The organism is Sporosarcina sp. SAFN-015, from assembly GCF_051966875.1.
Lineage (GTDB): Bacteria > Bacillota > Bacilli > Bacillales_A > Planococcaceae > Sporosarcina.
Genome location: NZ_JBQCKP010000003.1, coordinates 1 through 115,343, shown reverse-complemented (window position 1 = coordinate 115,343; position 115,343 = coordinate 1). Strand labels below are relative to the sequence as shown.

The window sequence follows — 115,343 nt, the reverse complement described above, 5'->3', positions numbered from 1 at the left end:
TAATTCCGAAATGGATAAGAAGGAGTTGCTTTATTCCTTCTGGAACAATTGGTTGGACATGAAAGCAAGTATCGAGGATGCATATAAGCAAAAGGATCCTAAAGCTGCCCACATGATGGAAATAGCCATTGACAATTACTTGGAAATGGTTGAGTCGTTTTTATTTGTCGAACCTTTTGTTACAGACGGTAAAAAATCGTCAATTGAACCACTGAATGGGGAAGAGCGTCTAGCATTCATACGAAGTAAGATATCTGGGTATTATGCATACATTCAGTTGGATGCATTATATATCGAGGCGATGAAAAAAGCAGTGAGTCAAATAGCGAAGAATAAATAAAGTCGGAAGGGAGTTAATCCCTTCCGACTTTTTACATATTACTTATCTGTTCCCGCCATCGTTGGTTCCGTCATCAGAGACATCATCTCCTCCGGAGCCCGAGTCCGTTGTATCATCTCCCGAACTTCCTGAACCGTCTCCGGTCGAATTATCGGAGTCTCCATTGTTTCCACCATTTCCATCATTGGTGCCATTGTTGTTATTGCCATTGTTACCATTATTACCATTGTTGTTATTACCGTTGTTGCCATTGTTCCAATTTCCGTTATTCGAATTTCCATTATTGTTGTTATTGTTTTCGCCGTTATTTTCTTCATCACTTCCGTCATCCATCCAAGAGTCATCTTCATTTTGTCCCTCAATCAATAGGGATGTGGAAGCTGCACTACTTTCAATGTCTCCCGAGGATGCTGTCACGTAGAAGATATACGTACGACCCATTTCAACTCCGGAGAACATCAACCCATGATCGGATGTCGTCTTCACGGCCTGCGGTTCGCCGCCGTCAACTGCAACAGAGACGTTGAATTGAATAGGTTCCGGAAGCACAAATGCATCTGGATCTTCATATGACCAATTCAGTGATATCGAGTTCGTCTCTGCATCATATTCTGCAGATAAGCCGCTAGGAGCTTCAAGTTCAGTAATCACTTCTTCATCCATTTCGGTTGGAACCGTTCCTCTAACGAATAATTCAGTGCTCTTTAACGCATCAGGAGTCGAATTGCTCGCAAGGATTGCCGGATTGGACCCTTTCACGATGACAGCTTCTTCAACTGAGCTCGGCTTTTTGAAATGAGGCGTATTCTTTCCGGCTACAAGATCGGTCATCACAGTCCTGAAAAGGATTTGCGGCACATAGCGACCTTTATCATATGTTGTAATCGGAGTTTTAAAATCTTTGTATCCGCCCCATGCAGAAATGGTATATTCCGTCGTATAGCCAGTGAACCAGCTATCCGGTACATCCGTACTTTTCATTCCTTTTTCTTGCATCGTTTTTGAATCATAGTTTGTCGTACCAGTCTTACCGGCCATATCCAGTCCTGATACGCCCGCCGTCTTACCAGTTCCGTAAGTAATGACATCACGTAATATATCCGTCACCATATAAGCCGTTGAATCTTTCATGACCGTCTTAGGATCCGGTGCCAAGTTACGCTCGGAGCCATCGCGGTAAACGATTTTCTTGACTGCATGCGGTTTTGTATAAATCCCGCCGTTGCCGAACGGAGCATAGGCGCCTGCCATTTGAATAGTGGAAAATTCAGCATCCCCTCCGCCAATAGCAAGCGTGGAAGTCATATCACCATATTCTAGACCAAGCTTTCCAGCAAATTCACGAGCCCGTTTTGTTCCAACTTCTTCAAATACTTTGACGGCTGGAATATTTCTAGAGCGGTACAAAGCTTCTCTAGCAGTAATCGGTCCCAAATATTTCCCGTCCACATTTCGAATCGATATGTCAGTGCCTTTGTATTTATATGGTTCGTCAACTACGATATGTGCAGTCGACCAGCTTTCATTTTCAATGATAGGACCGTAGGAAAGGATTGGTTTGATGACCGAGCCGGGCTGTCTGAGATTATCTCCAGAAGCGAAGTTCAAATTCCGTCCTGTGAAATTTCTCCCGCCACCGATTGCAACAATTTCTCCTGTCTTTGTGTCGAGCACGGTCATTCCTGCTTGCATTTCCTCTGACTCATAAATAGATGCATTGTTAATCGCCTTTTCAACAGATTGCTGAGCTTTTGGATCAAGGGAGGTTTGGATCGTTACACCTTCTGCCAAGATATCCATCATGCCTTCCGCTTCTAATTCATCCAATACGATGTCGACATACGCAAGATACTTCGAATCCTTGTTTTGTTGACGTTGATCTTCTGGAAGAAGTGTTTTAGTTACAGGGATGGCTTTCGCTTTTTCCATTTCGTCCTTCGTTATTTTTCCATGTTTGTACATTAGGCTAAGGACTGTATTCCGACGTTTTTCAGCCCGCTCCGGATTTTTAAACGGATTGTATCCGTTCGGAGATTGAGGCATCCCCGCCAATAGTGCCATTTCATGCAATTCAAGCTCATCCAGATCTTTACCGTAAAATTCTTTTGCGGCTGTCCCGATTCCGTAAATATTGCCTGACATAAGGATTTTATTGAAATACATCTCAAAGATTTGTTCTTTGTCATATTCTCTTTCTAATTTAAAAGCGAGCCATGCTTCTTGAGCTTTACGCTTCAATGTCTTTTCATCGGAAAGGAAAGAGTTCTTAATGACCTGCTGTGTAAGCGTTGATGCTCCTTGAGAACCGAAGCCGCTTTTAAAGTTTGCAAGCACTGCACCACCGAGTCGCCAGAAATCCATACCATGGTGTTTGTAGAATCGTACGTCCTCGGTTGCGAGAACAGCGGCTTCCATCTGTTCCGGAATTTGATCGTAAGGTACGAATTCCCGGTTTTCCGCACCGAATTTCATAAAGACATTGCCGTTTCGATCAGCTATATGGGACGTTAGCGGATCTTTCAATAAGCTTTCATCGAGGTCGGGTGCACTGCTTGCATAGAAAGCAAAAAGTCCCGCTCCGCCGATCAACATCGCAATACCAAGTGCAACTATCCCAAGAATGACTTTTTTAATGATATTGCCGCCGTTCTTTTTCTTTTTATTCTTCCCGCGCTTTTTTTCTGCCTCTAACTGCTGGCGTCGGGCTGCTCTTGATTTTGTCTGATCACTCATAAGTTTTCCTGCCTTTCAATCGTTTCTTATTCAGGTCTTTGCAAAATTGTGTCCAAGGCGGCTAAATAATCAAGCCGTGGATTAAAACTTGCTTTTATTTCTATGGATATCTCTTCCATTTCATTAAGTGTAATAGATTTTCTTCCTCCTGCTATCATTCTTTCCCACTTTTTTTCGAAGTACTCGTAGGGGATGATGAAATAGCGATCAAGAACGGCAAATTTCACTAATAGAAATGCGATTCCATCTTGCTCAGTCACTTTTTTCATATGCTCGACCTGATGCTCATGAATATTTTGCAACGGAAATGAAGTTGTATTCTTCGTCTCCTTTGCTTCAAAGTCAATATATTTCCCTTTCCAAACGCCATTATAGTCAGTCGTGGAAGGAGATCTGAAATATGCTTCGGTTATGACGGCTGCGCTTCTAGCAGGATATTTTACGTGTACGATTTGGATAGGGACCGGCTTCTTGTGGATGACTGCTTTATTGTTGGCCAAATAATACTCATTCGTTTCGTTCAACTCGTCCTCTAACGATTTTCCTCGATTACTGAACGATAAATTTTTTTTATTCACTCGGGCAGAGCGTTGTGCCGGAACATATTTTTTTCCGTTCGGATATCGAATTGTCATTCCTACCACCTCGCAGAACTATCATACCATAATGATTGGACGGATTATCGCTTTAAAAGTTGCGCGAAATTAGTGTTCAGATCATATTAAAGAATGCACGTTCGTTGAAGTTTGGTGTCTAGGTGCAGTTTTTGATAGACTATAGGAAAGACTTCGGAAAGGAAGAAATAACTTGGTAACCTTAATAGAGAAAACGGAACGGCTCCTTTCTGTATGTGAAGAGTGCTTGAATAGACTTCCCGCTATGCGAAAAGAGGATCGAGAGCCTGATTTTTTTACAGAAGTGAAACCTTATGCAGATATTAATCATAGATTGCTTGACGAATGGACTGAGGAAATTAGGCTCTTAATTCGAAATGAAAGGCCGAAATACATTCATCCTCATCAAATCGAATCATTGAACGAATCGATGAAGCAATTCATCGTACAATCTTTTTACCCGAAAACAGGAAAGAAACGGTTTATCCTTTCCATCAATTCTGCCACATACACATTGAAAACGGTGCTGGATGAATTGCGATCTAAAGGAGGGGGGCAAGGATGAAGAAGACAAGCGTCCGTGAAACGGTTGATCTCTTCTTATCCGATCCTGAACTGTCCTCCAATATTCGACATTATGAAAAAATTGAAGGGAAATCTGCCGAATATGCATCATTTCCAGAACGGCTTCATCCATCCATCGTCAAGGCGCTGGCAGACAAAGGGATTGAACGCTTATACAGTCACCAACGAGAGGCGTTCGATCTTGCGACGTCAGGAAATTCAATAACAGCTGTGACGCCGACTGCTTCTGGGAAATCATTATGCTATCATCTGCCCGTCCTGCAAAGTATTTTGGAGGACGATTCATCCCGTGCGCTGTATTTATTTCCAACAAAAGCTCTCGCACAAGACCAATTGGCGGATTTGCATGAGTTGATTGAAGCGAGCGGGGAGACAATCCTCAGCTATACGTATGATGGAGATACGGCACCTGGGCTGAGAACGAAAGTTCGTAAATCAGGACATATCGTTTTGACGAATCCCGATATGCTTCACTCGGGCATATTGCCTCACCATACAAAATGGGTATCTCTCTTCGAAAACTTGAAGTATATCATCATAGATGAATTGCATACGTATAAAGGGGTGTTCGGAAGCCACGTTGCCCATGTAATTAGAAGACTAAAGCGTATTTGCAATTATTATGGGTGCGATCCGATTTTCATCTGTACATCTGCGACAATTGCCAATCCGAAAGAGCTTGCCGAGACGTTGACAAACTCACCGATGCGTCTCATCTCGAAAAATGGCGCTCCTTCAGGCGTCAAGCATTTCATATTTTACAACCCGCCTATTGTCCATAAAACATTCGGCATCCGGCGAAGCGCAATCCTCGAAGTGAGGGATATCGCGTCGTTTTTGTACAGAGAAGGTGTCCAAACAATCATCTTTGCAAAAAGCAGGGTTCGCGTTGAAATGCTTGTTACGTATATGAAGGAATTGACGAAGAAAAAACTATTTGATCAGACAATCATGGGATACCGAGGCGGCTATTTGCCTTCGGAGCGTAGAAAAATTGAAAAAAGGCTGCGTGACGGGGAGATCAAAACTGTCGTGAGCACGAATGCGCTCGAACTCGGCATCGATATCGGCCAATTGCAAGCATGCATCATGACTGGCTATCCAGGTAATATCGCAAGCGCCTACCAACAAGCCGGACGAGCAGGAAGAAGGCAGGATGATGCATTGATCATTTATGTTGCGCAATCGATGGCGCTTGACCAATACATTATTCAGCATCCTGAATACTTGCTCGGCCAAACACCGGAAGAAGCGAGGATCCATCCTGATAATATGCTTATCCTCATGGATCATCTGAAATGCGCCTCATTTGAATTGCCGTTCACGATGTCGGAAACATACGGAGAATTCGAAGTTCAAGAGCTGCTCGCCTTTTTGGAAGCGGAAGGGGTGCTCGTCAAAACATCCGATAAATGGCATTGGATGACAGACAGATTCCCGGCAAGCGAAATCAGTCTACGTTCAGCCTCCCAAGAAAATGTCGTCATCATCGACAAGACGATTCCTAAAGGAACTGTCGTCATCGGAGAAATGGACCGCTACAGCGCAATGACGTTATTGCACGAAGAGGCGATCTACATCCACCAAGGCAAGCAATATCAAGTCGAAATGCTAGATTGGGATGAAAAAAAGGCATACGTCACGGAAGTCGATGTCGATTATTATACAGACGCTAATTTGGCTGTGGAATTAAAAGTTATTAGCGAAGATGAAAACAGCCAACTAGGGAAAGCGGAAGTAGCGTATGGAGATATTGCTGTTTTGGCGATCCCGACGATTTTTAAAAAAATTCGTTTCGATACGCATGATAATATCGGTTCCGGTCCAATTTCACTGCCTGCCGAGGAACTTCATACTTCATCCACTTGGTATTCATTTGACGCTCCGGATGGGTGGAAGGAATCCGAATTGACGGACGCGCTCACTGGTGCCGCTTACGCAATTCAATCATTTATTCCATTATTTGTCCGCTGTGACAGGACGGATATCCACGTCGTGCCACAAGTGAAGGCAATCCATACGGGGAAGCCGACAATTTTCATTTATGATAGTTATCCGGGCGGCATCGGTCTAAGCGAGAAGATTTATGGTCGGTGGGATGAACTCTTGCAAAAGGCGGCGGAGCATGTACGCGGTTGCCTTTGCGAAAACGGTTGTCCGGTCTGCATAGGAGCGCAAGAAGAAGGAATCCGGATGAAGAGAGATGTCATTTCCCTTTTGCATTCTCTCATTAGGGGGAAGAGCGATGTCTTATGAAGCTAAAATGATGGCAATGAAGAAGCTTCTGAAAAAGAAAGCTCCTCAAGTCGAAGCAATAACCCCAGCTCCGAAACGTGAAACCCCTCCGTCTCCTTCTTACGAGAAAAGATGGCTTTCGGCCGGATTGACGAAAGAGGAGAACGAATACGGCGTCGTGTATAAACGGACGGTTGTCTATAAACCAAATCATCAGCATGGGAACTATTCGCTTTCCGGATTGTTGGACACAGTGGAAAGATGGCGTAAATCAGAGGAAATTCATCCTCTTGCTCCTGACTTTACAAAACCGCTCGTCTTTTTCGATACGGAGACGACCGGCTTAAAAGGTACCGGCACACTTATATTTTTAATGGGATTCATTGAATATACGGAAGAGGCGTTTACTTTAACGCAATATGTGTTGCCGGGGCCGGATCATGAAGCCGCATTCCTTTATGCTACAAATCTATGGAAAACACCGATGTCGATCGTCATGTACAACGGAAAAAGCTTTGATATGCCACAAGTGCAAACGAGATGGACGATGAATCGAAATGTGCTCCCGCAGTTACTGAAGCATACTGAAATTGATTTGCTGCACGGATCGAAAAGAATCTGGAAAAATGAAATGGATACATTCAAATTGACTGCAGTCGAGGAGGAACAGCTCGGTTTTTTCCGTGAAGGCGATATTCCCGGACATATGGCGCCGATCATTTATCAGGACGCGGTTAAAAATGGTCGTGCCGAAATATTGATGAAAGTCCTTTTGCATAATGAATGGGATATCCTATCGCTTGTCACCTTGTATATCCGGTCAACGGATCTTCTTTTGCAAGGCGACGTGCTATCATCTGCAAACGCGCAAACGAATATCGGAAAATGGTATACAGACTTGAAATCGTTTAGCCGCAGCAAAGATATACTTATGGATGTCATCGAGGAATATGGTGTGGAAGAGCCGAAAGCGCATTTTCATATCGGATTCCTTCTTAAAAAAGAAGGGCGTCATTCAGATGCAATTGACTCATTTGAAATTGCCTCAGCAGGATTGGCAGGAAGAGAAAAAATCATTGCCTTTGAGGAATTGGCGAAGCTGTTTGAGCATAAATTGAAGGAGCCAGAAAAGGCACTTCATTACACAAAAGAAGCGATACGTCATTTGCGGCAAGACCCGGACATAACGAATCGATTCAAAGTCCGGATGGGAAATGTATTCAATCACCGGGAAATGAGATTGAGGAAGAAGCTATTTCCCGGGGAAGCGCACTAACCGACAAAATCTTGCGCGCCAACCGAAATAGAAAGACAAAGTTGTACAAAATATGCTATACTTGCGACATGTAAACATAGATGGAAGGGCGTCATTTCATGGAAATAAAACTTGATTCTAAGACGATTCTTGAGAAAGAGTTTAAAACGGGTTTACGAGGATATAATCAAGAAGACGTAGATCTTTTCCTGGATCAGGTTATTCAGGATTATGAAGCTTTCAAAAAAACAATTTCAGAATTGCGAATGGAAAACGAGAAGCTGAAAGATGAGCTAGCATCAGCAGCGAAACGACCAGTTGCAACGAATGCCAATACAACAAACTTCGATCTGTTAAAACGGATTTCCAATTTGGAGAAACATGTATTCGGCAGCAAGTTGTACGACCACGAATAATTTGGACAATCGACGGCATAAAGAAATCCGTTGATTTTTGTCGAAAATTGCAGTATACTATTGTAACCATAGTGTGAATTCAGGTAATCGCTGCAACGTCAAGTTGTAGAGGAAAGTCCATGCTCGCACGGTTCTGAGATGACCGTAGTGTCCGTGCTCGGCGAAAAAATAAGCCGGGGCAGTGCGCATAGCGCATTGACGGCGGGGATAAATCCTAAGTGTGCTTTTGCACATATGGATGAGGTCCCCTGAAAAGTGCCACAGTGACGTAGCTGATTCGGAAACGGGTCAGATGGAACGCGGTAAACCCCACGAGCGAGAAACCCAAATTATGGTAGGGGCACTCTTCTGAAGGAATCAAACTGATGAAGGGACAGACACCTTCTTTTGATGGGTCTGTAGATAGATGATTACCACCCTAAGTACGAGGCGCAAGCCGTTTGAGTACACGGGAACAAAACATGGCTTATCGAATTTACGATGGTTCCACATAACAATCAATGCTCTCCTTATTCGTTTGGAGAGCATTTCTATGTTATCGGGATAAAAATTATACGAACTGACACTATAAGAATGAATACATAAAAGATGTAATTAGAATTGGAGTTGGAAATGCATGGCAAACTATAAATTGGTCGCTACATCCGCTATGGGGCTTGAATCAATTGTTGCGGATGAAGTGAAAGACCTCGGCTTCGAAACAAAAACCGACAACGGAAAAATCTACTTTGAAGGCGACGAAAATGCAATCGCCAAAACAAACATGTGGCTCCGAGTCGCGGACCGCGTCCGGATCATCGTCGGTGAATTCACCGCCACCACATTCGACGAACTTTTTGAACAAACAAAATCCCTGCCGTGGGAACAATACTTACCAGTCGATGCAAAATTCCCTGTCGCAGGGAAATCAGTCAAATCGACCTTGTACAGCACACCTGACTGTCAAGCAATCGTCAAGAAGGCAATTGTAGAACGTATGAAATCCGCTTATAACCGGATCGGCTTTTTAGACGAAACTGGTCCGTTGTTCAAGCTCGAAGTATCCATCTTAAAAGATAAAGTAACCTTAACCATCGATTCGAGCGGGGCCGGTTTGCATAAACGAGGCTACCGTGTCGGCCAAGGTGATGCACCACTTAAAGAAACGATGGCAGCTGCACTCGTCAAATTGACACGATGGAACCCCGATCGACCGTTTGTTGATCCGTTTTGCGGCTCTGGCACAATTGCGATCGAAGCGGCAATGATTGGTCAACAAATCGCGCCGGGCTATAACCGTGATTTCAGCAGTGAGGAATGGCCATGGATCGATCAAGCGATATGGGACCGTATAAGGGAAGAAGCGGAAGACGTCGCAAAATATGATCAGCCGCTTGACATTACAGGCTTTGACGTCGATCCGAAAATGATCAAGATTGCCCAGCAAAACGCAGTTGAAGCGGGATTTATGGATTTAATTAAGTTTGAGCAACGTGATGTCAAGGATTTGACTGTTGAAGGTTTGAACGGCGTGCTCGTCGGCAATCCTCCTTATGGGGAGCGATTGGGTGAAATTGAAGAGGCTGAGGAACTTGCTCGTGTTATCGGGCATATAATGGATAGGTATCCGTCATGGTCCGTTTACATGCTTTCCTCCCTTGAAAACTTTGAGACGATGTACGGGAAAAAAGCGACGAAGAAACGAAAGCTGTTCAATGGTTTTATTAGAACAGATTTTTATCAATATTGGGGTCAACGAAAATAAGTGATCAGATTAAACGGAAGAGGCCTGCCTCTTCCGTTTCCATGTGCGAAAAAGAAAGGGGAGCGCAAATGAAAAGGAAAATGCCATTTTCATTAACAAAAGAAAAATCATTCTATGAATCCTTGAATGACTGGATTGGCGATACATTATATGATGATTTGACCGAAAAGGGATTCGAATGCAGAGACGAACAAATCTATATGGCATTTCAAATTGAACAAGCGCTGAAAGAGAAAAAAGTCCTTCTTGCAGAGGCAGGCGTCGGAACAGGGAAGACGATTGCCTATTTATTGCCGGCTATCGCATATGCAAGATATACGGGGAAGCCAGCCCTTATTTCCTGTGCGGATGAAACGTTAATCGACCAGCTCGTAAAAGAGGAAGGCGATATCCGCAAAATTAGTGATGCATTGCAAATCGATATTGACGTCCGTCTCGCAAAAGCGCGGAATCAATATTTATGCTTGAAAAGATTGGATGAAGCTGTTGACGCTTCGATGGATGATTATGCCGAAACCGTGCATAGCGGATTACCTGATTTCGTTAACGGCAATTTGTCGCTGCAATCGATTTTCCCATACGGAGAACGGTCAGACTATCCTCATTTGAACGACGACCAATGGAAAACGATGAATTTCCATCCTGTTCAGCAATGCGCAGCCTGTGATGTCCGAAATCGATGCGGACAGACGATCCATCGGAATCATTATAGGGAAGCGGCAGATTTGATCATTTGCTCACATGATTTCTATATGGAACATATTTGGACGAAGGAATCGAGAAAGCGACAAGGTCAAATGCCATTGCTTCCTGACGTATCGATGATTGTTTTCGACGAAGGCCATCTGCTCGAATATTCCGCCCAACGCGCCCTCACGTATGAAGTTCAAAATCACACACTTCTCACCTTGATGGAGCGTGTCATGGTTGACGGGGTACGGGAAGAGACGTTGCAATTGATGGAACGGTTAATCGATGTCCATGAAGATTTCTTTCGACTTTTGCGATCCGCAACGAAAGAGAGCGGGGATGAAAGGAAAGCAATTAGGAAAAACGGGGAAATCCTTTCTGTTGGAAGGGAAGCGGTCTCCATTTCAACCGCCCTGCTGGAAGAGTTCGTGTTTGAGGGCGAATTATTTATTATTCCAGAATATGATTTGAAAATGGTCGAGGAATATTTGGAGCAATATATATACTCGATGGAATTATTTGTTTCCGAAAATGACGCTGTCGACTGGCTGCAAGATAGCAAAGACGGAATGACACTCACGATTATGCCGCGGCTTGTCACAGATATTTTAAAAGAAAAGCTGTTTTCATCTAACATACCGATCGTCTTCTCTTCGGCCACACTTTCGGTCGAACAGGATTTTTCGTATATATTGGATAGTCTCGGGATTGACGATTTCCTTTCATTTTCAGTAGAATCTCCTTTTGACTATGAGGAGATGATGGAAGTCATCGCCGCTGATATCGATGAGGGAGAAAAGCCGAAGTATGTACTTAATTTGCTGAAGGATGATGAGCAGACATTGCTGCTGTTCAAATCAGAACAGTCGATGAAAAGATTCCAGACAGAGCTGAATGAAGAGCAAAGAAAAGTAATCGCTTTTGAAGGGGAACGGGAATTATCCTCTATCATTCGTGATTTCCAGCAGAAAGAAGTTTCTGTCCTTTGTTCCTATCACTTATGGGAAGGTCTCGATATCCCTCAAGACGCACTTACTCGGGTGATCATCTATGATCTGCCATTCCCTCCACATGATCCTTTATTCGATGCGCGTAGGAAGCATGCAGAAAATCCGTTTGATGAAGTGGATTTGCCATTCATGCTTCTCCGCCTACGACAAGGAGCCGGACGTCTCATTCGGACTTCGCAAGATTCCGGAACTGTCCACGTCCTGATGGAAGGTGAAGAACAAGAAATGAAAGATAGGATTGCCGGAATCTTTCCGGTGGATATCCAGACTTTCGTGAAGAAATGAGTTCTAAAAGCTGTCTTTATATCCGAGGGAACTCGTGTAAAGACAGCTTTTCCTATTCATGGATAAAAAGGATTGCAAACGCAAACTTCGAATTTTCAATCAAAGTCGTTCAGTTAAGAAAAATGGTATAGTAGATAGAGAATGTTAGGAAGGATCGAATATTATGTTTACTACTGATATGTTAGAACGAACAGCTATTTACGGTCATTTATTTAACAAGAATCATGATGAGGAACGTGTAAGGAAAGCAGCTTCATTAGCTAAGAAATTAATGGATGAGGAGTTCGTCATAGGATTTGCCGGCCATTTCTCAGCTGGGAAATCCTCGATGATCAACGCGTTGACTGGCGAGGATTTTTTGCCGACTAGTCCAATTCCTACGAGCGCCAATATCGTCAAGGTGAAGAAGGCTGATGAAGAGTTTGCCATCATCCATCGGACCGATGGCTCGCTCATCAAATATAAAGGTCACGGCTTCTTTGATGCAATCAAGTCTTTCAGTAAAGACGGTGCGGAAATTTCTCTTATTGAAATCGGACATCCTGGATCCAAACTATCGGAAGCGATAACGGTCATGGATACGCCAGGAGTTGACTCGACTGATGATGCGCATCGCTTGTCGACGGAATCGGCACTTCATTTAGCTGATCTCGTTTTTTACACGATGGACTACAATCATGTCCAGTCGGAACTGAACTTCAAATTCACGAAAGAATTATTGCGATATAATGCCAACGTTTATCTGATTATTAATCAAATTGACAAGCATCGGGAAAGTGAATTGCCTTTCGAAGACTTCAAGAAATCAGTTGAAGACTCCTTCAAACTCTGGGGCGTTGAGCCAAAAGGAATTTTTTATACTTCTTTGAAAGCCAAAGACCTCCCGTTCAATGATTTTGAAAAAGTGAAGGGGATCGTTGAAGGCTCGATTGTAAATTGGAAAGATCATTTTTTGGAAAACGCAGAACAATCGTTGTTGAAATTAAAAGAAGAACATATGAATTTCTTGGAAAGTGAGAAAGCGGACTGCAAATCGGCGTATGCAGAAATCGTCACAGACGATGAGTGGAATGAATACGAAGATCTCTCTTTAGAATTGAGCGAGTTGAAGAAGCGAGCGTCTCTTCTTTCGGGAGATGAGTTTTACGCTACATTTGAAAGAGAACGAAATGAATTGCTGCGCAATGCATCGGTCAGTCCATTTGAAACGCGTGAGCTTTTGAAAGAATACTTGGAGTCGAAGTCCCCGAGATTCAAGGTAGGCTTATTATTTGGGGCGAAAAAGACTGCGGAGGAAAAGGCAAGAAGAAAAGAATCCCTAGCTTCCAACTTGTCAAATCTAATACATACACAAATCGAAGTGCATTTGAAAGCGCTTATGAAAAAAACGCTCAAAGATGCTGGACTCATGAACGATGAGCGGTCCATTGGTATTGATGAAATGAATATGTCAGTTCCTTTTGAGGAAATTGACGCACAATTGAACGTTTCGGATGTCGTGACGGGTGAAACCGTATTGAATATGACAGAGCAAATGAAAACAGCTATCCAACAAGTATTCCGCAAACTGACAGACGATTGGAAACAAGAAATGTCGACAATTGCCGCTTCAGCAGGAAATGAACAATCAGGACCGCTTCTTCAAACGATTCAAACGCTTGAACAAAAGCTGGCAGCCATTGCGCAGGTGAATGAAATCGATCACAAAAAATCCGAATTCATCTCCAGTCTCGCCACGCCAACTGCAAGTGTGAAAACGTCCGGCGAAACATTGCTGCGTCAGTGGGAAATGAAATCAGATATTGAAACAGTGGAACTTGATGGACTGGAAACGGCTGCAGACGAGATGGTTGTTGAAGTCGTTGAACAAGCTCAAGAAAGCGACATTGATGCGTCTGCGAAAGGTCTTGATGCAAATAGCATCATAGATCAAGCGCTTCATATTGCGCAATCAGTAATGAATATTCCTGGTTTTGCGGAGACTGCCGAGTATTTGCGGAACAAAGCAGATCGCCTTTCTCACCAGGAATTCACTGTCGCCTTATTTGGGGCGTTCAGCGCCGGAAAATCATCCTTCTCTAATGCGTTGATTGGCGATCGCGTTCTGCCGGTTTCTCCTAACCCAACGACTGCTGCCATCAATCGAATTAGACCGCTGTCAGCCGATAAAGAAGATCGAACAGCAGACGTACATTTGAAAACAGTAGATCAGATGACCGGCGATGTTGCATTTTCATTCGAAGCGCTCGGCATGCCTGTTTCAACTTTGGAAGAAGCGTTCCAAAAAGCGGGGGATGTTCTAGGGAAAGAGCTAGAAGACGAAAGCCTCCATATTCATAAAACATTCATCCGTGCCTTCAAGACGGGCTACCCAGTTTATAAGGAGAGTCTTGGAACAGTCATGAATGTTGATCAAACCGAGTTCACACGATTCGTGGCCGAAGAGGAACGCAGCTGTTTCGTCGATTCCATCGATTTGTATATTGATTGTCCGTTGACGAGGCAAGGCATTACACTCGTCGATACGCCGGGGGCGGACTCGATCAATGCTCGGCATACCGATGTTGCATTCGAATATATAAGGAATGCGGATGCCATTCTTTTTATTACTTATTATAATCACGCCTTCGCGCGAGCCGACCGTGAATTTTTGATCCAGCTTGGCCGCGTGAAAGACGCTTTTGAATTGGATAAAATGTTCTTTATCGTCAATGCGATCGATTTGGCAAACAATGCGGAAGAAGCGGAAACAGTTCTTTCATTCGTCGAACAGGAATTGGCTGCTTTCGGCATCCGTCATCCACGAGTCCATGGCATCTCTAGCTTGCAAGCGTTGGATGCGAAGCTAGATGGTCGTCACGATAGCTCCATGAAAGCATTTGAACAGCACTTCAGCCATTTCTTAAAAAATGATTTGAAAGGTCTCGCCGTTCAAGCGTTGGAAGAAGAGGTTGCTAAAACGGTCAATCGTCTTGCGATTTTGATTGAACGAACAGAATTGAACAGGTCACGCAAGGCGGAACGAATGGTCGAGCTTGATCGCTTTGAACAGGAAGTGCGGGCTCGCTTCGCAAACGGTTTTGCTGAAGTGATCCGCAAAGCTTCCTTCAATGAATTGAATGAATTGGTCTATTATATTTTACAGCGGGTATTCCTTCGTTTTGGAGACTTCTTCAAGGAAGGCTATAGCCCTTCAACGTTTGCCAATCATTCGGCTGACAGAGCGTTAACTTTGGCGCTCGCTGAAACTGTTCAGATGGTAGGCTTCGATTTGACGCAAGAGTTGAAAGTGACCAATTTACGTATGCTGAATTTTATGAATAAATTATTGAAAGAGCGGGAGCGTTCCGAAATGCGGTTCCTCGCTGAGAAGGATAGCTCCATTTCACCTTCCCCGTATGAAGCGGAAGACGCTGAGATGCTATCGTTCCCTGTACCTTTCGAAAATCCGGCTGTGTATAAAGATGTCAACCGTTCATTCAAAAACCAGAAATCGTTTTTCGAAAAAGGAGATCGTCTCGTTTTGAAAGACAAGCTGGAAGAACGGTTAAAACAAGACGCCTCGATCTATTTAGGCAAAGAAAAGGAACGGATAGAATTTTGGTCTGAGCAGTGGGTCGAAGCGGAGGCGGAAGGACTGCGTCTTCATCTATTGAAGCAAAGCATTCAGCAAATCGAGTCCGAACGATCCCTTCTGCAAGATATGGATCAATTAGAAGAATGGCGAGCAATTCATAAGAAAATCCAATTGAAGGAGCTGGATTGAAATGAGTGAAGTATTCAAATCGGTCAAAGACGTGGATGTTCAAACTATAAAATGGATAGATGCCCGTTTTTCGTTGCAGGACGTTAAAGCAGGGAGAAAAAATTACGAAAAAGGGCATATTAAAGGAGCGCTGTACTGGGATCTCGAGGCTGACCTTTCTGATATGTCGAAGAAAACAGGACGGCATCCATTGCCAGATAAAGAAACATTGACTGCGTTATTCCGAAAAAGCGGTCTTGAGCTCCATGATCGGATAATCATCTATGACGACGGAGGCAGCCCTTTTGCGGCGAGAGCTTGGTGGATCCTCCAATACGGCGGTTTTAAAAATTCCATCATCTCATTGGAAGGATATGAAGAGCTAGTGGCAATCGGCATCCCAACTTCCGACGACGAGGAAGTCGCAGAACAATCCAATGTCGATCCTGTCTGGGATGAAACAATTTACGCTCCTCGTGAATTCGTCGAGAAGACGGTAGAAGGGGGAACGGGAAATGTGTTGCTTGATGCGCGTTCGGCTGAACGGTATCGTGGGGAAGTTGAACCGATTGACAGAATCGCAGGACATATTCCGGGGGCTCGTAATTTCGACTGGGAACAGCTGAAAAAAGATGGCTCTTTCAATTTACATGACGAAGTTGGAAAGCGACTTTCACAAGTTGTGACGCATGATGACGATGTCGTCGTCTATTGCGGCAGCGGCGTAACGGCCGCTCCGTTATTTGCGATGCTGAAACAAAATGGATTTGAGAACGTCAAACTATACGTCGGAAGTTATAGCGACTGGATTTCAAGGGAAACTATCGAAGTGGAAAAAGGGTGACCCGAAGGTAGAGGTGTAAATATGAAATATGCGATTATAGGGGATATTCATTCCTCTAAAGGAGATTTGGAGGCCGTCCTCTCCCATATCAAAGAACAGGCGCCCGAGGCTGTACTAATCGGAACCGGGGATCTGTTCGAATGTATAATTAGCAAGCGTAATGTGAACGAGCGCACGTATAGCAAGCTTGAAGAAGTCATGCTTATACCTGATGATTTTGTTGAGTTGTTGAACTTCCCATCAGTAAAAGGGAACCAAGAAGAACGTATTTTACTCATTACGGAAACGGATGATTCATTATACGGAATTCTTTCAGCTATGCCCGAAAAAATTGAACTTGGTGCAGCTGAAGTGATTCATGGTCATCAATGGCAGTGGGGTGGCGAACCGTGGTCACTATTAGAAGCGGATGTGTCGAAAAACGTGACGTTCTACGGTCATAGTCACCATTCGGGCTTACGACGTAACGGGAGCGGGGAAGTGGCCGTCCAATTCAATCATCCATACGATGTGAAAGACGGCCAGACGCTAGTCAATGTCGGTGCTGTCGTGTTCGATAAAGAATGGGTGCTGTATGACGATGAGTTGGATACCGTAACATTTATGAAAGCGAAGTAGGGTAGGAGCGTTTGCTATCATGCAAATGCTTCCTCTCCTTTTTACTTGTCTTCATCTTGTTTATGAATCGCTTCGCGGGCAAGTGCGTCCGCGGCGCGATTTTCACTGTCCGGTATCCATTTAATGAAGAAGAAATCAAACGTTTTTGCAATGGATAAGATTTTATTCAAATAATCCTTATGTACCTCGTTTTTTACAAATTCATTCTCCACAGCCGAGACGACTATTTTCGAATCGGATCGTGCCGAAACGATTCCGGTCGTCAGTTTTGCAGCTTCCTCCATTCCTCGGAGAAGAGCTATGAATTCGGCTGTATGGTTGTTCGTCGGATCAATCGGTTCGGAGAACTTGACGATGTTCCCTTCACCTTTGATGAAGATTCCGATGCCGCTTTTACCAGGGTTTCCGGCACTTGCGCCATCAACATATAACTCGATCATATTCCATCTCTCCTTATCATTGTTGCAACCGGCAAAAAAGAATATTAAAATGAATGAATGACCTGACTTGGAGGTTGCTATGGATAAATTAACCGTCATGAATGAAATTAATGAAGTGCTTGATACGTATTGTGAAGGATGTTTTGTCAAAAGGCAACAAGTGAAGGACATTGGGAAAACCGGTGCACATCAATTTTGCATTCGAACTTGTACAATTGGGGAACAGCTTCAATTTTTAGGTAATGAAATGAATAAATTGACAAAATAATATCCCGCCAGGATTTCTAGGCGGGATATTGCATGTTTACTCATTCAATATTCATGTTATAGTCAAGACATTTGCCGCTTGGGGTCCGCGGTTACCTTCTATGATTTCGAAGGATACGGTCTGGCCTTCATCCAACGTCTTGAATCCTTCTGACATAATGCCAGTATAGTGGACAAACACATCTTCGCCATTATCGGTTTCAATGAAGCCATATCCTTTTTCGTTGCTGAACCATTTTACTTTACCTTGGTACATGTTTATTCCTCCCTCGGCATTTCAATGTCTTTCCCATTATTAACATGGATGCATTAACTATACATGAATCGACAATATACGTCAATGACATGCCTAAATTTTCTGCGAATTGATTCTAAAAATATGAAAAGGGTGGATGCTATGGAAACGATAATACGTAATATAACGGAGCGAGTGACAAATATATATAGACAGTTCGATGCAAGCCATGATTATGATCATATTTTACGGGTTATGAAAAATGCGGAAGAGATTGCGCAGTCGATGCCTGACGCGGATATGACCGTCATTAAGCTTGCCGTCCTACTGCATGACATCGATGATCCGAAATATAAAGAAGTTGGCAACGTGTCTGCTTCAGAGCTGCTTCGTTCCGCCGAAGTAGACGACGAGTTGGCTATGAAGGTTTTGGAGACGATTAAAAGTGTTTCTTTCAACGGTGGAAATGAAGAGGAAATCGTATACATTGAAGGGGCAATTGTAAGGGATGCGGATCGCCTAGACGCAATCGGTGCAATCGGCATCGCCAGAACTTTCGCATACGGCGGGGCGAAAGGTAGGAAATTATATGATGCGGCTGAAATCGCGAGAACTAAAATGTCCGAAGATGAATATCGCTCAAGACAAACAGCTTCTGTCACACATTTTTATGAAAAACTGCTTTTATTGAAGGATTTGATGGTGACTGCAGAAGGGAAGCGTCTTGCGGCGGAGCGCCATGACTTCATGGTCGCTTTTTTGAAGCAGTTAGATGCAGAAATAGGAACAGCAAATTGAAGAGCAGAACAAGCGGGTATCCTTCATTCAACGAGGATACCCGCTTTTTTCAATGCAACTTCGGCATTGTCGATTTGATATTGTTCATTAGCGATGACCGTATGGAGGTGAATGCCTCCCTCGGCTAGATTGGAAAGGTATACCGCATTCGCTTCATGTATCCGTCTCATGAATTCTTTCACTTCCAATCGGTTCGCGACCATGATGGAGGCGCTCAAGTCCCCGTATACCGGGTGCTCGATTTTCACGTCTTTCACAGTCAGTCCGTGGTCAACGAGGATGTTCAACTCTTCTTCCGTTTGCTCAGGTGTATGGTGGCAAACGAGTACTTTTTCGATTTTCTCCGGTCCTACTGATGCATGCACATAGATGTATCCTTGGCTCGTCGCAAGGATCGGTTCCTTTTTCGCTTTTAATAAAGTAATATCTCCGACGATGACTTGGCGGCTGACATTTGTCAGTTCACCAAGCTCTTTGCCCGTCAATGGGTTTTCAGCTTTCTGCAATGTTTCCAAGATTAATTTCCGGCGTTCTTCTCCGGGTATTTTTTCAGTTCCAGTCAATGTCATCACTCCATTTCAATCATTTTAACATATCTGTCTTCACAGTTTCGTGTATAATGAAAAAATACATAACAAAAGGGGGATTTACGATGACGAATGTAATCAATGTTGAAAAGACCTTACAACCGAAACCGAAGCCGGCTTTCGATCAGCTTTCATTCGGTACTGTTTTTACGGACCATATGTTTACGATGGATTATACAGAAGTGCTAGGCTGGCATGATCCGAAAATTGTTCCGTATGAACCGATCACGCTTGATCCCGCGGCAATGGTATTCCACTACGGCCAAACAGTTTTCGAAGGTTTGAAAGCATATGTAACGGATGATGAAGAAGTTCTTCTTTTCAGACCTGATGAGAATATGAAAAGATTAAACCGTTCGAATGAAAGACTATGCATACCCGCGTTCGACGAAGAACTCGCTCTTTCTGGCCTTCGGAAACTGATCCAAGTCGATAAAGATTGGATTCCAAATATCGAAGGGACATCCCTTTACATCCGGCCTTTCATCTTCGCGACACAGCCGTACTTAGGTGTCGCTCCGTCGAAAACGTACCGCTTCATGATCATTCTTTCACCGGTTGGCGCTTACTATAAGGAAGGCATCAACCCTGTGAAAATTGCGGTAGAATCTGAATTCGTCCGTGCTGTAACAGGCGGGACTGGCAGTGCAAAAACGGCAGGCAACTATGCAGGCGCCATGAAAGCCCAGGAAGTGGCCGAAGCGAAAGGGTATTCACAAGTACTCTGGCTTGATGGGAAAGAACATCGATACATCGAGGAAGTCGGTGCGATGAACGTCTTCTTCAAATTGAACGGAGAAGTTGTCACGCCCGAACTTAATGGAAGCATTTTAGAGGGAATTACCCGGAAATCCGTCATTGAATTGCTGCAGTATTGGGACATCCCTATTACCGAACGAAAAATTTCCATGGAGGAGCTTTACGAAGCTCATCAGTCGGGAATCTTAGAGGAAGCGTTCGGCACGGGAACAGCAGCGGTCATCTCTCCGATCGGGGAGCTGTATTGGAATGAAAAGAAAATCACTATCAATAACGGAGAAATTGGTGATTTGGCTCAAAGGGTCTATGATACGATGACAGGCATCCAGACGGGAAGAGCGGAAGACCCGTTCGGCTGGCGGATGACAGTGGACGTTGAAACCGTAAAGTAACTAGTACAGACATCCTGTCGCAACGGCAGGGTGTTTTTTACGCATTTATTAGGGAAGGTGAATCAATTTTGCGAATTACAGAAGTGACGATCCGTAAAATGAAAATGAGGATGAAAGAGCCTTTTTCAACAAGTTTTGGGACGATGCAAGATAAGCATTTTCTGCTGTTGGAAGCTCGTGATGAGATAGGGAATACTGGCTGGGGAGAATCGGTTGCATTTGATGCCCCGTGGTATACCGAGGAGACTGTGGAAACGAGCTTGCATATGCTTCGCGATTTTCTTATCCCCCTGCTGCTTGGAAAGGACATTAGCCATCCCGATGACGTCGGCAGTCTCTTTGCACCGATTCGCGGGAATAATATGGCGAAGGCTTCCCTTGAGGGCGCCGTTTGGGATCTGTATGCAAAACGGAAAGGGATTTCATTGGCTGAAGCGTTGGGAGGCGAGCGCCAGCGAATTGAAGTCGGCATCAGTATAGGGATTCAAAAAAATTTAGCGGCTTTGATCGATAAAGTGCAGAGGAAGTTGGAGGAAGGCTATAAGCGGATTAAAGTGAAAATCAAGCCGGGAGCTGATGTTGAAGTCCTTCGGGGATTGAGGTCCGCTTTTCCGGATGTGCCGCTTATGGCGGATGCCAATTCGGCCTATACATTAGAAGATATCGATTTATTGAAGCAACTGGACGAGTTCGGCTTGCTGATGATCGAGCAGCCGCTCGCACATGATGACATCGTCGATCATGCCATCTTGCAAAAACAATTGAAGACGCCGATCTGCCTTGACGAAAGCATCCATTCCGTAGAAGATGCACGGAAAGCGGTCGAACTTGAAAGCACAAAAGTCATCAATGTAAAAATAGGAAGAGTCGGCGGCTTATCTGAAGCGAAGCGGATCCATGATTACTGCATGGGGAAAGGTGTTCCCGTCTGGTGCGGTGGTATGCTCGAAGCAGGAATCGGTCGTGCTCATAATATTGCTTTGACATCACTTCCGAACTTCATTCTTCCAGGTGACACCGCAGGGTCATCCCATTATTGGGAAAAGGATATAATTAAGCCTGAAGTGATGGTGGAAGATGGATATATCACTGTTCCGACTTCTCCCGGAATCGGTTTTTCACCCGATTTCCGTACGATCGAGGAATTCATGACAGACATATGGCACTTTAGGGAAGATTGATCGGGAATTCAGTTCGGTTTTGTGACAAATGCAACTTCTCCTGTGGAATATCCGTCTAATGCATTGATGAAGTCTGCAGATTCCAGTAAAATGAACGTAGGTTTTGTAGAGAGGAAGTTTACATGTGAAAAAAATAGTTAGTGCCCTTGCGATTGGTTCGCTCGTTTTTCTTTTGGCTGCTTGCACCAATTCAGGAGGGGCTCAAAAGAAATTGACAGCCGGAGATTTATTGGACAAGTCCCAAGAGGCGATGGATACGTCACTGAAAGCTGTCCATTCCCATGTTGTTTATGATGATTATGCGGTGACCGTCTATGATGGCGATATTGAAAACCCCGAGAAAGCTGGCGTGAAATTCGATATGCAGGTTGAGGCTTTCCTTGACCCGGCAAAGATACACGTGAAGTCAAATGTTCTTCCGCGTGGCGAGAAAGCATGGGATATGGATTTGTACCAAGTGGAAGACCGAGTATTTGTCTCTGACGACCGTAAAGGCGAATGGGAAGAATTAACGTCCGGTTCGGTTGAAGAACTGTTTGGTGCATTAGCATCCGTTACATACCCGACCCTCGACTTGTCGAAGTTCAAAGAGTTTGAAGACGAATTGATTCTAGAGCCGATCGAGTACGGATACGCCTTGAACTTAACGTTAGACCGCGATGGGGTCAAGCGGTTCAAGGAGATTTTCCCAGACTTTGGTCCACGTGAGGACGGATTCAGCATCGTCGACAAAATGGAATTAGTCATTACGTTCAATAAAAAAACTTCGTATGTGACGAGCTTTAAAATGTCCTCGGATATGAGGAATTACAGTGGCGGAAACTCTTATCGATCCCGTCAGAAGTTGAACGCCACATATAGCTATTTCAATGACATCGAAGATTTCAATTTGCCGAAGGAAGTCAGTGTTCTAGCAGCGGAATAAAAAGAAGAACTAAGTACACCCAAGAAGTTAACTTCTTGGGTGTTTTTGGTGATGGAGTTGTTGAGGTAATGTGACCGTAATCAAAATTTTCTATTGATTCCTTGTGAATGGTTATGCCACACTGTAGAAGTGACATTGTATTTTTTACGTTTCTCTGCGAAACGGCAGCTTCTTCGGAGGCTGCTTGTTCGCGGTTTTTTATGTCAAAAACAACTTTAATTTATGTACGGGGAAAAAGGGAGGATGCAAGAAATGAACAACCATGATGAAAGGTTTGTAAAGCCTGAAATACTGACACTTGTTTTGAGTAAAATGCTCGACAATACGATAACCCGCGCAAATTATCAACTGGAAGAGTTGCAAGGCGGGACAATAGGAATAGTTCAGCTTGTAACAGGCACGGCTGAAACATCTGATGGTAAACATCTGCCGTATAAGTTGGTTTGGAAAACACAAAAAAAATTTGAGCGTTATGGTGATCCGGATTCTTGGCGTAGAGAATACGATCTCTATGCATCGGATGTCAAAACGGTTTTCTTCGATTCGTTCCGTTGGCCGGAGTGTTACCACGCTGAAATAAATGGCGATGAAATTCAACTGTGGATGGAATATATTGATGGTGTGTCAGGCTTACATCTGACCTCGGAAATGTATGAACGTATAGCCGAGGAATTGGGGCGATTTCAAGGCAAGTTGTACACTGAACGACCAAACGTATTGCAAACCTTACCTAATCTAAGCATGGTTGAGTTTACGAAAAACTACTACAAGCGATATCGGTCATGGGATGTTTTGTATGATTACATACGCTCCGATGACTGCGAAATTCCGAAGCACTTGTGCAACATGCTCATAGACATAGATGACAATGCGGAAGAAGTATTCAGTCGGATTGAAAAGCTACCAATAGTGCTTTGCCACAGAGATTTTTGGGTGGCGAACATTTTCTATTCGGACAGTAAAGTAGTACTTATCGATTGGGATACTGCCGGATGGGGGTATATGGGCGAGGATATCGCGAGTTTAATAACGGATGAAGCGGACGTCAGTCATATGACTGAATACTATCAAAAATGCATTCCGGCGTATTACAGAGGTTTTTCGGAATATGCGGATGTGTCCCATGTCTCCGATCATTGTATCTACGAACTAATCCTTGTCATGTTTGGATACAGGCTTGTGGAGTGGCATAAATTCGCTGAGTCACCCGAAGATAAATCACTGCACCTTAACACCTTGCAAAAAATACATGAGATGAGAGATATGGAGATAAACATAACGCTTTAATTGAATAAGACCGATTACGCGAAATGGGACTTCCGAGCAATCTGAAGACCCATTTCATCGTATTATCGGCAAAAAGAAAGTAAAGGAGGTACCGTTCAAGCAGCTTCTCTATAGATGGAAATTGTGAAATGTAAATAACTTCAAAGAGACTGTATACACCCAATAAAGTCGTAAGTAATAAAGGGTTGTCGTTTTTACAAGGGACACTCCTTTCGTAACACAACCGTCATAATTTTAACGACTTCGCAACATATGTAATAATTAGACTTAAAAATTGAAAGTACACTTCTTTTCTAACAGCATTTGCTATTGTTTGCAAGCAATTCGAGAAGGAGTTATACCATCACTCATAAGATTACTTTAAAATGAAATTAAGTGCCTTTAGACATGTCATATGGGCAAAAACTCCAATACGTTCGGTATCTAAACTTCCCTTCTTTTAATGTGTTATTAATCTAAATGAAACCAACTCCTTGAAGATTCTAGATACAATTATCTATGTATGAAAGATTTCAATTGGGGAAGAGGGGATAGTTTTGAAGGAAACAATTAATAGCTATGAAGATTTATTGGTGATGTTAGACGCTTTATTACGTGAACCAACTAATTTTTGGGATGATTTCTATTCCAATCGTGAAAAAGACATACCTTTTTTCGCCAATAAACCCGACGAAAATTTAGTTGGTTATTTCGAGAATGTACTTATAGGAACTTCAGGAAAAGCACTTGAACTCGGTTGTGGACCAGGTCGGAATGCAATTTACTTTGCCGAAAAAGGATATGCTGTTGACGCAGTTGATTTATCGGAGCAATCACTTCAATGGGCAATTGAACGAGCGAAAGAAAAGAATTTACAGGTAAACTTTATCCAGAAAAATATTTTTGATCTTCAAATTGAAGAAGGATCATACGATGTTGTCTATGATTCAGGCTGTTTTCATCATATCGCTCCTCACCGAAGAATGAGTTACATAAATTTGGTACAAAAAGCATTAAAACCGGGTGGTTACTTTGCAATCACTTGTTTTGTCCAAGGGGGTGAATTAGGGGGAGCCGACATTACTGATTGGGAAGTTTACAGATTACGAAGTCTTCAGGGGGGCTTAGGGTTTACTGAAGATCGATTAAGGACCATCTTTAAAGACTTTGAAGAAATAGAAATACGAAAAATGAAAGAAGTAGACCCAACAAATGAATTGTTCGGGATTTCCGCTTTATGGTCTGCTTTATTTAGAAAGTAATGATTTCTATAAGGTTGTCTGATGTTTAAACAAAGAATAGGGATAACACATATTACTCATAAAATACACGTTATCCCTTTTCGGGTTTTCAAAAAGTTGATATTCACACTCTCATATCTGACGTTTATGCGAGATTAACGTTTTCTTCGTTTGAAGGGAAGCGATTATGTAATAGAACCCTGGCAAAATAATGACGGAACCGATTCCGATATAAATATGACGAATATTTAATGTTAAGAAAGGCAGGGAAGCGAACAGAATTCCTAATGGCATGGAGGCACGTAGGAACAGAAAACGAACTGCGCTTAACTGTGCCAACCGGTCTCTTGGGGCTTCCCGCTGGAAAATGGCTGCACTTTGGGCGTTGAAAAGAGGAAACAGGATACCACCCATCAGTTCACATAACCATGCTAGAGTGACCGAGTGGACAAAGTACAATAGTACAAAGGAAAAGCCGCCACCAATCAAACCGAGGTACATCGTTCGGGGGCTTTTCGGAAGCTTGGTCAGAAGAAGCATTCCGATTACATAACCGACAGGAAATGCCCCCTTGAAGATGCCATACTCCCATGTCTCGCCCCCCAATTCTCCCTGGATGAAGGGAATACTCAAGACCAGCGTTGCCCCCACCGCAAATTGGACTGTAGAAGACAGGAATGTTAAACGCAGGAGTTCAGGATAACTAAAGAAATTCCTGTACCCCTCTTTCATTTCAGACCACCAGAACTTTTTGGTCCAAGTTGCCACTTTTTGCGTGCTCGTTTGCGGAATTCGGGACAGTGCCAGGAAACTGATGAAGAACAGGATTGCCGAAATACCGTATATCCAGTGCATGGGCAGTAACAATAACAAGAGCGAAGTAACACCCGGAGCAAGAAAGCCCATTAGCCGAAGGGTTCCGTCCAATAATCCGTTGGCATCGGCCAATTCATCTTCTGTGCAGACTTCCGGCAGCAAAGAAAACGAAAGGCTGGCAAAAATGGGCTGAAGCAGGCCTAAGATGCATTGCAGAATAACCAAGCCGATGATGGACCCTGTCTCCGTTCCAATCCAAAAACCGACTAATGGCAGTAGATAGGCACCCGCTCGTATCAGTTGGATATTTTTGAGCATTTTTTCTTTGATGACATGATTAAGAAAAGGCGAGCTGACACCTTGCAGCACCAATGAAGGAATAAAATAAACGAGCCACAGGATGCCCATCCACTCCCGTGAACCTGTCAGTTCATATAATAGCAACCCATTGACAATAGCGCCGGCGGCACCACCAAATTCGGAGACAATCTCACCAATCCATAAGGATCTGAAGGACTTGGAATACTTCTTCATAATTCTGTTCCCAAATATCGCGTCAATTGGCTGGAGAAATCTTCAAGCTTTCTGGAGTTGATGGAATAGATCCCTTTTTCCACACTGACGAATTTGGCAGCTTTCAATAATGCCAGTTGATGATGAAGCGTTGTTTTCGATATGTTGAATTGGCCACTTAATTCTTGCAAGGACAAAGGTCTTTTCTGAAGTTGAAACAGCAGTTTTAGGCGAAGTTCGTCCCCTAATGCCTTATGGCCACGAATCAGCTCATTTGAAGGAATACCCGGTTCGAGCAGATACTCTTCTTTAACAGGATAAAAGAAGAGCTTAACATCAGAAGTACGAATGGTTAGCACCCAAGGCCGATAGGAAACCTGTGGGATGAGTTTAACCGACCAAATGGATGGCTCTGGCAGGTATTCAACGCCGCCCGTCACACGTTCGATTTCAGAAACAGGATTTTTCATATCCAGTTGACGATGCTGTTTCTGTTCAAAGGCAAGTGCCTGTAGCCATTTCTCCCAATCATCCTTTTTCGACATCCAACTTTTCCACTCTACTAATACACAAGTAATCAAGTCACATATTTCATGTTTGGATCGATGATGAAGCTCGCGAACATATCCCCCTAAATAGTCATGTCCCTCAAAGAGGCTGGCGTATTTTTCCCATACTTCCGTTTGTTCTGGATTACAGGCTGCTTCTATTTTTAATGACTCAGACTGTCGATCATGATAGGGGAGGAGCCATTTATAAAAATCATCCGTTGAAGAAGCGTTCGTAAGCAAATTCGAATATTCTTGAATGGAAACGGCGGAAAATTGATTTTGCAGTAAAATCATGCCATACCAAAGATTAGTTTCTTCAATCTCTTTTAATAGCTTGACCAGTGAAGAGGGCATCGCGTTTTCGTCTGTCCTCCATTCTTCATTCATTTCAAACGTGTGCCTCATCCGCTCATGTGTATAGCCAGCAATCCCCATTATCAATTCCCAGACTAGCGACTGTTCCACTTTAAGGATAATGGTTTCTGCGTGTGACACTGAATTTATTATTTTCAAAGGGTACCTCCTAAAGTTCCAATTTTATTTCATTCTATATTATTGGAACTAAGGATTCAATAAACATTAAATTTTTACACTGAATAGTAGTGGATGTTTTTCTTTGTAAAATGTAAGGCTAAAAGACTATGTCGCTACAATTCACTTTCCATTTTTCCCAATTGGCATTAAGAACCATTGAATATGAACATCCGTTCTGGGTATACTATACAGAACGGATGTTCTTTTACTTTCGGGAGGGATGCATATGTACGAAAATTTGCCAGACCGGAAAATCGTATGCCTCGATATGCGAAGCTTCTATGCCAGTTGTGCGGCTGCGATTGAAGGACTCGATATCATGGATACGCCGATTGCCATCATCGGCAATAAAGAACGGAAGGGTGGCATCGTCCTAGCGGCTTCTCCCGCCTTGAAAAAGGAATTCGGCGTGCAGACTGGAATGCGGCTTTATGAAATTCCCGATGATCCATCCATACGACTGATTGAACCGAAAATGCAGTTTTACATCGATGTCTCGATGGAAATCGCCAAAAATTTGAACCGCTATGTGCCGAAAGAGGCAATCCATGTGTATTCTGTCGACGAAAGCTTTATTGACTTAGGTGGAACCGAGCGGCTATGGGGAGACCCTGAAAAAACCGTCAAGAGAATTCAAGATGAACTTGTCAGCCAATACCAGCTCCGATCCGCCTGCGGAATGGGGCCGAATATGCTGATGGCAAAGCTAGCCCTTGACTTGGATGCGAAAAAGACCGGATTTGCCCGCTGGACGTATGAAGACGTGCCGAAAAAGCTATGGCCGGTCGCGCCGCTCAGCCGGATGTGGGGTATTGGCAGCCGGCTTGAAAAGACGTTGAACAATATGGGAATCTTCTCAGTAGGCGATTTAGCCCGCACGCCCCTTGAACGGCTTGAAACGAAATTTGGCGTCATGGGCAATCAATTGTATTATCATGCGCATGGCATCGACTTATCCGATCTCGGCGCGCCGCTCGTCGAAGGACAGATCAGCTATGGAAAGGGACAGATTCTGTATCGCGATTACACAAAGCGGGAAGACATCCTCATCGTCATCCTTGAAATGTGTGAAGACGTCGCATTGCGGGCAAGGGTAGCGGGCAAGGCAGGGCGAACGGTCCATCTGTCAATCGGCTATTCGAAGAATTCACTCGGAGGGGGATTCGGGCGCTCCCGTTCAATGCATGAAGCGACGAACGATACGATGGCCATTTACCGGATTTGCACGAAGCTGCTCGACGAATTCCACGATGGTCGCCCTGTACGGCGCATCGCCATTAGTCTGGCGAATCTTGAAAACGAATATGCCATGCAGCTTAGCTTTTTCGATGAGCATAAATGGCGTAATCGCCAGCTTGGCGCGACGATGGATTCCTTGCGCAAAAAATACGGCTCCACAGCTGTATTGCGAGCGGTTTCCTACACAGACGCAGGAACCGCCGTCCATCGCTCGAAACTCATTGGCGGGCATTACAAGTAATCTTGCAATTAAAGAGGGAGATGATCTGATGATCCGTGACCGAGGACGTATCAAATGGACGGCGATGATGCTGCCGGAGCATGTAGCAGAGCTACGAAAATGGACAGACCTTGATAATTACATTGCGAGACCGGAACTGAACGAGTGGGATCTGCAATTAGTTCAAGAAGAGCTTGAACTAGTGTGTAAGATGAAATGCGAGACCTTAATTAAAGTATGGAATAACGGACGTATTATTTATTATCAGGGAGTAGTTGAAGATATTGATTATCCAGGAATGTGTATTGTGCTAGAAGGTTCATTCAATTTACAGAGGGTACCGGTAGCCGATATCCTAAACTTGCAATGCATGGGATAATAAATCAATATCCTTAATGAAACAAGAATTAGTGCTAGATTGTGCTAATTCTTGTTTTCAATTTTTTCTGTACTATAGGTAATAATTCAGACTCTTCCAATCCCTTTTACTCCTTCCTTTAAACGTGCCAAATAATTGGCATATTAAAAGGGTATTTTTTTGATCATTTATAAAGCGGATAAAATTGATTGGAAACACAATAATATGGAGTTAAATGTATATACTTCAAGTTACCTTCAAGGTAATTATTGAGAATTTACTTTTGTTTAAGTAATTTTCCCAATTTAGAATGGTAATACATCAACATTTAGATATGATGTCAAGTTAAAAATACTTGGAATTGGACTATTTGCTCAATGAAATTTCCCGATATTTCTTTTCATAGAATATATTTCCGATTCAAATTTTATGTTGTACGGTTTATGTAATACGAAAAAGGAGGAAAACAAAATATGGTAAATTCCGTAAAACTATTGACCGATTTTTCTTTCTTAGCTCAACTGTAGCATTGGCAACAACCTTAAATTTGACACGAGATTAAAAAAAATGGCTTTAATATGTTGATATTATCGCAGAATAGAGTAAGCATCGACTAAGCGCAATATTTAAGTCAAGTGGGATGCAGATATTGACTCTAAAGCAACTAATAGAGTAGAAAGGATGGAAACCTATTCCAATGGCGGCGAAGGGGATATTGGACAACCACACAGTTTTTATAAAAATAGAAAGGAGTAAAAGTATAATAAAGGCCGAGAATACAAAAAAGAGGTGGAGAGATTGAAAAACCGAAAAAATTTGTTTTTTGCATTAATCTTTACATTATTAATATCTATTTGTTTGCCAGCATATGCCTATGATCTTAATGATCAATATGTAGGATCGAATGCATATTATTATAACTATGCGTCTGTGTCACCGTATCAAAGTCATATGAATAAGGTAACTACTTGGAATTACCAAGGAGCTTATGTCTTTCTCGTGAATGCAAACACGGGAGGTTATAATCCCAACATATATCAAGACTTTTTAGATATTGATAATGGATACTTTGGTTATGCTGCACCTTTAAATACTAGGCAAACTCATATAACTTATTACAGAGCTTTTAAAAATGGAACCCCTGATGAAAAGGATGAAACTGTGGTTCATGAGGTTGGTCACGCAATTGGATTACATCATACACAAAAAATAAATGATATTAATGCTGTTATGCGTGAAAATGGTTTTAATGGAAAGGCATACCCTTTACCTGATGATAAAGAAGGAATGAAAGCAAAATATGGGAGATGAGTAGATGAAGAAAAGACTAATAATTGGTTCATTGATATTAATAACTTTTCTGGTCCTTGGTAATAAAATTTTTGTCAAATCAATTGTTTCAAACGAGAGTGATTTTGATAATGGCTATGAGGATCATATATTTGATGATAAGTATATGATTTTCGACGGAAAAATGTCCGAATACTCAGATTTAAATGATGTTGAAAAAGAAAGTAATTTAATTGTCATTGCAAAAAAAGAACATGAAAATGATGCGACAATTGAAAGATTCGAAGGTACTCCTGTGGTAATTTATACATTATCAGATATAAAAATAACAAAGGTTATTAAAGGGAATATCGATGTGAATGAAACAGTAGCCGTATTAGAAAACTCGGGGTATGACCCTGTAACTGATAAAATGTATTATATCGGGAACTACGAACCAATGGAACTTGATAAAGAATACTTATTATTTTTAAGAAAATCAGAAACTGGAGATAATTACGTTCCGTCTGGTGTTGGATACGGAGTTGTCCCGTTAAGCAATGAAAAGAGTGCATTTCGCAAAGCGATTGCCGAAGCAAAGACTGAGTATGCAAAAAGTCTGTTACAAAACAAACAGCACGTAGATGAAATACATGAAAAAGCACGGAATAAATACAAAGAATACTTGCAATGAGTTTTTTAAAAGCAGTCCTGTACTGGATTGCTTTTTTAGTGTGCCCACTTGGGCATAGCCTATAGGATGCAAATCCCGAACTGCGAAAGCAGAAGTAACAGTTAAGTGTCCGTGGCGGCATGGAATCAGTAGGAAGGAAGCGAGCGGCAAACCTTCGGTCGGAAGAACACTCGGGCATTCAATATATTCAACCAATCGGGACCATTGATCCAAGACGGATTATTGCCCTTTTTAAAAGAGGCATTGCATATTTTGAAATAGACGAATTAGGATGATTTTGAATATATTTTGTTAGTTGAATCAATTTCATAATTACTAACTCAACTTTCGCAGAGAGAAATAGGTAAATAAGCCTTGATATAACTGGGTAATCCAGCCATCCATTGCTCTAGTTGACTTTGCATCATTCTCTTAAATACTCGGCTTTCCTTTTTTAGGACATTTGAATAAGCTCGATCAACTGCTGCATTGCGACAGCCCAATCAAGTTCGTTCACTTCATCACATAACTCATAGAAAAGCCCGCCTATCGTGCGATCATCCGTATTGCATCGATTTTGCCAGGACAGGACGATGTAGCGGGCGAAGACGATTGTCGTATGGCTAATTAAGAGGTCGTAGGAGCGCCCATGAAACTCCTTTTGGAGTTTTAACAACGACTTCGTCGCCTTGAAGAACATTTCAATATCCCAACGCATGCCATAAATACGAACAATCTCTTTTTCGGTCAATGAACAATCCGTGCTCAAAATAGCAAGCCATTCACTCTTCTTGTTTCTGTTTTGGATAAAGACCACTTTTACGGCCACAGCCGTTGTTGTCATGGTTGTCTGAATTGAGCGCAGAATGTCCTTTTTTCCTTGGCATGGTATGATGGCGTAGCGATGCTGGGAAGCGAACATGTCCCCAATGTTGAACATCACGTCTATATAACATCTGGATATGTGATTGAAGTATTAAGTGAGTATGAACCGAAAGTGAATATCATTGGGTAATCGGATTGAACGCCGCGGAAACCTTTATCTTTAACGGTTATCGCCTGCTGACAAAAGGCTATGGAATGAAAAAATTCCATAGCCTTTTATAATTTGCAATTTTATTCTCGGTTATCGACAGCTACGCTATCTTCACGCTCTTCCGTTGTAAATGTCGGTAGAATTGTCCGTGTGTTCGATGTCCCTGAGATCGGCTATAGGTTTTATATTTTCCATGAGTTCTAAAATACTTTTTCTTTCAGTAGTGTTCTCTGGAGCACAACTGCCCAATGGAGTTCAAAATCCGAAAAACGCTCTTTAAAAGACAAATACTATATAACTACTTGACAACAGAATAGATGAAAGCTTCATTGACTTAGGACGGACGGAGCGACTATGGGGACTGATTCTATACCGCGATTACACAAAGCGGGAAGCAGGCAAGGCGGGGCGCACAGTCCATCTATCAATCGGCTATTCGAAGAATTCGCTCGGAGGGGGATTCGGTCGTTCCCGTTCGATGTACGAAGCGACGAACGATACGATGGCCATTTACCGACTTTGCATGAAGCTGCTCGACGAATTCCACGACGGTCGCCCCGTACGGCGCATCGCCATTAGTCTGGCGAATCTTGAAAACGAATATGCCATGCAGCTTAGCTTTTTCGATGAGCATAAATGGCGTAATCGCCAGCTTGGCGCGACGATGGATTCCTTGCGCAAAAAATACGGCTCCACAGCTGTATTGCGAGCGGTTTCCTACACAGACGCAGGAACCGCCGTCCATCGCTCGAAACTCATTGGCGGGCATTACAAGTAATCTTGCAATTAAAGAGGGAGATGATCTGATGATCCGTGACCGAGGACGTATCAAATGGACGGCGATGATGCTGCCCGAACATATCGAGCAGCTGCGTGAATGGCAAAAGGAAGACGAACTGCAAATTAGGCAGCAGCCTGATGAACAGCAACTCGAACAATGGAACTATCAAATCCATGAAGCCGCAGAAAGAAATTTACAAATCTCCATACACTATTGGGACCACGAAAAAGTAACAGAAGGAAAAGGACACATCCAAAAAATTAACACATTGGACGGGACGCTGCACCTCGTTTCTGACAACGGTGAAACACACAGTATCCCATTTGTCCACCTGAAAAGTATTTCAGAATCCGAATAATTTACGTTTCGTACCTTTTCTATTGTTCGGACTTTTGATAGACTATTCAAAGATAGAGAAAAAGGGGGATTACTTTGAAAGTTTTACTACAGCTTGGCTGGTTTTTCAAACAACGGAAGAAACAATATGGACTCGGGGTCGCAGCGCTCGTGTTCGTTTCCTTATTGCAATTGCTTCCTCCGAAAATCATCGGCTTGATCGTCGACGATATTACGGAAGCCACATTGACAGCTTCCGAGCTGACGAAGTGGCTTATCATCCTGGCGATTGCTGGAGTGTTGATGTATCTGTCTCGCTATTATTGGCGCGTCATGATCTTTGGCTCCGCGGTGCTATTATCGCGAACGATGCGAGAGAAATTATTCAATCATTTTACGAGAATGTCACCTTCTTTTTATCAAAAGAGGAGAGTCGGGGATTTGATGGCACATGCGACAAATGACATCAACGCCGTTCAACAGACGGCAGGAATGGGAATTTTAACCCTTGTCGACTCCATTTCCACTGGAGGTTTCGTCATCTTGACGATGGCATTGACGATCAACTGGAAACTGACAGTCATTGCACTCATCCCGTTTCCATTTATGATTTTCCTCACAAGTTATTACGGAAGATTGCTGCGCAAGCGTTTCCGCTTCGCTCAAGAAGCATTCTCCAATCTAAATGATAAGACGCAGGAAAGCATTTCTGGCATTAAAGTAATCAAAACATTTGGACAGCAAAAGGAAGATATTGAAGATTTCACGGATCTATCGACGGATGTCGTCGCTAAAAATATGAGAGTGGCGAAAGTGGATGCACTTTTCGATCCGACAATCACAGGCATCTTTGCGGTATCATATATTCTATCTTTCTATTTCGGAACTAAATTTATCATAGCAGGAGATATGTCCATCGGTGATATGGTGGCGTTCAGTACATACCTTGGGTTGCTCGTATGGCCAATGCTCGCTTTCGGGTTCCTGTTCAACATCGTGGAACGCGGAAATGCATCGTATAGCCGTATTACGGAACTATTATCGATCGCTCCGGATATTAAAGATGTCACAGGGGCTATCGATCGACGTCCAGAAGGGGATCTCCACTTCGACATCGAAGAGTTCAAATTCCCTGACGATGAAAGTCCGGCGCTACATAACGTACATTTCACTATAAAACGTGGGGAGACACTTGGAATTGTCGGGAAGACCGGCTCTGGAAAGACAGCAATTTTGAAATTATTGCTGAGAGAATTTGAAGGATATAAAGGAAGCATCGTATATGGCGGGCATCCGATCAACCAATATAAACAGCAGCGTTTACGTGAATCGATCGGTTACGTGCCACAAGATCATTTCCTATTCTCTACGACGATTGCAGAAAACATTGCATTTACCAATCCGAAATTAGATCGGGAAGAAATTTACGAAGCGGCAAGGCTTGCGCATATCCATGACGATATTACAGGATTTGCTGAAGGCTATGAGACAGTCGTAGGTGAACGCGGCGTTTCCTTATCGGGAGGCCAAAAGCAACGTGTATCTATTGCACGTGCGCTTATCATGCAGCCTGAATTGCTCATTTTAGATGATTCACTGTCCGCGGTCGATGCAAAAACCGAGGAAGCGATCCTTGAATCGCTGAAACGAACACGGACAGGTGAAACAACAGTCATTACGTCTCACCGATTAAGTGCCATCCAACATGCGCATAAAATAATCGTCATGCATGAAGGAACGATCGTCGAGGCGGGAACGCATGAAGAATTACTTGCGTTGAATGGAAGGTATAAGGAAATGTATGACTTGCAGCAATTGGAAGTGCTTGTCGAGCAAGGAGGGGAAGAATAATGCAGATGGAAAAACAGCCTAAATTGACGGCAAAGGACCAGTGGATCGTTTTTAAACGGTTGATGCGCTATGCAATCCCGCATAAAGTAAGCATCACGGTCGCATTGTTCTTCCTTGTATTAACGATAACGGGGAGCATTGTCGGGCCGCTAATCATCCAATCATTCATCGACGATTATTTGACGCCTCTTCATTTCCCTAAAAACGAAGTGTTGACATTAGCGCTCGTCTACATCGGTTTGCAGATTTTCATTGTCGTTGTGTCCTATTTTCAATTGCTCCGTTTTCAGGACATAGCCTTAAAGATTATTCAACAAATGAGGATTGATGTATTTACAAAAGTACAGGGGCTTGGCATGCGTTATTTTGACCGGACACCGGCAGGAAGCATAGTCTCGCGTGTGACGAATGATACGGAATCAATCAAGGAAATGTTCGTTAGCGTCGTCGTCACTTTCCTGCAAGCGATCTTCGTCATTATCGGTGTTTACATCGCGCTCTTTTCACTTGATGTGAAATTATCATTTGTATCAATGATTTTATTGCCGTTATTTATGGCGATTATCATAGTCTATCGTCGTTACAGCGCCGATTTCTATCAGGATATTCGCGAACGATTGAGCCAATTGAATGCTAAAATCGCCGAGTCATTATCAGGCATGGGCATGATCCAAGCATTCCGGCAGGAGGAACGGTTGGCAAGTGAGTTTGATGATATTAACGAAGGCCATTATCGTGCAGGAATGCGGAATATTAAGTTCGATAGTATTCTTCTAGGGCCGTTCATCGACTTGCTTTACGCTTTCGCTATCGTTTTCGTTCTCGGTTATTTCGGATTCATGTCACTTGATAGTGCAGTCGAAGTAGGGATCATCTATGCATTCACGACGCTGATTGGTCGTTTATTCCAGCCGGTCCAGCAAGTAATGCAGCGGATGTCCATTTTCCAGCAGGCGCTCGTTTCGGCATCTCGAGTATTCAAATTAATGGATGATCCGGATATGGAGCCTGCCCAACAGGAAACAGAGCATAAGGAAATCCAAGAAGGAACGATCGAATTCCGAAATGTGACGTTTTCTTACGATGGCAAGAATGATGTGCTGAAAAACATCTCCTTCAAAGCGAATGCCGGCGAAACAGTTGCGTTGGTCGGTCATACGGGAAGCGGGAAGAGCTCCATCATCAACTTGCTTATGAGGTTCTATGAATATGGCCAAGGTGAAATCCTCATTGATGGAGTCTCATTAAAAGACTTGCCAAAGGCGGAACTGCGGAAGAAGATCGGGCTTGTCCTACAGGATCCATTCTTATTCTATGGAGATATTGAAAGTAATATCCGTCTGCATAATAAGGAAATGACTTCCGAGGAAGTCCGAGCTGCAGCTGAATTTGTTCAAGCGAATGAATTCATTGAAAAACTGCCGGATAAATATTCGCAAAAGGTTACAGAGCGAGGGTCGACATTCTCGAGCGGACAGCGTCAATTGGTCGCATTTGCGCGGACAATTGCGACGAACCCGAAAATCCTCGTATTAGATGAAGCGACTGCGAATATCGATACGGAAACAGAAGTTGCCATTCAGGCAAGTTTGGAAAAAATGCGGAAAGGCCGTACGACAATTGCGATCGCCCATCGATTGAGCACAATCCAGGATGCAGAGCTCATCCTCGTCCTCCATCAAGGGGAAATCGTCGAACGCGGAACGCACCAGCAGCTTCTGTCACAAAAAGGACTCTATTACATGATGTATCAATTACAAAATGGTCTCGTGGAAGACGCTATGTAACATAACGGTTCGCCAACGCATTCATTGCGAGGGCGAATCGTTTTTTTTATTGCAGTTCAGAGCACCTACGATACGTTCATTAATTGTTCACAGTCAAATTGAGCGAATTTCGGCTTCGGATTTGGTACGATGGGAGAAGAAAAATGAAGGGGAGAGAATGATGGGAACTGATTTGAATATATTTCTAGCATTTGGCGCAGGTTTCCTGAGTTTCATTTCGCCTTGCGTCCTGCCATTGTATCCGGCATTCATATCTTATATCACCGGCATGTCGATCGAAGAGCTGAAATCAGATTCAAAACGGATGAATCGGAATGGTATGCTCCATACACTGTTCTTTTTACTCGGATTCTCAATCGTCTTTGTCTTTTTAGGATTCAGTACATCATTTGTCGGCAATTTTTTCGTACAGTACAAAGATATTCTTAGGCAAATCGGTGCTATTTTCATCGTATTGTTTGGTTTAATGGTCATCGGATTGTTTACACCGAAATTCTTAATGAAAGAGCATCGCCTGCAATTCAAAAATCGTCCAGCTGGTTATTTAGGGACGGCTTTGATCGGACTTGCTTTTTCAGCAGGCTGGCAGCCATGCATGGGACCAATCATCGGAGCGATTATCGGATTAGCAGCAGCAAATCCGGGTTCCAGCATGCTGTATATGATGATGTATGTGCTCGGGTTCGCGATTCCATTTTTCGTCTTGTCGTTTTTCATTACACGACTTGGCTGGATTCGCAGAAACAGTAATCTTATTATGAAAATCGGCGGTTATATTATGATTGCCTTTGGACTATTACTGTTCTTTGACGGCATCGTTTTCCTAACAAGCTTACTAAGCCCGATATTTGGAGATTTCCAAGGGTTTTAAGATTCATTCCAGAGCCTCCGAGTGTTTTGCTTGGAGGCATAATTGATTGTGAAACGGAGGAAGTGCCGGTGAAAGAAATCGATTCTTTTGACCAATGGCTTACTATATCAGCAAGCGAGCCGAAGCTTCTATTGTTTGTAAAAACGGATCATTGCTCTGTTTGTGAAGGGCTTTATCCGCAAGTGGCCGAGCTTGAAAAAAAATATCCTTTCCCATTTTATAAAGTCAATGCGGCACAAGTCCCCGAAGTAGCTGGGCAACTCTCATTATTCACCGCTCCTGTCGTTTTGCTGTTCCGTCAAGGAAAGGAAATGACCAGGTTCGCCAGGTTCGTTCCGATGGAGCAACTGAAACATCGGATGGATGAGTTAGGGGAATGGGGGGAGGATTATGCTTAAACTTCAGGAGTTCGTTGACTTCATTTTCAATGAAATCCCCTCTATTTACTTGATTGTCGGTTCGACTTTTCTATTCCTCTTTATGGGGACAATGGCATTCATCGTGCGGACAAAAGCGGCAAAAAGACCAATTTCACCGAAACGAATCATTTTGCCGCCACTGTTCATGTCGACAGGGGCGCTCATGTTTTTATTTGAAGAGTTCAGGGTGCCGTTTCCTCAAGTCATCGAAGCGATCTGTGTCGGATTGCTATTTTCCGTTGTATTGATAATAACGACGAATTTTGAAGAAAAGGACGACAAGCTCTATGTCAAGAAGTCCAAAGCTTTTATAATCATCCTTTTCAGTTTGCTTATCATACGTTTTGTAGCAAAATTGATATTAAGCAGTTCTATTAATGTGGGAGAGCTTGGCGGCATGTTCTGGATATTGGCATTCGGCATGATTGTCCCATGGCGTATCGGAATGCTAGTTAAGTATTACAAATTAAAGAATTCCATTGAAAAAACCTCCTAATGCAGGAGGTTTTTTTGAGTGACGGTCTAGACTCCGCTTTTGTTAATCAAATAAATGCTCATAAGGTGTGAGATCGATTTCCATAGAGTCCAATTTTCTTCGTAAAAATTTATGATCGCGTTTAGGAGTAGCGACGATGTAGCCGCGGATAATATGATCAAAGCCTATCGTCTTTGCGCGGTCCTCTAACGCAATCTGGCCGATTTTTGCACCGATCTTCTGTTTCGCGACATCGCGGAATAATTCCGGAACGGGGCTGACAAGTTCATTCAAAAGATCTTTCGCTTCCTCATTCCAGAGATGAAGGGATTCATTCACATAATGTTCTTCCCAGTCAAGCGTCGATTTGCCGTCTGCTTTCGGAAACACTTTTAGGAATTTGCGGAACATGAAAAAGCCACCGATTCCGAAAAGCCCGATTAGAACGACACACCAAAAAATGATGAACCATATAAACAAGTCTTGCAACTGTCTTCACCTCTTCCATTCTACTCCCCATTATAAGAGCTTTTTCAAAAAAGTACACGGACAAAGTATCCTTTTTCGCTTCCGCGGTCTATATAACGTGTGAAAGGAGGGGAAAGCAAATGGCGACAATCGAATTCAGGCATGCAGTCGGAAAAGTGTATTTCGACGGAGGTATGACAGAAGATGGGAAAATGATTCGCAAATCAAAAACCTATCGCAATCTAGCAGAAGGGGCAACTGCAGAAAATCTGTATAACGCTCTTTTACAATTGGCACAGTTGTCCGAATATCCGTTTATCGGGGCGGAGAAAGTGGAAACAGCAGACATTATGAATTAATGAAAAAGGGGGAATGAGAAATGGCAACAACATTACAATTGAACTTTCTAACAGCTGCAGGGAAGCAGACGTCCATCACTGTAGATGAGCCGAAAAACGGATTGACACCATCCGAAGTGGAGGCAGCCATGCAGCAAATCATCAGTTCGGGTGTATTTGAAGTAGATGGTTCTCTGCTTGAATCCGTGAAAGGCGCACGAATCATCGAGCGTACTGTCACCGAACTTGTAAAAGCATAATCGTATTCGGCTCCCAGTCCCGCGCTGGGAGCCTTTTTAAATTGAATCTAGCTACAGGCGCCCTGCGCTTTATGGGAGAGGAGGTTTCAAAATGGAACAATGGCTGGAACTTATACAGCAGATCGGATTTCCGATATTTGTATCATTCTATCTGTTGCACCGGCTTGAAACGAAGCTGGAAGCGATCCATAGTGCCCTCGTTTCATTAAATGTGAAATGAACTTCACTGAAACGTCAATGTTTCGACAAGAAGGATTGGTCCGTACGGTTGTTTGATAAGCACCTATCCACTATGATAAAGTAAGTATTGAAAGTGGAGGAGTCTGTATATGCGCAAAAAAATCTTTTTATCATTCATCATGATGCTTATGCTATTATTGAGCGCATGTTCAATGGGCGGATTTAAAGCGGATCATAAGTATAAGATTGATCCGTTTGAGTTTACGAATCAGCATCATGAACAAGTATCTCTCGACGATTTGAAGGGAACTGTCTGGATTGCCCAGTTTGTCTTCACGAACTGTGAAACCGTCTGTCTGCCGATGATGGCTAATATGGCAGATCTTCAGCAGATGTTGCATGACGAAGGTGTCGAAGATTATAAAATTGTTTCATTCAGTGTAGACCCGAAAATTGATACGCCAGAAACATTGCAAGAGTACTTGGATACATTCGATCCTGTCGATCAAAGCAAATGGGAAATGTTGACCGGCTATAGCCAGGAAACGATTGAAAACTTGGCAATTGGTTCATTCAAGACATTCGTCAGTAAAACGCCAGGAGTGGACCAAGTCACTCACGGTACTGCATTCAGTTTGATCAATAAAGACGGAGTGTCTGTGAAGACGTATAACGGCGCAGAAGACGTGCCATATGAAGATATTATAAAAGATATGAAAGCGCTCATTAAAGAAGAGCCTAAATCGTAACATTTTGAACGGAAAAGGGTGGTGCAGTGAAGAAGAAGAAAAAGGGGTTATCCATTAAAACGAAAATCTTTATGATCGTTTTGCTCATCCCCGTCGCTGTAACCACCTTCACCTTATCGGCAATCATTTATACAGGCATCCAGAACCCCGAACTCATAAAGAAATCGGCAAGCACTTTGCTGGAATACCAAGATCGTCACACTTCTTTAGTTATTCCAGAGGAGTATATTCCGATCTATAAAGCAGCGGCGGAGGAATATAGTGTTCCTTGGACACTACTCGCTGCCCATCATCGAATAGAAACCCGGTTTTCAACGATGGATCCATTGTTATCTCCTGCGGGTGCTGAAGGGCATATGCAGTTCATGCCTTGCACATTTGTAGGCTGGGGATATCCAGGGTGCGAAGGGCTTGGAAAAGGGAATATACCTGACAAGGACAAGACAGATCCTGCTGTCATTCAAAAGTATGGCGGGTATGGAGTCGATGCGAACGGAGACGGGATTGCCGATCCTTTTGATATTGAAGATGCTATCTTCAGCGCAGCCAACTATTTATCCAAAAGCGGTGCTGCCGACGGTGAAATTGAAAAAGCGATATTCCATTACAATCATAGCGACAAATATGTAGAAGACGTATTATGGTTTTTCAATGAATTTGAAACCCAAAGACTTCAGAACGAATAAAAAAGCGTCAAGGGAAAAATCCCTTGACGCTTTTTGTTACCTTTTAAAAATTAAGTAGCTCTACGCATTGATTTCATGATCAAGCTCACAATAAACACTAGAATAATCGCGCCGAGTAATGCAGGAAGGATATAGAAGTCAGACACTCTAGGACCCCATTCTCCTAGCAACATTCCACCGATCCATGCGCCGATAATACCTGCAATGATATTACCGATGATTCCGCCTGGAATATCTTTTCCTAAAATAAGTCCTGCGAGCCAACCGATAACTCCTCCGATAATTAGAAACCAAATAAAACTCATTTGCTCCATCTCCTTTTTAGTGATTCATAATTGCTTATGTAGTATTTGAATATCCGTTTTTTCCATACATTAAACATCTATCGCAATTGAATCACCAAAAAAGGATGATCGTCACTGTATGACTTTAGCTCCCAAGGTCTTCTCAAAATGACGTAGTGCCCAATCGTGTCCAGCTGGATCAAAGCTTGCTACACCTTTTTCATGGATGACGATAGAAAAGCCACGATTATAGGCATCGACTGCTGTGTGAAGAATGCATATATCTGTGCAAACGCCCACGAGGTGCAATTCAGTTATGCCACGTGCACGGAGCTGCAATTCAAGGTCGGTGCCTGCAAAAGCGCTAAATCGTGTTTTATCCATCCAAATAATTTTATCTTTATTTTCCTCGTACAAAGTGTGTAACGCACCATAAGGAGATCGTCCTGCAGTACCTTTAATATTATGCGGAGGAAACAGCTTCGTTTCAGGATGGTATGGATCATTCTCTTCATGAAGATCGACAGGCATAATGACAAGATCCTCTTTTGTCAAAAAATCTTTTGTCAAGTCGACAATATACGCTTCCAGGTCGATGCCGGGTTGACCGCACGTCAATGCGCCATCCTGCGCAACGAAATCATATGTGTAGTCAATTACTAATAATGCTTTTTTCAACAATCCCACTCCCTTTACCTAATCTTCCTTATCATCATGCCACAAAGATAGAAAAAATTCAGTAGAATTCTATCAGTATGAAACCAAACCTTTGCATGAATGAGTTTTTCAGAATATACTTGACGGTGAGCTGGTTCTCTATGCCTTCATACATATGGTCATCATGTTTTCTTATGAAAGACTATAATTTTTATGTATTTTACTTATCAACGTACCTGTACTATGATGGAATAGAGAAACGCTTACACACAACCTTTTCAATAAAGGAGGAATTACAATGGCAAAAAGCAATTTGCACAATAGCCGCCAATCATTCGAATTGAATGGCAAGACGTATAACTACTATCGTCTGAAAGCCCTCGAAGAAGCTGGCATTGCAAACATTTCCAAACTACCATACTCAGTAAAAGTGCTACTTGAATCCGTCCTGCGCCAACATGACGGTTATGTGATCAAAGATGATCACGTTGAAAACTTGGCAAAATGGGGCAAAGATGCAGATAAGGACGCAGAAGTTCCTTTCAAACCTTCCCGCGTTATTCTGCAAGACTTCACTGGAGTTCCAGTAGTCGTTGACCTTGCATCCCTTCGTTCAGCAATGGCAGAAATGGGCGGAGACCCGAACAAAATCAACCCGGAAATCCCGGTTGACCTTGTCATCGACCACTCGGTACAAGTTGACCGATATGGTTCTGAGGATGCGCTTCGCTTGAACATGGAACTTGAATTTGAACGCAATGCTGAGCGTTACCAGTTCTTGAGCTGGGCTCAAAAAGCTTACGATAACTATCGTGCTGTTCCTCCGGCAACTGGTATCGTTCACCAAGTTAACCTTGAGTACCTTGCAAGCGTTGTACACGCAATTGAAAACGAAGACGGCACATACGAAACATACCCAGATACACTTGTCGGAACTGACTCCCATACAACAATGATTAACGGTATCGGTGTTCTTGGATGGGGTGTTGGTGGTATTGAAGCAGAAGCAGGCATGCTTGGTCAACCTTCATACTTCCCAATTCCAGAAGTAATTGGTGTTAAGCTTGTTGGCGAACTTCCAAACGGAACAACTGCAACTGACCTTGCGTTGAAAGTGACACAAACACTTCGTGCCCATGGCGTTGTCGGTAAATTTGTCGAGTTCTTCGGTCCTGGCGTATCGAAATTACCGCTTGCAGACCGTGCGACAATTGCCAACATGGCTCCTGAATATGGTGCAACTTGCGGTTTCTTCCCAGTTGACGAAGAATCCCTTGACTACATGCGCCTAACAGGAAGAGAAGAAGACCATATCCAAGTTGTTAAGAAATATCTTGAAGAAAACGATATGTTCTTCACACCAGATAACGAAGAGCCTACTTACACAGAAGTAATCGAAATCGATCTTTCTAAAATCGAAGCAAATCTTGCTGGTCCGAAACGTCCACAAGATATGATTCCGCTAACAGAACTACAACGTTCTTTCAAAGATTCTGTTGTAGCTCCTGAAGGGAACCAAGGTTTTGGTTTGACTCCGAAAGAATTCGAAAAGCAAGGAACAGTTGAATTTGCAGACGGCCGCACTGTCGGCATGAAAACAGGCGATCTTGCAATCGCAGCAATTACTTCTTGTACAAACACATCCAACCCTTACGTTATGTTAGGTGCTGGACTTGTTGCGAAGAAAGCTGTCGAAAAAGGTCTTACACCTCCTGCATACGTGAAAACGTCATTAGCACCAGGTTCAAAAGTCGTTACAGGCTATTTGGAAGACTCCGGTCTCTCAAAATACTTGGATCAAATCGGATTCAACACAGTCGGTTACGGTTGTACGACATGTATCGGAAACTCCGGTCCTCTTCTTCCTGAAATCGAAAAAACGATTACAGAAAACGACCTATTAGTTTCTTCTGTACTTTCCGGTAACCGTAACTTCGAAGGACGTATCCATCCGCTCGTAAAAGCGAACTACTTGGCTTCACCGCCACTTGTTGTCGCTTATGCACTTGCTGGAACAGTTGATATTGATTTTGAAAAAGACCCGATCGGTAAAGCGAAAGACGGTACAGATGTTTACTTTAAAGACATTTGGCCATCTTCGGAAGAAGTGAAGGAAGTCGTAAAAGCGACAGTAACACCTGAACTATTCCGTAAAGAATACGCTCGCGTATTCACAGAAAACGAAGCTTGGAATGCAATCGAGACAACTGACGATTCTTTATACGATTTCGATGAAAACTCGACATATATCCAAAACCCTCCGTTCTTCGAAGGTCTTTCAAAAGAGCCTGCTGACATTCAAGCTCTTTCCGGACTTCGCGTCATCGGTAAATTCGGTGATTCCATTACGACGGACCATATTTCTCCTGCAGGTGCTATCGGCAAAGATACACCAGCCGGTAAATACTTGCGCGAGCGCGGCGTAGAGCCACGTTACTTCAACTCATACGGTTCTCGCCGTGGGAACCACGAAGTAATGATGCGCGGTACATTCGCGAACATCCGTATCCGTAACCAAATTGCAAAAGGTACAGAAGGCGGATTCACAACATACTGGCCAACAAAAGAAATCTGCCCAATCTATGATGCAGCAATGCGTTATCAAGAAGATGGAACTGGCCTTGCAATCCTTGCAGGTAAAGACTACGGTATGGGCTCTTCACGTGACTGGGCTGCGAAAGGTACTTCATTGCTCGGTATCAAAACAGTCATCGCTGAAAGCTATGAGCGTATCCATCGTTCAAACCTTGTCATGATGGGAGTTCTTCCACTTCAATTCTTGAATGGGGAAAGCGCTGAAACACTTGGCCTAACAGGCGAAGAGGAAATCAGCGTAAACATCGCGGAAGGTGTAAAACCACGCGATATTCTGAAAGTGACAGCAACTGCAAAAGACGGCTCCGTCAAAGAATTCGACGTGTTAGCACGTTTCGACTCTGACGTAGAAGTAGATTACTACCGTCACGGCGGAATCCTTCAAATGGTTCTTCGTGATAAAATGAAAAACAATTAATAAGCAGAACAAAGGCGTCCGAGTAAATCGGGCGCCTTTTCTATATGTTTTATTTATAAAAGCAGCGCATTTAATGTCATGTAACTTGGTTTCGGTATTTTCTTCATCGGACAATCATACAATCTATCGATTGCTTAAAAACGTACTAAGAAATGCAATTTAGGAGGATTATATTGGCGAATGTAAAAAAGCTAGGTATGATTGTTACTTCTACCGTCTTGTCTTTTGGCATGTTTTCATCGATTGCAAACGCTTCAACTACGAATAATGGACAACCAGAAAAAGTACGGATCCAAGTTGCTTCCACTGACAATGTCATATCGAAAGAACAATTGGTACAAAAGTTTAGAGAAATGTTCCCAAACCAGTTTGATTTCTTAAAGATTAGTGATTTTCAAATGAACAGTTCTCATATTTACCCTGAGGACGAAACGGTGCGGCATGACCTTTATTTCACTAAAATGATTGATGGAAAGCGAGTGTACGGGAATATTGGATTTGTTGGTGAGGACTTGGACATTGAATACTTTTCCTATCAACCTCCTAATGTAAAAGATGCTTTGTTTCCTGCAAAAGTATCTAAAGAAGAAGCAAAGAAAATTGCAGAAGATTTTATGAAAAAATTTCTTGATGGAAAAGACTATCAGTTAGAAACTGACATATACAATTATTATCCGCAGCAAATCTTAACAGAACCGATCCGTTATTCATTTACATTCTCACGAACAAAAAATCAAGTTTCCATCGCTGACCAAAGAATGGATGTGTCCGTATTAGGAAACGGGGAAGTCGTCAGCTTTTACAAGATGTTTTCACAATCTAAAAACTCTACTTTTGCTGATGTTACACATTTAAAAGATAAGAATGACATGGTAAAGCAAGTGAAAGCGAATCTATCCGTAGAGTTGAATTATCAAATTAACTATGATTATCAAACAGGTGATCGAAGTGCAGAGCTCATCTATCGACCAACTGCAAAACTGCAAGGGATAGAAGCGGCAACAGGAAAATGGATGACTGCAGACGGATATACAACTGATCTTCCGGGCAAAACAAAAATTGAAGCAATTACAGAGAAACCTCTTCCGGTAAAACAAGACGGGATTACGGTAGAAGAAGCAAAGAAAATCGCTGAAAAATTTCTTGCCATTGATTCGGATAAAGTAAAGTTAAAAATCGAGTCGATCCATGAAATGGAGAATTACAATGGGCAGGAAGTCATTTACGTTCAATATATGTATCAACATGCGACTGGCGGTTCAGGATCAGGCATAGAGATTAATAAGAAGACAGGGGAAGTTCTTAGCTACTACAATATGAAAGATCATCTACTTACCGAAGTTGGGGAAGATCCTGAAAAAAATAACGCCCTTTCCAAGCAGGAAGCGCTTAAGCAAGCTGTGAAATATGTAAAAGAATGGATCCCTTCCTATCTTCACATGTATGCATTGCCTGTCGATGAGCCTTATTTTGACGATAGATTAGGCACGTATCAATTTGCCTTCCCAAGAATTATGAATGGTATTATCGTTACGGGCGATCAGATTCATGTCGGGGTTGCGGGTGACGGTTCTTTGAATAGTTTAAATGTCAATTATCAAGAGATGGAAAACTGGCCATCCAGCGACAATGTCATTTCAGAACAAGAGGCAAAAAAGATTTTAGAAGAGGCACTTACGCTTAAGCTCACGTATATGAAACATGCTAAAAATGAAAAGGAAAATCACTATGACCTCGTATATTTGCCTGTTTTCAACGATGACCCATTTAGTTATGTAAATGCCAATACCGGGGAATGGAATAACTTATTTAATGGCAAAGATTCAATTACCGTAACACATCCTTCGGCGGAAGAGGAGCTCAATTATCTTATTAACGCCAAAGTGCTGGATGTGAAAGATGCGAACACTTTTAACGGCGATGCTTCCATTTCGAGAGGAGAAGCATTGAACGTGCTTATAAAATCACTCACATATTTCTATCACGGCAGTTATTTTTACGGTCAGGAAAACACAAACCAAACATTTGAAAATATCGATGCGAAACACCCGTTATATCAAGAAATTGAACGTGCGGTTGAAACTGGAATCATCAAAGCGGATAGTAAGGACTTTGATGCCGATGCACCAATTACAAGAGAAGAGCTTTCGGTTTGGATGATCCGTGTAATGGGGCTTGAGAAAGCTGCAAAAGATAGCAGCATCTTTTCGTTAGGCTTTGAAGATGCTGATAAGATAAAATCTGCGAATGTAGGCTATGTAGCGATGGCGAATTCGATGGGCTTATTGCAAGAGGAGCAAAATCGGTTCAACCCTGAACGCGAAGTGACGTATGCGGAGTTGGCGGTGTCGACGATTCGGCTAGCCCATGCAATTGCTGAAAGTGGAAGAGGCATACAATACTATTAACCGATAGACGGTAGTAGTTAATTAATCACCTGTTAGCATCATACCGCATTCACCCCTTGATTGGGAGGAATGCGGTTTTTTCATGTCTCACCAAAATATACAAAATTTTACTTTACATAATAGTATTAAAAAGTTACAATATACATAATTATTGAAAAAATATAGACTTTGTAATTTATAAGAGAGAGATATAAATTACAAAGGGAAATGAACTTAGGAGGGGTATTTTGGCGAAGTTTAAAAAAGCAGGTATAATTCTAACTTCATCTATTTTGTCTATTGGTATGTTTTCATCACTTGCGGATGCTACAACTACAGAGAATGGACAACCAGAAAAAGTACGGATTCAAGTCGCTACTACAGATGTAGTAATCTCGAAAGATGAGTTGATCAAAAAGTTTAGGGAAATATTCCCGAATCAATTTGACTTTTTGACGGCTAATGATTTTCATGTAAGCAGGGCGCATATTTTTCCGGAAGATGAAACAGTGCGACATGATTTAGTTTTTACAAAGACCATTAATGGGAAGCAGATTTACGGTAATATAGGTTTTGTTGGTGAGGAACTGCAGATTGAGAATTTTTCCTATCAACCACCTAATGTGACTGATGCTTTGTTCCCGCCTAAAGTTTCAAAAGACGAAGCAAAGAAAATAGCGGAAGATTTTATGAAAGAATTTCTAGATGGTAAAGACTATCAACTCGAAACGAACACTTTCAACTACTATCCTCAACAGATTTTAACCGAGCCGATTCGTTATTCATTTACTTTTGCGCGTACAGTAAACAAAGTCTCCATTGCTGATCAAAGAATGGAAGTATCTGTTCTAGGCAACGGTGAAATCGTTAGTTTTTATAAGATGTCCCCACAGTCTACACAGTCCACCTATGAAGACATCACAAACATAAAAGATAAAAATGAAATGGTAAAGAAAGTAACAGAAAATCTATCCGTTGATTTGAATTATCAAGTTAACTATGATTATCAAACGGGCGACCGTACTGTAGAGCTGGTCTACCGTCCAACTGCAAAATTCCAAGGCATTGAGGCGTCTACAGGGAAGTGGATGACTGCAAACGGATACACATCGGATGTTCCGGGGGATACAAAAATTGAAATGGTTACAACAGATCCTCTTCCATCAAGACAGGACGGCATTACTGTAGAAGAAGCGAAACAGATTGCGGAACAATTTCTTGCGATTGATTCTGATAAAATAAAATTAAATATCGAGTCCATTCAGGAAATAGAGAACTATAATGGATTGCCGGTTATTTCTGTGCATTATATGTATCGGTACAGAACTGGCGGAAGTGGATCAAGTTTAGAAATCAATAAAAGTACAGGCGAAATTGTCAATTTTCATAATATGAGAGATCACCTACTCTCGGAGTTTGAAGAGGATTCTAAAAAAGAAAACGCCATTTCACAACAAGAGGCACTCAGCCAAGCAGTGAAGTTTCTGAAAGAATGGGTCCCTTCAAATCTGCATAACTATGCAATGCCTGTAGGAGAACCTTATTTCGACGAACGATTAGGTTCGTATCACTTCACATTCCCAAGAATTAAAAATGGCATTATCGTCAATGGCGATCAGCTCAGTGTAGGAATAGCGGCTGACGGTTCTTTAAATAGCCTGAATGTTGATTATCAAGAAATAGAAAACTGGCCATCGAGCGATAACGTGATTTCCATGGAGGATGTAAAGTCAATTTTTGAAGAGGCACTTGACCTTGATCTTACGTATATGAAACATGCTAAAAATGTAAAGGAAAATCATTATGATCTCGTCTACGTGCCTGTATTTAACGAGGAACCATATGGTTATGTAAATGCGCATACAGGGGAATGGAATAACCTCTTTAGCGGCAAAGATTCAATTACCATTTCACATCCTTGGGCAGAAGAAGAGCTAAATTATCTTATTAAAGCCAAGGTGTTGGATGTAAAAGAAGAGAAGAGCTTTAATCCTGATGCTGCCATTTCAAAAGGGGAAGCATTGAAAGTCATTATGAGCTCACTTACTTATTTCTACCGTGGCGGTTATTACCCTGGACAGCAAAACATGAACCAGACGTTTGAAAATATAGATCCTAAACATCCGTTATATCAGGAAATTGAACGTGCGGTTGAATTGGGTATTCTTAAAGCGGATCGTCAGAACTTTGATATCGATTCGCCGATTACAAGAGAAGAACTTTCGGTATGGATGATCCGTGTACTAGGTTTAGAGCAGGCAGCAAAGGATAGCAGCATCTATAAGGTAGATTTTGAAGATGCCAATAAGTTGCAATCTCCGAACATTGGTTATGTAGCTATGGCAAACTCCATTGGCTTAGTAAAAGCGGAGCAAAACCAATTTAATCCAGATCGCGAAGTGACATATGCGGAGTTGGCGGTGTCGACGATACGACTAGCACATGCAATCGCTGAAAGCGGGAGAGGTCTGCGTTATTAAGTAATCTCTATTGACATTAATAAAAACGTCCCATATAATACAATACAATTAATTATCAATAATTAAGCGTTGAGAAGGATATGAATCTTTTTGGAAGCTTAACCAGAGACCAGGACCATGGCTGGAAGTCCTGTAGCGGAAAAGAGGGTTTACCACCTTCGAGCTATCATGGAGGACTGTTTAGCAGGAAACTATGATCGGGAGACCGTTATCATTTGAAGCGTCATGCTTTTTAAGTATGGCGAAATCAGGGTGGCACCACGACCGCATTCGTCCCTTTACAGGGGAAGAATGCGGTCTTTTTTAATTTCATACGAAGCGTTGAGAAGGACATGAATCATTTAGGAAGCTTTACCAGAGAACAGGACCTTGGCTGGAAGTTCTGTAGCGGAAAAATGATTTACCACCTTTAAGCTATCATAGGGGACTGCACTTTGCAGGAAACTATGATCGGGAGACCGTTACCAATTGAGCGCCACGTTTTTTTAAACACGGCGGAATCAGGGTGGTACCACGACCGCATTCGTCCCTTAACTAGGGAGGAATGCGGTTTTTTATTTTATATACACAACATAGGAGGAATAACAATGTCAATACAAATGGATATCGAAAAAAGGAATCATCGTAAATTAGGCCAGGAGCTTGAATTGTTCATGTCGTCAGAGGAAGCGCCAGGCATGCCGTTTTATTTGCCGAAAGGAATGATTGTACGAAATGAGTTGGAACAGTTCTGGAAACGGAAGCATCAGGAGGCGGGGTATGAGGAGATTAAGACGCCGATTATGATGAAGCAGGAGCTTTGGGAGCAATCCGGACATTGGGATCACTATCATGAAAATATGTACTTTTCCGATGTGGATGAACAGCAATATGCATTGAAACCGATGAATTGCCCTGGGGCGATGCTCATATTCAATCATAAACGGAGAAGTTACCGGGAGTTGCCGATCCGTTATGCGGAATTAGGTTTAGTCCATCGTCATGAATTATCCGGCTCATTAAATGGACTATTGCGTGTTCGTGCATTTACACAGGATGATGCGCATCTATTCGTACGGAAAGATCAAATTGAGCGGGAAGTCGATCATGTATTGGATTTGATTGACGATATTTATTCGGAATTCGGTTTCAGTTATGAAGTTGAATTATCGACTAGGCCCGAAAATTATATGGGGTCCGTCGATTTGTGGAATGAAGCGGAACAGTCATTGGAAGAGGTGTTGAAGCAAAGAGGAATGGCCTACCGCATTAATGAAGGGGACGGCGCATTTTATGGTCCGAAAATTGATTTTCACATTTTGGATTCGCTAGGACGAAGCTGGCAATGCGGCACAGTTCAACTGGATTTCCAAATGCCCGAGAAATTCAATTGCCGATACATTAATGAAGAGAATGAACTTGAGTTTCCGATCATTATCCATCGAGCTATTTTCGGTTCAGTTGAGAGATTCCTTGCCATTCTCGTTGAGCATTATGCAGGAGAATTTCCATTGTGGCTTGCACCTGAACAAGTAAGGATCATTCCGATTGCCGATAAGCATGTATCTTACGCTGAAGAAGTGAGGAAAGAGCTTGTGGTAAAGGGATACCGTGTGAAAGTGGATGATCGTGCTGAAAAAATGGGGTTGAAAATTAGAGAATCAGAGAAGCAGAAAGTTCCGTATATGATGATCGTTGGTGATCAGGAGGTTGAAAAGCAAATGGTTTCCGTCCGGAAACGGAAAGAAGGGGATATCGGGCAATTGAACGTAGAGGAAGTGTTTGATGTACTGAAAAAAACTGATGCGTTGACTTTATAAAACAAGGACTAGGCAAATGAACAGCTTAGTCCATTCTATGTTTCATTTCAAAATCGATAGAGCTATAATTAACTATAGTTAGAAAATATAGAATTATGGGGGCTTTAATATGTGGGTACAACGTTTTGTTGAAACAGTACGAGGGACTTTTGAAATTTTTGAAAAAGGGGAAGGCGAGCCATTAGCCGTCACTCATCTATACAGCGAATACGATGAACGGGGAAATGCGTTCGCGAATCCATTTACGGATCATTATCATGTCTATCTTATCAATTTGCGTGGAGCGGGTAAATCGATTGGAGCACAATCAGAAGAGCAATATAGTATGAAAGAATCCGTATTGGATTTGGAAGCGATACGGGAAGCACTCCAATTACCGAAATGGGGATTTGCGGGACATTCGACAGGAGGCATGTTAGCTCTTGTGTATGCTGTCATGAGAGAAGATTCTTTAACGAAAATCATCGCTGGCGGAGCTGCGGCAAGCGTTGAATATAGTGCGGATCCAGGCAGTATTTATTGCAGGGAAAATCCGAACTTCGAACGCATCGTTGACATAATGAATCGACTGGATACTCCGGATGTAGCATTGGAGGAAAGACGAGCTTTAGGCCGTGAATGGAATTTGATGTCTTTTCATTATGAGGAGAAAATGGAGTCGGCTTTTCAGAAGCCGAATAGTGGCAAAACAGTCGGGGATCGATTGACGTATTTCCGAAAAGTGGACTGCAAGACGTATGATGTCAGGGAAGATTTGAAGCAAATCAACTTGCCGGCTTACATATACGCAGGTAAATACGATGCCCAATGCCCGCATAAATTCGGTGTTGAAATAGCAGAGTGCCTTCCAAATGCTCAATTCACCTCGTTTTTACATAGCAATCATTATCCTTTTTTTGAGGAAGAGGAAGAATTTAATCTTTTTGTAAAAAGAACTTTGAATAGTCTAGAGAGCGTTACTGCATCGGGACAGTCAGAGGGAAAAGATGAACTATTTGCATACCATCTCGTCACGAATAAGATATTGGAACTTGGACAGATCATCAACTTTGAGTATGATCAACACAACACATTGTATCGCTTCTTTTTTGAAAAGGAACTAGTGAATTCTCAAGGAGAGGACGCTTTACAGATCTTACAAGGTCACTATACAAGTGACGGCTTACATTTGAATAAGGCAGATGCCGAAGTGGTTAGCAGATATACGGGCCAAACGATCAGAGCCATTAGAGAAGTAATAACAGAAATGGTGAGATTACAAGAGTATCCCCATTATCCTTCCAGATTATCGTGCTTATACGCTGCCAAAACATACGCTGACGCATTAAAGTGGAAAGAATTGTTCGACTCCTATAATCGAAACGTTTTACAGATTGTTAAATTGCGAGTGAAAGGAAGTTGCTTTGAAGGGGATGCCAACCTTCTGCCAAAAGAAGATGGCGTGCCTTTCGCTCGAAAAATTGCCCAAGCAAAAGAATATTGGAAGGGCAATGTGATTAGTGAACTTCCCGAGCTATTGATTAATGGGGAAATTGAGGTTGTAGAAATCATTGATGATTTTTCATAAAGATCTATTATTACTTTTATCCGTATCAAGTTACACAAACAGCAATATTCCTTCCTCTTTTGTATAATGGTCAACAGAGGTGATGAAAGTGTCAGTGTTTGTCAGCGAAAAAGAAGTGGAGATCCGTTATGCGGAGACGGACCAGATGGGCGTTGTCTATCATGCCAATTACTTAGTATGGATGGAAATTGGCCGAACGAGCCTTATTCAAGATCTAGGCTTTACATACGCCGGTCTCGAGGCCGAAGGATATCTTTCCCCTGTTATTGACTTATCCATTCAATATAAGGCGGCCATGAGATATGGGCAAAAAGCAACCGTTCGTACTTGGGTAGAGTCCCATGGGAAACTACGGACTGTATACGGCTACGAAATCCTTCATGAGGATGGGACCGTCGCGGCAACCGCCACTTCCGAACATATTTTAGTGAAAAAGGACAGTTTTAGACCGGTTTCATTGCGGAAAATCGATCCTGAATGGGATGCCAAATATATGGAAATCTGCCGGGTGACAGACTGATGGCGTTCGGTATTAATCGCGCCGAATTGAAAGCGTGGAAAGAAGCGGTCCTAGCTGGAGAAATCGCTTTTCTCACCCACTATTGGCTCGATGATCGTTTCCCGGGCTGTAAAACGGTAACGAAGGCGGGTTGTACAGATCTTGCTAAATTAATCGAATGGGGAAAAAGATACGGGTTGAAGCCTGAATGGATTGACCATCGTGAAGATTATCCTCACTTCGATCTTTTCGGCAAAACAGAGTTGCAAGCATTGCTTGATGCTGGTTTGATGGAGCAAATAAATCGATTCAACCTATTGGATGAGCATGAGGGATAGCCCTTCATGCTTATTTTATTTGCCTAAAGCATGATTGTATATTCGCATACAATTGAAAGAAGAGGATTGTCTTCATGGAAGGATGAAATAATGGGGGCAATTGTGTTTATCGGATCATCTACAACAGGTTCGAGCATGGACGCATTAGAGGCTGCTGGTCGGTTAGGGCATGCGGTGATTTTGATAACGAACCGAAAATCATTTTTACGAAGACAGCTTGAAGACGTTCAACTCATCTATATGCAAACATTGGAAGAAGATATAGTTCGGAAGCGCATTGTCGAAATCATACATTCAGGTCTCGACATTAAAGCAATCATCAGCTTTGTAGACCCATATGTTTCCACGGCTGCGAAACTTTCCAATGAATTTTGTGGTTCTGCCATTTCCTATAGGGCATTGCAGTTAATGGAGGATAAAATGACGACTCGTCTTGCATTGAAAAACAATCGCGCCTCATGCCATTTTGAAATAATCTCTACAGAAAAAACTAAACGACCTACTATGAAATATCCTTTCATTATAAAAAATCCGTTTTCTAACGGGTCAAAAGATGTTTATTTCATTGAAAATGAAAAGAGTTATGAACTAGCTGTAAAGAGACTAACAAATCGATTACCAGGCAGGCAGCTTCTTGCTGAAGAATTCATAGAAGGACCTCAATATATTATCGAAGTCGTCGTCGTAAAAGCTACTCCGATTATCGTTGCCATTATTCAGCAGGAGATCAGTCATAATTACTCATTTATTGTCACTGCGTACGATGTTGTTACGACGATGGATGAAGCGGATTATAGATGTTTATGGAGGACGGTCAATAGCATTGTTCAAGAAGTAGGCCTTCATCATGGGGCATGCCATTTTGAGATGCGTCTTTCTCAAGATGGTTGGAAACTGATAGAACTGAATCCCCGAATTTCAGGCGGTGCGATGAATCGCATGATTGAAGAAGCTTTTCGTATAAATCTCGTTCAAGAAACGATCCAACTTTATGTTGGGGAAGAGCCGAATTTAATAAGAAGGAAACAGATGTCTGTCCACACCACTTATATAACGGTCAACAGTACAGGATATTTATTAGCGATTGATGGAGTCGAACATGCCGCTCTATGCACGGGAATTGTAGATGTCCAAGTGAAACCGTCGATTGGTTCAAGCTTAATGCCGCCATTGTCAATGGGAAATCGATATGGTTATGTGATGGCGGTTGGCGAGTCTTCAGAAGTGGCAAAGGAACGAGCAGAACACGCGGTCAAGTTAATCAAATTCTATTTGGAACCTTTTTAAAGGATGGAAAAAAGGAGGGGTTCAGTTGAAACGGTGCAACTTATGCGAAGAGATGAAAGATTTATGGAAAGAGCAACAATCACTTGCGGAATTCGGCAAAGGATTTCGTTTCATTTATATGTCTGAATCGAAAGACACAATCCCCTTCATGCTGCACACGAAGCAATCCACCCCTTTCACCGCAATGACGAACGGATACAACACGCCCTATTTTAGATTGGAAAAAATTATTGTAGAAACTTGCATTGCGCAATTATCGTTACTCCAACCAGTCGATTTGAAAGGTCACCCTCCTCTTACTGAAGAGCATCTCTATGCGTTTAAAAAAACTTCCGATTTCATCTTCGTAAAACTTTGCAGCTTCAGAGAAATCATCCCGCTATCTCACGAACTTGTAGATCGTCCATTGCCGATTATCGAGTCGAAATCCTAGTATAGGAAAACAAAATCTATCACATGTAAGCTCTTGTCCTTATCACTTCATATGCGCATGAATGTACTAGAGAGAACCGTCAATACGAGTAAAGGGGGATTTTAATGACGATTATAGGCATGCTGCATCATCGGAAGGATCCGGAAACGGTCATGAAAGCATATGCATTTGCATCGGTAGCGCAAGCGGAAGGAGCGACATTTTACTATTTCTCGCCCGGGGAAGTGAACTTTTTGAATCGTACAATCAAGGGACAAGTGTACGAAAAAGGTGAATGGAAATCGAAAGTCATGCCATTTCCTAATGTCATTTACAATGCGGGGAGTCCAGAGAAATTATCGAAGTCGAAAGAGATAATCGATAAATTGAGAAAAGAAATACCTTTTACAACATATTCTATCGGCAATAAATGGAGTGTCAGCCGCCGATTGAAAGAAGCAAAAGATTTTGCTAGCTATTTAATACCTACTGAAGTCGTGAAGAATGCTGATCATTTTTTCAAATTTATAACCGCCTTTGAAAAAGTAGTATTCAAACCGATCGATGGACGGAAAGGAAAAGGGATTTTTTTTATTGTGCAAGAAGGAGGACGTTTCACTGTCAAAGGAGAAGGTACGAACAGGACGTACGGAAAATCACAATTAAATGGATTCATCAAACAGAAATTATCGAAAGAGACATTCATCGTCCAACCGTACATTCAATCGGTGACGAAGACAGGGCAAGTTTTTGACTTCAGACTACATGTTCAAAAAGATGGCAATGGCGAATGGGTCATTACAACAATTTATCCACGGATCGCACCTCAAGGTTCCATTATTGCGAACATCAATAGTGGCGGCTACACGAACTATTTAGATCCTTTTTTGGAGCATGAATTCAAAGACGAGGCATTCAACATTCGAAAGAAACTGGAGTTCTTTTCATTATCGTTAGCAAAGCACTTGGATGAATTGCAAATGGAGAAATTCGGTGAAATGATCGATGAAATAGGAGTCGACGTCGGTATGGATGAACAACGGAAGCTATGGATCTATGAAGTGAACTGGCGTCCGGGCTGTCCACCGGCATTTTATTTGGAGTTGGACGTTGTCAAAAACACAATTAAGTATGCTATGTATTTGGCTAAAAACCAAAAAGCGATCCAGCTGAAAATCAAGGAAGCAAAGCAGAAAAAAGCTGCCAAAGCTATAGAAACGCCAATCATCGCCATTACCGGAAGCGCGGGAAAAACAACGACGAAAGCATTCCTATCATCCATCCTATCAAAGAAATGGAATGTCTTCGAATCGAAAGATTATTGGAATACGACGGAACATACGAAAAAGCATGCTGCAGAGATCAATTCCTCCCATCAGGCAGTTGTCTTAGAATACGGCATGGCCTATCCGGGTGTTATTACCGAGCATTGCCGGATCATCCAGCCCAATATGTCGATAGTGACGAATGTTGGATTGGCGCATGTCGGAAACTTCAACGGAGATCCAAGGGGAGTTGCAAAAGCAAAGTCCGAATTAATTCATGGAATGGATCAATATGGAGTGCTCTGCCTCAATCGTGACAACGACAATTCACGATTTTTGGAAACCCAGAATTTCAAAGGAAAGACTATTACGATCGGTATTCAAAGGCAAGCGGATTATCGTGCATATGATGTCCAATACACGGACCAAGGCATGAGCTTTAAATTGAAGCTTCGCAATGAGGAAGTAGAGTTGTTCATCCCAATTTTCGGTGAACATCATGTGTATAACGCATTATCAGCAATTGCGATAGCGGACCAATTAGGATTTTCACCAATGGAAATTAAAACAGGTCTCATTTTCAAAAAACCGCCACGCCGATTAACAATCTATAATTGCAAAGATAATATTACCATGATTGACGACACCGTCCACTCCCATCCAGAAGGGGTCCGAGCAGCAATCGACGTACTTGTCAATCTTGCGAAACATAGAAAGATCGCCATCATTGGCCAAATGAGGGAACTTGGTGATATACGGGAAAAGGAATATCGGAAACTCGGAGAATATATTAAGCAGCAGGGGATTGATGTGTTAATCACTTACGGTTTCCGTACGGAGGAAATCGGTGCCCAAGCTTTAAAAAGAGGAATGGCTGCAGATAAGATTTTTCATTTCACGGATCGCGAGAAGCTGCATGCCTTGCTGTCAAAACTGATTGAAAAAGATGATACTATCCTTATTAAAGGAGCCAGTAAAACAAATATGTTTGAAACCGTGAAATTCATCGATCAAAACTATAGTTGAACGAAAGAAAGGACTCCGTTTTTGCAGGAGTCCTTTCTTCTATTGTTGTAAGTGAAATTTTATTTGTTCAGCAGCCTTTTTCGCCAATGCTTTTGCAGTTTCCATCGTTCCACCCTTAGCAATTACGTATGCGTATCGGTGACCCATTGACAGTGGCGGCATGAGTTGTGTCCCTTTTTTCGGCTTCACATAAACTTCCACGACACCAGGGGAATTTCTTGCCCTTTTTTTACCAGTCACTTTTTCCAAAATCCCTTTTTGATCGATAATGACATACTGAGTGAATACAAAATATCGATGCTTTTGGATTAATGAAGGTTTTTCTCCTAAATATAATTTTAACGTTTCTTCGACTAAGTCGAAACCGAAAGCAGCTTTCAACATATTGTTCATTGCCCCGCCTGAAATCCTTGGATTGATTTCTATAAGACGCCATCCATTTTCCGTCAATCGCATTTCAACATGCATCGCTCCATTTCGGATGTCAAATTGCTCGACGATGGATTCAAGCACTTTCATAATGCTATCGTTTAATGGCTTCGGCACAATCGCAAATACGCCATACCCAGTTACGATAAAACGCTTGCCATACGTGATTTCCTGTTGAATGACACCTGCAATATGAATTTTCTTTTCATGGACAATTGCTTCTACTAGATATTGATCTCCCTCGACGAATTCCTCTATAATAATCGATTCCAATGGATCCTTTTCTTTCAATTTTCGAATGTGACGCTTCAGCTGCTCCAAGTCGGCAGCTTGTAAAACATCTTTTGACCCCGTTGATGAAGCTGATTTCACTATTAAGGGGAAATCAGGCAAGGTTTCTAATAATGCTGGATCCAACGTCGCGTTAGGGGTTATTGTTATATGTTTAGGTGAATAGGGCAGCCCGCTTAATGAAGCCCTTGTCCCTGCTTTGTTTTCCATAATGTCTACCGCTTTTGAAGATGTACCGTTCGGACAGAACTCCTCACATAGTTTCAAAGCACGACCAACATTCGAATCGACAAAACTGGCGATCGTCATAATCTCATTTCCTTTAGTTTTTAAAGAACGGATCTCTTTTTGCATCGCAGCCAGATTAGTCGTGTCGACGAATATCATTTCATGGACGTCTACATATTCATTTCGTTGCTTAATTTGCTTTTCATTATTTGTAAATAGCACTGTATAATAGCCGAGACGTTCGGCAGCCCTGATTGCTTCTCTACTCGAACCCGATTTATTTGTACCAATAAAGATGATCGTTTTCAACAAGTCCACTCCTTCATATAAGACAACTCTATATAGGTTATGACCGAATAGTTTATGTACATGGTTATACATCTATAGGTCAGTAACTATCGTCGATTTCTTATACGCAGGTTTTTCGTACAGGCTCTTCAATAGGAGGGGCATACAATAGAAAAGGGGGAAGGGAGTGAACTACATGAAACCTCTCACGACAGGATATATCCGCAAAATCATAAGTGGTAAATTGATGCACGGAAGAGATGATCTGCTTATACAACACGGAGCTTACCGATTAAAACAAGTAAGGCATACCCATACGATATTATTTTTGAGTAGAAAAATTGTCAGATGGGAAAGGCTGCAGCCTTTTTATCCGATAGCAATCGTGACAGACCGGGATTTGGAAGTAAGCGGAAGAACCGAGGATGTAACAGTCATTAAAGTTGAAAATCTAGAAGAATCTTATTGGAAGTTCATCAACAACTACCGAGCCTCTATCAATATACCTGTCATCGCCGTAACAGGGACTTCCGGGAAAACGACGACAAAGGAAATGATTCGGCATCTATTATCTTTTAGTCGTAAAGTCGCTCATACAAACAGTACAAATAATTCACGCACCGCACATTTGTCCTATTTGCTCGGAATGGATGACACGACAGAAGCAGCTGTGTTTGAAACGGCGGTCGGCGCACCGGGGGATATTACAAATGCAGCAGCCTATTTGAAACCGACAATCGGGATTATCACAAACATCGGCGAACATCACCTTAATTACTGTAAAACCTTAGAAGGCTATATCGCTGCAAAAGGAGAAATGTGCAACGCCCTACAACCAGATGGAACTCTCATTATTAATGCGGATGATCGAAATACGAAGAAATTAGATTTGAAAAGCTTCAATGGAAAGATTATAACAATCGGCATCCATTCTAAATGCGATTTCAAAGCAAGTGATGTATGCTTTTCATCCGAAGGCATGTATATGACGCTCGAACATCTGCAAAAGAAATACAGAATGCTCGTGCCAGGTCTCGGTGAACACCAGATTTACAATGCACTGGCGGCCATTGCATCAGCCCACCAAATAGGCATGGGGCTTGCCGAAATCGCGGTCCGGATGAGGACTTTTCAGACGCTCAATAAACAATTGCAGCTAGTGGATGGGATTAATGGTGCAACGATCATCGATGATACATGGAGCATTACTACGACTTCATTGCAGGCGGCATTAAATGTGTTGCAGGCAGTAGAACCCTCTAAAAAGAAAATTGCTGTCATTGGAACAATAACCGACCTTGGTTCTTGGGGATATGCGATTCATGAAAGAGCAGGCGAAATTATCGCAGAAAGCAAAATCGATATGCTTCTTACTATTGGTAAGCATGCAAAAATAATGGCAGATACCGTCTCTAAAAAGGGAGTCGCAATGGAAGTCCATTCATTCAATAATCATATTCTCGCATTTGAATTATTAAAAAAAGCGGCAACAGAGGATTCACTTGTGCTCGTTAAGGGTGATATGTTCAGTGAAGCAATTAAAAAACTCTCTACCCTATTAAGAAAAAAGAATATGCGGGCGGATAGGAAAATTGATAGGCCATCTACTTGAATCGATCTATTCGAAAATATTTTAACTACCCGATTTGGGACAAACACCAAGCCGTCTCCTTTCATTTATCAATATAGTAGAAGTAGTTCAAATAGAAAGGAGGGATAGCATTATGGGTATGGAATGTCCTTGTGGTGTAATAGTCAACGCGGTCTCGAGAAGGAATAATGTTCGTTTCAATGGACAAATGGGCACTGTAAAAGGGAATTTGACGTACATGGCGAACGTATGTGCAACGAGACTTGAATCGTCAACATTGTCCTTAGAGTTCGTTGACACTGAAACGATGGGAGGTGTGAACAGCTTCACGTTTAAGGCTAATTCAATCACTTCCGTAGATTGTGACAGAGAAGGTCAAAACTGTGAAGTGACCGTCACCGGAACGGGACTTATTAACGGTGTACAGTTTCCATTCACAGCTGAATTCAGAGACCAAGTCGCCTCGGCGAACGTAGACATCGTACAAAGTTTCGTCATAACTGGTTTCTTCAATCAAAATGGTGCAGCTCCGGTTGCACAAGGTTCAATAATGGCACTCGGCTGCAATGATGATTGATTGATAATCCTTGGACTCCCGATCTCGGTCGGGGGTTCCAGCTCTTTCAGATAAACGTAAAAGGAGGGTAGTCTGTGAAGGGGATTCGGGGTCGTTATGGTCAACAAGAAGTGTTGGAATCAGAATCTAATTTATCAATGCATCTGTTGGAAACAAAGCTATTTTCTGAAGAGGTGTTCTACAGTTTTCTCGCCACTCACAATTACTTCATTATCAAACCGATAATAGGGGCGCAAGAAGTCCTCATTTCAGTAACTGATGCGATTGAATTGAAAACAGGAGATCAAGTTTTACGTTTTAGTAACAAAGAGGAAATATACGATTATTTACGCGAACAAGTTTGCATAAAAAAATTTTACATTATTCAAGCTATCCCAATGAATCCTTCCACTCTCTGCCTATGCCGTTTCACCCTTCACAGAAAATCCCCTGAAGCCGTCTGGAAAATCGTCCATAGTACTTCTGTAAATGATAACTGCGTTCAAGATTCACTGTTTTTCAAATGGAAGTTAAATAATTTCTTGCTAAATACAGCAAAACGTTTAGGCGCAGCTTATTCAAGCTGCCAAACAATCGTTGTAGAAATTGCTAAATATGGAGCCGAAAAGTTTTGGCTTACTGATGCAGTTTTACATGAACGCAATAGTAAATGGAGTCAATACCATTCACTTCATCAAAAAAAGTCTTTACGACCATTCTTGCCAGCTACTGAACTATGCACAAAACAGACATTGCTTTTCTATTTGAACACCTACCCAGAGGTGATCATCAAGCCATGTGTAGGGCAACAAGGGAGAGGAATCGTAAAATTATCGATAACAGAAGATATGACTTTCGAGGTGCATGAGAAGCAAAACAAAACATTCAAAGATGATTTTGATCAACTTTACAAATATATATATGAACTATATCTATCAAAAAAAGATTATATTGTTCAACAGCGCATTTCGCTTACAGAAATCAATGGAAATCCATTTGATGTGCGGGTCATCACTCAATTCGATGAAGGCAAATGGATTGTTTCAGGGACGGTTGTGAAAGTGGCGGCGAAAGATTATTTTGTCTCAAACCGGGCAAGTAAATTGCTAACATTAGAAAATGCATTATCCAAAGTGGAAAGTGATATTTCAGTTGAACGATGTGCTAAATGGATTGAAACAGTTTGCAAAAGGGCGTCTAAAAGCCTTTGTAAAAATAATCGAGGACTTTCGATTATCGGATTTGACATTGGAATCGATAGCAAAGGGGCGGTATGGGTGATTGAAGGGAATTATGCTCCTTCTCTATCTATGCTTTACATGTTTGGCAACAATGAAATCCATGAAAAGGTTTCTTACTATATAAGGAAACATAAAAAGAGTGACTGATCGAAATTCAATGGAAGGGAGGAAATGCAATGAAGCCGATAGCTGTCAACGACATCAGGAAAGTACTCGGAGGAAAAATCATTACCGGACCTGTAAATTGGAAAGTGGAAGATGCCATCTATTATAAGCGCCATGATCATACGAAACGAAATTCCCTTCTTTTTGCAAGCAAGGGGGATGAGATTAACTGGGTAGCGATCGATAAAAAAGGCCCTTCCCTTGTCATCACGGATAAGTCCTCAATTGAATTGAAAGACGTGTTGCCAAATACGACAGTCATGCAAGTGACAAGCCTTGTGCAAAGCTATTGGAAGTTCATCGATTACTATCGGAATCTGTTTCACATACCGGTTGTAACGATAACGGGAACTTGTGGGAAAACGACAACAAAAGATATGATCAAACATATGCTCTCTGGCATGTGGAATGTCCATGCATCACTCAGCAGTAAAAACGAACCTAGACGTTCATTTCCATACTTGATGGGAATTGACGAACATACGAAAGCGGCTGTTTTCGAACATGGCCTCGGCAATTCAGGAAATATAAAACACCAATGCATGATTTATCAACCGACAATAGGAATCATTATGAACATCGGTGTACATCATTTGGACGGGTGTGGAAATCTTGAAGGGTATATAAAGGCCAAAGGAGAAATCATCGAAGGCATTAAGGATGGCGGCACACTCATATTAAATGCAGATGACCAGAACAGTAAAAAGTTGAAGATATATGGGTTCCGGGGAAAAATAATTTACTTTGGCCCTGATGAAAAAGCTGATTTCAGGGCTTCCCGAATCGCATATGGGGATGGCGGGATGGACTTCATTCTCCATACGAATGACAAAGAATATAACGCTTTTGTTCCAGGCTACGGTGAGCACCAAGTAAGCAATGCACTTGCGGCGTTCGCTGCGGTTCACGAAATGGGAGTGGATTTAAAAATTGCGATTCAACGGCTGAGAACATATCAAAACATGGGCAGGCATTTGGAATTCTCGAAAGGGAAGAACGGCTGCACTGTCATTGATGATACGTGGACGAATAATCCAACATCAGTGGAAGCTGCACTCAGGGTGATTGATTCGATCGGGAAAGGGAAGAAGGTCATCCTAATATTAGGTGATATCAATAGGCTCGGGAATTTCGAAAAGAAATATCATCGAGAGATCGGAAGCTTAGTTGCCGAACGGAACATCCATACACTCATTACAATCGGTAAGAAGGCAGAGGAAATAGCGAGGCAAGCGATGCGGGACGGTAGTACAGCAAACATAAGGATTTTCGATAAGGTAGAGAAAATCGGAAATCGATTGGATCATTTATTCGATGACGAATCTCTTGTGCTGATCAAAGGGCCAATGTCTAGCCGTGGCATGATTGAATTTGCAAAGTCATTGAAGCGATAAATGAAAAAGAAGCATCTAACGACATAGCGTTATGATGCTTCTTTTCTAATATTAATTTAAAACTCGGCGCGCTTTCACAAAGTTCTGCGTTGCCCATGTGGAAGATAGGCTCTGTTGTACTACTTTGCCAGAAGTGGAAAGGCTTAAAAATTGATTGCCACCAATATAAATGCCTGTCTGGTTTATTTTTGTTCTTTTATTATCTAACGAGAAAAAGAGAAGATCTCCTTTTTGAAGATTAGATTTTGAAACAGCTGTTCCAGCTTGTGCTTGCTGACTTGCCAACTTGCTTTTTAAATCGATTCCTTGCTTAGTATATACATAATACGTAAAGCCGGCACCTGTAAATGTCAAAGTGTTTTCATTGTATCCATAACCGAATTTCGCTTTAGTCTTTAGGCTGTTTGCGAAATTGACGACTTTATCGGCAGCTGATGTTGAAGTCGTGCTTGACGGTTTAGACACAGTTGGCATAGTCGTTGTATTTGACGGTTTGGAAACAGACGGAGTAGAAGCCGTATTGTCCGTGAAGACCCTTTTTGCCGTAATGTATCGATCATTATAGTAGTCTACAAATTCAACCCGGCTAATGACTTTGCCAGTAGTAGGAATGATCAAACGATGATCACCAGCATAAATAGCAACTATCGATGGGATAGTCGAGCCTTTCGAGCTGCCGAAGTAGACAAGATCACCCTTCTTCAAGTTGGAACGGGAAACTGTCGCCCCCTTGGCTTTTAGATCTTTCAAGTTGGACGCATTCAATGTGACACCATTGTTTTTATAGATATAGTTGACGAATCCTGTGCTCGTAAATTTCTTTGTACTTTCATTATTGACAGACCCAATGACCGCTTCATCTTTCATGTCATAAGCGAGTTCAACGATTTTGTCGCCCTTCGTTGCCGGGTTGGCCGACATGAGAGTAGGAAGCACACGTCGTGCACCAATATAGCTCTCTGTATAGTATGGTTTGTCACTTAGGTCAGAAATGATAATATGCTGTTTTGGATCCGCCATATGGATCACTTTATTATCACCGATATACATGGCGACGTGATCTGGAATCTTCGATGCTTTACTACTGAAGAAGAGTAGATCCCCTTTTTGCCATTGTCCTTTTGCAACCGAAGTGCCTTGCTGCATCATGAAGTCTTCATTGTATGTAGCTAGGTCCACGCCATTTTTCTCGAAAATGTACATAAGGAAAGTCGCGCATGAAAACTTATACGGATATGTAGGCTTGTACACCTCCGTGCTGTAAGTAGATTTACCGATCAAGCTTTTAGCTGTCTGAATTAATTGGTCCGCCTTCGCAGCAACTGCTTGCTGGGATGCCTGAGATGTAACCGTAGCTGCAGAGACTACTTCCGGTTGACTGAATGATGGAACTGCCACAGAACTGACAGTGACACATGTGAGTAATGCTGCTGAAAAAAGTTTATGTTTCATAATTTACCTCCGAATAATAGTAATGCCTTACCTGAGATTGATAGTATCACGGAATAAAGAGGGGATATGGAGGGAATATTTGCCTCTTCGAATGTTACAATGCTGGACTACAAGCCAGCATTATATTTATTGGACTTTTTTACAAATAGATTACAGCGTTATAAAGGAAAATAACGGAACAACAATAGCACAAAGCTTAAGGTTAGACGTAAAAAAAGCGGATGGCTGAGCCATCACGCTTTTTCATACGTATAAACAAGTTCATTCAATTTCTGGTTTACAGTTACGTGCAAGTCATGTTCATCGAAAAACCAGTAATCCCTATTTTCAATATAAAAATGAACACCTGCTATTTCTGTCTCGACCGCTACTTCGTCCGGCGACTCTTTCATAATGCCGAGCGAGAAACCATCATGCAGCGGACTAGACCCGCCGTATCTGGCGAAAAACTTAATATAATCACCAGCTTCGGCTTCCATCTCTTCTGTAAACCATTTTAGTGCATCATCCGATAAAACGATTTTCATATTTATCACGCCTTTCGGTTGTTGCTTCCATTGTATTACAACCACTTCACTTTTGGCTCGGTTCCAGCTTTGATCCTAGCAATATTCGCCCTATGCCGATAGAAAATGAAGACACCCATCAGCCCGACGATGATCATTAGATAAATATCTCCTGTCCATACATAGTAGGCAATGCAGTAAATGAATCCAACAACTGCCACGATCATAGACGATAGGGATACCATCTTCGTGAGTTTTAAAGCAAGGAGAAATGTCAGCAGGACGATAATAAAAATTGGCCAATTATATCCGAGCAACACACCACCCGAAGTGGCAACCGCTTTACCGCCTTTGAACTTCGCAAAGATAGGGAACATATGGCCAATCACTGCGCATACACCAAGTAGAAGTGGATGGATTTCTGCCGAACTGAAGTATGGCAAGAGGGGAAGTAGCACGGCAGCAGTTCCTTTTAAAATATCGAGCACAGTAACGATCAGACCTGCTGTTTTTCCTAACACCCTGAAAGTGTTCGTGGCACCGAGATTTCCGCTTCCATGCTGCCGTACATCGGTTCCATAAAACAGTTTACCGACCCATAATGCAGATGGGATTGATCCGAGTAAATAAGCGATTAATATAAGAATGATAATTTCCATGGCGCTCCCCTTTATTATAATGAGTATATATGTGATTTTAGTTTAGCAGAACAGATGAATACCGACAATGGAATGTGTCAAGTAATGTAATAAGCATATTGTCTAGATTTTCCTCATCTCATTGCATTCAGGAGGTTTCTTCTATACAATTAATTGAGCGAGCTTCCTGAAACGTTGATTTGACAAGCTTTACAGGAAGCGATACGATAGTATATAAAGAAAAAGAGAACATTCGTTTGATGGGGGTTGCGATTTGACGAAGAAAGAAGAAATTTACACATATGATGATGATTCGATTCAAGTGCTGGAAGGCCTTGATGCTGTAAGGAAACGCCCGGGAATGTATATCGGTTCTACGGATTCCAGGGGGCTTCATCATCTTGTCTATGAAATCGTCGATAACGCAGTTGACGAAGCGCTTGCTGGATTCGGTTCTGAAATTGACGTTACGATACACAAAGACGGCAGCATCGGTGTACGAGATTATGGACGCGGAATGCCGACCGGAATGCATAAGACGGGAAAACCGACAGTTGAAGTCATTTTGACCGTTCTTCACGCTGGCGGAAAGTTTGGGCAGGGAGGATACAAGACGAGTGGCGGCCTGCATGGTGTTGGTGCATCAGTCGTCAATGCCCTTTCCGAGTGGCTGGAAGTGACGATTTTTCGTGATGGCAAGAAATTTAGACAACGGTTCGAAAATGGCGGAAAACCGGTTACTACATTAGAAGAAATCGGAACGACAAGAGAAAAAGGGACATTGATCCATTTCAAGCCAGATCCAGCGATTTTCTCAACGATCAAATATCAATATGAGTTGTTGTCCGAGCGTTTGCGGGAATCTGCATTCCTATTGAAAGGTTTGAAAATCGACCTAAAAGAAGAAGGCACTGAAAAGCATGATGTTTTTCATTACGAAACCGGCATCGAAGCATTCATCTCCTATTTGAATGAAGAGAAAGATACTCTGCATGATGTTGCGTATCTCGAAGGGACAGCCGAAGGTATTGAAGTAGAATTTGCATTTCAATTCAGCGATGGCTATTCTGAGACAATCCTTTCATTTGTCAATAATGTGCGAACAAAAGATGGCGGAACACATGAAACCGGCGCAAAGACCGCAATGACACGCGTATTCAATGAATACGCGAGGAAAACCGGCATATTGAAGGAAAAAGATAAAAATCTCGATGGTTCAGATATCCGGGAAGGTATATCTGCGATTATTTCTGTCCGAATTCCTGAAGAGATCCTTCAATTCGAAGGACAGACGAAGGGGAAATTGGGGACGAGTGAAGCAAGGACAGCAGCGGATGCAATTATCTCCCAACAGCTGCTCTATTTCTTAGAAGAGAATGCCGAGCTAAGCGGAAATCTGATCCGAAAAGCGATTCGTGCCCAGCAGGCTAGGGAAGCAGCGCGCAAGGCTCGTGAAGATGCGCGTTCCGGAAAGAAACGCCGCAGGTCGGAAACACTTCTTACTGGGAAACTGACGCCTGCACAATCGAGGAACGCTTCAAAAAATGAGCTTTATCTTGTCGAAGGGGATTCTGCCGGTGGTTCAGCTAAACAGGGCCGAGACAGAACGTTCCAAGCGATTTTGCCTTTGCGTGGTAAGGTAATTAATACCGAAAAAGCTAAATTAGAAGATATTATGAAGAACGAAGAGATCAATACGATCATCCATGCGATTGGAGGAGGGGTCGGCGCAGATTTTCAGATCGATGATATCGCTTACGATAAAGTGATCATCATGACCGACGCCGATACCGACGGAGCGCATATCCAAGTACTACTTCTTACGTTCTTCTATCGTTATATGAAGCCGCTAATCGAAGCAGGGAAAGTGTTCATCGCACTTCCTCCGCTTTATAAAGTCTCAAAAGGGACAGGCAAGAAGGAACAAGTCGAGTATGCATGGACCGAAGCCGATCTTGACGATGCTATTAAAAAAATCGGCCGCGGTTATATGCTTCAGCGTTATAAAGGTCTCGGTGAAATGAATGCCGATCAATTATGGGATACGACGATGAATCCTGAAACCCGTACACTCATCCGCGTCACTATAGAGGATGGAGCACAATCGGAAAGACGTGTCACCACACTCATGGGAGACAAGGTTGAGCCTCGTAGAAAATGGATTGAAACGAACGTCGATTTCGGCACCGAGGACCATAATATTTTGGAAAATGAATTTTTACATGTTGAGGGGGATTTTGAATGACTTCAACTGAGCGATACCAGGACTTGCCTTTGGAAGAAGTAATAGGCGACCGTTTTGGACGTTATAGTAAATACATCATTCAGGACAGGGCACTTCCGGACGCTAGGGACGGATTGAAGCCAGTTCAAAGAAGGATTCTTTACGCGATGTTCCATGAAGGGAACACTCACGATAAAGCATTTAGAAAAGCTGCGAAAACAGTCGGGAATGTCATCGGCAACTACCACCCGCATGGTGATACTTCTGTATACGATGCGATGGTGCGGATGAGTCAGGAATGGAAGCTTCGTCATCTGATGATTGAAATGCACGGGAACAACGGTTCGGTGGATGGAGATCCAGCAGCTGCCATGCGTTATACGGAAGCAAGGCTTTCTGCGATTGCAGCGGAAATGCTGCGTGATATCGGTAAAAATACGGTGGAGTTCATTCCAAACTTCGATGATACAGAGCCTGAACCGACCGTATTGCCTTCCCGTTTCCCGAACTTGCTTGTCAACGGGTCAACAGGAATTTCTGCGGGATATGCGACTGATATTCCGCCGCATGCCTTACATGAGGTCATTGATGCGGTACTCATGCGAATGGATAATTCGGATGTATCTGTTGAGGAATTGATGACGGTCTTAAAAGGACCCGATTTTCCTACTGGCGCAATTATCCAAGGGACGGATGGGATCAAAACGGCCTATGAAACAGGAAGAGGCCGATTTGTCATCCGTGCTAAATCGGAAATCGAATCGTTAAAAGCAGGTAAATCACAAATCGTCATTACCGAAATTCCTTACGATGTTAACAAAGCGAATTTAGTAAAGAAAATGGATGAACTCCGTTTAGACCGAAAGCTCGATGGTATTGCAGACGTTCGTGACGAATCCGATCGTACAGGGCTTCGGATTGTCGTAGAACTGAAGAAGGATATGGATGGCAATGCCATTTTGCAATATTTATTAAAAAACACCGATCTTCAGGTGACATATAATTTCAATATGGTAGCGATTTCAAATAGAAGGCCGACTCTTATGTCGCTGCCAATGCTATTGGATGCTTACATCGACCACCAAAAGGATGTCGTTACGAGAAGATCCGAGTATGATATTCAAAAAGCGAAAGACCGGTTGCATATTGTAGAAGGTCTCATGAAAGCTCTATCTATCCTGGATGAAGTGATTAAGACGATTAGAGCATCGAAAGACAAACGCGATGCAAAAAATAATATTATATCGAAATTCGGATTTACAGAAGTGCAAGCGGAAGCGATTGTATCCCTTCAGTTGTACAGATTAACAAATACGGATATTACTGAACTGAAAAAAGAGGATGCAGAGCTTAGGAAGTTGATTGAACAGCTTGACGCCATTCTGAAAAGTGATAAAAAACTTTCTTCGGTCATTAAAAAGGAACTACTTGAAATACGCAAACAGTTCTCCGAACAAAGAAGATCTGTCATTGAAGAGAAGATAGAAAACATTAAAGTGGACCTTGATATCCTCGTACCGAGCGAAGAAGTCGTCGTATCGGTTACAAAAGATGGCTATGTGAAACGCACGAGCATCCGTTCGTATAGCGCGTCAAACGGCACTGGACAAGAGATGAAAGAGTCCGATTACAGTCTGCTAGAAACCGTCATGAATACGCAGCATCACCTTCTATTGTTCACATCGCATGGCAATTACTTGTATCAGCCCGTGCATGAACTCCCTGATATCCGATGGCGTGATCTTGGTCAGCATATATCAAGCATCATCTCATTGGAATCGAATGAGGAAATTATCTCAGCAATCGGTATCGAAAACTTCGATGACGAAACACTCGTTCTCACTGCTGCAGATAATGGAAACGTAAAAGTATCAAAGCTGTCGGACTTCCAAGTGCAACGTTATTCTCGGACGTTTAAGGCGATGAACATGAAAAAAGAAGATCGCCTTGTCGATGTACAGCTCGTATCAGGTGATGAAGATATCATCCTATTCAGCGAGCAGGCATATGGATTACGTTTCTCACTTACGGAATTGTCGGTTACAGGTGTACGGACAGCGGGTGTAAAAGGCATTAATTTAAAAACGAATGATAAGCTTGCATCCATGCTTGTAGTGCGCGACGAAGCAGAATCCATCTTGATAGCCACACAACGCGGCTCAGTCAAGCGGATGGCATTGAAGGAACTTGAGGCAGCAGCAAGGGCACAGCGTGGGGTAGTTGTATTGAAAGAGTTAAAAACGAATCCGCATCGGATTGTCGGCAGTCAATTAGTGAAACCAAGCGATACTACAATCTTATTGACAACTAAAGATGCTAAAATCGCAGTCGAGGCAGGATCGTTGAGGCTCGTCGATCGCTATTCGAATGGCAGTTCACTTGTGGATGAAAGCAAACACGGAAAAGTCATCACAGTCTATAAAGAGGCTGAAACGAAGGAATAACGGAATGCGCCTACTAGCAGAATTAAATCTGCAGTAGGCGTTTTTTCTTGGTCAATTTATAGGTAAAGATTACCGTGACAATTCTACGATTTTACCGTATAATAATTCGAAAGTCGAAATATATAATAAAAATGAATAATGGGGAATGAGTATGTGGAAAAACCGTAACGTTTGGATCATTTTATCAGGTGAAATGATTGCCGGACTCGGGTTATGGACTGGAATCATCGGAAACTTGGAATTTTTACAAGAGAAGATTCCATCGGATTTTGTGAAAGCACTCATATTATCAATCGGTTTATTGGCAGGCATCATTGCTGGTCCAACAGCTGGACGTATTATTGACCAATCGAGGAAAAAGACAGTCTTGATAGTAGCAGGACTTGGAAGGCTTGTCAGCGTTGTATTCATGTTACTCGCTATTGGAACAGGGTCTGTCTGGTGGATGGTAGCATTCATCATTTCAATTCAATTGTCCGCAACTTTCTATTTCCCTGCACTGCAGTCGGCAATCCCGCTTGTCGTAAAGGATGACGATCTATTGACGATGAATGGATTGCATATGAATGTAGCAACGGTTGCTCGGGTCGTCGGTACAGCCCTGGCAGGGGTCATGCTCGTATACTGGTCATTGGCTTCGTTGTATTGGGTGTCAATGATTGCCTATGCAGCTCTTTTGGGCTTCACGATGATGCTCAAAATCGATGAAGGGGAGGGGAGTGCAAGTTCCCGGAGAAAAGACGGTGAAAAAGGTGGATTCATGGAAGTTTTTCCAGTCTTAAAAGCATATCCTGCTGTTGGTATGACGCTAATTATGACAATGATTCCATTATTATTTCTCGGTTCATTCAATCTGATCGTTATTAATATAAGTGAAATACAAGACTCTTCGTCGATTAAAGGATTAATTTATACGGCTGAAGGAATTGCCTTCATGGTCGGTTCCTTTGCAGTAAAATTCATTACTCGAAAATGGAAGACGACGGTTATTTTATTTTTCTTTGCTTCGATGGTAGCAATTGCTGAATTCATGCTATTTTTTGCTGCTAACATCGTTTTGACACTGAGCGCATTTGCTGTATTAGGCTTTGCATTAGGATGTTTTTTCCCGACAGCAATGGTCATTTTTCAGAAACAAATGCCAAAAGCATACCATGGACGATTTTTCTCGTTCCGTAATATGTTAGAAAGGGTCATGTTCCAATTCGTATTGTTGAGCGCTGGGGTATTTTTGGATATTGTCGGATTACAAGTGATGGTTATTATTTTCGGTCTAATTAGTCTCAGCATGACTTTGTTATTTTTTATTCAAATGAAACGAAGAAATATCGTATTGGAACAAACGAAAATAGAACCTGCAGCCGAAATCATTTGATGATTCGCTGCAGGTTTATTTATGATCAAAAAAAATCGGTTTCGTCTCAATGTTATGAGTATACTTTAATGTGATATTTAACTTCCACTAATATATATTATGGCCACGGCACTGAGTTAAGTATTTAATCATACCTCTATTCTGTACCTATGACCTTTATTTTTACTTTTTTCTACATCAATGAATTGTGCGCTGTATTCGATTACATCGTTTATATAAAGTTTGTTTTCCTTTGCCAACTCTTTTATTTCTTCGAAAAGCTCTTTATCGTAAGTTGTCTTATAATGTTCACGGTCCTTTGGTCGCTGCTTTTTATCAAATAAGATCCCATCATTACTTGATAATAAGTTGATAAAACCGCTTTCCAATAAATAATTGATATGCGTGTCATGACTTTCCGCTAAATTGTTTAATTCATTTATCAATGCTTTACTTATCGTAGTTCTGAATTCAATTCGAGTTGTATCAATAGTTTGTTGTAATTTACCGTTAACTAATTTCCACATTTGTTTCACTCCAATTCTAAAATGGCTTGTTCAAATTCAGCTGTGTATTGATGCTTAATCATTCTTACTTTTTTGTTCTTGTTATACAGATCACCAGCTCCATCATAAATGATATCAGCTAGTTTAGGAAGGTCTTGTTTTCCTTTTACCCAGACCCGGTAAATGGTTTTCTTAGATTGTGTAACCTCTGAAGTTATTTCCGTTCGCAAATTCCATTTTTGAAATACAGTAAAAAGTCCACCTGCAAACAATTCGCTCGCTGTAGTTATATTCATAACATATCCTCGATTTTGCACCCATCCATCTCCGTCTATAACACCTCTTATAAATGCAGGCATGAACTGATCTGGCACGTCAGGAAAAGGTACATTATGTGATTTATTCGGTGTTACACCAAGCCGCTCTAGATCCTCCTTAATGGTTTTTGAATTTATTATCAACATCGGTGTTGTTCTCGTGCCGCTTGGTTGAGCAATCGTCGGATTCGCATCCATTAGTTTTGCTACTTTCATCAATATCGTCTCATCTTTTTGCGATAAGCATATAGAATGTACTTTGCTATTCACATGGCCATCTGTAATAAATAATCCCAATACCCAAGCCATCTCATGAGACCATGTTTTAAAGAAATCTTCGTTCACTTTATGAATGCGCCGACGTCCTATAGGACGCAATTCGACTCCATGCTTTATCAATACATTACGAATTCCACGATCTGACAACCCAATAATAGTGCAAAGTTTTTCATACGACAACCCGCTTTTATAAAGTTCAATGATTTTTTCGTCTGTCATACCCGGATTACGCGCCATCCCACCCACTCCTCCTTTTATGCTGTCTATACCCATTAGACAAACTTATGTTCCTATTTTCAACTAATTAACTGAATGTTATTTCAACTAAAAAAACCACTCGCTTTTGCAAGTGGTCTCTCAACTATTCATCTTTTCACATATTGTACTCTGTCAGTCGCTTGAAGTTCTTCCAATGTAGATGCGCCTACGCCGAACATAGCCATGCGCAGCTCTAATTCTTTCGTTTCCATAACTCTCATGACATCTTCTGGAGTTTGTGTCGCTTCTTTCAAGATTGATCTCCCAAAACCGACAATATTAGCACCTAATGCTATTGTTTTTGCAGCGTCCAGGCCAGTCGACATGCCGCCACTTGCAACGACCGACTGCCCGCCGATCTTCTCACGTACAGAAACGACACAATCCACTGTCGGTGTGCCCCAAACGCTAAACGTTTCAGCTGCAGTCTGTTTAACAGGATCGGTCGACCGGTATTTTTCCACTTGACTCCAAGATGTTCCGCCTGCGCCTGCTACGTCTATGAAAGACACACCGACGTCACACAGCTTTTTAGCAGTAGCCCCGTCGATTCCCCAACCGACTTCCTTTACACCGACTGGAACTTCCAATTCTTTTGATAGAGCCTCGATTTTCATTAATAAATCCTTGAAATTCAAATCTCCATTCGGTTGAATAACTTCCTGAAGGCTGTTTAAGTGAAGTACCAATGCATTAGCATCAGTCATTTCAATAATTTGCCGGCATTGATCAATGCCAAATCCGTAATTCAATTGAACCGCGCCTAAATTGGCGATAATCGGAACGGACGGCGCGTATTGTCTCACTTGGAATGAAGCTCTATGCTCCTCGCTTTCGATCAATGCACGCATAGATCCTAATGCTAATATCCACCCTTTTTCTTCAGCGGCAAGCGCCAAATTACGGTTGATCGTTTCGGCAAAAGCAGCTCCGCCAGTCATGGAGCTTATCATGAATGGTGTTGGTCGTACTTGTTCAATAAAGGTACTTTCAATGGAAATTTCATTAAAGTTAATTTCAGGTAAAGCGTTATGAGTGAAGTGAACCCTTTCCAGTCCAGTTGTAATATGGTTTCCCGTCACTTTTTCGTTGAGCGTGATTTCAATATGCTCTGCTTTCCGTTGATGGATAGACCCAGTCATTAGCAAACAATCCCTCTTCCCTAGCACGAAGATATCCATTGAGTTTACATCCTCGTTTAACGCTTTTCTTTACATTTCATTATAGGTTACCTACCTTGTAATTTCAGCTATTAGGATTATTTTATTTGGCAACCATTTAAAAAGTATGTTAAGTTTGAGTCGGTCAAATCAAAACGACACTTCGGGGCAAGGTGAAATTCCTTACCGGCGGTGATCAAGCGCAATGCTTGTCAGTCCGTGACCCGTTCTTCCATACGGAAGACGGTGGAGCTGGTGTAAATCCGGCACCGACAGTGAAAGTCTGGATGGGAGAAGCTGCTCGAGTTTGATGACTATGCCCAAATGAAATATCCGCCCTTTCAAATATTAGAAAGGGGGAATTCGATGGACCACGCCGATTATATGAAGTTAGCTTTAGATCTTGCGAAGCTTGCAGACGGTTATACGTCACCGAATCCAATCGTCGGTGCTGTTTGTGTGAAAAACGGCCAGATTGTAGGGACAGGTGCGCATATGGAAGCTGGAACACCTCATGCTGAAGTGCATGCCCTCCGTATGGCCGGTTCGAATGCAGTCGGTGCAGATCTTTATGTCACTTTAGAACCTTGTGCGCATGTCGGAAAGACGCCTGCGTGCACAGAGACAATCATTGCCAGCGGCATTCGCCGTGTTTTCATTGCATCCACAGATCCGAATCCTTCCGTAAATGGAAAAGGGATTAGGCTTCTTCGGAATGCCGAAATTGAAGTGATCACGGATGTTTGTAAAGAAGAGGCGGATTTTAGCAACCGGGCATTTTTTCATTTTATTCAACACAAAAAACCCTACGTCACTTTAAAGGCAGCCGCCACTCTCGATGGCCGCCTTGCAACGCAAAACGGGAACAGCAAATGGATCACGTCTGAAAGTTCGAGGCTAGATGTCCATACCCTCCGCCATACCCATGATGCAATTTTAGTAGGTGTTAACACAATTCTTCAAGATAATCCTTTCCTCACCACCCGTTTGCCCCATGGTGGAAAGAACCCAACACGTATTATTTTAGATAGGCATCTACGGACGCCTGAAACCGCAAATGTAATTCAGGACCAAGCTGCCGAAACGATTATTTTTACACTTGAATCGAATCGTTCGCGTACCTTTACCGATTTCCCATTCGTTCATGTGGAACTGATATCGGAACAAGTTAACTTTTTGGATGAAGTTCTCACTCGACTTGCTGCACGAGGAATCATGACACTATTAGTGGAAGGCGGAAGCAAGGTCCATTCCAGTTTCATTCAAGCGCGTCTTGTAAATGAGCTGTATTTATATATGGCTCCAAAGTTGATAGGTAACGGCCCTTCCCTTTTCATGGATGAGAGCAGAACAACGATTGCGGAATCAGAACCGCTGCGTATACTTGACGTAAAGCAAATTGGAGAAGATATCCGTCTTCATGCACTTTTTCAGAATGGAGGTGCAAGCTGATTGTTTACTGGAATTGTTGAGGAAGTTGGAACCATTCATGCGATTAAGAAAGGTTCTTCATCGATGCAATTACTAATTACCTGCGGTCTTGTGCTCTCTGACGTAACAAAGGGAGATAGTATTTCCGTCAATGGTGTTTGTTTAACCGTCTCAGAATTTTCAACAACACAATTTGCAGCGGACGTAATGCCCGAAACTTTCAAGGCAACGACCCTTTTCACGTTGAAGTCCGGAAGTCAAGTGAATTTGGAACGTGCGATGGCAGCGAACGGCCGTTTCGGCGGCCATTTTGTTACAGGCCATGTTGATTGCATAGGAGAAATTATTGCAGTCAGATATGTCGAAAACGCCATCTATATGGACATTCAAATCGATTCCGCGTTCCAATCACATCTTGTTCCGAAAGGTTCTATAACGGTAGATGGTACTTCTTTGACTGTTTTCGATGTCTCAGAACAAGGGTTTACAATATCCCTCATTCCGGTCACCCAAGCTGATTCCGTACTCGGACAGAAGCGTGTCGGCGACTATGTCAATGTGGAATGCGATATCCTTGCGAAATATTTGGAGCGGATCGTCTCTAGGAAAGAAACTAAACCGCCAGGCGGCTTGACAATGGATGTACTTGCCAAAAGCGGATTTTTGGAATAAGAGGTGTAATAGATGTTTAGTACGGTTGAACAAGCAATAGATGAATTGAAAAAAGGTAAAGCAATTATCGTCGTTGATGACGAAAGCCGTGAAAATGAAGGCGATTTTGTAGCACTCGCTGACTTCGCAACCCCTGCTATGATTAATTTCATGGCTACTGAAGGACGGGGCTTAATATGTGTACCGATTGAACAACAGCTGGCAGACCATCTTGGACTAGCCCCGATGGCCACTACGAATACCGATGTCCACGGAACTGCTTTCACAGTAAGCATTGATCATGCGTCTAGCCACACGGGGATATCCGCATTTGAACGATCAGAAACGATATTGAAAATGCTTCATCCCGACTCGACTTTTTCTGATTTCAAAAGACCTGGTCATATCTTCCCGTTAGTCGCAAAAGCAAACGGCGTATTGGAACGGCCGGGACATACGGAAGCTGCGGTTGATCTCGCCCGTCTAGCCGGTGCATCTAAAGCCGGCGTCATTTGCGAAATTATGAACGAGGATGGGACGATGGCGCGTGTTGGCGATCTTATGGAAATTGCTAGGAAGCATGGACTTGTCATCTTGACGATCGAACAATTGATTGCATACCGTAAGCAGAATGAAAAACTCGTTGAAAGGGTTGTCGATATTCACTTGCCTACGAAATATGGCGAATTCACCGCAATTACCTATGTAGAAAAGCTGACGGGCCGTGAACATATCGCTTTTGTAAAAGGCCAAATGAATGAAACCGAGGCGACAGTTGCTCCACTCGTCAGAATCCATTCCGAATGCCTGACGGGTGATGTATTCGGTTCCTGTCGGTGCGACTGCGGTCCACAACTGCATGCGGCACTTGCCCAAATTGAAGAGGCCGGGAAAGGAATCCTAGTTTATATGCGTCAGGAAGGGCGCGGAATTGGCCTAGTCAATAAAATGAAAGCATATAAGCTGCAAGAACAAGGATATGACACAGTCGAGGCGAATGCCCGCTTAGGCTTCGAAGACGACTTACGGGAATATTTCATAAGCGCCCAAATTCTAGACGATCTCGGCTGCAGTCGAATTCAATTGTTGACGAACAATCCGCGAAAAATCGAAGGGCTTTCAGAACATGGGATAACGATTGAAAATCGGATCCCTATCGAATTGCCTGTCATAGATGGCAACCGGTTCTATATGGAGACTAAAAAGACGAAATTAGGACATCTATTGCATAATTGAGGAGGAAAAACCAATGACTTTGACATATGAAGGAAATTTAATCGGAACAGGACTTAAAATTGGAATCGTCGTCTCTCGTTTCAATGAATTTATTACAGGAAAGCTTCTTGGTGGAGCGGAAGATGCATTGCGCCGCCACGGTGTAGAAGCAAATGATATTGAAATCGCTTGGGTGCCTGGGGCTTTCGAAATCCCGCTCATCGCGAAACGAATGGCAGCTTCAAAGAAATATGATGCGGTCATTACATTAGGTACCGTCATAAGAGGGTCTACTCCCCACTTCGATTACGTCTGCAATGAAGTGGCTAAAGGAGTTGCCGCTCTTAATATGACAGAAGGAGTGCCTGTCATTTTTGGCGTATTGACGACCGATTCAATCGAACAAGCTGTTGAGCGTGCTGGTACGAAAGCTGGCAATAAAGGATGGGACGCAGGAGTATCAGCCATCGAGATGGCGAACCTCATTAAGCAGTTTTAAATGGAAAAAGCAAGTCCCCCGATTTTGTTGGGACTTGCTTTTTTTTAATCAGACACCCATTTTCCGACTCGATTGTGTGACTTTCTTTGCCTGTTGGCTTTTCATTTTTGGTGTTTGTTGAATTGGATTTCCTTTGGTCTTTGTCGACTGGGACTTATTCTTCTTTGCTTCAAGCTGCTGTTTAATTGCGTCTTTTAAGCTAATTTTCGCTTTTTCCCCTGTTTGCTCGTTCGATTCCATTTTCGTCAACTCCCTTCAGATGCTATCGGTTAGTAAATTTTAGCATTCCCTTTCAATAGTGTCCATATAGAAAATAAACAGAACGATAAAACTATCTTACAATCTTTCTCTCCTTTTTTCGCAAGGACAGCCAAATGACTGTAAATAGTATAAACGCCACAGCTTCCAACGATAAAATATACCAAGGATAAGGACCGAGAAAATCAAGCAGGCTGCCATTCTGAGGTTTCATTCGCAGAAACATATAGTTCCCGTCAAACAGCCAGTTTACCGTTAGAATTATCGGCAAAATCGCATTGATGATCAACATTGTTTTCAATACGCCTTTAAATGTAGGCTCGTAACCTCTTACCCAAACAAAATAAAGTCCCGTTAAAATGATGCCGGCGTGTGTATAGAAAAAGTGGAAAAAGCGGAAATGCGGAAAATCCATATCAAGAACAGGCGTCGCTAATGCTTGTAGAGCGCCGCCAATTCCGGCAAAAATGACGAAATCGATTAAATGTCGATTCCCTGTCAATAGTAGTATGATCGAGACAAACAAAGAGATGCTGCATAACTCGAGTGGAAGTGCATCATCTAGTCCCCATCGCCCCGTCGAAATGAGCCAAATATGATAACCAATATCCATTGCCAATAAAGAAAGCGCAAAAAATCGCTCCAACATCTTCAATCTCGCAACATTCTCTTGTAAATTCCTTCGTTGCCAGTAAAGCGTGATAACAAGAAATGCAATTACAATTAGAACCGACAGATGCACTGTAGAAAACATAATAAATTGATGATCCATTCCTCCACCCAAAGTCATCCCCCATTCACGTTCGGCATGTACCATACATTATAGCATCGCTAGCTACTAGTAAGAAGAACGGTTTGTTTAACCTCGTTCCTATTCACACATACTATGATCAACCAGAATGAAAGGGGAATAAAAGGATGGTACAACAAAATACGGAGCAATCGTCACTACAACAGATGATCGAGCAACAATTCCACACGGAGAAAAAGCAGATCCTCCAAAAACTGAATAAAGCATCTCAGACGATACAACAGATGAGCACTTTGTTCGATTCACAGTCGGTTCAGCAAGCACAACAGCAACTTCAGCAAGCCTCACAGCTGTTGAATCAGTTGCAAGGGCAAGCGGCGACTCAATCACCTTCCACCGTCCAGCAACAGCTCGAGCAAGTTCGTAAACAGATTGACCAAGCCGCCCAAACTTTGCAGTTAATTGAAACGTTGAACGTTGGCAATAAAAGCTTTAAAAAATAGAACAGAACCCTTGGCTTACATTCCAAGGGTTCTTTTTTACTGCACGTGATCTTCCAGCTGATTGGAATCTGCCAGCTTATTTGCAGCGATGACAGAACTGATTGCATCTTTTATTTCCTGATAACCGGTGCACCTGCAAAGGTTTGACTGCAGCCATTCTTCAACCCGTTCATCATCAGCATCGGGATGTTCCGTCACTAACGCATGTCCATTGACAATAAAGCCAGGTGTACAATATCCGCATTGGATCGCCCAATTATCAACAAAAGCCTTCCTCACCGGTGAATGTGTCAAACCTTCTATTGTCGTTATTCCACTGTTCAATGTTTCAATCGTCAATACGAGGCATGAATGCATAGGCTTCCCGTCAACCAATACTGTACATGCCCCGCAATCCCCATTTCCGCAAGCTTGCTTTGCACCTGTCAATCCGAGCTGTTCGCGCAATGTGCAAAGCAATGTATCAGCAGACCTTATCATGACATCAGTGGAAGATCCGTTGACTAGCAATGGAACTACCGTATATTTACTCGTATTCGTGCTGATCATCCGTTCCCCTCCCAAGCAGTATCCATTTCTGTTAACAGTTTCTCCAAGATAAAACGACGGAAGTCTTTTGAAGCAATGAAATCATCCGTAATGTTTGTTGGCAGCTTGGCGATCGCCTTCTCAACTCGTTGTTCATCGCCGATTGTCGCATCGTTCAAAACTCCTTCAACTACTGCGGATCGGAACGGGTGTTCATGTAAGCCGCTGAAGGCAATTCGAATACGGTTTTCTTTCCGTAACGCAGCCAAACTGACAATTGGATATCCGACATTCGATGATCGAGTCCGTTTCAAATGGACGAACGGCAGCTCAAGATTCTTGGAAGACACTTTTATTTGCGTTAAAAACTGGCCTTCTACCAACTCAGAAGCAGCAAGGTTGTCTACCGACATGACATCCGTTCCTTTTGGACCATTGATGATAGCTAGAGCATCCGTTACGAGTAAAGGCAAAATCCCTTCCCGGTATCCGAGTTTGCTCATGAGATTACCACCGATTGTAATTTTATTTCTCGAAGTATGATCGGCGATCGTACGTACCGTTTTTCGAAGCAACGGAAATAGATTTGATTCCACCAATCGGTTCAATGTTACAGCGGCTCCAATGACTAGTTCTTCTCCTTGCATTTCAAGCACATTGCACTCTGGAATCCCTTTCAGGTCGATGACTGTATCAACAGTCAATTTTCCGCCCCGAGCAAAGGTGATCACTTCGGTTCCCCCTGATAAATAAACGACTTTCTTGCCTAATTTCCATTCGTTTGAATAGATTTTTAATGCCTCTTCCACTGATTCAGGTTTATAATAATCAAAATTAAACGGAATCATTAGTTGCTCTCCTCGTCCTCCAAATGAGTTCGGGTGTCAATGGCAGTTGAGTCAGCTCTGCATTTGTTGCCAATGAAAGGCTATTGGCCAATGCCGCTGCAGCACCGATCACCCCATATTCACCGATTCCCCTCGCGCCGTACGGACCGTCTTTTGCAGGCGTTTCGATGAATTCCACAATATATTCGCCAGGCTGCTCACCGAATCTCATTAACTGATATGTCCGCAAGTCTGGATTTTGAATAACGCCTTGATCGTTGAATTCGAATGATTCTCCGCTTGCGATGCTAAGTCCAAGGAAAATTCCTCCTCGCATCTGTTGAGTCGCGGTCATTGGATTGATGATCGTGCCGCCATCCATCACTGTTACAGCCTTCACGATTTTATACGTGTATTTGCTTTCATCCCATTCAATTTCAACCGCTTGTGCGCCGACAGACCACCATGGACCGGGGTCTCCAAAGCCGGTATCTTTATCCATCGGGGTCAAATGCCTTTGCACATGAACGCCGACTCCAATAATTTGTCCGCCGACAGTATGGCCGTTCGGATATTTATAGCCAAGCGCAATGGTTTTGATAGTAATGCCGAAGTCCGGTTTTGCTTTTACGTAAACCCGCCCATTTCCAACGTCCAGATCTTCTTCGGAACATTGCAAAGCGACAGCACCGATTCTCTTTAATTGCCGAATGGCGTCGTCCGCCGCCGCCAACACGGCATTTCCTGCTAAAAACGTCGTGCTGCTTGCAACGGTTCGCCATTGATGCGGAGTGTATTGCGTATTCACTTCCATTGTGACGTGAATATCAGAAACATTCATTTTCAATCGTTCTGCAGCAAGTTGGGCCAAAATCGTCTTCGTCCCTTGTCCGAGTTCAACAGCTGCACAACTCAAGTTCACCGTGCCATCCGCTTCAAACTTCAGCAGTACACCAGCTTGTGCGTTTGTCGATGTCGTGGATGTCTTCCAGAACAACGCCACACCTTTCGCTCGAACTACTCCGTCTTCACCTACCGGCTGCTTTCCATCCCAGCCGATCAGCTCCTTCACCCGCTTCATGCATTTCGCTGCATCACCAATATTGTTGGCATTCAGCACGGACTGCGTCGGTGTCGTATGACCTGGTTTAATAACATTCAGCAATCTGAATTCGATGGGATCCATCTTCAATTTTTCGGCAAAGCGATCCATTGTCCGTTCGATTGCGAAAGTCAGTTCAGGATGACCGTAACCCCTGAACGAAGTGGCATATGGATGATTCGTGTACATGCAATAAGAATCACACCAGACGTTTGGAATGTGATAAGGACCTGTACAATCCAGGGCGGCAGCGCGCGTTATGCCTGCAGCTTGGTCTGAATAAGCACCAGCTTCAATTAGAAAGGTGTATTGCCCTGCAATGAGTTTCCCTTCTTCATTCACGCCTAGTTTGACCGTAGCATTAAACCCGATATGACAAGGAGCTGTCATCATATCTTCTTCTCGCTCGAACTGCAGTTTGACGAGTTTTCCGCCTACCGCACTGGATGCCAAGTATGCAAGAGGCTCCAGTTGCACCGCTCCCTTTCCACCGAAAGCCCCTCCTAGCATCGGAATATGGACGATGATTTTGCCGACATCTATATTAAAGAACTGATTGAAGATCTTTTTGATCGTAAATGGCGATTGGCTCGTTGAGTGAACGATGACTCGCCCATCCGGATTGATTTCAACAGTAGCGGTTCTCGTCTCCATCGCCGCGTGGTCTGACAAATTGAAGGAATATGTAGCGGAAAATGTATCTTTGCATGTTGCCCATGCTTTTCCGAATTCCCCTTTTCTAATTTTTATATGGCTTGCAATATTCGTCCCGGGTACAGGATAGACATTATCAATGATCTTCGTATATTGGCCAGATTGTTCGTGAATCAACGGTGCATCATTCTGAAATGCCTGTTCGACTGAATTGACGATTGGGAGTGACTCATACTCGACAATTATTTTGGCCGCCGCCTGCTTTGCCTGGTACGGATGGTCAGCAACGACGACAGCGATTGGCTCTCCGAAATAACGAACTTTCTCGAAGGCGATCGGCGGTCGATCGGCGAGTATCGGGCCTATCGGAAAAGGATATGTCTCACCCGTGACGATGGCTTGTACGCCCGGAACTTTCCACGCCTCGCTCGTATCTATCGATTTGATGCGTGCATGTGCTTCTGTGCTCGTCGCTACCTTAGCATGCAACATTCCACTTGAAAATGTATCAGCTAAGTATTTCACATTTCCGGTGGATTTCTCGATTACGTCGATACGTTGCTCTGCAAATCCGACTGTCGTTCGATTTCCAAACTGCAAGATCTTGTCCTCCCTTACTTATTCAACCTATTTTATCCAAACTGTTAAATAGGTTAGCCACTTCGCCCGGCTTTTATAAGGACAGTCGAATAAATAGACCGCCAATTGATGACACTGAGCCTATTGAATGCCATGTAGAGGTGATGAAAATGGGAACGATTCCACAATTAATAGGTAAATATGTTGAATGCGGGCAGGCGGCAGTCCTTGCGACGGTCATCCATGTAGAAGGATCTGCTTACAGGAAGGAAGGTGCATGGATGTTCATTCTCGAGGACGGCAGTAGAATCGGTTTGCTCAGCGGCGGATGTCTTGAGCATGATCTCCACTCCCGGGCGAAGGAGATGTTCCATACGGGAGACGTGAATATTTGTGACTTTGATTTGCGTGCGGAGGATGATTTAGGTTGGGGGCGAGGTGCTGGATGCAACGGCATCGTGACAGTAATGCTGCGTGCCGTCGATGCTCGGTTCAAAGAGTCTCTCCAATTCTTATATGAACAACTTCAACAAGGAGAACCTGTACAGTTCCTGCAGTGTTTGGAAAATGGATTTGATTACTGTTTCGCCAGCAGATCCGAGAACGACGGACCTTTGAAGAAGGTACTTCCGATTGTTGACAAACAGCCTACTCAGCACACGGCTGGCCGTAAATGGATTCAAGACGAGTCTATCTATCAACAATGGATTTGGCCGGCGCCTTCTGTTTATTTATTTGGGGCAGGGGCCGATGCTCGCCCGTTTGCCAAATTAGCTTCTTCTGTCGGATATACCGTACATATATGCGATTGGCGTGAAGCGCTGTGTACGAGTGAATATTTTCCAACCGCATCGTCTTTCCAGATTGGACCTATAAATGAAATAGTTAGCCGTCTAACGTTTAACGGGTTTGATTCAGTCGTTATCATGACGCACGATTTCCAAGCAGATCAACAAATCCTTCATGCTTTAAAAAATAAGTCGTTATTATATGTCGGTTTATTAGGCTCGAAAAACAGAACAAAGCGTTTATTAGGACATTCGATTCCTGATTGGCTTCATTCTCCCATCGGCCTGCCAATCGGTGCAGACGGGCCTGAAGAGATTGCGGTCAGCGTTATTGCCGAAATGATTGCCGTCCGGAAAGGAAAAGCGATATGTCCATCATTGGCATCTATTTAGCTGCCGGAAAAAGTCGGCGGATGGGCACGAATAAATTATCGCTTGCGGTTGGAAAAATGGCGTTAGGCAGCTTGGCACTCGACACCGCAATACAATCTTCATTAGATAGCATCTGTATCATCGTCAATAAAGATGATGATTTAACTTGGATTTCCGAACGGTTGAAGTCGCATGAAAAGTGCAAAGTCATCACGTGTGCAGATGCAGACATAGGACAGTCCGCTTCTCTTCGTTGCGGCATTGAGTATGCAATGGAAGCCGGCGCTTCAGCAATCGTCGTCCTCTTGGCGGATCAGCCGTTTATTACAATTCAGATGATCGATGAAATCGTTGCGTGCTGGAAAGAGCATCCGAATAGTAAATATATCGCCACTTCTCATGACGGAATGATGAAACCTCCTATTCTCTTTACTCGAGACCTTTTCCCTGTTCTTTTAGGAGTCCATGGCGACCAAGGTGCAAGGGAGATTTTACGGAGAGCGTCAGTTGTTGCAGGAAAACAGTTGCCGTGTCATGATCCAAGGCTCGTATTTGATGTAGATGATGCAAAAGATTACGCTGTTTTGCTCTCCCAATTGGAATAAAACGAAAAACAAAATACCCTGTGCTCTTTAGAGAGTGACAGGGCATTTCGCATTATTTTTCATCAATAATCTTTCCACGGTCGAGAAATAAAATTCGGTCCCCAAGTTTTTCGGCTTCCTCAACATCATGCGTCACGATAATGAACGGGATTTTCCATATATCATGCAAGCGGATCAGTTCATCTTGACACTCAATGCGCGTCTGTTTGTCCAAAGCGGAGAGAGGCTCGTCCAGCAATAGAATGGATGGTTCTGTTGCCAATGCACGCGCAAGGGCAACCCGTTGTTTTTCACCGCCGGAAATTTGGTGGGGGTATTTTCGCAATAGTGGTTGGATACCAAGCACTTGCAGAAGCTCGTCGAGGACGACTGAATGTCCTTCTTCCTTTCGTTTCATACCGTATCGAATATTGTTCTCAACTGTCATATGAGGGAACAGAGCGTAGTCCTGAAATAATAGCCCGACATTTCGAGCTTGAACTGGCAAGTAGTTGTTTGGGCTTTCAAAAAATGGTTTACTCCCTAATTTGATCGATCCTTCATTTGGCTTTGTCAGTCCGGCGATTGAATGCAAAATGGTTGTTTTTCCGGATCCGGATGGGCCGAACAGAACGAGAATTTCATTACCTACCGAAAAATCAACTTCCAAGTCATAATGGGATAACCGTATAGTAATATTCACTTCCAGCATTCAATCACCTGTTTCGATTTTGGTCTGTATAACGTCTCATGTTTCGTCGACTCCACCAATTCAGCCACATAATTGTGCTGAATCCTAAAGCGACAATGATGATGACCCAGAACGTCGCTTTTTCCATCTGCCCTGCTTCGACTGCGAAATAGATGGCCATCGGAATCGTATCAGTCTTTCCAGGTATATAACCAGCAATCATAAGAGTGGCACCGAATTCTCCAAGTCCCCTCGCAAATGATAAGACGAGACCCGCAAGAAGGCCTGGCCATGCAAGTGGGAATGCAATCGTCCAAAACACGCGCCATTCTGAAGCTCCCAGTGTTCGGGCGGCATTTTCGAGACGATTGTCCAAATTGTCAAATGCAGCTGCCGCGCTTTGGTACATAAGCGGAAATGAAACGACGATGGATGCAATGATGGCACCGAGCCATGTGAAGACGATTTGTACGTCAAACCATTCCAATAGCCATTTGCCGATCCAGCCATGCTTTCCAAATAATATAAGAAGGGCGAATCCGACTACGGTTGGTGGCAGTACGAGAGGAAGCATAAAAACAGACTCGATGACCGTTTTGCCGAAGAAATGTTTTTTTGCAAATAGCCGTGCGAAAAATACCCCTGCAATGAAGACGAACGTCGTCGATATGGCAGCGACCTTTAAAGATAGCAGTAAAGGTGAATAATCGATATCTGTCACGTTTTCCCCTCTTTCATCACTTGAATCCGTATTTCTGAAGTATTTCTCTTCCCTCTTTACTCGTTAAAAAATTGAGGAAATCCTGTGCCTTTTCCTCATGCTTCGTGTCTTTCACGACCGCTCCCGGATAAACGACGGGAGTATGCGATGACGATTCGGCTTCTGCTACAACGCTCACTTTATCAGATACAAAAGCATCCGTCGAATACACAATTCCGTACTCCGCATTTCCCATTTCAACATGTGTCAACACTTGACGAACATCCGAGCCCATAACGAGCTTATTTTGCAATGGCTGCCATAAATGGAAATGCTCCAAAATTTCTTTTGCATATCTACCAGCCGGAACGGAGTCCGCTTCACCGATTGAAAGGTGGTCGAACGTAATGGAATTTAGTTGTTCAAATGAAGAAACTGGATCCTTCAAAGACTTATTCGCAATAAGAACAATGGAGTTTTCAGTGAAATCTACAATAGATGACTCGATTACTAGCCCTTCCCCTTTCATTTTATCCATGTCCTCTTCACTTGCCGATAAAAATATATCGGCAGGTGCGCCTTGTTCAATTTGTGTTGCAAGCTTTCTAGAACTTCCGAAATTTAAAGCTATGGAAACATCGTCATTCTTGCTTTCATATACATTTTTCATTTCAGACAATGCATCTGACAAACTAGCAGCAGCTGAAATTGATAGTTCTGTTTTTCTTTCCCCTTCATCTGATTGATTACTGCACCCTAAAGGAATGGCCGTTATAACAAAAAGAAGGATGAACTGAACTAGCTTTTTCATATCGACTCTCCTTTCATCTATTTATCATTATCTATATTTATATATATCACAGTATATCTATATATATCTACTTATAACGAAATATAACTTCAAACTATTAAATATCATTAGTTATATCTGAATATATTGCATTTACTATTTAGATAGGAGAAAATAGAAGTAGAATAGGAACAGGAGGGCGGTTATGACAAATCAATATGCAGCTTCATATACGACCGAAGAAATCGCTGATCTTTTGAAAGTCTCCAAATTGACCGTTTATGATCTTATAAAAAAAGGTGAGCTTCGTGCATACCGGGTCGGTAGGCAAATGCGTATTGATGCGGAGGATCTTGAAGCTTATAAAGAGAAATCAAAAAGTGGCGGCCCAATTGCAAAAGAAGATAAGAAGAACGAACAAACGTCGGCACCTTCGATCCAACCAATTGATCCCACTCCTCCCCAACGATTTCAGCAAACCCCTGCACGGCAGCTGATCATTAGCGGACAAGATATCAGCTTGGACCTACTCACTAATGCTATCGGGAAGTCCGGTGCGGTGATTAGTCCTCTTCGCTCATATACCGGCAGTCTGAACAGCTTGATAGCGATGTACAAAGGAGAAGCCGACATCGTTAGTACCCATCTTTTCGATGGAGACACAGGAACTTATAATCTTCCATATATCCAAAAGATACTGACGGGACGTCAATACGTTGTCATCAATTTATTATCACGATCTGCAGGCCTCTTCGTACAAAAGAATAATCCGAAAAATATACAGACGTGGAGAGATTTTAGTAACCAAAACATCAAAATGGTCAATAGAGAAATTGGATCGGGAGCAAGAGTACTGCTAGATGAGAAATTACGCTCGGAAGGCATCATCCCTCATACAATCGACGGATATAATACAGAGGAAATGAATCACATTGCTATCGCAAGCAAAGTCGCTTCCGGATTTGCAGATGTAGGTGTAGGAATTGAAAAAGCTGCGACATTGGTAGGAGTAGATTTCATTCCTCTTGTTCAAGAGCAATACGACCTCGTTATGTTCAAGACGCCTGAAAATGAATTTGTCAGAAAGACAATTCTATCTATCCTCCGCTCGCAAGATTTTCAGCGGGAAATCGGTGCGCTCGGAGGATATGATCTTTCATTGACCGGCAGTATTATATATGAAACCGAATAGGAAAAGGACTTCGATAGTAAATCGAATTCCTTTCTTAATTAGGTTTACATAATAATATTATTATGACAAAAAATAAACGTCCTATATTGGACGTTTATTTTTTGGGTTGCGCCACATCTTCATAATGCATTGTCCGATCTGGCTCATAATTGTTATATCTAATTTTCAGCAATTTAAACAAATGCGTAAAGACTACTTTCAGTAGAGCATATCCTGGTATCCCTAAAACTACTCCGGCAACTCCAAATAAAGAACCAGCAGTCAATAAAACAAAAATGATTGTAATCGGATGGATTCTTAATGATTTCCCCATGATTTGCGGGGATATGAATTTTCCGTCCACTAATTGAACGATTGTCCACACCGCAGCCAGTTTCACGAGCATGAATGGCGAAGTGACAATGGCAATAATAACCGCGGGCGTAATTGCGATAAGAGGTCCTAAATACGGTACAACGCTCGTGACCATCGCTAACGCTCCTAATAGCGGCGCATAATCCATGCCTATGATGTAAAATCCAATCGTGACCATAATTCCAATACTAATAGCTACAAGAATTTGCCCTTGGATATAAGCCCCAATCTGATGATCAGCATCTTTTAGTATAGAATCAGCATCATCCCGAAGGCGTGGGGGCAGCATTTTTTTAATCATCTGCGGAAGCTTTTCCCCATCCTTCAATAAATAAAAAAGGATGAATGGAACTGTGACAATTGCAAGAATGAATCCGGTCAGCGCTGAAATGAAAGAGGTGATGCCGGTAGCGATTCCGCCGACAGTGTCTGTAAAAATTTTACCGATATTTCCTAAGCCATTATCTAACATACTATTGATATTAATATTCATTTCCTTATAATACGTTTCAAAGATCGATGTTCTTAAAAACGTATCAACATTTATTAGCATTTGATTGAAATATGTAGGGAATTCCTCAATAAGATTTGCAAATTGATTTTTCAAAAAAGGGTATATGAGAAATACGATTAAAGTGAGTAATCCGATGAGACCGATGAAAATTATGAAGATCCCCCATATCCTTGGAATTCTAAAACGTTCCAATATACGAAGAATTGGCCTCAGTAGATAATACGCAATCGTCGCCAATATGATCGGCAGTACGACCGTTGAAAAGAATACTTTAATAGGGTAAAAAACGAATGCGACGTTGCTGAATACTAAAATGATCAAGCCAATTAACAGAATGGAAAGGAGCACGAACATTGTTGCTCGTCCTCCAAGAAATCGGATAATCCGAGGTGTACCATCATTCATTTCTTTCTTTTGCTCCGACGATTTTATGTTATCCATTCACTCCCCCACTTCCCTTCAATCAAGTTCAGTATTAAGAAAAGCGGCTAACATCTCTTTATTCTTTTCAATGTCAAGTTCAATTACTGACCCTGCATGTGAATAAGAATTGAAACGATATGTGCCTTCAACAGGAATCGTCATCGTTTCTAGATCCGCTTTGCCTTTCATGATAAGCGTAAATGCTTTTGAAATTTCATCCTTCGTCGTTAAGTCTGTCTCAATAAAGCCCGACAAAGCACCGGCCAATTTCGGTACATGAAGAAGCATTCCCGGTCTAAGTGCTTCATCTTTCAAAGCCGAAATAACTTCTTGCTGCCTTGCCACCCTGCCGAAATCCCCTTCTGCATCAGCACGGAACCGCGCATATCCAAGAAGTTCCTTGCCATTCAATCGTTGTTCGCCTGGCAAAAGAGTGACGCCGATCTTTTCAGACATCTCTTTTTGAACATTGATTGTTATGCCATTTGGAAAGGCAATATCGATGATTGACTCGAAATTATCAAAATCTACAATGGCATAATGATGAATAGGAATTCCGAACATGCCGGTAATCGTATCCTTCACAGTCTGTACTCCGTTTAAATAATAAGCGGTATTAAGTTTATATGATTTATACCCAGGAATATCTGCGTAAATATCACGCATGAACGAAACAAGCCGGATTGACCCTTCTTGTTTATTCCATGAAAGGACCATCATCGTGTCAGTGCGAGACTTACCGCTTCCATCATCGTCAACGCCTAATAGTAAATAATTTTCGACTGATGGGTTTTGAGGATCGGTAATATCGCCAGAAAACGGACCGGGATCAATAGCATTCCCTTTTGCCAATGACTTCCCTTCTTTATATTGAAAGTATGAAAAGAGTCCCGCCACGATGAAGCAAAGGAAAAGAATCGTGAAAAAAACTCTGCCGATCCGTAATTTTCTTCTCCTTCTTCTTCTAGGCACCGGGCCTTCGTACTGGTCTTCGTTCAAGTTTGATTCCTCCAAATTGTAAAGTCAGCAATAGGACGATTGTTAAATGTTATTGGTTGCCTATGTATATCGATAGTATACCATGTCAGACCTCAAGTATATGCTTTGATTATTGGTCGATCCCCCATGCATTCATCGATAAAGAGCATAGTCTATATCGAAGGTGGTGGTATAAATGGGACGTGAATGCGGAGGCGGAAGCGGATACGGTTCTTCCTTTGTTTTGATAGTTGTGCTTTTCATCCTGTTGATCATTGTCGGGGCAAGTTTCGTCTACTAATCGATTAAACTAAAAGCACAACCACTCATTGGCACTTCGGGGAAAGGGTGTACTACGGTCTATGGTGAATGGCCGTATGCAGCCTTTCTTTCTTATGCTACAATTTACATAACGAATTAGAGAGGGGTTGCAAACCGTGACAAATAATGTAATTGAAAAAGCGACTTTTGCAGGTGGATGCTTTTGGTGCATGGTAAAGCCATTCAAGGAATGGGACGGCATAATTGATATCGTGTCCGGCTATATGGGTGGACATGTTGAAAATCCAACGTATGAGGACGTGAAAAAAGGAGATTCGGGACATTTAGAAGTCGTCGAAATCACTTACGATCCTTCTATCTTTACATACGAAAAACTGCTAGAGCTGTATTGGCCGCAAATCGATCCGACAGATGCAGGCGGACAGTTCCATGACCGTGGGCATTCGTACACGACTGCCATCTTTTATTATAACGAAGAGCAAAAGAAGGCTGCAGAGCATTCAAAAGAAGTGCTCGCAAATAGTGGCAGGTTTACGAAGCCGATCGTAACAGACATCCGGCCAGCAGAAACCTTTTACCGAGCTGAAGAGTATCATCAAGACTACTATAAAAAAGAACAAGCCCACTATGAAGAAGATCGCGCAAAATCCGGCCGCGACGAATTCATAAATGAGCATTGGAAATAAGATACTAGAAAACAGGTGAATGAAGCTTTATTGCATAATCATTCACCTGTCTTTAATGAAGCTTTATTCGATTCCCGCTCCCCGATCATAAACGTTAATATTATCATTGCAACAAACAACCCCATGAAAATCATCAATGTATAATGATGATCTCCAGTCCAGTCGTATATCAACGCAATCAATAACGGTAAAAACCCTGCAATCAAATATCCGCCTGTCTGCATCATAGCTGTCCAAGCATTTGTATCATCCGCCGTTTCAGTCGCATCCAATGGAAACAATAATGCAATCGGGAATAAGCCGGCAAGCGGTATCGCCATGAGAACAGCGCTGACCCACATAAGTTTACTCTCTCCAGTCCAAAGCAAACCAAATGCAATTAATCCCATCGTTAAAAAGAGAAGCAGCCAGAACTTCCTTTTCGGAAAACGTTCATATACAATCGGAAAAATAAGATTCAATACGATCTGAAGCGTCATCATAAAAGATAACAGCATACTCGCTTGAACAAGTGACATGCCCGCATCAGTCACAACAGGTACAATCCACGTAATGATGCAAAAGAAACTCGACGCCTGCAAACCGAAAAATATCAGATACAGCCAAGCTTTCTTCTTGCGCCATGGAGACACTGCATCGGCTGACCTTATTTCCACCTTGCCAATTCCCTCTTGCTGAACACTCATATCCCTTTTCACTGAAACCTTCCAAAGGAATATGCCCACAATTGTTAAAACAGCCCAAATGCCAAGTGCAAACGGATAGGATCCTGTTGATTCGAAAAATATTGCAGTCAGACCTGCTCCTAATGAAGAACCGACCCCCATCCCGAATGAATAAACACCAATAACACTTGTCGACCGTTCCGGAAAACTTTGTTTAATCATTGCGGAAAGTAATGGTCCCATGACTGCAATTGCAATTCCTATAAAAATCGCTGAGATGAGCAGCGATATGTAGTTCGAATAAAACCCTCGCAACATCGTCATAAAGCCGATAATTGTAAGCATGAGATACATGGAACGAGTCAAACCGATAGTACGATTCAAAAAGGGTGATAAAGATGCAAAGAGACCCATGCAAAAGACTGGCAATGCCGTCAATAAGCTCACTTGTGCATTTGTTAGTGATAGGTCATCTCTTATAATATCAAGCATTGGCCCAATTGATGTTATGGCTGGTCTCATATTGACCGCTACGGCAAAGATCGTGACGATGAGCAAAATGGCGTTATGTTTTGGAATTCGTAGTGACATCAATAATCTCCTTTATATCAGACTCGGGAACTTGTGTTCTTCCCCATTTTCTACTATACTAATCTTGAAAGGAAAGATTAGTATGAAACTTCTCCATTGGGAATATACACGCAAGTACCAAGTAAAATGTATATTTGATGAATTCCCCCACACCGTTTTCCTTTTTCGGAAAGTGAAGGACTATTATTTTTTGTTTTCAATGTCCGGATTGGATAAGCATGCTGTTCCGACTAAAAAAGATTACGTACGGATGGAATATTTACTGAATAAAGAATTATGCTTATTGGACGCCTACCGGCAACGGAGCGTTTTCAAATGTTGAATCCCCTAATATGGGGATTTTTTTGTGGAATCGAAACGAAGATTGAATAGAATAATTCGACGGTGCAAAACTTCCAATACAATCATACACGAGATAAGTCGAAAAAGTGCTTAAAACGAATCGAACCCATACCACTCGGGAAAGAATCCATGTTATAATAGGAGCATTGTGAATTTAGGAGGATTTTTATGATAGCAGTCAGTAATGTAAGTCTTCAATTCGGTGACCGTAAACTGTTTGAAGATGTGAATATACAGTTCAACCCTGGTCATTGTTATGGATTAATCGGTGCAAATGGAGCTGGTAAATCAACGTTCCTTAAAATTTTGTCCGGTGAACTGGAACCTCAAACAGGTAACGTCATCATGAACAAAGATGAGCGTTTAGCAGTCCTGAAGCAAAATCACTTTGAGTATGAAGAAAACGAAGTGCTCGACACGGTCATTAGAGGGCATCAACGGCTTTATAATATTATGACCGAGAAAAATGCAATTTATATGAAAGAGGATTTTTCAGACGAAGATGGTATGCGTGCTGCGGAACTCGAAGGCGAATTCGCTGAATTGAACGGCTGGGAAGCTGAATCGGAAGCAGCTATCCTTCTTCAAGGGTTAGGCATTCCGGAAAGCCTTCACCATGTGAAAATGTCTGAGCTAAGCGGTTCCGAAAAAGTGAAAGTGCTCCTTGCACAAGCACTATTCGGTAAGCCGGATGTCTTATTGCTGGATGAGCCTACGAACCACTTGGACTTGAAAGCAATTCAATGGCTGGAAGAATTCCTGATCAATTTCGAGAATACAGTCATCGTCGTTTCGCATGACCGTCACTTCTTGAATAAGGTATGTACTCAAATTGCCGATCTTGACTTCTCAAAAATCCAGCTTTACCCAGGAAACTATGATTTCTGGTATGAGTCCAGCCAATTAGCGTTAAAAATGGCACAAGACCAAAACAAGAAAAAAGAAGAAAAGATTAAAGAATTGCAAGCTTTCGTCGCTCGCTTCAGTGCGAATGCTTCTAAATCGAAACAAGCGACTTCCCGTAAAAAAGCGCTTGAAAAAATCGAATTAGATGATATCAAGCCTTCTTCACGCAGATATCCGTTCGTCAATTTCCAAATTGGCCGCGAAATCGGAAATGATGTACTCGCTGTTAAAGATCTGTCTAAAACACAAGATGGCAAAGTGATGTTAAAAGACGTCACATTCACGATGAATAAAGAAGATAAAATCATCCTTTTAGGGAATCCGCTAGCTAAAACGGCATTGCTGGAAATCCTTGCAGAAGAGGCTCAACCGGATTCCGGAACATTCAAATGGGGTGTTACGACAACACGTTCTTACTTCCCTCTAGATAACAGCGAGTATTTTGAAGGATCAGAACCCTCATTAGTGGAATGGCTTCGCCAATATTCACCTGAAGATCAGACTGAAACATTTTTACGCGGTTTCCTTGGCCGTATGCTATTCTCCGGTGAAGAAGTTAAAAAGAAACCATCTGTTTTATCTGGTGGAGAAAAAGTTCGTTGCATGCTTTCAAAAATGATGTTGACGAATGCTAATGTCCTTTTGCTTGATGAGCCGATGAACCACTTGGACTTGGAATCGATTCAAGCGCTGAATAATGGATTGATCGCTTTCAAAGGAGCTATGATTTTCACTTCTCATGACCAGCAGTTTATCCAAACAGTTGCAAATCGAATTATTGAAATTCGCGAAGATGGCACGATTTTTGATAAAATGATGCAGTATGACGAATATTTGGAATGGAAAGAGCAGCAAGCTGTTTCCAACTAACTCAAAAACCGTTTTCCTTTGAGGGAAAGCGGTTTTTCATTTTGAAATCGCAATATCGGTTATGGAAATGTAAAAGGATATTCATGATGTAATCGGTAATACTACAAAAAAGGAGTGTGAAAACAATGAGAAGGAAATCCAGGTTCGCTATCATCTTGCTTAGTAGTGCATTATTATTTGGTTGCACAAACAACACAACGAGCTTAAATAATTCAGGAAATAGCGATGAAACGACAGATCCGAACAGGACAAAAGCGCAAACCGAAAAACCGGTCGAAAAAACGAATCAGAACGAACAATCACTTCTTGACTACTTTCTACCTGCAGGATCAAAAGCCCAATTTCATGGTGAAGGAAATGAGTATGCGGGAATGGATATAGATTTCGCTCACCCGTATGAAGACTACGTAATTCTTAATGAGAATAACGGTGGAACACTGATTAGGCGAATTTATAAGATTGAGGAAGATCAAATAACGAAAATGGAAGAAAAAACTGTGGATCTAAATGCTGACTTCCCTTCATTGAAAGAGATTGAAGAGATGGAGCCGATCGGAGTGTACTTAAAAAAGCCGTTAAAAGTTGGAACTACATTCGACGGATGGAAAATCGTCGAAACCAATGTAACTGTTGAGACACCCTATGAAACGTTTGGAGATGCATTTGTCATAGAAGAAAAAGGCGACGACTACATCAACCGTAAATATTTTGTGAAAGGGTACGGTGAAGTAAAACGCGAGTCCATTATGCAAACAGTTAATGAAGATGCGGATTTCATCGTTACTTCATCATTAAAATCCGTTTCAAAACCAAAATAGGAAGTAAGCTCCCAGCGCTGTAATATAGTAAAAAAGAGGCACCGGTTAAGGCGCCTCTTTTATCTGACGAATTATAGTTTAACTACGTTAGCAGCTTGAAGACCACGGTTGCCTTCTACAACTTCGAACTCAACTTGTTGACCTTCGTCCAAAGTTTTAAATCCGTCTCCCTGGATTGCGGAGAAATGTACGAATACATCGTCTTCGCCTTCAACTTCGATAAATCCGAAGCCTTTTTCAGAGTTGAACCATTTTACAGTACCTTGTTTCATCTGTGACTACCTCCAAATAATTGTACTTTACTAATACATGAACAAAAAAATTCACATATTACAAAAAGCACCGACAACGCCGATCACCTTTTGTAATACGTGAATACGTTTGCTTCGGTCAATCATTTTATATTACTGCTACTATACCATACCCAATGAATTTGTCAATATAACAATATCAAATATTCGAATTATTTATCGATGCAATGGAAGTTGGTTTACCATCCGCCAAGAAAATGATTCCATGGTACATTTGCAAATCTTCGTCACAGCCCTCACAAAATATGCGTTCACTATCTGTCCAATAAGCAAAAAAACAATCTTTCCTCTCTTCTTGGTACTTATATTTTGCCCCGAATTTCTTTTTTAAATCAAATAAATACTCCAAAGCTTCGTTAGCGGTTTCAAAGGCTTGTCTCAATTGGATTGTTTTCTCCCAGTCTTCAAACATCCACCACGGCTCGTAGTCTGCTTTCATATAGACAACTTCATAATTCATATTTCGTTCCCCCTATCCGAAAGGCCATGAGTGGATTCATTTTAACAAATCCAGAGAAACTATCCAAGTAAATGAATTCGCACATTCATTAAAATGTATTTCGCTCGCAAATCAGGTATAATTGAACTAAAGGGATGAAACTTTTGGTCATTTCAAACGTAATAAAGAGTAAAGAAAATATAAGGAGGCCTGTAGACGATGCAAGAAGTTAAACAGTTTTTCCAAAGGCATTTAATAGCAGCGCCAATCAGCTTCGGCTCTTGGTTAGCGATGATACTTGCTGCAGGCATGAATCCATTCGCTGCAACAGGCCTGATGATTGCAATATACTTAGGCGGCAACTTCACAATTAAACAAATACAGCTTTCGTCGAATGTTAAAGAGCTCGGTATGTCAAGGTCAGAATATAAACATATTAAAACTCAGATAACCGAGGCGAAATCGAAGATCAACAAATTGAACGGATTATACGGTCAAGTCCGCTCTGTCCAAGCATTCAAACAAGTATACGAGATGAATAACTTGGCAAAAAGGATTCTTACCATAGTACGTAAAAACCCTAAAAAATTCTATCATGTTGAAAAGTTTTTCTATTCCCATCTGGATTCAGCAGTCGAATTGACTTCCAAATATGCGATGCTAGTTAATCAACCACTAAAAGATCAAGAAATTAGAGTCGCCCTCCAACATACAAGGGAAACATTGACTGAAGTGAACAAACAATTGGAGCAGGATTTAAGAGGTGCATTAGCAACTGATATTGAACAGCTTCAGCTCGAGCTGGATTACGTGGATGTAACGATGAAAAAGAATACACCGTTGCTTGAGATGAAAGGAGAAATGCAGAATGACAGAAAATAATATGACAAATTCTGATGTGACAACAATGGACGACCTTTTAGACAATCCATTTAACATGAATGAACCTCTATTGCCGAAAGAAATGCAGACGGAGCAAACAAAAGGCCAGGTCGCTGTAAAATTGATGGATCGTCTATCGCCTGAGGAGCAAGAAAAGGCGAAGCAGCTGGCAGAGCAGATTCCTGTAGGCAATTATGAAGCAATTATCACATACGGTGCAAATGCACAAAATCAATTATCAAGTTTCTCCCATAAAATGTTGGACCACGTACAAAGCAAAGACATCGGCCCCGTCGGAGATGTATTAAGCGATTTAATGAGCAAGCTTTCGGAAATTGATCCTGAAGACTTGACCGAAAAGAAAAAGTCCGGACTTAGCCGTATTTTCGGAAAAGCTAAAAGATCTATCCAAGAAATGATGACAAAATATCAAAAGCTGAGCACGCAGATCGACCGAATCGGTGTTCAATTGGAGCATTCCAAACGTGGCTTGCTTGAAGATGTTCAAATGCTTGATAGCCTTTACGAGCAGAACAAGACTTACTTCCAAGCGTTGAATGTCTATATTGCAGCTGCAGAGCTTAAACGGGATGAAATTGCGAACGTCATTATCCCTGAAATGCAAAGAAAAGCGGAACTTTCTAATGACCAAATGGCATTCCAAGAAGTGAACGATATGGGTCAATTCCTTGATCGGCTGGAAAAGCGTCTATATGACCTTCAGCTTTCTAGACAGATTACAATTCAAAGCGCTCCGCAAATCCGAATGATTCAGCAGACGAATCAGACGCTAGCTGAGAAGATCCAATCTTCCATCATGACTTCGATTCCGTTATGGAAGAACCAAATTGCAATTGCTTTGACATTAAATAGACAACGTAAAGCCGTTGAATCACAACGTCTCGTCACAAAAACAACGAATGACCTTCTTTTGAAGAATTCCGAGATGTTAAAAGTGAATTCAATTGAAACTGCGAAAGAAAACGAACGCGGCATTGTCGAAATTGACACATTGAAGAAAACACAAGAAAACCTAATTCAAACAATCGAAGAAACGCTTGTCATCCAAGCGGACGGTCGCGCGAAGCGAAAAGCGGCTGAAGTGGAAATCGCCCGTATGGAAGAGGAATTGAAACAACGCCTCCTTGCTGTACATGAAAAAACACAAACGCCAAATCGTCCACTATAAATGAAACAAAAAACCGCCTTAAGGCGGTTTTTTAATTCTCATCCAACTACAATCGCAAGCAGTTTTCTCAAAATCCTTAACGTTTGATCCGTGAAATGTTCAACTGATTGGGACGATGCAGATTTATTGCCGAACATCATTGAAAACAACGCCCGCTGATCATCCGTAGGCTCATCTGATGCTAAAAACAAATGTATAACAGAAACACCTTCTTTCTCAGCCTCTAACACAGATTCCCTCGTATCCAAAATCCCGTTCCGATCATAACCGAATGCTGATGGTTCACCATCCGAAAAAACGAGAAGAAACTTATGCTTCTCCGGTCTAACTAATAACCTTTGCGTCATCCATCTGATCGCAAAGCCGTCCCGATTGTCTTCATTTGTCTCAAATGAAAGAATCGTAAGCCCATCATCTTTCTTCTGAGCATCAAATGTATGCATCTTTCCAAATACATTCGGCTGAACATCTTTCGACGCATAATTTGCATCTTCATAGTAGGAAGATATTTCATGTTGAACGGATAGCTGCCGTAGAACATCGTGAAAAAGCAAAACCGCTTTCTTCGTCTCATCCAGTTTATCCATCATAGACGCAGAACCATCTACAAGCAAACCGAAAACAGCATCAAGCTTATTCGAAGGGATATTTTTCCGATAAAAAGGTCGAGGACGTTCATCTACAAGCAATGTCGTCAGTTTTGTAGATAGCCTGCCTTTCATCAATCGGCTTCGTCTTGTATCCTCTTTCAATTCGATTCGTTTTTTCATTTCCTCAACAAATGAACGGACAAGTGGCTTCTGCTGTTCACGCCATTTTGATAATCGCGCCAGATTTTCTGCATCAACTTTAGCTTCAACCGTCAGTTCTTCGTAAACGACATTCACATGCTCTTTCCCAAAATCATGTCCTGCTGTTTTACGTTTTGTTTTTCTTCCGGTTTTGTCCCTCTCTTCATCTGACCATTTATCGCTTACATTTCCCTCTGATTGGCCGGTCCCAGTTTCTTGAATTTCAGCATCTTGATTGCCTTCTGTCGTATTATCGCCATCTCCCCTGCCAGATCTGCCATGCTCCAATTCATATTCAAGATGAACTCCAGACTCGCTTTCGCTTTCCCGATGCCAAGTGCGGAAGATTTCCTCAATCGTTTCCTTCGGTTCCTCTTCCCCTTTTTCTGCATCAGTCATTCCTTCATGATAATGAAACACAGCAGTTGTTTCTGAAATGGAGTCACCGACTGCATAATACTGGTGAACAAGGTCATTTTCTATCATCTCTTCTACCATGAACACAATACGTTCTGCAAGATTGGACATATCAGACGTTGTTTTCATATCTGAGGCATACGACGCAATCGTCATTATTTGACTGATTGGTAAATTCCAATCGATATGAGAATCTGCTAACAGCCCTTCATGCAACGCAAGAAACAGCTGATTCAGCAATGCATCAGCTATAAACGCCTTCTGAACATTGGAGTGGAGGCGATCTCGGTGAAACCCTAGCAATAGCTGTCTTCTAATAGAAAATGCCTTGGAAGTGCCCGGTCTTTCTTTTTCAACAACGTCCATTAGTCTAAATTCTTCTAATAATAGCAGCAACTCTTCAGCAAACTTACGTAAAGGATGACTCTTGTACTTATTCCTGAATCGGATCCAATCTGGAACCGAAAAATGCTTCCAAAATCCTGCTGTTAATAAATACACATCTGACAATCGACCCGCATGCGTCATTTCATCAGAACGATGCCTCCAATAGACACTTATCGAGACAACGCCTTCCTTCGGTTGGAACTCGAACAGTTTGCGTTCCGTCAACTCCAAAAATTCCGCACCGGCAAGCGCCCTCCCCAACCGTTCATAAAGCAACAGCTTGTTGGCATCAATTGTTTCATCATTGAATTGAATGAACCGATTTAATTTAACCATCTAATCAGCCTCACTTCACCCACGTTTCCACTAGTTCCATGACGAGTTCTCTTTCCATCCTATCTTCCAGCTTTTCTGCAATCGCGTACTGAATCGCACGTCTCACTGGTATATGTTCCGCGAGCGCAATTGCATCCAACAAACTTCTTACGGACGCTGCTTCTTCTGCTAATAAACCGCTCATCACTTGCTTTTTCAAGTCTTCATTAATATTCATAATCGTAGCAACTAATGCAGTATTGACTTTCGGGAACAAAGTTTTAATAATTTCTTGTAATTGTTCGCCGGACAAATAAGGGATCGAGAAGGATATGAAGCGGTTTTTCAATGCTTCATTCATTGGCGATGTTCCTACATATCCTTCATTGATAGCCGAAATGACTGTAAAATCAGGATGCGCATGAATAACTTCGCCTGTGAAAGGGTTTGTTAACATTCTTCTATGATCGAGAACGCTATGCAATATCGGAAGCGTTTCCGGTTTAGCCATATTAATTTCATCGATATACAGGATATGGCCATCCTTCATTGCACGTACTACTGGTCCTTCCACAAACTCAATGATGGATTGTCCATCCCGTGCATTAATGGTCTTAAATCCTAGAAGTGATTCCGCATCCAAGTCGACAGAGCAGTTGACACTATGCATCGGCTGATTAAAAAAATGTGAAATACTTTGTGCAAGTTTCGTCTTCCCGGAACCGGAAGGCCCTTTCAAAAGAACAGGCTTCTTCAATACAATTCCAATCAAAATATCCTCCCACAGATTTGGGACAGGAGAAATATAGCCTCCCTCTTGAATTAGAGCCGTCTCTTGCTTATCATAATCTCTTGCATTACGGTTCAATTTTTCATTTTCTATAAAAGGAATCATAGATCGTTCACTCTCCTAAAAAATGCCCAATGCCAATATTAATGGCAGAGGGCAAAAAATCATTCAAAATAAGTTTTATAAAAGCCTCCGACTTTACCGGTATTATCAACAATGAAAATGAATTCATCTGTTTCATTTTTCACGTCATATTCTTTGCCCGGTGTTAAACAATCGGTTACAACATATTTTTCTGCATTCGCATGCGTACAAACGACTTTCCGAAGTGTTGGTGCGGTCGTCCAATCTTTAAAAGACATATAGATCACCATCCAATTGCAAGTATTTGAAAAAGCCCGAGAATCTCGGGCTTTTTTCAGTTATTACGAAATTAGTTACGTCTAAACTTCGGTCCGCTTTTGTTAAGATCCAAGTAGGAGATCTTCTGGGTTTTCAATTAATTCTTTGACCATTTTCAAGAAGCCGACTGAATCTTTACCATCGATAACACGGTGGTCGTAAGATAATGCGACATACATCATCGGACGGATTTCGACTTTATCGCCGACAGCGATAGGTCGTTTTTGGATTGTGTGCATTCCTAGTATACCCACTTGAGTGCCGTTTAAGATCGGTGTAGATAACAATGATCCGAATACTCCACCGTTAGTAATAGTGAAAGAACCGCCAGACATATCTGCAATCGTCAATTTATTGTCTCTTGCTTTTCCAGCAAGCTCTCCGATTGTAGATTCAATTTCTGCAAAGTTCTTACGATCTGCATCACGTACGATTGGAACAACCAATCCACCTTCAGTCGATACAGCAATACCAATGTCGAAATAGTGCTTCAAGATAATATCATCACCATCAATTTCCGAGTTGACATAAGGGTATTTTTTAAGAGCTGCAACAACTGCTTTTGTAAAGAATGACATGAAACCAAGGCGCACATCATTTTTATCGTAAAATTCATCTTTTTTACGTGAACGAAGTTCCATAACTGCAGTCATATCGATTTCATTGAACGTTGTTAGCATTGCAGTTGATTGTCTTACTTCCAACAGGCGTTTAGCAATCGTTTGACGACGACGAGTCATTCTTTCCCGTGTTTCGCGGCCATCTTCTACTGGTGCAGCTGCTTTAGCTGGAGCTGGTGGCGCTGCAGGTGCTTTAGGAGACGAGCTATGTGCAGCTACGTCTTGAGCACGAACGCGGCCCATTGGATCTACTGGCGAAACAGCTGCGAGATCGATTCCTTTCTCACGAGCAAGTTTTCTAGCAGCAGGGCTTGCGATTGTACGATCGGAAGATGTATGTTCAGTTGTTTCTGCTGCAGCTTGTTGCGGTGCAGGAGCAGCAGAAGCCTCTTCAGCTTTAGGTGCAGTGGCTGCCGGTTGAGCAGCTGGTGCTCCAGAACCTTCACCAACTACTGCAATGACTTGCCCTACTTCAACTGTGTCACCTTCTGCAGCAAGTAGCTCTTGGATGACTCCTGCTTCTTCAGATATAACTTCCACGTTAACTTTATCCGTTTCCAATTCTACGATAAATTCGCCTTTGTCAACACTTTCACCAGGTTGTTTCAACCATTTCGCAATCGTTCCTTCAGTAATCGATTCTGCCAGTTCAGGTACTTTGATCTCAGCCACAATAAATTCCTCCTCTGTTCTACCGTTTCAACGGTGGTAACAAAAATCTTTTATTAATGTGCAATCACTTTTTCAAAGCTTCTTCAATGATGCGCTGTTGCTCTACTTTGTGCGCTTCCCCATTTCCTTCGGATGGGCTTGCACGATGAATACGACCAACATAAGAAACCGATTTCGTATCACCTGCGATTTCCTGCATGTATTCTAACGCAAATGACCAAGATCCCATGTTTTTAGGTTCTTCTTGTACCCATACAAGCTCCTTCGCTTTTGGATACCGTGATACGATTTCTGCAATTTTATCGGACGGAAATGGATATAGCTGTTCCACGCGCACGATATGCAAGTGGTCGAACCCTTCGCCATCCTTCACTTTTTCAGCAAGATCGATAGCCATTTTCCCGCTAGCGAAAAGGATCTTTTTCACTTTATCCGGATTCTGACCTGTTCCAGGCTGTTCAAGAACCGCTTGGAAGTGACCGTCTGCTAGATCGCTAACATCAGCGCCGACGAGCGGGTGACGAAGTAGTGACTTTGGAGACACGATGACTAGTGGACGTTCCACTTCAGTTCCAAGCATCATTGCCTGTCTGCGCAAGACGTGGAAATAGTTGGCTGCGCTTGAGATGTTGGCAACCGTCCAGTTGTTTTCCGCGCTTAACTGTAAATATCTTTCGAGTCTTGCACTAGAGTGTTCCGGTCCTTGGCCTTCATAAGCATGTGGAAGCAAAATGACCATCCCGGACTGTTGTCCCCATTTCGAATGACTTGCAGAAATGAATTGGTCGAACATGACTTGTGCCATATTTGCAAAGTCTCCATATTGAGCTTCCCAAATTGATAGAGCCTGGTCTTTTTCCAAATTATAACCGAATTCATAGCCGACAACTGCAAACTCCGTCAATGGACTGTTATAAGCTACAAACGAAGCGTTTGAATCACTAATATGATGAAGCGGGACAAATTCTTCCCCTGTCTTTTCATCATGAAGTACAAGATGACGATGAGCAAAAGTACCCCTTTGAACGTCCTGTCCTGTTATGCGAATCGGCTTACCATCTTGGAGGATAGAGCCGAATGCCAATTGCTCAGCATGTGCCCAATCCACTTTCCCTTTGCCTTTGAAAGGCTCTTCACGACGCTTCAAAATACGATCTAACTTGCTGAATACTGTAAAATCTTCCGGGTAAGAAAGGAGCTCTTCGTTCATCCGCTGCAATCTCTCTTGGTCTACACCTGTTTTGAGATCTTTCGGATAACCCGCCATAACAACTTCTGGAGTCGCATTCGATCTTTCTTGCGCTACTGAAGAATTTTCCTTTACTCTGTCGTATGCGGCTTGCATCATCGCAAAGACGTCTGTATCCAATTTATCGACATCCTCTTCTTTCAGGATGTTCGCTTCCACAAGCTGTGAACCGTAGATTTGACGTGCGGTAGGATGCTTATGGATTAGGTGGTACATCATCGGATTCGTCACGAGTGGCTCATCCATCTCGTTATGTCCGTATCGGCGATAGCCGATCAAATCTATTAAGATATCCTTGCCAAATTTTTGACGATATTCAAATGCAAATGCAGCTGCCGCGATGACGTCTTCCGGGCTGTCTGCATTAACATGCAATACTGGCACTTCGAAGCCTTTTGCAGGATCCGATGAATAATGAGTCGATCTTGAATCGTAAAATTCTGTTGTAAAACCGATCGTATTATTGGCGATAATGTGGATTGAACCGCCTGTTTTATAACCGCGGACGCGACTATAGTTGAACGTTTCAGGAACGATCCCTTGACCAGGGAATGCTGCATCCCCATGGATCATAATTGCATAAGCCGCTTTCATGTCTTGCTCAGGTTGGCCTTCATGGTCTGTCGTCTCCTGCGCAGCACGGGTTTGACCCGCTACGACTGGATTAACAACTTCCAAATGGGAAGGGTTATAAGCTAAGAAACGTTCAGTTCCTGATGGAGCTTTATATAGAGCCCCCATATGATATTTCACATCACCGAACCAGCCATGCGTCGTTTTAAGCGATCCATCTTCTGGGAGGAATGGTGCAGAAGGAACGCCGGCAAATTCAGCGAACATCATTTCATATGGTTTATTCAAAATATGGGTCAATACATTTAAACGGCCACGGTGTGCCATACCGATCAATACTTTTTTAACTTTATCTGCTTCAGAACGGCGCACTAACTCGTCTATAAGGACGACTAAAGAGTCAAGACCTTCAATAGAGAAGCGTTTTGCCCCGACAAATGTACGATGAATGAATTTTTCAAAGCCTTCAACTTTAGTAAGTCTCTCAAGTAATGCCTTTTTATCTTCTTCGGAAAGCTGTACGGAGATTTCGCCATTTTCAATTTTAGATTGAATCCAAGCACGCTCTTCTTCATCGATAACGTGAGAGAATTCATAAGCGATTTTCCCTGTGTACAGTGATTTTAGATAATGCACCGCATCCAATCCATTTTCTACATTGGCTGGCGGAGTTTTCAGGAATAAGGAGGCCGGCATCGATTGCAAATCATTTTCGGATAATCCATAATACGAAAGTTCCAGACGTGTTGCGTCTTTCGGTCGATCGTTCAACGGATAGATATCCGAGGCGAGATGCCCGTATGCGCGGATAGCGTCAACTAGCGTGTAAGCAGCCAATACTTTTCCAAAATCACCTGCTGGCACAGCTGGCAATGCTCCAGTTTGTTCAACTCCATTAATAGTAGGTGCACCATATCTTTTGAACATTTCAGCAAGCTCTGGATCTACTGATTCGGGTGACACTTTGAACTGATCATACATTTCCATTACATACCCAAGGTTCGGACCTGAAAATACCGAATAAGGGGAACGTTGGGTACCAACATTGTTCGACATGTAAAATGACCTCCACATTTTGCCTAATGGCCTGTTGTGTTACTATTTTTTATCCGTATCCATATTACCACGCAAATAATAGAACGGAAAGGGATTAGTACTATTTTATTGACATTAATGCATTAAATAAAAATAGACTCCTTGCTGCTTAGTTTACAAATCTCCATCTCTATTTTTTGCTAACGTAACGTCCAGTCCAGCTAATTTTTGTATGATAGTATCAATTCGACCATCTCTTCAGGAGATTTTGTGCTCGATACTTTTTTCATATTGGTAGTTAATTTTTCACTATCCTTAATGAGAGCTCCAAAAAGTTCCAGTATCGATAATCCTTCCAGCTCCTCCTCTTGAATTACGTTGGCTATGCCAAGAGACTTGAATAATGAAGCGTTCAACAACTGATCTCCTCTGCTTTGCGAAGCTGATAACGGAATGAGAAGCATCGGCTTTATAATAGACAGCAATTCAAATATTGCATTCGAACCTGCCCTGGATACGGCATAATCGGAAGCCGCCAATAAGTGAGGCAACCCATCTGTTACATATTCAAACTGTGTGTAGCCTTTTGTACGTTCTAATTCATCATCAATATTGCCTTTACCACAAAGATGGATGATTTCATACTTTTCCAAGAGGGTTTCCAAATTCTTTCGAACTGCTTCGTTCAGCACAACTGATCCTTGGCTCCCCCCCATAACGATGAATACAGGCTTCTCCCCTGTCAGACCTGCGATGCGCAGCCCTTCTTTTCGGTCTCCTTGAAATATTTCCGGTCTTATGACAGCTCCCGTACAGGTCGCTTTCCCTGCTGGTACATAGTCAAGCGTTTGCTCAAAGACCGTGAAAATATGTTTTGAAAACGGTAGTGCAAGTTTGTTCGCTAGCCCCGGAGTAACGTCCGATTCATGCACGACGACTGGGATTTTCGCAAGCTTTGCCGCCAACACTACGGGGACTGAAACGAATCCACCCTTTGAAAAAATGATTTCCGGTTTTACTTTGCGCAATATCGAATATGCTTGTAGAACTCCAGCTCCAACGCGAAACGGATCAGAAAAGTTCTTCATTGAAAAATAACGTCTTAACTTTCCACTTTGGATGGCATGATATATCACTTCTCGATAGCCATCCTTTATCAATTCTTTTTCGATTCCGTCATGGGAACCGATATAATGGATTTCATATCCTTTTTCATTAAACACGGGAATCAATGCTTCGTTCACCGACACATGACCTGCAGTGCCGCCCCCGGTTAGTAATACGACAGGCCGTTTCATGGCCATTCACCTCATCTATTCTCAAAAATATGAATTCACCTTGTTTGAACTCCATAGTCATTATAGCAAACGAACCATGGTACAATGGGTGTAATTTTGTATTAAAGGGTGATTTACTTGCAAACCACTGTTCCATTTAAGAAAAAACCATTCAAACTAGCGAAGATTGTAATTCCGATTCTCATTACTCAAGTTGCTCTGTATATGATTACCTTCTTCGACATTCTTATGACTGGGCGATATGATACATACCATCTTGCAGGTGTGACGATCGGTTCTTCATTTTGGGTACCTGTTTATACCGGTCTAGCCGGCATCTTAATGGGGCTTACCCCCATAATCGCCCAGCTAATAGGCGCGCGGAAGAAAGACGAGGTAAAATTCTCTGTTCAGCAAGGTCTTTATGTGTCAATCGCGCTTGCAGCCATCGTTTTTTTAATCATTCGATATGGGGTTTCACCAATCCTTGAATCAATGCCGCTCGAAGAGGAAGTACGGATTGTAGCAGCCGACTATTTGGAAGCTATGAGCTTAGGGTTGTTCCCGCTTTTCGCATACACTGTATTACGCTGTTTCTTCGATGCACTTGGCGCAACTCGCGTCTCCATGGCTATCATCCTTTTATCAGCACCGCTCACCATTTTTACAAACTATCTACTTATTTACGGGAACTGGGGCTTTCCCGAATTAGGTGGTGTCGGGGCGGGTTATGCGGCTGCGATCACGTATTGGCTCATTTTTTTCGTCGCTTATGGTATCGCTTGGAAACACAAGTCGTTCAGCCATTATCAATTGTTTAATAAATGGGGAAAGCTTTCATTTATTAGATGGAAAGAGATTTTGTTCATCGGCGTACCGATCGGGATTGCCATTTTTGTTGAAACGAGTATTTTCTCCGCTGTTACATTAATGATGAGCAACTATTCGACCACGGTTATTTCGGCGCATCAGGTTGCCCTGAATTTCTCATCCCTACTCTATATGATTCCATTAAGCATTTCGATGGGCGCAACAATTCTAGTAGGCCAAGCAGTCGGTGGAGATCAGTTCCGTGATGCAAAACAATATAGTTTTCTCGCTGTCGGCCTTGCCATTGCTTTCAGTACTATAGCTATCACTATCCTTCTTATATTCCGCGAGCAAATCGCCTCTCTCTATTCGACAGACGTGCAAATTATTGGATTGGCGGCTCAGTTTCTTATCTATGCAGCGCTCTTCCAATTATCGGATGCGGTTCAAGCACCCGTCCAAGGTGCGTTGCGTGGATATAAAGATGTCAATATGACATTTGTTATGGCGATTGTGTCGTATTGGGTTCTTGGTTTGCCTATAGGCATCCTTATGGCGAAATTCACCGATTTAGGCCCGTTCGGATATTGGATTGGTCTTATTGCAGGTCTGACGGTCGGTGCTATTGCATTGACGATTCGATTGCTGCATATACAGAGGAAGAAATTTAGTTGAAAGGGCTGTCCGGAAAGTCAGCGAAAACTGACTTTCTCGGATATCTCCTTTCTTCGTTTGCCCGCAGTTCCAACCCAAGAAGCAACTTTCGTGATCTATTTCATCAGTCAAAAGTGGTTTTTACCTATATCCAATTCAATTCAATATACCAGTTCGCATAACTTCTGCCTCGACTTTAACATTGATTTTGAGTCCTGAAAACGTATCATGCCAATCTCCTTTATTCCATAATCTAGGATGGAAAGCGCGGGCATGTCTGCCAAAGCCGACAGGGTCACTTTTCGCTTCCTGCAATTTCTTGATCACTTCGTTAAAACTCTTCGTCAGCTCTGTTGAAAGAAACTCCTGTAGGTCTTTCCTTGCTTTTTCTTTATTCAGATGATCATAGGCAAACTCATTTATAGAGAATTTCATTTTATATATGGCATCGATTTTATCGTCCTTTATATCCCATTTCTTGTTGTACCTGACGAGAGATACAGTGACCGGATAAATTTTTTCTCCTTTCTTCTGCTCATACGTGAACAATACATATTTTCCGGGTTTCTTTTTAAGAACTTGGACGATGGTCGATTCCTTCGCGTTCAACGTATGACCGGAAAAGGTTTTTCCACTAAACAAAGCGACTCCTGTCACTTCAGGCAACCCTGTCCTTTCGGTCATTTTCATATAAGGCAATTGAAGATCAATTCCTTCATCCAAAAGTAATCGGATAGCCAGCTGGATATCACCGTCTGGAATGATAGATGCGTATGTGGCAGTTTTCAAAATTTCATCATAATAATCGGGAAGCATTCTGCCCATTATTTCCGATTTCTCCATATATGGGGCCATTTCACCTTCTACCACCGCGAATCGGCTGCTCAAGCGGGTGCGGGGCATTCTGAAGGCCACATCGAACGTCTCCAGGAGATCCGTCTTCACCGCTTTCGTAGTAAGGAGTACTGCGAGGACTTGTGAAGGATCAAGCGCTTCACTCGTTTTCTGATTTGCATCAATCCGGGCCGCCTCTATCGAAACGCCGCTTCCTTCCACAGTTTTAAAACTGATGTTGTCGGGAGCAGGAATGTCTGCATGCGCAAAGTATCCCGTCCATTTTCCGGGTTCACCATCATAACCAATAACCGGTACGAGGGTTACATCCTTGAATAGACGTTCATCCCAACAGCCTGCCAAGAATAAAGAACAAACAATAGATATAAGTACGATTTTCTTCATTTCCGTTTCCTCCGATTCGCTATGATGACAATGAACGGAATGAGAATGCCAAAAGCAAGATACACATAAATGATCACGTCATTCAGTTTTTCGATAGCTGCCTTGGGTAAAAAGAGCAAAGGCAACAATACGAGCAGTACATGCCAAATGATTGTATCCCTTTTATGGTGCTCATTTGCATGAATCCGGTGGACATACAAAGCGGCAAAGGAGAATAAAGTCACCGTAACGATCGTCCATACCGTCCAAATGTATAGGAAAAACAAGTCCAGGCGCTCGGCAAATGTCACTTCTTGAGCTTTTAAAAGAAAAAGAAGCGGTTCAGGAATCCTTTTCAATCCGGGGAGAGTGAAATATAGTTGCGCCAATACGACAGAGAACCAAAAGAAAATCAGCCACACCAGTTGGTAGATGAATAACGGACGGCCCTTTATTTTCTGTTTACTGTCAATGTATTTTCTGAAAAACAAATACATCTCAATGCCAATGAAAGCAGTCTGTGCTTTTAAAAAGCCTTTTACCCATTCTGCACCCGTCGACTCCCCGATCGGAAAAAGATTCGTCCATACAAGATCCTTCCAAGCAAACTGCAGGAAAACTAAAAATAGTAGGATGAGCGGAATCAGAATGACAGACAAATTGATGACCGTTTCCGCCCTGCTCAAGTTCGCATATAAAGATACACTCACCAGCACTCCAATCACAATAATTTGCGGCGTTTCCGGAAATCCCCACACCGCCAAAGTGTAATCGACATAGGCAAGATAAACGATGGAAACAAAAAGCCAGTACCCTTTATATAGCCAACCGACAAATCGACCTATAATGAAATACGGATAGTTTTTTTCATATAGAAGCAGAAGCATATAATGAAATGCTCCTGCAATGAGAAAAATCAGCCATGAATCCCTACCACCCGCATTGATCAACGGCGCTGGAAAAGAAAAAAAAGACGATCCGGTCTGGACAATAAAAAGAAGAAGGAAAAACTGGTTTCTTGACAAATTAAAGTTCAAGATCTTCTCACCTTCTTCTTCCTGCCCGCGCCGCCATGTGTAAATGTTTGCTGTTGTTTATGGTTTTTATAATAAGGGAGCCTGAAGAAAACGTTTTTGAAACGGGAAGGATCGAATGGCACGACCGGTGACAAATAGGGCTGATTCAGTGAAGACCTATTCATCATATGGATGAATAGGATGACCGTTAACATCGCAATGCCAAAAAAACCAAAAAAAGTGGCTGCAAGCATGAATGGGAATCGAATAATTCGTATTGTCGTATTCATCTCGACACTTGGCACGACAAAGCTTGAAATTGCTGTCATCGCTACGACGACAACAATCAAATTCGACACAAGACCTGCATTGACAATTGCATCTCCGATGACAAGCCCGCCGACGATTCCGATTGTAGGACCGATAGGAGCAGGCAGCCGGATCGTCGCTTCCCGGATGATTTCAATGAAGAGCTCTACAATTAGAGCCTCAATAATGGGACGGTACGGGATGAATTCCACAGCTATTTTCACTTTTCTAGCTAGTTCAAACGGCAGGATTTCAGAATGGAAACCGACGACAGCAATATAAAATGCAGGGAGGAAAACAGCGATCAGGAAACTGAGCATTCGAAGCATCCGAAAAAAAGAGCCGACAATCACACGGCCATTAAAATCATCCGGTGTCTCGTAAAACGAAAAAAAAGTGACCGGTGCAATGAGTGCCGAAGGAGATTGGTCGGTGAAAATAGCAATTTTCCCTTCCAGTATATTCGCCACAACACGGTCCGGCCTTTCTGTATTCAAGAACTGGGGAAATGGAGACCAAACTGAATCCTCCAAATAATCCTCGATTTGTCCGATGCTGTATATATTAGGTCTATCTATTTTTTCAAGACGTGTTTTAACTTCCGTTAGGACATCCTTTTCAGCGATAGATTCGATATACACATACGTAACTTTTGTATTCGTTTCTTCACCGAGCTGTACATTCTTCACAACGAGATCCGCGATAGTTAGATGTTTTCGAATAAGTGAAATGTTTTTATCGGTGCTTTCTACGAAACCTTCGTGGGGCCCCCGAATGACAAGTTCATTGTTCGGCTCGGATGTAGCACGCACTTCAAATGAGGGGATTGTAATGGTCATCAGCAGATTCGTTGCAGGAAAAAAGATTGCAACAAATCCATTCGTCACACTTTCAATCAGTTTCTGATCTGAAAACGTTCCAACACTTGAGGTTGCCGTTCCTGCCCAATTTGGGAACTCAGCAATTGAACGAAGACGAAGAATTTCAATTTGCTTGTTCACTTCACTGCTTTCCGTCATTGTATTGTAAAAGCAGATGATGGCATCGCCATCTTTCCAAGAGACATTCCGCACAATAAGATCCGCGGAATTATAGAAAAGGTTTTGTATATATAAAATCAAACTGTCATTTGATTTCACTTCATCCATGACATTCACCTCTTGAAAAAGTATGCACCCGTCATAAATGTTTTAAACAAAAAGACACCCTTTGTACCGTGCGGGAACAAAAGGTGTCTCTTACATTGAAATTATTTTTGAATAAACTGTTGTGTCCAATAGTTCCCATTTGCATCATAACCGATTCCGATATGAGTGAATTCCGGAGTCAAGATATTTTGTCTATGACCTGGGGATTCCATCCAAGCTTTCACAACTTCTTCCGCAGAGCGCTGACCCATTGCAATGTTTTCAGCTGCTGCACGGTACGAGATTCCATTCGCTTTCATTTGGTCAAATGGAGAACCGTAAGTTGGGCTCGTATGAGAGAAATAGTTTTTTGTAGCCATATCCGTTGATTTTTGACGAGCAGAATTCATCAACTTATTGTCGATTTGCAATGGTTGCAATCCTGCTTTTTGTCTTTCAGCGTTTGTTAAATTAAGAACCGCTTGTTCAATAGCTGAGATGTTTTCATTTTGTACAGTATTCTCAGCTGGTTTTGCTTGTTCTGCTGGTTTCGCTTGCTCTACTGGTTTCGCTTGCTCTACTGGTTTCGCTTGTTCTACCGGTTTTGCTTGCTCTACTGGTTTTGTAGATTTTTGAATCTTAACCTCTATGTTTTTGCCATAATATTTTTCTAGGTCATTTACATACTTGTTAACGAATTGGTTCATTTCCTTGGAATTATAGGAAGAAAATTTCCCTTCATAAACGTAGTATTGTACATTGTGCACCGCTTTTTGGACTTCCAAATCATTATTTTGGTAAGCAGCTTCAGCACTATTATTGTTCGACAGTAAGAGGGCCGAACCGAGCAAGATGACAGACATCGATTTTTTCATCTTATAACTCCTCCCTTCGCAAACTATCATAACGTATGGGAGAAGATGAGAATCGGAATGAAATACCAACCAACCCAATGATTTTCTTAACACGATGACAAAGGTGATTTCAAAAATATAGAATTGGATTGTTTTGGTCAATTCAACTATTATTTCATATGATACGGGGTTGACAATAAGTTGATCGGCTGTCTACTTAACATATTCTATTTGACTGATTCCTTCTCCAATGATTACAAGTCTCGGATCCATTTTCACATACTCAGGAAGCCAATTGACCATTCCGTATGCATATTGGAAAAGGTAAGGGTTTGATACCCCTTTAACTGGTACATAACCTTTCATCCGATACACAGTATCCGGCAATGATTTAACCCATTCTTCAAATTCGTCTTTATCGACAGGGGTATCGAATGTAATATGAATATGTGCAATATTGTTATCGAGCATTTCTGCATACACCGTTTCAATTGGAATGACGTCTCTTTCGA

General features: G+C 42.3%; 106 protein-coding genes, 1 other RNA gene, 3 pseudogenes and 1 riboswitch (2 of these 111 only partly in view). Of the genes and pseudogenes, 68 read left to right on the top strand and 42 right to left on the bottom strand.

What is annotated here, in order from left to right; translation table 11 throughout:
• A protein-coding gene (nth, locus tag ACTHPA_RS06325) for an endonuclease III (RefSeq protein ID WP_440499317.1) crosses the window boundary here: on the top strand, positions 1-3 show its end. The gene continues 648 nt to the left of window position 1, outside the view; 3 of the gene's 651 nt are visible here — the last part of the coding sequence; its start codon lies off the left edge, out of view; it ends in the stop codon at positions 1-3.
• Positions 1-340: the 3' portion of a YpoC family protein gene (locus ACTHPA_RS06320; protein WP_440499316.1), read on the top strand. It extends 5 nt beyond the left edge of the window; the window shows 340 of its 345 coding nt (coding positions 6-345); the start codon falls outside the window, past its left edge; the stop codon is at positions 338-340. The genes nth and ACTHPA_RS06320 overlap by 8 nt, the downstream gene beginning before the upstream one ends.
• Before the next feature lie 42 nt (positions 341-382).
• Here the strand turns inward: ACTHPA_RS06320 and ACTHPA_RS06315 are convergent, their stop codons facing one another.
• Positions 383-3,073, bottom strand: a complete 2,691-nt coding sequence (locus ACTHPA_RS06315; protein ID WP_440499315.1) for a transglycosylase domain-containing protein — start codon at positions 3,071-3,073, stop codon at positions 383-385.
• A 26-nt stretch (positions 3,074-3,099) separates the two neighbouring features.
• Positions 3,100-3,708: a Holliday junction resolvase RecU gene (recU, locus tag ACTHPA_RS06310; RefSeq protein WP_440499314.1), complete on the bottom strand. Its 609-nt coding sequence runs from the start codon at positions 3,706-3,708 to the stop codon at positions 3,100-3,102.
• A gap of 172 nt (positions 3,709-3,880) precedes the next feature.
• On the opposite strand from recU, the gene ACTHPA_RS06305 reads away from it, so the two are divergent.
• The 10 genes from ACTHPA_RS06305 to ACTHPA_RS06260 all read left to right on the top strand — a co-directional run bounded on the left by ACTHPA_RS06305 (position 3,881) and on the right by ACTHPA_RS06260 (position 17,114).
• Positions 3,881-4,252, top strand: coding sequence for a YppE family protein (locus ACTHPA_RS06305; protein ID WP_440499313.1), 372 nt, complete (start codon positions 3,881-3,883; stop codon positions 4,250-4,252).
• Positions 4,249-6,528 (top strand): DEAD/DEAH box helicase, encoded by a 2,280-nt coding sequence (locus ACTHPA_RS06300; RefSeq protein ID WP_440499312.1) that lies wholly within the window; start codon positions 4,249-4,251, stop codon positions 6,526-6,528. The genes ACTHPA_RS06305 and ACTHPA_RS06300 overlap by 4 nt, the downstream gene beginning before the upstream one ends.
• On the top strand, positions 6,518-7,783 hold the full coding sequence (locus ACTHPA_RS06295) for a ribonuclease H-like domain-containing protein (RefSeq protein ID WP_440499311.1): 1,266 nt from the start codon (positions 6,518-6,520) through the stop codon (positions 7,781-7,783). The genes ACTHPA_RS06300 and ACTHPA_RS06295 overlap by 11 nt, the downstream gene beginning before the upstream one ends.
• A gap of 98 nt (positions 7,784-7,881) precedes the next feature.
• Positions 7,882-8,178, top strand: a complete 297-nt coding sequence (gene gpsB / locus ACTHPA_RS06290; RefSeq protein ID WP_440499310.1) for a cell division regulator GpsB — start codon at positions 7,882-7,884, stop codon at positions 8,176-8,178.
• A 75-nt stretch (positions 8,179-8,253) separates the two neighbouring features.
• Positions 8,254-8,652: RNase P RNA component class B (rnpB, locus tag ACTHPA_RS06285), an RNA gene on the top strand.
• Positions 8,653-8,794: 142 nt separating this feature from the next.
• Positions 8,795-9,922: a THUMP domain-containing class I SAM-dependent RNA methyltransferase gene (locus ACTHPA_RS06280; RefSeq protein WP_440499309.1), complete on the top strand. Its 1,128-nt coding sequence runs from the start codon at positions 8,795-8,797 to the stop codon at positions 9,920-9,922.
• A 68-nt stretch (positions 9,923-9,990) separates the two neighbouring features.
• Entirely contained in the window at positions 9,991-11,907 is a 1,917-nt protein-coding gene (locus ACTHPA_RS06275) for an ATP-dependent DNA helicase (protein ID WP_440499308.1), read from the top strand.
• Positions 11,908-12,070: 163 nt separating this feature from the next.
• Complete coding sequence (locus tag ACTHPA_RS06270) at positions 12,071-15,673, top strand: dynamin family protein (RefSeq protein ID WP_440499307.1); 3,603 nt, start codon at positions 12,071-12,073, stop codon at positions 15,671-15,673.
• A 1-nt stretch (position 15,674) separates the two neighbouring features.
• Entirely contained in the window at positions 15,675-16,496 is an 822-nt protein-coding gene (locus tag ACTHPA_RS06265; RefSeq protein WP_440499306.1) for a sulfurtransferase, read from the top strand.
• 21 nt (positions 16,497-16,517) lie between these two features.
• Positions 16,518-17,114, top strand: coding sequence for a metallophosphoesterase family protein (locus tag ACTHPA_RS06260; protein ID WP_440499305.1), 597 nt, complete (start codon positions 16,518-16,520; stop codon positions 17,112-17,114).
• A 41-nt stretch (positions 17,115-17,155) separates the two neighbouring features.
• Here ACTHPA_RS06260 and ACTHPA_RS06255 read toward each other — a convergent pair whose 3' ends face one another.
• Positions 17,156-17,554: a ribonuclease HI family protein gene (locus tag ACTHPA_RS06255; protein WP_440499304.1), complete on the bottom strand. Its 399-nt coding sequence runs from the start codon at positions 17,552-17,554 to the stop codon at positions 17,156-17,158.
• Positions 17,555-17,633: 79 nt separating this feature from the next.
• Between ACTHPA_RS06255 and ACTHPA_RS06250 the strand changes: the two genes are divergently transcribed.
• Positions 17,634-17,822 carry a zinc-finger domain-containing protein gene (locus ACTHPA_RS06250; RefSeq protein ID WP_413053014.1) on the top strand — a complete coding sequence of 63 codons (189 nt, stop codon included), beginning with the start codon at positions 17,634-17,636 and terminating at the stop codon, positions 17,820-17,822.
• Positions 17,823-17,873: 51 nt separating this feature from the next.
• Here ACTHPA_RS06250 and ACTHPA_RS06245 read toward each other — a convergent pair whose 3' ends face one another.
• Entirely contained in the window at positions 17,874-18,077 is a 204-nt protein-coding gene (locus ACTHPA_RS06245) for a cold-shock protein (RefSeq protein ID WP_060208284.1), read from the bottom strand.
• Between the two features lie 141 nt (positions 18,078-18,218).
• Here ACTHPA_RS06245 and ACTHPA_RS06240 point away from each other — a divergent pair, with 141 nt between their 5' ends.
• Positions 18,219-18,854, top strand: coding sequence for an HD domain-containing protein (locus ACTHPA_RS06240; RefSeq protein WP_440499303.1), 636 nt, complete (start codon positions 18,219-18,221; stop codon positions 18,852-18,854).
• 23 nt (positions 18,855-18,877) lie between these two features.
• Here ACTHPA_RS06240 and ACTHPA_RS06235 read toward each other — a convergent pair whose 3' ends face one another.
• The gene (locus ACTHPA_RS06235; RefSeq protein WP_440499302.1) at positions 18,878-19,417 is read right to left on the bottom strand and encodes a transcription repressor NadR; all 540 of its coding nucleotides are present in this window, start codon (positions 19,415-19,417) and stop codon (positions 18,878-18,880) included.
• A gap of 89 nt (positions 19,418-19,506) precedes the next feature.
• Between ACTHPA_RS06235 and ACTHPA_RS06230 the strand changes: the two genes are divergently transcribed.
• The 5 genes from ACTHPA_RS06230 to ACTHPA_RS06210 all read left to right on the top strand — a co-directional run bounded on the left by ACTHPA_RS06230 (position 19,507) and on the right by ACTHPA_RS06210 (position 25,226).
• The gene (locus tag ACTHPA_RS06230) at positions 19,507-20,592 is read left to right on the top strand and encodes a branched-chain amino acid aminotransferase (protein WP_440499301.1); all 1,086 of its coding nucleotides are present in this window, start codon (positions 19,507-19,509) and stop codon (positions 20,590-20,592) included.
• Between the two features lie 68 nt (positions 20,593-20,660).
• Complete coding sequence (menC, locus tag ACTHPA_RS06225) at positions 20,661-21,773, top strand: o-succinylbenzoate synthase (RefSeq protein ID WP_440499300.1); 1,113 nt, start codon at positions 20,661-20,663, stop codon at positions 21,771-21,773.
• A gap of 124 nt (positions 21,774-21,897) precedes the next feature.
• Positions 21,898-22,698, top strand: coding sequence for a DUF6612 family protein (locus tag ACTHPA_RS06220; protein WP_440499299.1), 801 nt, complete (start codon positions 21,898-21,900; stop codon positions 22,696-22,698).
• Positions 22,699-22,950: 252 nt separating this feature from the next.
• Entirely contained in the window at positions 22,951-23,985 is a 1,035-nt protein-coding gene (locus ACTHPA_RS06215; protein WP_440499298.1) for an aminoglycoside phosphotransferase family protein, read from the top strand.
• A gap of 536 nt (positions 23,986-24,521) precedes the next feature.
• Positions 24,522-25,226, top strand: a complete 705-nt coding sequence (locus tag ACTHPA_RS06210; protein ID WP_440499297.1) for a class I SAM-dependent methyltransferase — start codon at positions 24,522-24,524, stop codon at positions 25,224-25,226.
• Positions 25,227-25,337: 111 nt separating this feature from the next.
• Here ACTHPA_RS06210 and ACTHPA_RS06205 read toward each other — a convergent pair whose 3' ends face one another.
• Positions 25,338-26,555, bottom strand: coding sequence for an MFS transporter (locus ACTHPA_RS06205; protein WP_440499296.1), 1,218 nt, complete (start codon positions 26,553-26,555; stop codon positions 25,338-25,340).
• A complete protein-coding gene (locus ACTHPA_RS06200) occupies positions 26,552-27,472 on the bottom strand; it encodes an ArsR/SmtB family transcription factor (RefSeq protein WP_440499295.1) in 921 nt (306 codons plus the stop codon). Before ACTHPA_RS06200 ends, ACTHPA_RS06205 begins: the two co-directional genes overlap by 4 nt.
• A gap of 373 nt (positions 27,473-27,845) precedes the next feature.
• Between ACTHPA_RS06200 and ACTHPA_RS06195 the strand changes: the two genes are divergently transcribed.
• The 4 genes from ACTHPA_RS06195 to ACTHPA_RS06180 all read left to right on the top strand — a co-directional run bounded on the left by ACTHPA_RS06195 (position 27,846) and on the right by ACTHPA_RS06180 (position 31,399).
• Positions 27,846-29,099 carry a Y-family DNA polymerase gene (locus tag ACTHPA_RS06195; RefSeq protein WP_440499294.1) on the top strand — a complete coding sequence of 418 codons (1,254 nt, stop codon included), beginning with the start codon at positions 27,846-27,848 and terminating at the stop codon, positions 29,097-29,099.
• Between the two features lie 28 nt (positions 29,100-29,127).
• Positions 29,128-29,457 (top strand): YolD-like family protein, encoded by a 330-nt coding sequence (locus tag ACTHPA_RS06190; protein WP_440499293.1) that lies wholly within the window; start codon positions 29,128-29,130, stop codon positions 29,455-29,457.
• 777 nt (positions 29,458-30,234) lie between these two features.
• Positions 30,235-30,747, top strand: a complete 513-nt coding sequence (locus ACTHPA_RS06185; protein ID WP_440499292.1) for a matrixin family metalloprotease — start codon at positions 30,235-30,237, stop codon at positions 30,745-30,747.
• A gap of 4 nt (positions 30,748-30,751) precedes the next feature.
• On the top strand, positions 30,752-31,399 hold the full coding sequence (locus ACTHPA_RS06180; RefSeq protein ID WP_440499291.1) for a hypothetical protein: 648 nt from the start codon (positions 30,752-30,754) through the stop codon (positions 31,397-31,399).
• 320 nt (positions 31,400-31,719) lie between these two features.
• Here the strand turns inward: ACTHPA_RS06180 and ACTHPA_RS06175 are convergent.
• Positions 31,720-32,267: pseudogene (locus ACTHPA_RS06175) on the bottom strand (IS4 family transposase); the annotation flags it as partial.
• 505 nt (positions 32,268-32,772) lie between these two features.
• Here ACTHPA_RS06175 and ACTHPA_RS06170 point away from each other — a divergent pair.
• From ACTHPA_RS06170 to ACTHPA_RS06140, 7 genes and pseudogenes are all read left to right on the top strand, one after another.
• Positions 32,773-33,192 (top strand): annotated as a pseudogene (locus tag ACTHPA_RS06170) (DinB/UmuC family translesion DNA polymerase); the annotation flags it as partial.
• A gap of 28 nt (positions 33,193-33,220) precedes the next feature.
• On the top strand, positions 33,221-33,553 hold the full coding sequence (locus ACTHPA_RS06165; protein ID WP_440499290.1) for a YolD-like family protein: 333 nt from the start codon (positions 33,221-33,223) through the stop codon (positions 33,551-33,553).
• Positions 33,554-33,627: 74 nt separating this feature from the next.
• Entirely contained in the window at positions 33,628-35,382 is a 1,755-nt protein-coding gene (locus tag ACTHPA_RS06160) for an ABC transporter ATP-binding protein (protein WP_440499289.1), read from the top strand.
• Positions 35,383-35,387: 5 nt separating this feature from the next.
• On the top strand, positions 35,388-37,169 hold the full coding sequence (locus ACTHPA_RS06155) for an ABC transporter ATP-binding protein (RefSeq protein WP_440499648.1): 1,782 nt from the start codon (positions 35,388-35,390) through the stop codon (positions 37,167-37,169).
• Positions 37,170-37,329: 160 nt separating this feature from the next.
• The gene (locus ACTHPA_RS06150; RefSeq protein WP_440499288.1) at positions 37,330-38,040 is read left to right on the top strand and encodes a cytochrome c biogenesis CcdA family protein; all 711 of its coding nucleotides are present in this window, start codon (positions 37,330-37,332) and stop codon (positions 38,038-38,040) included.
• A gap of 68 nt (positions 38,041-38,108) precedes the next feature.
• Positions 38,109-38,438 (top strand): thioredoxin family protein, encoded by a 330-nt coding sequence (locus tag ACTHPA_RS06145; protein ID WP_440499287.1) that lies wholly within the window; start codon positions 38,109-38,111, stop codon positions 38,436-38,438.
• Entirely contained in the window at positions 38,431-38,955 is a 525-nt protein-coding gene (locus tag ACTHPA_RS06140) for a CcdC family protein (RefSeq protein ID WP_440499286.1), read from the top strand. The genes ACTHPA_RS06145 and ACTHPA_RS06140 overlap by 8 nt, the downstream gene beginning before the upstream one ends.
• A 42-nt stretch (positions 38,956-38,997) precedes the next feature.
• Here ACTHPA_RS06140 and ACTHPA_RS06135 read toward each other — a convergent pair whose 3' ends face one another.
• Positions 38,998-39,423, bottom strand: a complete 426-nt coding sequence (locus ACTHPA_RS06135) for a DUF2621 domain-containing protein (protein WP_440499285.1) — start codon at positions 39,421-39,423, stop codon at positions 38,998-39,000.
• 119 nt (positions 39,424-39,542) lie between these two features.
• On the opposite strand from ACTHPA_RS06135, the gene ACTHPA_RS06130 reads away from it, so the two are divergent.
• The 5 genes from ACTHPA_RS06130 (at position 39,543) to ACTHPA_RS06110 (ending at position 41,615) form a co-directional block, all read left to right on the top strand.
• Positions 39,543-39,761, top strand: coding sequence for a DUF1659 domain-containing protein (locus ACTHPA_RS06130; protein WP_440499284.1), 219 nt, complete (start codon positions 39,543-39,545; stop codon positions 39,759-39,761).
• A 20-nt stretch (positions 39,762-39,781) separates the two neighbouring features.
• The gene (locus ACTHPA_RS06125; protein WP_440499283.1) at positions 39,782-40,000 is read left to right on the top strand and encodes a DUF2922 domain-containing protein; all 219 of its coding nucleotides are present in this window, start codon (positions 39,782-39,784) and stop codon (positions 39,998-40,000) included.
• 91 nt (positions 40,001-40,091) lie between these two features.
• On the top strand, positions 40,092-40,220 hold the full coding sequence (locus ACTHPA_RS06120) for a YvrJ family protein (protein ID WP_440499282.1): 129 nt from the start codon (positions 40,092-40,094) through the stop codon (positions 40,218-40,220).
• A gap of 109 nt (positions 40,221-40,329) precedes the next feature.
• Complete coding sequence (locus ACTHPA_RS06115) at positions 40,330-40,929, top strand: SCO family protein (protein ID WP_440499281.1); 600 nt, start codon at positions 40,330-40,332, stop codon at positions 40,927-40,929.
• 26 nt (positions 40,930-40,955) lie between these two features.
• Positions 40,956-41,615 (top strand): lytic transglycosylase domain-containing protein, encoded by a 660-nt coding sequence (locus ACTHPA_RS06110; RefSeq protein WP_440499280.1) that lies wholly within the window; start codon positions 40,956-40,958, stop codon positions 41,613-41,615.
• Positions 41,616-41,665: 50 nt separating this feature from the next.
• On the opposite strand, the gene ACTHPA_RS06105 is transcribed toward ACTHPA_RS06110, so the two are convergent.
• Both ACTHPA_RS06105 and ACTHPA_RS06100 read right to left on the bottom strand, forming a co-directional pair.
• On the bottom strand, positions 41,666-41,920 hold the full coding sequence (locus tag ACTHPA_RS06105; RefSeq protein ID WP_440499279.1) for a GlsB/YeaQ/YmgE family stress response membrane protein: 255 nt from the start codon (positions 41,918-41,920) through the stop codon (positions 41,666-41,668).
• Positions 41,921-42,031: 111 nt separating this feature from the next.
• Positions 42,032-42,577 (bottom strand): cysteine hydrolase family protein, encoded by a 546-nt coding sequence (locus ACTHPA_RS06100; RefSeq protein WP_440499278.1) that lies wholly within the window; start codon positions 42,575-42,577, stop codon positions 42,032-42,034.
• A 277-nt stretch (positions 42,578-42,854) separates the two neighbouring features.
• Between ACTHPA_RS06100 and acnA the strand changes: the two genes are divergently transcribed.
• The 11 genes and pseudogenes from acnA to ACTHPA_RS06045 all read left to right on the top strand — a co-directional run bounded on the left by acnA (position 42,855) and on the right by ACTHPA_RS06045 (position 58,629).
• The gene (gene acnA / locus ACTHPA_RS06095; RefSeq protein ID WP_440499277.1) at positions 42,855-45,569 is read left to right on the top strand and encodes an aconitate hydratase AcnA; all 2,715 of its coding nucleotides are present in this window, start codon (positions 42,855-42,857) and stop codon (positions 45,567-45,569) included.
• 173 nt (positions 45,570-45,742) lie between these two features.
• Positions 45,743-47,977, top strand: coding sequence for a YcdB/YcdC domain-containing protein (locus ACTHPA_RS06090; protein ID WP_440499276.1), 2,235 nt, complete (start codon positions 45,743-45,745; stop codon positions 47,975-47,977).
• A gap of 227 nt (positions 47,978-48,204) precedes the next feature.
• Positions 48,205-50,436 (top strand): PepSY1/2 domain-containing protein, encoded by a 2,232-nt coding sequence (locus tag ACTHPA_RS06085; RefSeq protein ID WP_440499275.1) that lies wholly within the window; start codon positions 48,205-48,207, stop codon positions 50,434-50,436.
• Positions 50,437-51,023: 587 nt separating this feature from the next.
• Positions 51,024-52,235, top strand: a complete 1,212-nt coding sequence (thrS, locus tag ACTHPA_RS06080) for a threonine--tRNA ligase (RefSeq protein ID WP_440499274.1) — start codon at positions 51,024-51,026, stop codon at positions 52,233-52,235.
• Between the two features lie 109 nt (positions 52,236-52,344).
• Positions 52,345-53,175 (top strand): annotated as a pseudogene (locus tag ACTHPA_RS06075) (alpha/beta fold hydrolase); the annotation flags it as partial.
• Complete coding sequence (locus ACTHPA_RS06070) at positions 53,173-53,802, top strand: DUF2441 domain-containing protein (RefSeq protein WP_440499647.1); 630 nt, start codon at positions 53,173-53,175, stop codon at positions 53,800-53,802. The pseudogene ACTHPA_RS06075 and the gene ACTHPA_RS06070, both read left to right, overlap by 3 nt.
• A 94-nt stretch (positions 53,803-53,896) precedes the next feature.
• Positions 53,897-54,322 (top strand): acyl-CoA thioesterase, encoded by a 426-nt coding sequence (locus tag ACTHPA_RS06065; protein WP_440499646.1) that lies wholly within the window; start codon positions 53,897-53,899, stop codon positions 54,320-54,322.
• Positions 54,322-54,639 (top strand): hypothetical protein, encoded by a 318-nt coding sequence (locus ACTHPA_RS06060; protein WP_440499273.1) that lies wholly within the window; start codon positions 54,322-54,324, stop codon positions 54,637-54,639. The genes ACTHPA_RS06065 and ACTHPA_RS06060 overlap by 1 nt, the downstream gene beginning before the upstream one ends.
• A gap of 66 nt (positions 54,640-54,705) precedes the next feature.
• A complete protein-coding gene (locus ACTHPA_RS06055) occupies positions 54,706-55,926 on the top strand; it encodes an ATP-grasp domain-containing protein (RefSeq protein ID WP_440499272.1) in 1,221 nt (406 codons plus the stop codon).
• Between the two features lie 25 nt (positions 55,927-55,951).
• On the top strand, positions 55,952-56,359 hold the full coding sequence (locus ACTHPA_RS06050; protein ID WP_440499271.1) for a CotY/CotZ family spore coat protein: 408 nt from the start codon (positions 55,952-55,954) through the stop codon (positions 56,357-56,359).
• 104 nt (positions 56,360-56,463) lie between these two features.
• Positions 56,464-58,629: a YheC/YheD family protein gene (locus tag ACTHPA_RS06045; protein WP_440499270.1), complete on the top strand. Its 2,166-nt coding sequence runs from the start codon at positions 56,464-56,466 to the stop codon at positions 58,627-58,629.
• 39 nt (positions 58,630-58,668) lie between these two features.
• Here ACTHPA_RS06045 and ACTHPA_RS06040 read toward each other — a convergent pair whose 3' ends face one another.
• The gene (locus ACTHPA_RS06040) at positions 58,669-59,886 is read right to left on the bottom strand and encodes an ATP-grasp domain-containing protein (protein WP_440499269.1); all 1,218 of its coding nucleotides are present in this window, start codon (positions 59,884-59,886) and stop codon (positions 58,669-58,671) included.
• A 175-nt stretch (positions 59,887-60,061) separates the two neighbouring features.
• Here ACTHPA_RS06040 and ACTHPA_RS06035 point away from each other — a divergent pair, with 175 nt between their 5' ends.
• From ACTHPA_RS06035 to ACTHPA_RS06020, 4 genes are all read left to right on the top strand, one after another.
• Complete coding sequence (locus ACTHPA_RS06035; RefSeq protein WP_440499645.1) at positions 60,062-61,477, top strand: Mur ligase family protein; 1,416 nt, start codon at positions 60,062-60,064, stop codon at positions 61,475-61,477.
• Between the two features lie 112 nt (positions 61,478-61,589).
• The gene (locus ACTHPA_RS06030) at positions 61,590-62,033 is read left to right on the top strand and encodes a hypothetical protein (RefSeq protein WP_440499268.1); all 444 of its coding nucleotides are present in this window, start codon (positions 61,590-61,592) and stop codon (positions 62,031-62,033) included.
• A gap of 74 nt (positions 62,034-62,107) precedes the next feature.
• On the top strand, positions 62,108-63,400 hold the full coding sequence (locus ACTHPA_RS06025) for a YheC/YheD family protein (RefSeq protein WP_440499267.1): 1,293 nt from the start codon (positions 62,108-62,110) through the stop codon (positions 63,398-63,400).
• Between the two features lie 29 nt (positions 63,401-63,429).
• Positions 63,430-64,812, top strand: coding sequence for a UDP-N-acetylmuramoyl-tripeptide--D-alanyl-D-alanine ligase (locus tag ACTHPA_RS06020; protein WP_440499266.1), 1,383 nt, complete (start codon positions 63,430-63,432; stop codon positions 64,810-64,812).
• Between the two features lie 51 nt (positions 64,813-64,863).
• On the opposite strand, the gene ACTHPA_RS06015 is transcribed toward ACTHPA_RS06020, so the two are convergent.
• The 3 genes from ACTHPA_RS06015 to plsY form a co-directional block, all read right to left on the bottom strand.
• Entirely contained in the window at positions 64,864-66,264 is a 1,401-nt protein-coding gene (locus tag ACTHPA_RS06015; RefSeq protein ID WP_440499265.1) for a C40 family peptidase, read from the bottom strand.
• Positions 66,265-66,497: 233 nt separating this feature from the next.
• Positions 66,498-66,791 carry a HesB/YadR/YfhF family protein gene (locus ACTHPA_RS06010; protein ID WP_440499264.1) on the bottom strand — a complete coding sequence of 98 codons (294 nt, stop codon included), beginning with the start codon at positions 66,789-66,791 and terminating at the stop codon, positions 66,498-66,500.
• A gap of 35 nt (positions 66,792-66,826) precedes the next feature.
• A complete protein-coding gene (gene plsY, locus ACTHPA_RS06005; RefSeq protein ID WP_440499263.1) occupies positions 66,827-67,429 on the bottom strand; it encodes a glycerol-3-phosphate 1-O-acyltransferase PlsY in 603 nt (200 codons plus the stop codon).
• Positions 67,430-67,682: 253 nt separating this feature from the next.
• Here plsY and parE point away from each other — a divergent pair, with 253 nt between their 5' ends.
• The 3 genes from parE to ACTHPA_RS05990 all read left to right on the top strand — a co-directional run bounded on the left by parE (position 67,683) and on the right by ACTHPA_RS05990 (position 73,451).
• Positions 67,683-69,653: a DNA topoisomerase IV subunit B gene (parE, locus tag ACTHPA_RS06000; RefSeq protein ID WP_440499262.1), complete on the top strand. Its 1,971-nt coding sequence runs from the start codon at positions 67,683-67,685 to the stop codon at positions 69,651-69,653.
• The gene (gene parC / locus ACTHPA_RS05995) at positions 69,650-72,076 is read left to right on the top strand and encodes a DNA topoisomerase IV subunit A (RefSeq protein WP_440499261.1); all 2,427 of its coding nucleotides are present in this window, start codon (positions 69,650-69,652) and stop codon (positions 72,074-72,076) included. Before parE ends, parC begins: the two co-directional genes overlap by 4 nt.
• Positions 72,077-72,227: 151 nt before the next feature.
• The gene (locus ACTHPA_RS05990; RefSeq protein ID WP_440499260.1) at positions 72,228-73,451 is read left to right on the top strand and encodes an MFS transporter; all 1,224 of its coding nucleotides are present in this window, start codon (positions 72,228-72,230) and stop codon (positions 73,449-73,451) included.
• Between the two features lie 128 nt (positions 73,452-73,579).
• Here ACTHPA_RS05990 and ACTHPA_RS05985 read toward each other — a convergent pair whose 3' ends face one another.
• From ACTHPA_RS05985 to fni, 3 genes are all read right to left on the bottom strand, one after another.
• A complete protein-coding gene (locus tag ACTHPA_RS05985; protein WP_440499259.1) occupies positions 73,580-73,957 on the bottom strand; it encodes an rRNA methyltransferase in 378 nt (125 codons plus the stop codon).
• Between the two features lie 5 nt (positions 73,958-73,962).
• The gene (locus ACTHPA_RS05980) at positions 73,963-74,769 is read right to left on the bottom strand and encodes an LAGLIDADG family homing endonuclease (RefSeq protein WP_440499258.1); all 807 of its coding nucleotides are present in this window, start codon (positions 74,767-74,769) and stop codon (positions 73,963-73,965) included.
• Positions 74,770-74,897: 128 nt separating this feature from the next.
• Entirely contained in the window at positions 74,898-75,932 is a 1,035-nt protein-coding gene (gene fni, locus ACTHPA_RS05975) for a type 2 isopentenyl-diphosphate Delta-isomerase (protein ID WP_440499644.1), read from the bottom strand.
• A gap of 173 nt (positions 75,933-76,105) precedes the next feature.
• Positions 76,106-76,253, top strand: a riboswitch (FMN riboswitch).
• Positions 76,254-76,316: 63 nt separating this feature from the next.
• Here fni and ribD point away from each other — a divergent pair.
• Genes ribD through ribH form a run of 4 tightly spaced genes read left to right on the top strand, consistent with a single transcriptional unit; the run spans position 76,317 to position 79,746 of the window.
• Complete coding sequence (gene ribD / locus ACTHPA_RS05970; RefSeq protein WP_440499257.1) at positions 76,317-77,402, top strand: bifunctional diaminohydroxyphosphoribosylaminopyrimidine deaminase/5-amino-6-(5-phosphoribosylamino)uracil reductase RibD; 1,086 nt, start codon at positions 76,317-76,319, stop codon at positions 77,400-77,402.
• Positions 77,403-78,053 (top strand): riboflavin synthase, encoded by a 651-nt coding sequence (ribE, locus tag ACTHPA_RS05965; protein WP_440499256.1) that lies wholly within the window; start codon positions 77,403-77,405, stop codon positions 78,051-78,053.
• 12 nt (positions 78,054-78,065) lie between these two features.
• Positions 78,066-79,268, top strand: coding sequence for a bifunctional 3,4-dihydroxy-2-butanone-4-phosphate synthase/GTP cyclohydrolase II (locus tag ACTHPA_RS05960; RefSeq protein WP_440499255.1), 1,203 nt, complete (start codon positions 78,066-78,068; stop codon positions 79,266-79,268).
• Between the two features lie 13 nt (positions 79,269-79,281).
• Positions 79,282-79,746: a 6,7-dimethyl-8-ribityllumazine synthase gene (gene ribH, locus ACTHPA_RS05955; protein WP_440499254.1), complete on the top strand. Its 465-nt coding sequence runs from the start codon at positions 79,282-79,284 to the stop codon at positions 79,744-79,746.
• Between the two features lie 48 nt (positions 79,747-79,794).
• Here the strand turns inward: ribH and ACTHPA_RS05950 are convergent, their stop codons facing one another.
• Together ACTHPA_RS05950 and ACTHPA_RS05945 are read right to left on the bottom strand one after the other, a co-directional pair.
• The gene (locus tag ACTHPA_RS05950; protein WP_440499253.1) at positions 79,795-79,986 is read right to left on the bottom strand and encodes a hypothetical protein; all 192 of its coding nucleotides are present in this window, start codon (positions 79,984-79,986) and stop codon (positions 79,795-79,797) included.
• Between the two features lie 91 nt (positions 79,987-80,077).
• Positions 80,078-80,776, bottom strand: a complete 699-nt coding sequence (locus tag ACTHPA_RS05945) for a YwaF family protein (RefSeq protein ID WP_440499252.1) — start codon at positions 80,774-80,776, stop codon at positions 80,078-80,080.
• Between the two features lie 146 nt (positions 80,777-80,922).
• Here ACTHPA_RS05945 and ACTHPA_RS05940 point away from each other — a divergent pair, with 146 nt between their 5' ends.
• A complete protein-coding gene (locus ACTHPA_RS05940) occupies positions 80,923-81,258 on the top strand; it encodes a hypothetical protein (RefSeq protein WP_440499251.1) in 336 nt (111 codons plus the stop codon).
• A 36-nt stretch (positions 81,259-81,294) separates the two neighbouring features.
• Here the strand turns inward: ACTHPA_RS05940 and ACTHPA_RS05935 are convergent, their stop codons facing one another.
• Genes ACTHPA_RS05935 through ACTHPA_RS05925 form a run of 3 tightly spaced genes read right to left on the bottom strand, consistent with a single transcriptional unit; the run spans position 81,295 to position 84,969 of the window.
• Entirely contained in the window at positions 81,295-81,807 is a 513-nt protein-coding gene (locus ACTHPA_RS05935) for a (2Fe-2S)-binding protein (RefSeq protein ID WP_440499250.1), read from the bottom strand.
• Positions 81,804-82,634 carry an FAD binding domain-containing protein gene (locus tag ACTHPA_RS05930; RefSeq protein ID WP_440499249.1) on the bottom strand — a complete coding sequence of 277 codons (831 nt, stop codon included), beginning with the start codon at positions 82,632-82,634 and terminating at the stop codon, positions 81,804-81,806. The genes ACTHPA_RS05935 and ACTHPA_RS05930 overlap by 4 nt, the downstream gene beginning before the upstream one ends.
• Positions 82,621-84,969 (bottom strand): xanthine dehydrogenase family protein molybdopterin-binding subunit, encoded by a 2,349-nt coding sequence (locus tag ACTHPA_RS05925; RefSeq protein ID WP_440499248.1) that lies wholly within the window; start codon positions 84,967-84,969, stop codon positions 82,621-82,623. Before ACTHPA_RS05925 ends, ACTHPA_RS05930 begins: the two co-directional genes overlap by 14 nt.
• A gap of 149 nt (positions 84,970-85,118) precedes the next feature.
• On the opposite strand from ACTHPA_RS05925, the gene ACTHPA_RS05920 reads away from it, so the two are divergent.
• Both ACTHPA_RS05920 and ACTHPA_RS05915 read left to right on the top strand, forming a co-directional pair.
• On the top strand, positions 85,119-86,129 hold the full coding sequence (locus tag ACTHPA_RS05920) for an XdhC family protein (RefSeq protein WP_440499247.1): 1,011 nt from the start codon (positions 85,119-85,121) through the stop codon (positions 86,127-86,129).
• Positions 86,105-86,713 (top strand): nucleotidyltransferase family protein, encoded by a 609-nt coding sequence (locus ACTHPA_RS05915; RefSeq protein WP_440499246.1) that lies wholly within the window; start codon positions 86,105-86,107, stop codon positions 86,711-86,713. The genes ACTHPA_RS05920 and ACTHPA_RS05915 overlap by 25 nt, the downstream gene beginning before the upstream one ends.
• Positions 86,714-86,765: 52 nt before the next feature.
• Here ACTHPA_RS05915 and ACTHPA_RS05910 read toward each other — a convergent pair whose 3' ends face one another.
• Genes ACTHPA_RS05910 through modA form a run of 3 tightly spaced genes read right to left on the bottom strand, consistent with a single transcriptional unit; the run spans position 86,766 to position 88,894 of the window.
• Entirely contained in the window at positions 86,766-87,404 is a 639-nt protein-coding gene (locus ACTHPA_RS05910) for an ATP-binding cassette domain-containing protein (RefSeq protein ID WP_440499245.1), read from the bottom strand.
• A gap of 4 nt (positions 87,405-87,408) precedes the next feature.
• On the bottom strand, positions 87,409-88,104 hold the full coding sequence (gene modB / locus ACTHPA_RS05905) for a molybdate ABC transporter permease subunit (RefSeq protein WP_440499244.1): 696 nt from the start codon (positions 88,102-88,104) through the stop codon (positions 87,409-87,411).
• Positions 88,105-88,120: 16 nt separating this feature from the next.
• Positions 88,121-88,894: a molybdate ABC transporter substrate-binding protein gene (gene modA / locus ACTHPA_RS05900; RefSeq protein WP_440499243.1), complete on the bottom strand. Its 774-nt coding sequence runs from the start codon at positions 88,892-88,894 to the stop codon at positions 88,121-88,123.
• Between the two features lie 184 nt (positions 88,895-89,078).
• On the opposite strand from modA, the gene ACTHPA_RS05895 reads away from it, so the two are divergent.
• Complete coding sequence (locus tag ACTHPA_RS05895) at positions 89,079-90,065, top strand: substrate-binding domain-containing protein (RefSeq protein WP_440499242.1); 987 nt, start codon at positions 89,079-89,081, stop codon at positions 90,063-90,065.
• Positions 90,066-90,159: 94 nt separating this feature from the next.
• Here the strand turns inward: ACTHPA_RS05895 and ACTHPA_RS05890 are convergent, their stop codons facing one another.
• A complete protein-coding gene (locus ACTHPA_RS05890) occupies positions 90,160-91,374 on the bottom strand; it encodes an AI-2E family transporter (protein ID WP_440499241.1) in 1,215 nt (404 codons plus the stop codon).
• Between the two features lie 18 nt (positions 91,375-91,392).
• Positions 91,393-92,355, bottom strand: coding sequence for an LCP family protein (locus ACTHPA_RS05885; protein ID WP_440499240.1), 963 nt, complete (start codon positions 92,353-92,355; stop codon positions 91,393-91,395).
• Between the two features lie 175 nt (positions 92,356-92,530).
• Here ACTHPA_RS05885 and ACTHPA_RS05880 point away from each other — a divergent pair, with 175 nt between their 5' ends.
• Together ACTHPA_RS05880 and msrA are read left to right on the top strand one after the other, a co-directional pair.
• The gene (locus ACTHPA_RS05880) at positions 92,531-92,635 is read left to right on the top strand and encodes a YjcZ family sporulation protein (RefSeq protein WP_440499239.1); all 105 of its coding nucleotides are present in this window, start codon (positions 92,531-92,533) and stop codon (positions 92,633-92,635) included.
• Positions 92,636-92,786: 151 nt separating this feature from the next.
• A complete protein-coding gene (gene msrA, locus ACTHPA_RS05875; RefSeq protein ID WP_440499643.1) occupies positions 92,787-93,302 on the top strand; it encodes a peptide-methionine (S)-S-oxide reductase MsrA in 516 nt (171 codons plus the stop codon).
• Between the two features lie 38 nt (positions 93,303-93,340).
• Here the strand turns inward: msrA and ACTHPA_RS05870 are convergent, their stop codons facing one another.
• On the bottom strand, positions 93,341-94,558 hold the full coding sequence (locus tag ACTHPA_RS05870; protein WP_440499238.1) for an MFS transporter: 1,218 nt from the start codon (positions 94,556-94,558) through the stop codon (positions 93,341-93,343).
• Positions 94,559-95,068: 510 nt separating this feature from the next.
• Here ACTHPA_RS05870 and ACTHPA_RS05865 point away from each other — a divergent pair.
• Together ACTHPA_RS05865 and ACTHPA_RS05860 are read left to right on the top strand one after the other, a co-directional pair.
• Positions 95,069-96,676, top strand: a complete 1,608-nt coding sequence (locus ACTHPA_RS05865; protein ID WP_440499237.1) for an ABC-F family ATP-binding cassette domain-containing protein — start codon at positions 95,069-95,071, stop codon at positions 96,674-96,676.
• A gap of 125 nt (positions 96,677-96,801) precedes the next feature.
• Complete coding sequence (locus ACTHPA_RS05860) at positions 96,802-97,494, top strand: hypothetical protein (protein ID WP_440499236.1); 693 nt, start codon at positions 96,802-96,804, stop codon at positions 97,492-97,494.
• Between the two features lie 71 nt (positions 97,495-97,565).
• Here ACTHPA_RS05860 and ACTHPA_RS05855 read toward each other — a convergent pair whose 3' ends face one another.
• Positions 97,566-97,766: a cold-shock protein gene (locus ACTHPA_RS05855; RefSeq protein ID WP_060210432.1), complete on the bottom strand. Its 201-nt coding sequence runs from the start codon at positions 97,764-97,766 to the stop codon at positions 97,566-97,568.
• A gap of 178 nt (positions 97,767-97,944) precedes the next feature.
• Positions 97,945-98,265 (bottom strand): DUF1033 family protein, encoded by a 321-nt coding sequence (locus tag ACTHPA_RS05850; protein WP_440499235.1) that lies wholly within the window; start codon positions 98,263-98,265, stop codon positions 97,945-97,947.
• Positions 98,266-98,463: 198 nt separating this feature from the next.
• On the opposite strand from ACTHPA_RS05850, the gene ACTHPA_RS05845 reads away from it, so the two are divergent.
• Positions 98,464-99,126 carry a 5-bromo-4-chloroindolyl phosphate hydrolysis family protein gene (locus tag ACTHPA_RS05845; protein WP_440499234.1) on the top strand — a complete coding sequence of 221 codons (663 nt, stop codon included), beginning with the start codon at positions 98,464-98,466 and terminating at the stop codon, positions 99,124-99,126.
• Entirely contained in the window at positions 99,113-100,315 is a 1,203-nt protein-coding gene (locus ACTHPA_RS05840) for a toxic anion resistance protein (RefSeq protein WP_440499233.1), read from the top strand. The genes ACTHPA_RS05845 and ACTHPA_RS05840 overlap by 14 nt, the downstream gene beginning before the upstream one ends.
• 38 nt (positions 100,316-100,353) lie before the next feature.
• On the opposite strand, the gene ACTHPA_RS05835 is transcribed toward ACTHPA_RS05840, so the two are convergent.
• The 6 genes from ACTHPA_RS05835 to ACTHPA_RS05810 form a co-directional block, all read right to left on the bottom strand.
• Positions 100,354-102,246: a vWA domain-containing protein gene (locus tag ACTHPA_RS05835; protein ID WP_440499232.1), complete on the bottom strand. Its 1,893-nt coding sequence runs from the start codon at positions 102,244-102,246 to the stop codon at positions 100,354-100,356.
• A gap of 10 nt (positions 102,247-102,256) precedes the next feature.
• Positions 102,257-103,120 carry an AAA family ATPase gene (locus ACTHPA_RS05830; protein WP_440499231.1) on the bottom strand — a complete coding sequence of 288 codons (864 nt, stop codon included), beginning with the start codon at positions 103,118-103,120 and terminating at the stop codon, positions 102,257-102,259.
• A 59-nt stretch (positions 103,121-103,179) separates the two neighbouring features.
• On the bottom strand, positions 103,180-103,377 hold the full coding sequence (locus ACTHPA_RS05825) for a DUF6501 family protein (RefSeq protein WP_440499230.1): 198 nt from the start codon (positions 103,375-103,377) through the stop codon (positions 103,180-103,182).
• A 102-nt stretch (positions 103,378-103,479) separates the two neighbouring features.
• Entirely contained in the window at positions 103,480-104,709 is a 1,230-nt protein-coding gene (odhB, locus tag ACTHPA_RS05820; RefSeq protein WP_440499229.1) for a 2-oxoglutarate dehydrogenase complex dihydrolipoyllysine-residue succinyltransferase, read from the bottom strand.
• 64 nt (positions 104,710-104,773) lie between these two features.
• Positions 104,774-107,587: a 2-oxoglutarate dehydrogenase E1 component gene (locus ACTHPA_RS05815; RefSeq protein WP_440499228.1), complete on the bottom strand. Its 2,814-nt coding sequence runs from the start codon at positions 107,585-107,587 to the stop codon at positions 104,774-104,776.
• A gap of 200 nt (positions 107,588-107,787) precedes the next feature.
• Entirely contained in the window at positions 107,788-108,864 is a 1,077-nt protein-coding gene (locus ACTHPA_RS05810) for an undecaprenyldiphospho-muramoylpentapeptide beta-N-acetylglucosaminyltransferase (protein ID WP_440499227.1), read from the bottom strand.
• A 117-nt stretch (positions 108,865-108,981) separates the two neighbouring features.
• On the opposite strand from ACTHPA_RS05810, the gene ACTHPA_RS05805 reads away from it, so the two are divergent.
• Complete coding sequence (locus ACTHPA_RS05805; protein ID WP_440499226.1) at positions 108,982-110,328, top strand: MATE family efflux transporter; 1,347 nt, start codon at positions 108,982-108,984, stop codon at positions 110,326-110,328.
• A 135-nt stretch (positions 110,329-110,463) separates the two neighbouring features.
• Here ACTHPA_RS05805 and ACTHPA_RS05800 read toward each other — a convergent pair whose 3' ends face one another.
• The 5 genes from ACTHPA_RS05800 to ACTHPA_RS05780 all read right to left on the bottom strand — a co-directional run.
• Positions 110,464-111,546, bottom strand: a complete 1,083-nt coding sequence (locus ACTHPA_RS05800) for a Ger(x)C family spore germination protein (RefSeq protein ID WP_440499225.1) — start codon at positions 111,544-111,546, stop codon at positions 110,464-110,466.
• The gene (locus tag ACTHPA_RS05795) at positions 111,543-112,562 is read right to left on the bottom strand and encodes a GerAB/ArcD/ProY family transporter (RefSeq protein WP_440499224.1); all 1,020 of its coding nucleotides are present in this window, start codon (positions 112,560-112,562) and stop codon (positions 111,543-111,545) included. The genes ACTHPA_RS05800 and ACTHPA_RS05795 overlap by 4 nt, the downstream gene beginning before the upstream one ends.
• Positions 112,559-113,998: a spore germination protein gene (locus ACTHPA_RS05790; RefSeq protein ID WP_440499223.1), complete on the bottom strand. Its 1,440-nt coding sequence runs from the start codon at positions 113,996-113,998 to the stop codon at positions 112,559-112,561. The genes ACTHPA_RS05795 and ACTHPA_RS05790 overlap by 4 nt, the downstream gene beginning before the upstream one ends.
• A 101-nt stretch (positions 113,999-114,099) precedes the next feature.
• Positions 114,100-114,852: a CAP domain-containing protein gene (locus tag ACTHPA_RS05785; protein WP_440499222.1), complete on the bottom strand. Its 753-nt coding sequence runs from the start codon at positions 114,850-114,852 to the stop codon at positions 114,100-114,102.
• A 192-nt stretch (positions 114,853-115,044) separates the two neighbouring features.
• A partial coding sequence (locus ACTHPA_RS05780; protein WP_440499221.1) for a GTP-binding protein occupies positions 115,045-115,343 on the bottom strand: 299 nt, incomplete at its 5' end.

Excerpts from the sequence above, each read along its gene's own strand:
- ACTHPA_RS06260 (WP_440499305.1), top strand. The coding sequence starts at position 16,518 with ATGAAATATGCGATTATAGGGGATATTCATTCCTCTAAAGGAGATTTG.
- ACTHPA_RS05790 (WP_440499223.1), bottom strand. The coding sequence starts at position 113,998 with ATGGATGAAGTGAAATCAAATGACAGTTTGATTTTATATATACAAAAC.
- ACTHPA_RS06140 (WP_440499286.1), top strand. The coding sequence starts at position 38,431 with ATGCTTAAACTTCAGGAGTTCGTTGACTTCATTTTCAATGAAATCCCC.
- ACTHPA_RS06205 (WP_440499296.1), bottom strand. The coding sequence starts at position 26,555 with ATGAAGAAGTATTCCAAGTCCTTCAGATCCTTATGGATTGGTGAGATT.
- ACTHPA_RS06280 (WP_440499309.1), top strand. The coding sequence starts at position 8,795 with ATGGCAAACTATAAATTGGTCGCTACATCCGCTATGGGGCTTGAATCA.
- ACTHPA_RS06045 (WP_440499270.1), top strand. The coding sequence starts at position 56,464 with ATGACGATTATAGGCATGCTGCATCATCGGAAGGATCCGGAAACGGTC.
- ACTHPA_RS06035 (WP_440499645.1), top strand. The coding sequence starts at position 60,062 with ATGAAACCTCTCACGACAGGATATATCCGCAAAATCATAAGTGGTAAA.
- ACTHPA_RS05840 (WP_440499233.1), top strand. The coding sequence starts at position 99,113 with ATGACAGAAAATAATATGACAAATTCTGATGTGACAACAATGGACGAC.
- ACTHPA_RS05855 (WP_060210432.1), bottom strand. The coding sequence starts at position 97,766 with ATGAAACAAGGTACTGTAAAATGGTTCAACTCTGAAAAAGGCTTCGGA.
- ACTHPA_RS05860 (WP_440499236.1), top strand. The coding sequence starts at position 96,802 with ATGAGAAGGAAATCCAGGTTCGCTATCATCTTGCTTAGTAGTGCATTA.
- ACTHPA_RS06230 (WP_440499301.1), top strand. The coding sequence starts at position 19,507 with ATGACGAATGTAATCAATGTTGAAAAGACCTTACAACCGAAACCGAAG.
- ACTHPA_RS05960 (WP_440499255.1), top strand. The coding sequence starts at position 78,066 with ATGTTTAGTACGGTTGAACAAGCAATAGATGAATTGAAAAAAGGTAAA.
- parC (WP_440499261.1), top strand. The coding sequence starts at position 69,650 with ATGACTTCAACTGAGCGATACCAGGACTTGCCTTTGGAAGAAGTAATA.
- ACTHPA_RS05985 (WP_440499259.1), bottom strand. The coding sequence starts at position 73,957 with ATGTGGAAATTAGTTAACGGTAAATTACAACAAACTATTGATACAACT.
- ACTHPA_RS06125 (WP_440499283.1), top strand. The coding sequence starts at position 39,782 with ATGGCAACAACATTACAATTGAACTTTCTAACAGCTGCAGGGAAGCAG.
- ACTHPA_RS06315 (WP_440499315.1), bottom strand. The coding sequence starts at position 3,073 with ATGAGTGATCAGACAAAATCAAGAGCAGCCCGACGCCAGCAGTTAGAG.
- gpsB (WP_440499310.1), top strand. The coding sequence starts at position 7,882 with ATGGAAATAAAACTTGATTCTAAGACGATTCTTGAGAAAGAGTTTAAA.
- ACTHPA_RS06295 (WP_440499311.1), top strand. The coding sequence starts at position 6,518 with ATGTCTTATGAAGCTAAAATGATGGCAATGAAGAAGCTTCTGAAAAAG.
- ACTHPA_RS06130 (WP_440499284.1), top strand. The coding sequence starts at position 39,543 with ATGGCGACAATCGAATTCAGGCATGCAGTCGGAAAAGTGTATTTCGAC.
- ACTHPA_RS05990 (WP_440499260.1), top strand. The coding sequence starts at position 72,228 with ATGTGGAAAAACCGTAACGTTTGGATCATTTTATCAGGTGAAATGATT.
- acnA (WP_440499277.1), top strand. The coding sequence starts at position 42,855 with ATGGCAAAAAGCAATTTGCACAATAGCCGCCAATCATTCGAATTGAAT.
- ACTHPA_RS05830 (WP_440499231.1), bottom strand. The coding sequence starts at position 103,120 with ATGATTCCTTTTATAGAAAATGAAAAATTGAACCGTAATGCAAGAGAT.
- ACTHPA_RS05870 (WP_440499238.1), bottom strand. The coding sequence starts at position 94,558 with ATGTCACTACGAATTCCAAAACATAACGCCATTTTGCTCATCGTCACG.
- fni (WP_440499644.1), bottom strand. The coding sequence starts at position 75,932 with ATGACTGGGTCTATCCATCAACGGAAAGCAGAGCATATTGAAATCACG.
- ACTHPA_RS06265 (WP_440499306.1), top strand. The coding sequence starts at position 15,675 with ATGAGTGAAGTATTCAAATCGGTCAAAGACGTGGATGTTCAAACTATA.
- ACTHPA_RS05810 (WP_440499227.1), bottom strand. The coding sequence starts at position 108,864 with ATGAAACGGCCTGTCGTATTACTAACCGGGGGCGGCACTGCAGGTCAT.
- ACTHPA_RS05980 (WP_440499258.1), bottom strand. The coding sequence starts at position 74,769 with ATGGCGCGTAATCCGGGTATGACAGACGAAAAAATCATTGAACTTTAT.
- ACTHPA_RS05930 (WP_440499249.1), bottom strand. The coding sequence starts at position 82,634 with ATGATTCCGTTTAATTTTGATTATTATAAACCTGAATCAGTGGAAGAG.
- ACTHPA_RS06180 (WP_440499291.1), top strand. The coding sequence starts at position 30,752 with ATGAAGAAAAGACTAATAATTGGTTCATTGATATTAATAACTTTTCTG.
- ACTHPA_RS05950 (WP_440499253.1), bottom strand. The coding sequence starts at position 79,986 with ATGGAATCGAACGAGCAAACAGGGGAAAAAGCGAAAATTAGCTTAAAA.
- ACTHPA_RS06250 (WP_413053014.1), top strand. The coding sequence starts at position 17,634 with ATGGATAAATTAACCGTCATGAATGAAATTAATGAAGTGCTTGATACG.
- ACTHPA_RS06200 (WP_440499295.1), bottom strand. The coding sequence starts at position 27,472 with ATGAATGAAGAATGGAGGACAGACGAAAACGCGATGCCCTCTTCACTG.
- recU (WP_440499314.1), bottom strand. The coding sequence starts at position 3,708 with ATGACAATTCGATATCCGAACGGAAAAAAATATGTTCCGGCACAACGC.
- ACTHPA_RS06020 (WP_440499266.1), top strand. The coding sequence starts at position 63,430 with ATGAAGCCGATAGCTGTCAACGACATCAGGAAAGTACTCGGAGGAAAA.
- ACTHPA_RS06190 (WP_440499293.1), top strand. The coding sequence starts at position 29,128 with ATGATCCGTGACCGAGGACGTATCAAATGGACGGCGATGATGCTGCCG.
- ACTHPA_RS05945 (WP_440499252.1), bottom strand. The coding sequence starts at position 80,776 with ATGGATCATCAATTTATTATGTTTTCTACAGTGCATCTGTCGGTTCTA.
- ACTHPA_RS05880 (WP_440499239.1), top strand. The coding sequence starts at position 92,531 with ATGGGACGTGAATGCGGAGGCGGAAGCGGATACGGTTCTTCCTTTGTT.
- ACTHPA_RS06255 (WP_440499304.1), bottom strand. The coding sequence starts at position 17,554 with ATGATCGAGTTATATGTTGATGGCGCAAGTGCCGGAAACCCTGGTAAA.
- ACTHPA_RS05815 (WP_440499228.1), bottom strand. The coding sequence starts at position 107,587 with ATGTCGAACAATGTTGGTACCCAACGTTCCCCTTATTCGGTATTTTCA.
- ACTHPA_RS06030 (WP_440499268.1), top strand. The coding sequence starts at position 61,590 with ATGGGTATGGAATGTCCTTGTGGTGTAATAGTCAACGCGGTCTCGAGA.
- ACTHPA_RS05935 (WP_440499250.1), bottom strand. The coding sequence starts at position 81,807 with ATGATCAGCACGAATACGAGTAAATATACGGTAGTTCCATTGCTAGTC.
- ACTHPA_RS06060 (WP_440499273.1), top strand. The coding sequence starts at position 54,322 with ATGGCGTTCGGTATTAATCGCGCCGAATTGAAAGCGTGGAAAGAAGCG.
- ACTHPA_RS05800 (WP_440499225.1), bottom strand. The coding sequence starts at position 111,546 with ATGAAGAAAATCGTACTTATATCTATTGTTTGTTCTTTATTCTTGGCA.
- ACTHPA_RS05845 (WP_440499234.1), top strand. The coding sequence starts at position 98,464 with ATGCAAGAAGTTAAACAGTTTTTCCAAAGGCATTTAATAGCAGCGCCA.
- ACTHPA_RS05940 (WP_440499251.1), top strand. The coding sequence starts at position 80,923 with ATGGTACAACAAAATACGGAGCAATCGTCACTACAACAGATGATCGAG.
- ACTHPA_RS06270 (WP_440499307.1), top strand. The coding sequence starts at position 12,071 with ATGTTTACTACTGATATGTTAGAACGAACAGCTATTTACGGTCATTTA.
- ACTHPA_RS05835 (WP_440499232.1), bottom strand. The coding sequence starts at position 102,246 with ATGGTTAAATTAAATCGGTTCATTCAATTCAATGATGAAACAATTGAT.
- plsY (WP_440499263.1), bottom strand. The coding sequence starts at position 67,429 with ATGGAAATTATCATTCTTATATTAATCGCTTATTTACTCGGATCAATC.
- ribD (WP_440499257.1), top strand. The coding sequence starts at position 76,317 with ATGGACCACGCCGATTATATGAAGTTAGCTTTAGATCTTGCGAAGCTT.
- ACTHPA_RS06150 (WP_440499288.1), top strand. The coding sequence starts at position 37,330 with ATGGGAACTGATTTGAATATATTTCTAGCATTTGGCGCAGGTTTCCTG.
- ACTHPA_RS06195 (WP_440499294.1), top strand. The coding sequence starts at position 27,846 with ATGTACGAAAATTTGCCAGACCGGAAAATCGTATGCCTCGATATGCGA.
- ACTHPA_RS06155 (WP_440499648.1), top strand. The coding sequence starts at position 35,388 with ATGGAAAAACAGCCTAAATTGACGGCAAAGGACCAGTGGATCGTTTTT.
- ACTHPA_RS05890 (WP_440499241.1), bottom strand. The coding sequence starts at position 91,374 with ATGGATAACATAAAATCGTCGGAGCAAAAGAAAGAAATGAATGATGGT.
- ACTHPA_RS05865 (WP_440499237.1), top strand. The coding sequence starts at position 95,069 with ATGATAGCAGTCAGTAATGTAAGTCTTCAATTCGGTGACCGTAAACTG.
- ACTHPA_RS06300 (WP_440499312.1), top strand. The coding sequence starts at position 4,249 with ATGAAGAAGACAAGCGTCCGTGAAACGGTTGATCTCTTCTTATCCGAT.
- ACTHPA_RS06120 (WP_440499282.1), top strand. The coding sequence starts at position 40,092 with ATGGAACAATGGCTGGAACTTATACAGCAGATCGGATTTCCGATATTT.
- ACTHPA_RS06105 (WP_440499279.1), bottom strand. The coding sequence starts at position 41,920 with ATGAGTTTTATTTGGTTTCTAATTATCGGAGGAGTTATCGGTTGGCTC.
- ACTHPA_RS06240 (WP_440499303.1), top strand. The coding sequence starts at position 18,219 with ATGGAAACGATAATACGTAATATAACGGAGCGAGTGACAAATATATAT.
- ACTHPA_RS05825 (WP_440499230.1), bottom strand. The coding sequence starts at position 103,377 with ATGTCTTTTAAAGATTGGACGACCGCACCAACACTTCGGAAAGTCGTT.
- ACTHPA_RS05850 (WP_440499235.1), bottom strand. The coding sequence starts at position 98,265 with ATGAATTATGAAGTTGTCTATATGAAAGCAGACTACGAGCCGTGGTGG.
- ACTHPA_RS06115 (WP_440499281.1), top strand. The coding sequence starts at position 40,330 with ATGCGCAAAAAAATCTTTTTATCATTCATCATGATGCTTATGCTATTA.
- ACTHPA_RS05910 (WP_440499245.1), bottom strand. The coding sequence starts at position 87,404 with ATGCTGGAAGTGAATATTACTATACGGTTATCCCATTATGACTTGGAA.
- ACTHPA_RS06010 (WP_440499264.1), bottom strand. The coding sequence starts at position 66,791 with ATGAAAATCGTTTTATCGGATGATGCACTAAAATGGTTTACAGAAGAG.
- ACTHPA_RS06215 (WP_440499298.1), top strand. The coding sequence starts at position 22,951 with ATGAACAACCATGATGAAAGGTTTGTAAAGCCTGAAATACTGACACTT.
- ACTHPA_RS06275 (WP_440499308.1), top strand. The coding sequence starts at position 9,991 with ATGAAAAGGAAAATGCCATTTTCATTAACAAAAGAAAAATCATTCTAT.
- ACTHPA_RS05920 (WP_440499247.1), top strand. The coding sequence starts at position 85,119 with ATGGGAACGATTCCACAATTAATAGGTAAATATGTTGAATGCGGGCAG.
- ACTHPA_RS05915 (WP_440499246.1), top strand. The coding sequence starts at position 86,105 with ATGTCCATCATTGGCATCTATTTAGCTGCCGGAAAAAGTCGGCGGATG.
- thrS (WP_440499274.1), top strand. The coding sequence starts at position 51,024 with ATGTCAATACAAATGGATATCGAAAAAAGGAATCATCGTAAATTAGGC.
- modA (WP_440499243.1), bottom strand. The coding sequence starts at position 88,894 with ATGAAAAAGCTAGTTCAGTTCATCCTTCTTTTTGTTATAACGGCCATT.
- ribH (WP_440499254.1), top strand. The coding sequence starts at position 79,282 with ATGACTTTGACATATGAAGGAAATTTAATCGGAACAGGACTTAAAATT.
- ACTHPA_RS05785 (WP_440499222.1), bottom strand. The coding sequence starts at position 114,852 with ATGAAAAAATCGATGTCTGTCATCTTGCTCGGTTCGGCCCTCTTACTG.
- ACTHPA_RS06015 (WP_440499265.1), bottom strand. The coding sequence starts at position 66,264 with ATGAAACATAAACTTTTTTCAGCAGCATTACTCACATGTGTCACTGTC.
- ACTHPA_RS05895 (WP_440499242.1), top strand. The coding sequence starts at position 89,079 with ATGACAAATCAATATGCAGCTTCATATACGACCGAAGAAATCGCTGAT.
- ACTHPA_RS06165 (WP_440499290.1), top strand. The coding sequence starts at position 33,221 with ATGATCCGTGACCGAGGACGTATCAAATGGACGGCGATGATGCTGCCC.
- ACTHPA_RS06245 (WP_060208284.1), bottom strand. The coding sequence starts at position 18,077 with ATGTACCAAGGTAAAGTAAAATGGTTCAGCAACGAAAAAGGATATGGC.